The sequence below is a fragment of the Marinobacter metalliresistant genome (assembly GCF_038098645.1).
GTDB classification, from domain to species: domain Bacteria; phylum Pseudomonadota; class Gammaproteobacteria; order Pseudomonadales; family Oleiphilaceae; genus Marinobacter; species Marinobacter metalliresistant.
This window is the reverse complement of sequence record NZ_CP101118.1, coordinates 1,890,804-2,006,146: the sequence shown is the minus strand read 5'-3', so window position 1 is coordinate 2,006,146 and position 115,343 is coordinate 1,890,804. Positions and strand designations below refer to the sequence as shown.

Below are 115,343 nucleotides of genomic sequence, written 5' to 3'. Positions count from 1 at the left end.
CGGGCGCAATGCGGTTGTACTGGCGGACCGCCCGGCGGACGCGTTCGAAGACGACGAGTGGGCCGCCCGGCTGTACCGTAACCTTGGCGCCTACGAGGTCGCGCTCTACGGCTACGACGGCTTCTGGAAGAGCCCGGCCGGGGCTGATCCGGCCAGCGGTCGGGCCAGGTTTCCTCCGCTGTCGGTGCTCGGCGCCAGCCTGCGCGGGCCGGTGGGGCCCGGCATCGGCAACGTCGAGCTGGGCTATTACGATTCCCGCGCCGACCGCGATGGCGACGATCCCACGGTGCGCAACAGCGAGCTGCGCCTGCTGCTCGGCTATGAGCAGGAAATTGCCCGTAACCTGACCCTGGGCCTGCAATACTACCTTGAGCGCATGGGCGAGTTTGAGGCCTACCGGCGGGCCTTGCCCCCTGGTGCCCCGGTGCGGGACGAGAATCGCCACGTCCTCACCCAGCGGCTTACCTGGCTGACACACAGCCAGAATCTGGCGTGGTCGTTGTTCCTGTTCTACTCGCCCTCGGACCGGGACGCGTACCTGCGCCCCCGGGTGGGCTATCAGGTTGATGATCATCTCTCTGTTGAAGCCGGCGGGAACCTGTTTTTCGGCGCCCGGGAGGAAACCTTCTTCGGTCAGTTTCAGGACAACAATAACCTGTATCTGGGGGTGCGCTATGGGTTCTGAAAAGGTTAGGTGTTGATGGCCCGAGGTTCCGGTTGTTTTTCTTGCTATTCTGACGCCCGTTTGAGAACTTTGAGGCAGACCGATAGCGGGAGTTGGTATGAAAAACGATAACGACAGGGAAGTGCCGGGCAATGCCGTGCATGCCGTCATGGAGGAAATCCACCGGGATTTTCTGCATTTCCTGACTCGCCGGCTGGGGGATGAGGACGAGGCCGCCGACGTCCTGCACGATTTCTACGTCAAGGTGCTCACACGCATTGGTGACGTGCGCGAGACTGAAAAGCTTCGTGCCTGGATGCGCCGGGTTCTTGAGACCAGCCTGATTGATTATTACCGGGCGCAGAGCAAAAAACGCCAGTCTGAGCAGGCGTACCACGATCTCGAAGCAGCGCTGCTCGATGACGACTTTAAAAACGAACTGGATTTTATTGTCTGCACGTGCCTTTACAAACTCCTGCCGACCCTGAAGCCAGAATACGCTGAAATTCTGTGGCACGCGGAGCTGATCGGCGAATCCCGTGAAACCATCGCAGCGGTGCTCAATATTTCGGCGAGCAATTTGAGGGTGCGTTTGCATCGGGCACGGGAGGCTCTGCGAAAGCGGCTGGAAGAGACATGCGGGAGTTGCCCCATCCATGGCTATCTGGATTGTGGCTGCGATTCCGGCGCTGCTCAGTCCAGTTACGGTGGTGCTGCTGGCTGAGCTCGTGCGGGGATGGGGCCAGTTCCTCAGTGGCTGTCACAGCTGATGATGGCGGTTACGGTGCGATCCGGCCGTTGTCGAGATGCTTCGGGTTAAAGGTAAAGACGATGTCGGGATCCGGGGTGGCGGCGTGTTCGTCTTTTTCCGGGCAGTCCACCAGTGACATCAAATGACGAATAACATTGAGCCGGGCCTGTTTTTTATTGTCGGCCCTGACGACATACCACGGCGTGATCTGGTTGTGCGTGCGCGCGAACATCTGGTTGCGCGCCGCGCTGTAGTCGTTCCAGTGTTTGATCGCGACCTTGTCGACAGGGCTGATTTTCCACTGTTTGAGAGGATCAACGCGACGATCCTTCAGCCGGCGTTTCTGCTCCTCCTTTGAAATATCCAGATAATATTTGAACAGCTGAATCCCCGAATCCACGAGCATGTGCTCGAATGGCAGTACCGAGCGCATAAATTCCTCATATTCCGTGTCTGTACAATAGCCCATGACGCGCTCGACCCCGGCGCGGTTGTACCAGCTCCGGTTCATCAGGACCATTTCCTCGGTCGGGGGCAAGTGTGGGATGTAACGCTGGAAATACCAGGAACGACGGTCCCGGTCAGACGGCTTGCCCAGCGCCACGACTCGCGTTTCCCGCGGGCTCAGGTGCTCCGTGATCCGCTTGATGACGCCGTCCTTGCCGGCGGCATCGCGGCCTTCGAACAGGATGAGAATCTGCAGGTTGTTCTTGATCAGGTGCCTCTGCAATTTGACCAGTTCGATTTGAAGCGTCCGAAGGTTCTTCTTGTAACCCTTGGTCCCGGAAGGTTTATTCTTTGTTTTCTGGCTCATTTTCAGATTCCCTGAATGCTTGGTTGTCGCAGCCTGGCGGTGCCAGGACGGTGGCTATCATATGTCGTAGTTTTTGTGCCTCTTCACAGTGCCCACGCCCGCGGTTCTCGAGCTTTGCGAGCTTCTCCTTGAATATCGGTATGTACATTGTGATCATGCGACCCTGTTTTCGTTCAGTATGTTCTTCGGGCATGCCGTGGCCCCCTCCGGCAACATGAAAACCATCAGTTGGCGTTCCATGCCGGGTGATCAGTGATCTTCTCTCCGTCCCTGGTGGCCGGTTCGCCCAGTCTGTCCCGGCTGGCCAGGTAATCCCGCGTGAGCGGTACCGCGTCCTGTTTTTTGGCAAGCTGGATCTGAAAGACGACAAGACCGTCGTGCCGGAATGCCACTTCGCTGGCAACCAGGTAGAACCGCCACATGCGGCAGAACCGCTCGTCATAGATCGACCGTACCCGGTCCAGGCTGGCCTCGAACCGATTGCGCCATTCCTTCAGAGTCTCGGCGTAATGAAGCCGCCACACCTCGACATCGGTGACATAGAGACCGGATTGCTCGACGACGGCAAGGATTTCCGACAGGGCCGGGCTGTAGCCACCGGGAAATATGTATTTGGTGATCCAGGGGTTGGTTGATCCCGGTCCGTCGGCCCGGCCAATTGTGTGCAGCAGTGCCACACCATCGTCTTTGAGCCGGTCTCGCAGGGTGGCGAAGAACTCCTTGTAGTGTGGCACTCCGACATGCTCAAACATGCCCACCGACACGATCCGGTCAAAAGTGCCGCTGATGTCGCGGTAGTCTTGCAGCCGGAACCGGGCCTGGTCGCCAAGACCCTCGGCCCGGGCACGTTCTTCGGCGATCCTGTGTTGCTCCTGCGACAGGGTTATCCCGGTGACCCGGGCGCCATGGTCACGGGCAAGGTGAAGCCCAAGCCCGCCCCATCCGCAGCCGATGTCGAGAACCCGTTGTTCCGGCGCCAGGAGGAGTTTTCGGGCGATCAGGGATTTCTTGTTTCTTTGGGCGGTCTCCAGGGTGTCGCCCGGTTCGCGGAAATAGGCGCAGGAGTATTGGCGGTCGGGGTCCAGAAACAGGTCATACAGCGTGCCGGACAGGTCGTAATGATGCGCCACGTTGCGCTGAGCCCGCCCGGCCGGGTTGAACTGCGCCAGTCTGCGATGAAGCTGACGGAGGTTTGCCTGCCAGCGAAGGTGCCATGCATCGGACTGGCGCTTCAGGTTGATGACCAGCAACTCAACCAGGCCATAGAGATCGTCCTGGTCGACCGTGAGTGTCCCGTCCATATAGGCCTCGCCCAGTGTGAGCTCGGGATTGATCAGGAGTTTGCGTGGCAGGGAGCGGGCGTGAAAACGCATGGTGGCGGAGGGTGTCGACCCGTCACCGTATTGTATTGATCGTCCGTCAGGATAGACGACAACCAGGCTCCCCTGCCTGATCAGACGCTTCAGAAAAATCGAAAGCAGTTTTATCCACATCGTGTTTTCTCGTTGCTGCGACCTTTGTGTCGTTGAAATGATCACTTCTCCGGATCATTTGATTCCGGGTTGTGCTAGCGAAGCCGGCGTACCGGCACTTCGCTGTTCGAGTAATCACATCAGTAAACTATATACTATGACGGCAAGTCGGCCTGTTCGTTACACGTCCGCGGCTTGCCCCGGATCACCCGGCCCCAAAACAGCTGTAACGGATATCTTTTTTTTTTGCGTCTGGTTTTCTGGTTTATGGTCTATGTTGTCTCATATCAAAATCAAAAGGATTGATTTATGACAGTCAAGGTTATCGAGGTAGGCGGTCTGACCTCCACACTGAGCGCGAGGGGCGTTGAAAAACAGCTCTCCCGGCTGCCGGGTGTGAGCAAGGTTGAAGTGAATTACGTCGCGGGCAGTGCCACCGTGGTCTATGACGAAACGCGTACCGACCTTGAGGCGATCAAGGCGAAAGTCGTCGAGTGCGGCTATCACTGCGGCGGCGAGCTGGTGCCGAAGCACGTCTGTGCGCCGGAGGCTTCGCAAGGTAAGTCTGGTGCCGCCGCAAAACCGGCCGGTCATCATCACCCGGGCGCGGACAATACCCGCGCCGAAGCCGAGGCAGCGCCGCCCGTGGATCACGCGGCCCATGAGATGGGCCATGGCGGCGGCATGAGCATGGAAGCCATGGCGCGCGATATGCGTAATCGCTTCTGGATTGCGTTCGTCTTCAGCATCCCCATCTTTGCCTATTCGCCCATGGGCGAGGTGTTCATACCCCCGGCGCCGCCATTTGGCCTCCGCCTGGATCTGTGGCTGTTTTTCCTGGCGAGCGCCGCCGTACTCTACCCGAGCTGGCCGTTTTTCGTCGCCGCCTGGCGAGCGCTTCGCAACGGAGTGCTCAACATGGCCGTGCTCGTGGTCCTGTCCGTGGGCACGGGGTATCTGTTCAGCGTCGGCGCGACCTTTTTCTTTCCCAGTGTTCAGTTTTACGAAGCGGTGGCGGTGCTTCTGGTCTTTATCCTGCTCGGCCACTGGCTGGAGATGCGTGCCCGTGCCGGGGCCTCAAATGCCATTCGCTCGCTGATGGATCTTGCTCCGCCCATGGCGAATGTACTGCGCGACGGGCGCGAAACCGAGGTTCCCACCTCCGACGTTCTCAAGGACGACGTCGTCGTTATCCGGCCCGGTAATAAGATCCCCGTTGACGGTGAAGTCCTGGAAGGCGAGTCGCAGGTTGATGAATCCATGCTGACCGGGGAATCCATGCCGGTGGCCAAGAAGCCCGGCGATGCGGTGATCGGTGCGACCATCAACAAAAGCGGAAGTTTCAAATACCGCGCAACCAAGGTTGGTGCCGACACAGCGCTTGCGCAGATCGTCAAGCTTGTGCAGGAGGCACAGAACTCCAAGGCCCCGGCGCAGCTGCTTGCCGACAAGGCGTCCCAATGGCTGGTGCTGATCGCGGTCGTCATTGGTCTTGCGACCTTCGCGGCCTGGTTCTGGTGGATAGGTCAGCCGCTGCTTTTCGCCCTGACGCTGACCATCACGGTCTTCGTTATTGCCTGTCCCGACGCGCTCGGGCTTGCCACGCCGATGGCAGTCATGGTGGGTACCGGCCTGGGCGCCATGAACGGGATTCTGTTCAAGAACGCCGGCGCGCTGGAGGAGGCGACGAAGCTCGACATGGTGGTCTTTGACAAGACCGGGACACTGACGATGGGCGAGCCCGAGGTGGTCGAGGTGGTTGCCGCTTCCGATGTGACGGTTGATGAGGTTCTCGCGCTGGCGGCCACTGTGGAACAGGGCTCCGATCATCCGCTGGCGCAGGCGATTTCGAAGCGTGCGGCAGATCTGGAGGTGCAGACATTGTCCGGCTTCCAGAACATCGAAGGCAAAGGTGCGCAGGCCGAAATCGGGGGCCGGGAGGTTCTTCTGGGCAACCGTCGTCTGATGGACGAACGCCAGGTTGCGATGAATGGTCTGGATTCCGAGGCTCAGCGGCTCCAGGGGGCCGGGCAGACGGTCGTGCACATCGCGCACGGGGGCCAGTTGGTTGGCCTGATCGCCATTGCGGATGCCCCGCGACCGACGGCTGCGGCAATGGTAGCCAAGTTGCGTGAACGAGGCGTCGAGGTTGCCATGCTGACCGGGGACAATAAGGCGACCGCCGACCGGATCGCGGCGAGCCTTGGCATCACCACCGTTCTCGCCGATGTCCTGCCGGGGCAAAAAGCAGACAAGGTAAAAGAGCTGCAAGGCCAGGGCAAGCGAGTGGGCATGGTCGGCGACGGCGTCAATGACGCCCCGGCGCTGACACAGGCCGACGTAGGCTTCGCGATTGGCGCCGGCACGGACGTTGCCATCGAAAGTGCCGACGTGGTGCTGATGAAAAGCGACCCTTACGACGTTGTGGGGGCGATTGAGCTGTCACGGGCGACGCTGCGGAAGATGTACCAGAATCTGTTTTGGGCAGTTGCCTACAATGTGATTGCCTTTCCGGTGGCCGCTGGCCTGTTCTACCCCTTTGTCATCAGCCCGGAAGTGGCGGCGCTGGCCATGTCGGGGAGTTCGGTCCTGGTCGCGGTGAATGCCATGCTGCTCAAACGGACGCGGCTGGAGGGTATCCATGCAGCGGTAAGCTAAGCCCCGGTCTACGTGGACTCGTTTAAAGCCACTTGCGTAGCAGCAGGCCAAGCGTGTCATACACACCTTTTATGAATCCGCGGTGTTTCCAGGTGATGCCAGTGATTTCACTGGCATCCTGCAAGTCAGTTATGAACTCGTTTCTTAACTGGTCATTCAAGGCTTCGTTTGTGGAGATCAGCGTCAGTTCATAGTTAATAAACAAACTTCTGTAGTCGAAGTTCGCGGTCCCTATGCTGCCCCAGGCATCGTCAACGAGCAGTACTTTGGAATGCAATAGCCGGGGTGTGTACTCGAATATGCGAACGCCGTGCTCCAACAGTTCTCCGTAAATGGCGCGGGCGGCCCATTGTGCGGGGGTCGAGTCGGTCTTTTCGGTGGTCAGAATCCGCACATCGACCCCCCGGCGGGCCGCGAGAACAAGTAGTTTGCGTAATCCACGATCCGGAACGAAATAGGGCGTCGCCAGCCAGATTTTGTCCGATGCTCCGGCCAGTTGCTCTTTGATGGCACACCGCAACTGGACACGACAGGTGCGTGTTGTATTGGGAATGATCCGGCTGTCGCTGACTGTGTGACTGCCCGGGTTCCATTGCGTGTCACCGCACCAGAAGGCGTTGAACAGAGCGTCAGCCTCTGTGGCCAGAGGCCCGTTGATGCAGACATGCATGTCGCGCCATCGCTGGGGGCCGTAAAAGCGCCTTGAACCCTTGCGGTGAATGTTGAACCCGCCGATATACGCCGTTTCACCATCAATGACCAGCAGTTTACGATGATCGCGACGGTTATAGCGCATCGGTTGCCGCCAGCTCCAGCGGTGAAAGCGCTGCAGGCGGACGCCGGCGGCCCTGAGCTGGCGCCGGTGCTGCCGCGTAAGGACGCCGCTTGAGCCCAGCGCGTCAACGTGAATGCGAACGTCGAGGCCGTGGCGGGACTGCTTCATCAGTTCATCGAGCAGCTCAGCCCCCACCTCGTCCGCCGCCAGGATATACGAAGCGAGAAAGATACGCTGGCTGGCGGTACGGATCGAGCGGGCCATCTCCGCATAGAGTTGGTCTCCCTCACCGAACAGCCTGAACACATCCTTCACGGCCCCGCTCTCGGGTTCACAGGCAGCATCGCCGGGGTTGCCGTTCATATCTATAAGCCAAAAGAGCCGATACCCAGGCTGTCATTGGTGTTTCTGATCGACGTTTCCCCATCGTGTTCGGCCCCGGTAAGTGCGCGTATGGCATCGATGGTTTCCGGAACAACAATCGCCTGGTTGTCGACCATATAGGCATAGAACAGCTCATTGCCCTGCACCTTGAGCATGTCTTCCCAAAGTGCGACTTCATACAGGCTGTCGTGAGGCCGGCCAAGGTCGGCCATCAATTCCTTGACGCTGTTGATCGCGCTGAGCCCGTCACTGATCCGGATAAGGGCGATGCGGGAGGAAGTGCGAAACGCGTCGAGCACTTCGTCCCTGCTCGCATCACGTGTCAGTTGTACCGACCAGTAGTGCAGGTGGGCCAGTGTCTCCGGAACCTTGACCGCCATGGTTACCACATCCAGGTCCGGGTCGACACTTTGGGCATCCGGGCCCTGGTGACTGGGAATCTCCGGCTCTGGCACGACCGTATTCATGATCCCGCCCTGATGGCTCTCCCAGGGATCGGTGGCCCGGCGCAGAAGGGTTCCCCGTGCCCGGTCCAGCAGCCCGTGGCGTTTGAGCGCTGACAGGGTACGAATGATCGACGTCGTGTTGCACGATACAACGCGCGTGCAGTCACGGCCGACAGCGCTGGCGTAGTTGGCCTCGGCAACGAATGAATGGCCCGTGCTTTCATGTTTCTCGCCGCCATGAACGATGTACTTGATGCCGAGCTGCCGGTAGGTTTCGATGTTCTTGCTGGCCAGGTGTTTCGGTGTACAGTCCACCACGATGTCAGCGGCCTCAAGCAGGTCGTCAAGCGTGCCGGAGACATCAAGCCCTGCGGCCCTCATGCCGGTGGCATGCTCCGGAGTGGCGCCGTAAAGCGAGTATCCCTTGTGCAGGGCGGCCCGTGGCCGCCAGTCCGTGGCAATGTCAGCCACGCCGGCCAGGGCCATGTCTTTCTGTACGGCAACGGCGTCAGCTACCCGTTTGCCAATAACGCCATAGCCATTGATGGCGACCCGAATAATTCCCTGAACGGCCATATTTGCCCCCCGGTTTCCTGAAAAAGAGTGAACGATCCTGCCAAATCCCCAGTGTAACCACAGTATAGGCGAAGGCTGAATTTCAACTGAACATCCCTGTGAATATGTATCTTGGTGCACTGGCAGTTGCGAAAAGTTGATGCCAGTCAAAAAAGAAATGGCGCTAAAGTCCTTTTCAGGTTCAGTTCAGTCTGGTGTAGTGGGATGATAAACCAGCATGCGGCAATTCCATTACCGGGAGCCAGGTCGAACACTGTGTGGCTGGCCTGGAACAAACGAAAGGATGAACGGACGATGTCTGCAAAACATAATAGCGCTCGTGACGAGAATGACGAGAATACTGTAGCCGGAGAAGCAGGGGGGAAGTATACCTGCCCGATGCATCCGGAGGTGGTATCCGACGAGCCGGGAGACTGCCCCAAATGCGGAATGCACCTTGTGCCTATGGAGCAGGCCGGAACGAGCTCCCATTCCGGTCATTCGCACCATCATTCCGGTCATTCGCACCAGTGTTCCGGAGAGCATGAAAAACCGTCAGGTGATGACCGGAAATATGATCGCGTGCCGCCTGGATATTCGGGTGTGGTCTACACCTGTCCCATGCACCCTCAGGTGCGCCAGACCAAGCCCGGCGCCTGTCCTATCTGTGGCATGGGGCTGGAAACGGAGTCTGCCGCCGTTGACGATGAGGGTCCTAACCCCGAGCTGGTGGACTTTTCCCACCGTTTCTGGGTTGCCCTGGTCTTTACGGTCCCCCTGCTGATTCTGACCATGACCCCCTATGTTGGCATCATGGCCGTTCGCGAATTCTTTGGTGAGCGGGCCTCGCTCTGGATTGAGCTCGTGATCGCCACGCCCGTGATTCTCTGGTCCGGCTGGCCCTTCTTTGTCCGGGGCTACAATTCGTTTCGCACAATGAACCTGAACATGTTCAGCCTTATTGGCATGGGGGTCGGGGCGGCCTACATCTTCAGCATCGTGGCGGTGCTCCTGCCAGGGATCTTCCCGGAAGGCTTCCGGGACTCCGAGGGTAACGTTGGCGTTTATTTTGAGGCGGCAGCCGTTATTGTCACGCTGGTCCTGCTGGGCCAGGTGATGGAGCTGAAGGCTCGTGAGGGCACCGGCAAAGCCATTCGGGCGCTGCTGGATATGGCCGCGAAAACGGCGCGCGTGATCCGGCCCGATGGCACCGAGGAAGAGGTCGCTCTGGAGGATGTGAAGGTCGGTGATCATCTGCGGGTACGCCCCGGTGACAAGGTGCCGGTGGATGGTGTGGTTGTTGAAGGCCGGTCTTCCATCGATGAATCAATGATTTCCGGGGAGCCGGTTCCGGTGGAGAAGGTCGACGGTGACAAGGTAACCGGGGCCACCATCAACGGCACCGGAAGTCTGGTGATGGAGGCGACCCGGGTGGGGGCGGATACCACGCTTAGCCAGATCGTCGAAATGGTCGCTAATGCCCAGCGCAGCCGTGCGCCTATCCAGAAGTTTGCCGATATGGTGGCTGGCAAGTTCGTACCGGCCGTGATTGCCGTGGCGGCCCTGGCCTTTGTGGCGTGGGCCATCTGGGGGCCGGCGCCGGCTCTGTCTTACGCGCTCGTGTCCGCCGTGGCGGTTCTCATCATTGCCTGTCCCTGCGCACTGGGGCTGGCCACACCCATGTCGATCATGACAGCAACGGGGCGAGGCGCCCAGGTGGGTGTGCTGATCAAGAACGCCGAAGCCCTGGAGCGTTTTGCCAAGGTGGACACCCTGATTGTCGATAAAACCGGCACCCTGACAGAAGGCAAGCCAAAGCTGGTGGCCGTGCTGCCGGAATCGGATCATGACGAGACCGAGGTCCTGAGGCTGGCGGCCACGCTGGAGAAGGGGTCGGAGCACCCGCTTGCCGAAGCCATTGTCTCTGGTGCCGAGGCGCGCAATGTGACACTCGGCAAGGCTGACGACTTTGAGGCGGTCACGGGCAAAGGGGTTAAAGGGGTTGTTGATGGCAAGCCGGTGGCACTGGGCAATGCCAGGCTGCTGGAGGAACTGGGGCTGGACGGCGGCCATCTGATGGAGGTTGCCAATGCCAGGCGCGACGAGGGTGAAACGGTTATGTTTGTGGTGCTTGACGGCGCCGTTGCGGGCCTTGTAAGCGTTGCCGATCCCGTCAAGGAAACAACGCCGGCCGCGCTGAGGGCGCTACATGCCGCGGGATTCCGCGTCATTATGGCAACGGGTGACAATGAGCGCACCGCGAAGGCAGTGGCGGGCAAACTCGGTATTGATGAGATTCGCGCCGATGTGCTGCCAGAAGATAAGGCCAGCATCATTCGCGAGCTTCAGAGCCAGGGACGCAAGGTGGCGATGGCAGGGGATGGGGTCAATGACGCGCCTGCCCTGGCCCAGGCCGATGTTGGTATTGCAATGGGAACCGGTGCGGATGTCGCCATTGAGAGCGCGGGCTTTACCCTGGTCAAGGGCAACCTCGACGGCATTGTCCGGGCCAGGCGGCTGTCCCGGGCGACGATGCGCAATATCAAACAGAACCTGTTTTTCGCGCTGATCTATAATGGTGCGGGCGTACCGATAGCGGCGGGCGTGCTCTATCCATTCTTTGGCATCCTGGTAGGGCCTATCTTTGCCGCCTTCGCAATGAGTGCGTCCTCTTTGTCAGTGGTGATGAACTCCCTGCGTTTGCGTCGCGAGAAAATCTAGGGGGGCTGAAAAGCCCCCCAACCTTATTCTCACTGGGTGAAGACTGACTGAGAGGTAATCTTCACACCTGAAAGACCGGTGCGAACCCACCTCCGGGCGTGCGGAAGTTGGTTGTCTGACCCTGATATATACGTGCAGCGGCAAGCAGACTTTTGCCAGCGTATGTGTACAGGCGAATGTCGACTTTTCTGGTGGCCACGGCATCGTCAATTCTCAGGGTTCGTTCTCCTGCGGGAACCAGGTCCTGTGCGATATAACCGCCATTCAGAATGTTTTCGAAAACGCGCCGGGTCACTTTGTCGCCCCGGTAGACGCCCTTGCTGCCATGGCCCGCAACCGGCTTGAAGAACAGTTGGCGCCTGGCACTCCACAACTCAGCCGCGTCATTCCTCGAAACCTGCCTGGTTCTCGGCACGGCCCTCTCCAGATAGTCTGCATCCGCCTCATTTAGCCCCCAGTCCCGTAGCGACTGGGGAGCGGATAGCAGGGTCAGGTTTCGCTTGTCAGCCAGCACGGCGTGCACATGGGGGTTGGGTGTTACCACCGCCGCGCCGTCCAGATACGCATGCCTGAGCGTCGCATGGGACGGGGCGTCCAGTGCGAAATCCACCAGCCGGTTGTACACCATGTCAATGGGCTTGCCACAGGCTGTCAACGTGCCGCTGGCATACTCAAGCTCCGAGGGATCGAGTATCAACGTCTCAATTCCTTTCGCCTGGAGAAGCTGTTGGGCCAACCGGAACTCGGGGAACATAAACTGGGTCTTCGGGGCATCATCCACAATGGCCAGGCGGCTGGGTACGGAATTGGCATGCTGTCTTTGCCACTCCCGGCTGAACATTGTGAACACCGCGTCCTCGAACCCATCGAGCGCCCGATGGGTTGCGGCGGTCGGTTGAGATGGGTCACAGCATCGGTGCTGGGCCCTCGCCAGCACAACGTTCAGAAACGCACCGCCGGCATTGGTGTTGATCTCGATCAGCCGGGGGCCGTCGGGGCCCAGATGAAAGTCATAGCCCATGAACGCCCCTATGGGGCCGGGATCGAAGCGTGCGATTTCCGGTGCCCAGGACAGTACACGCTCAAGGTACGACGGAAGTTCGGTGGCTGATTCGATCGCCTGAACGATCCGTTCCATCGTCGCTATGTCGGCCCGGGGGACGAAAACCGGTGTGTTTGAAAAAAGATGGTGGAGTTCGGAGACCGTGGATGGTTCGTTTCCAGCGTCCGCCAACTGAGTCAGCAGGCTTTTGTCGAGGGCTTTGCGGTCGAGAGTGACGCAGTAGCACTGTTGGTTAAGTCGATCCGCGTGGGTATTGGCCGTCCGTTGGTAACCGTGGGTCGAGTCTTGCATCTGGAGCCCGTAGCTGAGGTGGGTTGTTCGGCGTGTGGAAGCGGGTGTCAGTTATCATAAACGGTCTGGACTATAGTGTCGGCATTAATCCTCGTCAAACAGATGCCAGACAACGGTTTTTAGGTCTGTTTCAGTTTACAGTTTGAGCTTTCTTTGCTATACCTCTGACAGGCTGGAGAATTCGGCCGTTACCAGATAACAAAATCTCATATAAAAAATCTCGTATAAAGAGACGTCGGAGGAACAATGAAAATAACAGGAAAACGCATCGGTCAGGGGTGTTTGGGCGCGTTGCTCGCCGTAAATGGGGTTCCCGCTGCCATGGCTTTGGAAGTGCCCACGTCATCGGGCGTGAAACTGGACATAATTACCCAGGGCAAGTTTCAGCCAACTTACTTTTCCAACTTTGATATGGACAGCAGTAAGGAGGATGGTGCCACGGGGACGTCTGCCGGTGCTGTTCAGGTGGGCGATGAGCACGTCAGGGCGGAAGTGAGGCTTGGTGTTGTCGCCACCGGTAAGAACTGGACCGGGAAGCTACTCCTTGAAAACGACTTTGCCCTGGACGCCAATTCCGTTGACCGTGCATACCGTGGTGAGCGGTTTGGCCTGGAGCAGGCTTACTTTACCTATACCTTTGATCCGGCCTTCACCGTTCAGGGTGGCTGGACCTTCAAGAATCTCGACATGGCCTCCGGGGGGCTGCTGTACGGCGACGACCACCCGCTGTTCGGCGCCACCGGAAAGACCTCCTGGGGCGGTTACGACATTTACTGGATGCCAATCAACGATGGGTTGATCTCGCGGACAAATCCGACTCCTACCATAGCTCAGGTTAACGGGCAGGAGGACTGGGATGTCTATGCCTCGAAGTTTGATATCGACCTGGGGGGTGGCAGTCGAATCTCGCCAATCCTGACGTTTAGTGATAATCAGCAGCAGAACGCCGTGGCGACCTATTTCGGTGTGGAGTACATTGGCAATATCGGAGCCCTGAAAATCCGCGCCGAAGTGCTAGGGGTAACGGGAAGCTTCAATGGCGGGTCATCCACGCTTGAGAATGGTACAGTGGTTGATAATTCCAACTCTGACATCAGCGCCTTTGCGGGTTACGCGAGCGTCGAGTACCCGGTTAGTGAAGCCTTCAATCCCTTTATCGCACTCCGGGTGGCGAGCGGGGATGACGATCCGACCGACAACGACGTAGAAGGCTGGTTGGGGATTACCGATATTGGCCGGTATTCGCCGCTGATCGGTATCGATGGTCAGTTCATGGGCTGGCAGCCTAACTCCAACCGGGCTATTGCCTCGGGTCTCTTTGGTGTGGCCCTTGATCAGGCCGGTCCTGGAGGAGCGGGTTACGGTGGTATATCCAACGCGGGTACCGGTAACAACCCGGGGCAGATCATGCTGTCGTTCGGAAGCTCCGGCAACCTTGCGGCAATCTCGCCGAAGCTGTCCTACCAGGCGCAGATCTTCCCGATGTGGTACCAGCAGACCGGGGGGCTTGAATCGCTCAGCACCGCCAGTGGCTCGGTGGACAGTTTCGCCGGTACCGAGCTGGACGTAGCCGTGAAATACCAGGCCAATGAGTACTTTGCGCCAAGGCTGGTGCTTTCCAGCTTCCTGCCGGGTAAGGGCGTTGAGGATGCGACCGGTGGAGATGATGCGGCCTATGTCGCAATGCTTGAGCTTAACTGGAATTACTAAAAGCTAGAGAGATTTTGTCAATTTATCGCAAAACGATTGAGGCCCGCCGTAACCGGCGGCCTCAATTTCTTTTTTTAAGGGGCATATTGTGAAACGAGTTCTGGCCTTTCTTGTCTTTTTATTCGTGTTGCCGAATGCCCTGGCCGAGGGCTACGACCTTCCTCTGGATTCACTGTCGGAATGGACTGGAAAAAAAGCCATTAGTGTTGTTTCGAATGTGCCGGATCTGGATAAAGATACAGAATTCCTGGCGCTGTTGGGGCGCCTTAGTGTTAGGGGGTTTGATGTTAATTTCGGTCGTTCCGGATTTTCCGATGAAGGGCTTGTTCTGGAAGTTCTTGAAGTAAATGATAAAATTGCGATCTCCATTAAATCCGCTGACTCACAGAAATACTTGCTTTCAACGTTTGTTGATCAGGCGCAACAGGCAACTTCAGTCACTGATTTCAGTACTTCTCCACAGAGAATTCTACCGTTGCCGGCAGGTTTTAATCCAGAGAGGGTTGAAGCGCTGCCTGGGTCAGCCCGTGCGGATAGCCGACTGATTTTTCTTTCCAATGCAACGCTGGCGTTGGGGTCACTCAAGGACGGTAATATACAGGTAATTGATAAACTCCAATCAGACATCAAAAACTCGAAAGCGATTTACCTTTCCATTGGCCAGTCAGACTCAGATCCGAATCCTGAGATTGCAGTGGTATGGGGGCAGGATCGGGACATCTCAGGCAAGGGGCAATACACGAAGATCTACTCTCAACTTTTCGAGGTCTCTGGGGAGGAGCTGCGGGAAGAAACTGAAAAAACAGAGAATGTTGCCATAAGGTTTATTAATAACCAGTTGCATGTCCAGCGATATGAATTGCTTGCCGGAGACATCGGGAAACTGATGGTTGCCTCTGTGAAGGGTTCAGGGATCGGAGCTGGCGAAGAGAGTTCGTCGCTTTCTGACAGAGAAATCTTTTCAGTTTTCCCCATCGACGACGCTACGAGGATCAGTGTCGCTGAAAGCTATCTTGAACTGCAGTCTCCCGGTGGGAAGCCTTTCCCCAGGCTTGAGTTGGGTAGAGTTTCTTTGCCGAGGGTCGCTATGCCATTAAAGGAGAGGAAAATCGTTACTACTCCCGATTACGCTTATTCCGTCAACGAACAATACCTTTCTATTCCCCGGAAGGTTATGGCTGAGGAGGGGGAGGTTATAACCTTTCTGAGAAAGCGCAGGGGGGCTTTTGCAGGGTTAACGTCCGCTTCAGGATCGGATGTAATGGTTAGCGCAAGTTGGGATAGAAGTTCGCCGGGCGCTGGGTTCTCGATTACTCCAATTCGTGAGATTAATTCCTTTGTGATCGATTTTTCATACGTGATAACTGGAGACGAATCGATATTGGTCGTTCTGGCTAATGAGGAGAGTGACAGTCAGGGAGCTAGCCACATATACATATACAGTGTCCCGTCTGGCTAATTCGTCGACCCTTTAAAAGCGTCAGATAGAGGGTCAATTAGGAATCTCGACAGTCACTTGCAAGCCACCACCAGAAGCTGTTGAGAAGGTAACGTGCCCACCGTAACGCTCAACGATTTCTCTCGCTATGGCGAGCCCAAGGCCGTGCCCCGGTGTTTGTTCGTCCAGACGTAGCCCGCGCTGACCCAGGCTGGTCATTTCGTTTTCGTTGACTCCTGGGCCATCATCGGTCACGACCATGCGAGTTAACCCGTTGTCTTGTGATAAGGAAAGTTCAACGTAACCGTTCGACCATTTTCCCGCGTTATCCAGCAAATTTCCCAGGATCTCGTTCAAATCATGCTCTTCAACCGGCCAGCGGCTTTCCTCGGGAAGGGCGCTGGACAGCTCAAAGGATTTTTCCGGGTACAAACGGCCTAGCATCCAAAGAAGATCCCGGGCCTGCTTCAAGGGGTACGCACTTTTTCCAACCTGCGGGCCGGCGAAACGACTGCGCCGCATTTCCGCTTCAAGCTGTTTGTCGATGTCATTCAGCCGGGCTGCCATCTGGTGTCTCAGATCGTTGTTTAGAGGGTGGCTTTTGTCGTCCAGAATCTGCCGGACAGCTGCGATGGGTGTTTTAACGCTGTGGGACAAGTTTGCCAGGGCGTCTCGTGAGCGCTCCAGTCGCTGATCCAAAGAGTCGAGCAACTGGTTGAGCTGCTCCACAAGGGGCTGAAACTCCTCGGGAGACTGGACGTCAATACGCGAAATTTTGCCATCCTGGAGCCTTTTTAGTGCAGCCTTGAGTGTTACAACAGGGCGCATGGATAGGGTAATGCCGAACCAGATCACGGCGACCAGAAGCAGTATCAGCAAAACGGAGACGATGGCAGTCCAGGCATGCAGTTCTGCCTGACTGCGTTTCAATGCGCCGAGATCCTCGGAGACAATCACAGTGATAGGCGTTTCGCCTACCTGGAAGGATTTTCGATAGGCAAGGATATCCGAGGGTGCGTCAGCTATTTCTGTGTCGTGCACCCGAAGGGTTCCGTCATTGCCGGACTCAATCAAGGGCGTTAAAAGAGGCGCCCAGGCCTCGGGCGAAATGATTGTCCCGGAGGGCGACCGTATGGCAAAGGCGTGATGGAAGACATCCTGGAAGTAATCACCGGTCTGGAGCGTATCCACGCGACCATTCGACGTGCGAATCTGGTGTACAAGGAACGCGACTTCGTCCTTGAGCCTGCTTTCAACGAATTCCCTGGACATCCGTTCCAGCAACAAGCCGTGCACCAGCCACGCAAGAACCATCAGGCCAATGCTGGCCGGCAATAGCAGGGCAAGCAGAGTTCCCTTGACTGACGCTGGTTTCCTATGAAACATCGTTGAACAGATACCCCTGGCCGCGCCGTGTTGAGATGGTTTTGGGGCCTACCAGCTTCCTTAGCCTCCGGATATAGGCCTCGATGACGTTTTCACTCGGGTTGTCATTAAGGTTGTAAAGCTGTTCCATCAGCTGCTCTTTCGAGAAAACCTGGCCAGGCCGGCTCATCAGGCAGCGCAACAGGCGGAACTCGGTGCCTGTCAGGGGGTGTTCCGTGCCTCCCTCCAGTTTCAGGCTCTGGCGATTCTCGTCCAATTCAAAGCGGCCGGCCTTTACCAGGGAATGGACTCTTCCTTCGCTTCGACGCACTATGGCGTTAAGGCGGGCGATCAGCTCTTCGGTCTGGAAGGGCTTGGCCAGGTAGTCGTCTGCCCCGGCCTTTAGACCATTGACCTTATCATGCCAATCGTCCCTTGCAGTCAAAATCAATACAGGAAAGCTGACGCGGTTCGCTCGCCATTTTTTCAGCACATCCAGACCGTTACCATCGGGCAAGCCCAGATCCAGTATGCTTATCCGGTAATCCTCCTGCTCGCCAAGAACGATAGCCTCTTTCGCCGTGTAGGCGGCATCCACACTGAACCCTGATTTCTCTAATTGGCGTGTGAGGCCTTGTGAAAGCAAACGATCATCTTCGACCAATAGTAATCGCATAGTTGTTCCTTTTCAGTGGCAATATGACCGGCGCAGTCTCGCTGAAACGCCTGAACTCAGCCTGAATAATAATTATTTTGGTATTTTCAGCAAGAATTCAGGTTGGTGAGTGATGGTATCAACCGATTCTGGACATTGCTCAATTTTCGGGGCAAGACGCCACATGGCGTTTACTATAAATCACTACAGGAGAAGATGGGATGAAAGCATCAAAGTTCTTGGTTGCGGTAGCCGCGATCTCGATGTCCGCAACGGCGTTTGCAGCGGGTGCTCACGGTGACGGGCATGGCGACAGTCATGGTGGCGGGCACGGCGGTGGACACGGTGCCGGCAACGGCGAACCGGGAAAGGCCTCGGAAGCCTCCCGGACAATCACCGTGGAAATGCATGACAACTACTACGAGCCGGACTCGATTGAAGTGAAGCCCGGGGAAACCGTGCGCTTCGTGGTACAGAACAAGGGTAACCTGGTTCACGAATTCAATATCGGCACGCCCGCCATGCACGAAGCCCATCAGAAGGAAATGATGATGATGGTTGAGCACGGGATTATCCAGGGCGGCACGCTCAATCGCGACATGATGGAAATGGATATGGGGAATGGCAAGGCCATGAAACACGACGATCCGAACAGCGTATTGCTGGAGCCGGGACAGAGCAGGGAAGTGGTCTGGAAGTTTTCCGATAAAGGCGATATCGAGTTTGCCTGCAACGTGCCCGGGCACTATCAGGCCGGCATGTATGGCGAAGTGGATTTCGACTGATCCCTTTCTGATCAATCGTACCCGCCGCGCCGGCGAAATCCTCGGCCTGGCGGGCATTCCTCATAGACTGTTACGTAGTCGGGAAAATCAAAACCATGAACACAACCCTTTTGGCAGGCCTTGCGGCTCTGCTGTTGCCGGTGATCGGCCTGGCAGGGGAATACAGCCTGACAGTAGATCGGGTAAAAATCGATACCGGCGACTTTGTCAAAACGGGTATCGGATACAATGGCAAATCCCCCGGGCCGGTTCTGCGCTTCAGGGAAGGCGAAGAGGTTTCCATCAATGTGACCAATAACCTCGATGAGATGACCTCCATTCACTGGCACGGGCTGATCCTTCCCTTCGATCAGGACGGCGTGCCCGGTATCAGTTTCCCCGGAATCAAGCCGGGAGAAACCTTTACCTACCAGTTTCCCATCCAGCAGACGGGTACCTACTGGTTTCACAGCCACTCCGGCTTCCAGGAGCCTGACGGTGCTTACGGTGCCATTGTCATCGAACCCGAGGGGCGTGAGCCGTTCCGTTACGACCGTGAGTACGTGGTTCAGCTGACCGACAAACACCCGCACTCCGGTGACCGCATCATGCGGAACCTGAAAATGATACCCGATTACTACAACCGCAAGCAGCAAACGGTGGGTGAGTTTTTTTCGGACGTTTCTGAAAATGGCCTGATGAATACGGTCCGGGACCGGATGGCCTGGGGTAACATGCGCATGATGAAAGCGGATGTCGAGGACTTGCAGGGCTTTACCGGTCTGATCAACGGCAAGGGGCCGGAGCAGAACTGGACCGGCCTCTTCGAACCGGGGGAGCGCATCCGGCTGCGTTTCATCAACTCCTCGGCGATGACGTATTTTGACGTTCGGATTCCCGGCCTGGATATGACGGTTGTGCAGGCAGACGGCAATAACGTACAGCCGGTCAATGTCGCCGAATTCCGGATCGGCGTGGCAGAAACCTACGATGTGATTGTCCGCCCCAGGGAGGCGCAGGCCTACACCATCTTCGCTGAGTCCATGGGCCGTTCGGGCTATGCAAGAGCAACGCTGGCTCCGGAAGAAGGAATGGAAGCCGCCGTTCCCCAACTGCGTGAGCCTGCGCGCCTGACCATGGCCGATATGGGCGGCATGCCCGGTATGGACCACGGTAGCATGGCGGGCATGGACCACGGCAGTATGGATATGAGCGGTACCGACGGCATGTCCGGTATGGGCGACCCGTCCATGAAGGGGATGGATCACTCCGGTATGGCCGGTATGGATCATTCGAACATGCAGGAGATGGATCATTCGGGCATGGCGGGCATGGCGGGCATGGACCACGATTCCATGGAGATGCCCAAAGGTGGCGCGAGCGATCCGTTCTACGCGAAGGGCAGTGGCCTTGTGCCCGTGGCGGCGAATGGCGGCAAATTCCTGTCCTATGCAGACCTGAAAGCTCAAAACCCGCTGTATGAAGACCGGGAACCGACCCGGGAAATCGAGCTTCGACTGACCGGCAACATGGAGCGCTATATCTGGAGCATCAACGGCGTTAAGTACGAGGATGCGGATCCGATTCGTCTCCAGTACGGTGAGCGAGTCCGCTTCAAGTTTGTGAACGAAACCATGATGACCCACCCTATGCACCTTCACGGTATGTGGTCCATTCTCGAGGTCGGTGCAGGCCAGTGGAATCCCATCAAGCACACTGTCAGCGTACAGCCCGGAACCACAGTTTATATGGAAACCGAGGTTGATGAACCCGGGCAGTGGGCCTTCCATTGTCACCTGTCCTATCACGCGGCAGCCGGTATGTTCCGCAAGGTGATTGTTGAGGGTGGCCCGGAGTCGGCTCAGGCAAAGGCAGACGCCACGACCGAAGAAGGAGGTGATGCATGAGCCGTATCCGATTCCTGGGTGCCGTGAGCCTGCTTGTTTCGATCGGCTTCCCAACCGCGTTAGCGGCTCAGGAGATGATTTCCGACACCACCGCGCGTAAGCAGCCGCTCACGACCTGGGGTGTGCAGTTGGAGGAGTTTGAATACCGCTACAGTGACGATGATGAGGAGCTGGGAGTCTGGGATGCGGATTCCTTCTACGGCACCGACGATCTGAAACTCCGGTGGATTTCAAAAGGTGAGTACAGCCTGGAGGAGCGGGCCTACGAATCACTGGAAAATCAGCTGGTGGGGCAGGTGCCGATTTCCAGGTTCTTTGATGCCAAAGCCGGCGTCCGGTTCGACACGCCCGAGGGTCCGGACCGGACGTACGCGGTGCTCGGTGTTGTCGGGCTGGCGCCCCAGTGGTTTGAGATCGATGCGAACCTGTACATGAGTGACGAGGGCGACACATCCGCCGACCTGGATGCCGAATACGAGTGGCTGTTGACCAACTACTGGATCCTGTATGCGACTCTGGATGCGACGGTAGCGTTCAGCGAGGACCGGGAAATTGGCGTCGGCAAGGGGTTGGTGTCCACCGAAACCGGCCTCAGGTTGAGTTATGACCTGATTGACCGCACGTTCTCGCCCTATGTGGGTGTGGTGCACGAGCGCAAGTACGGCGATACCGCGGATTTCGCCAAAGCCGGGGGCGGTGGTACGGAAGACTGGTTTGCCGTGATCGGCGCCCGCATCGCGTTCTGATCGTGGGGCTGACGGGCCCGGGATACTCCCCGGGCCCGTTTCTGTCTACACTTTGATCTGGGTCAAGTCCACCTGGAATTTCCACCTGTATTCAGTCGCAGTTCAGGTTGGCATGGTGTGATAGAGGGTAGGTAGCGAGGCAACGAGGTGCACTCCCATGACCAAAGCACACAAAGCAAGTAATCAGGCGCAGTTTCTGTTGCGCCGAAAACTGACCGTCGAAGACCTTGGCGAGAGTGAGTGGGACGATTTTATCCACGAACTCAACCACCATCCCTGCGTCGATTTTGCCGAGCGCAAACCGGGCAACCAGCTGCATGTCACCTTCGATGGGACCCATTGGTCCACCGATGAGCTGCTGGAGCTGATCGAGCTCCATGGAGGCCGGTTGAAAGCGGGCTGGTGGACCCGGCGGAAACTGGCGTGGTATCGCTATACGGACGACAACGTCCGGGCCAATGCCAAGCATGAGCCGTTTTGCTGTTCTAAAATTCCACCCATGAAAAAATAACAGGAGGTTGTATGTCATACACTATCAATCGACTTGTCAGCAATGTGGGTTTCGAGGAGGTGGACAAACGAACGCGTCAGGCGCTTACCGATCACGGCTTCGGGGTGCTGACGGAAATTGACGTCAAGGCCACGATGAAGAAAAAGCTGGACAAGGATATGTCTGCGTACCGGATTCTCGGGGCCTGTAATCCAGGTATGGCCTGGGAAGCCATTGGCGTGGAGCCTCGTGTCGGCGCGATGCTGCCGTGTAACGTCATTCTTCGCGAAGTTGTGGAGGGTATCGAGGTCAGCGCGATAGACCCCGTGGCTTCCATGACCGCTATTGATAACGACGAGCTCAAGCAGGTTGCTGGAAAAGTCAGGGAAATGCTTTTAAAGGTTGTTGAATCGATTTGAGTGACCGAGAGAGATCTGATTCCCGTTGTATCCTGACCTGAGGAGGTGGTTTTATGAAACTCCAGGCGCGTAACCGGTGGCGCTCCTCGCTGGTAGCCACTGTCCTGATGAGCCTATCCCTGACGGCGATGGGAGACAGTGCCCGGGCATTCGTACCCATGGGGACGGCGGATTCCGTGGGCGTTATTGATCTGGAAAGTTACCAGATAACGTCGACGATCAGCGGGACCATCAATACCCATGGCTCGGCACTGACACCCGATGGCCGCTATCTGGTTGCCGGCAGCCTGACCGCTCACGACAGCCAGGAACCGGTCAGTCGCCCGGAGGGCGTGACGGAAGACGAACATGCCGCCCATCATGGGGGCGATGCGCCCGCTGCAACTCCGGAAGACGCCAATACCGGTCGGATCTATGTTGTCGATACCTCCACGAACGCGATTGCCCGCACGCTGGAGGTGCCTGGGCCGGTGCACCATGTCCTGGTGACCCCTGACGGTCGCTACGCTGTTTCCACGCATCCCATGGGCGGCGGTATCAGTGTGGTTGACCTGGAGTCCGGACAGCTGGTTGAAACCGTGGCGACGGGCCCGGCGCCCAACTACTTGGCAGCGACCGACAACGGTCAGTCCCTGCTGGTCAGCAATACCGGCAACGGCACGGTCAGCGAAGTGGATACCCGGCATTGGTTCGTCAAACGCAATCTTCGGGTTGGCGGTAGTCCGGAGCATATGGTGCTCGCCCCCGGCAACGAACGGCTTTATGTCAATGATGTCGACGCGGGCCAGGTTGTTGCCCTGGAGCTTTCCAAAGGCGCCGTGGCGGCAAGGTATGATGTCGGGGCGGAATCTCATGGCGTTGGCCTGAGCGCCGACGGCGGGATACTGTACGCAACCAGTAAGGGCGGCGACCGGGTCGTCCGGATCGATCTTGCCAGCGGGACCCGCCACAGCGTGTCACTGGCGCCGGCCCCCTACCATCTGGCGGTATCTCCCGGCAATGGCCGCCTGCTGGTTACCAGTCGTGCCGAAGGCAGGCTTTGGGTGCTCGATCCGGCATCCCTTGAAATTATTGACGAGATTGCGCTGAATGGCACCGGCCATCAGATTTCGATCCAGTCTCATTGACCGGGCCGGCGCAGGGCCTGAACCGGCGACCCATAACCCGACCATGGCGGGCGGATACCCGGGTATACCCCGCGTGGATTGATGGCAAACAGGCCTGCCGCCACCGGAACGGCAGCAGCAGGCTCAAAGGTTTATTCCCTGTCCTTTAACCTGCCTTTTGAAAACCAGGCAAACAACACCGGCAAGACAAACAGTGTCAAAAACGTGGCTGTCACCAACCCGCCCACGATGACACTGGCCAAAGGCTTTTGTATTTCCGCACCAACGCCATTGGAGAGCAGCATGGGGATTAGCCCCAGCGCCGAGGTGATGGCGGTCATCAACACCGGCCGAAGTCTTGAAACGGCCCCGTCAAACACGGCATCGGCAATGGTCAGACCGTCCGCAATCCGTTGGTTGATGCTTTCCACCATGACGACCCCGTTCAGCACGGCGACACCGAACAGGGTAATGAAGCCCACGGAACTGGGCACTGACAGGTACTGGCCGGAAACCCAGAGTGAAAATACGCCGCCAATCACGGCCAGCGGAACATTCACCAGGATCAGCATGGCCTGGCCAACCGAGCCAAAGGCAAAATAGAGCAGCAAGGCGATCAGTCCCAGCGAAACCGGCACCACCAGTGATAAGCGTTTTTGGGCCCGCTGCTGGTTCTCGAACTGGCCTCCGATATCCACGGAATAGCCGGTTGGCAGATCCACCTGCCCGGCAATCGCCTGACGAATATCTGCGACCACACTGCCCATGTCGCGCCCCTGGACATTGGCCTGTATCACCACCCGGCGCTGTACGTCATCACGACGCACCTGTGGCGGTCCCGATGCGATACCGACCGCGGCCACATCTCCGAGGCGCACCCAGGCACCCGACGGGGCCTGTAAGCGCAGGTCGGCAATGGCTTCGCGGTTCTCGCGAAAACGTTCGGCGAGGCGGACATAGATATCGTAGCGTTCGTTACCATTGATGATCTGGCCGGCACTGGCGCCACCCAGCCCTTCGCGCACCAGCTCCATCACGTCGCCCACAGCCAGGCCGTAACGGGACAAGGCACGGCGATCCGGTTTCACCACCAGTTGCGACTCACCGGCGATTTGTTCCATGGCCACATCGCGGGCACCTGCTATTTCCTTAACCACCGCTTCAATGGCCTGGCCCTTCTCGGCCAGCACGGTGAGATCAGGCCCAAACAGTTTGATGGCAAGCTGTGCTTTGACACCCGACAGCAACTCATCCACGCGGGTTGCGATAGGTTGCGAGAAGTTGAACAGCAAGCCCGGGTGTTGCTCCAGTTTCTGCTCCATCAACGACTGGAGTTCATAGCGGTTGTCGGCGCTGGTCCATTCCGGCACCGGTTTGAGGCCGATATATATCTCAATATTGTTGACGGGTTCAGGATCGCCACCGATTTCAGCCCGGCCAATACGCGACAGGGCATAGGTGACCTCCGGGAACTCCATCAGCATGGCCTCCAGCCTGGGGGCCACTTCCAGCGCGGTGTCCAGGCTGGAGGAGGGGGCGAGTGTCACGCGCAGGTTGATGGTGCCTTCCTCCAGTTCCGGCACGAACTCGGTGCCCAGGCGGGGCAGGACCAGCGCGGCGGACACCACCATGACAACGGCAATACCCACCACCAGTTTGCCGTGCCCCATCGCCCAGGTTAAACCCTTGCGATAGAGCAAATCGAGCGGCCTCAATACGAAGCTCTCGCGTTGCCGGACCCCGCTGCGAAAGAGGTAGGTCGCTAATGCCGGCACGATGATCAGGGCCACCAAAACCGCGGAGAGCATGGCCAGCATGATACTGATGGCCATGGGTTGAAACAGCTTGGCTTCGACACCCTCGAAACTGAACAGCGGCATGAAAACCACCAGAATGATGGCGGTCGCGAAAAAGATGGGGCGGGCCACCTCCTTGCCGGCCTCCTGCAGGCGCAAGGCAATGCCGTGGCGGTCATGGGCTGCATCAGCCGGGTCTTCGTCATCGGAACTCACCAGCGCTTTTCTATGGGTTTCATGCTCTGCATCCGGGTGGGTCAGATGTTTAAACATGTTCTCCACCATCACCACAGAGCCGTCCACCAACATCCCGATGGCCACCGCGATCCCTCCCAGGGACATCAGATTCGCTGACAGGCCAAACCACGACATAACCATCAAGGCGATACCAATTGAGATCGGGATTGAGATCAACACCAGAAAAGTGGCGCGCAGGTTCATCAGGAACAGCGCGAGGATCACCACGATGAAAACGAAAGCCAGCAACAGGGCATTGACGACGGTCCGCACCGCCTGGGTGATTAAATCGGCCTGGTCGTAAAATGCCTCGAAGCGGACACCTTCGGGCAATGCCTGGTTGATACGCCCGATGCGGTCATTGATTCCGTCGATGGTCGCCTTGGTATTGGCCCCCATGCGCTTGAGCACGATTCCGGACACCACCTCGCCGAGATTCTCCACCTCGCCGACGGCATTTTTGCGAGTCATGGTCACCGCGCCCTGGCGGATCTCGCTGCCCAGCGCCACCTGAGCCACGTCGGCTACGGTGATGGTGGTGCCGTCCACGGTTTTCAGCGGCACCTGGCGAATCTGCTCCAGCCCCTGCCCGCCATGATCCAGCCAGCCGGTACCCCGGATCACCAGTTGCTCCTGGCCCCGGTTCATATACCAGCCGCCGACATTGGTGTTGTTGCGCTCCAGCGCCGCCATAATGTCGTCCTGGCTGAGGCCGTAAGCCAATAGCCGGGATGGGTTCAGGTTGACCTGGTACTGGCGCACCTCACCGCCGAAAGAGAGTACATCGGTCACGCCCTCGGCCGGGATCAGCAGCAGCTTTACCACCCAGTCATTGAGGCTGCGCAGGGCCATGGCATCAAAACCTGCGCCCGGTTCGGCCACCAGCAGATACTGATAGACCTGACCGAGGCCGGAGGTATTCGGTCCCATTTCCGGCGTGCCAACCCCATCGGGAATCAGCTCCCTGGCGGCCTGAAGCCGCTCAAACACCAGTTGCCGGGCAAAATAGATGTCCGTGCCGCCCCTGAATACCACGGTGACGCCAGACAAGCCGGTCTTGGAAATGGAGCGCACTTCCTCGACGTCAGGCAGGGCATACATCACTGCTTCGATGGGGTAAGTTATGAGCTGCTCCACCTCTTCGGCGGCGAGCCCTGGCGCCTCGGTATTCACCGACACCTGCACGTTGGTCACATCCGGAAAGGCATCCAGGTTCAGTTTGGGAATAATAAAAACGGCACTGACCGTCAGTGTGATAAGCGCTATTACCACGAGCAACCGGTTGGTGACCGCCCAATCAATGATTCGGTTAAACATGGGGTCTCCTGCTGCTCAGTGGTTATGGGGGTCAAAGCCGCCCTTGGCGATCTGCGAGGCAACAAAGAACGCGCCCCTGGTTACGATACGGGTCCCCGGCCGGACGCCGGTGATTTCACGTAACTGCCCGAGTGCACGGCCCAACTCGACCTCCACCGGCTGGAACTCGCCGGGATGGTCTTCCACGAATACCGTCCAGTCCCCGTCCGCTGAGCGCATCAGCGCGGTTTCCGGTACCGCCAGCACGGGTTTTTGCGTGCGGAACCGGAAATACACCTCGGCAAACTGGCCCGGGTGCAGGCGGTGTTCCGGATTGTCCACCAGCAGGCGCACGGTGCGGGTGCGGGTGATGGGATCGATGGTGTGGGCCTCCTGCGTGACCGCGGCCGTTGCGCGTACATCGCCGGTTACGACGTCGGCCTGTGTTCCGGCACCCAGGGTCAGGGAGAGGTTAGCGGGCAGGTGGGCTTCCACCCAGAGCTGCTCTTCATCCGCCAGCGCAATCAACGGTGCGCCCGCCTCGATACGTTGGCCCTGCTCGAAATCGTCGGAAAGCACTGCGCCATCGATTTCGGCGCGCAGGGTATATTCTCCCAATGCCACGGATTGCGGTGACGCCAGCGATTGCAGATCCGAGTTGGACAGGCCGTAGGCCAGCAGCGTTGCCCGGGCCGCCTCAAGGCTGGCCTTGGCGCTGACATAACGCTGTTCCCCCACGGTTGTACGCCCCAGTTCCCGCACCCTTTGCCACTCGGACCAGGCCGTGCGGTAGCCGGCTTGTGCCTGTGCCACGCTCTCGCTGAACAGGGTGACCAGAGACTGACCTTGCTTGACGTGATCACCGAGTGCGACGTGTCGGCGCAGCACGACTGATGCTACCCGGGGTGATACCCGGTAGCTGGTGTAGCCGTTGGAGAGGACTTCCCCCGGCGCGTAAAGCCGATAATCGACCGGGCTGGCGGCAAGGGCCTCCACTTGGATATCCGCCCGCGTCATCTGCGCGGGATTCAAGGACGTGGAAGCGGCTTCCCCGTGACTTTCCTCGCGGTGATCGTCACCTTCACCCTGATCGCCATGGGCTGCGGCAGGCGTGGTTTTCTCGTACTCGTGGGCATGCCCCGACTCAGATTCCCTGGCAAGGCTTGCGGTTGCTGTCGCAAGACCAGCGACCAGAAGAGCTGTCAGTGTTTTGTTCATATTTGTCATCCTGTTATTCATTCGTTGGCGCTGTTGCGGGCATAGTCGCGCGCATCAGGCGGCCCGATTGCTGGAGCACCTCGGTGAGCGCAAGCCGTGTCTGTGTTGCCAATTCGATGCCTGAACGCAGGCTCTCGGCGCGCTGATTCAAGGCCAGCAGATAATCGGTGGTGGACAGGTCACCGCTGCGCCACTGGCGTTCCAGCAGTTCGGCGCTGTTCTCCACCCGCCCCCGGACGACGTCTTGCCAACGGCGGTATTGCTGTTCATAGCGCTGCCAGGCGGCGTAGGCGGCTTGCCAGTCAAAACGCTGCTTGCGGTAAACGGCCTGGAAGCGGGCTTCCGCCTCCAGCGCGGCGCGTTCGGCGGTGCGGGTCTCAAAGCGAAAGTTGTTGCGCACATTCAGCGGGATGGAGAAGGTCAGCCCGACAACGCTCTCGCCTTCATCACGACCGGCATTGAGCCCAACGGTCGGTTCCGCCCGGGCGCTACGCCGTGTCACCTCGGCTTCCTCCTTCAGCGACTGCCAGCGGGCGTGCGCGCTGGCCACCGCCGGATGCCCCAGCAGCTCCCGATCCGGGACAGGGCCTGGCGTGGACGGCCAGAAATCATCGGGAATGCCGCCCCGCTCCGGGGTCCACCGCGGCAGCAGCTCGCGTACCCTGGTTTCAGCCCTCTGCAAGGTGGCTTCCACCTCGGCGACCTGGGCCAACTGTTGCGACAGGGAAAGGAAGGTGAGTTCGGCATCGATGCTGCCCAGATCACCCGCCTGCTGGCGCTTCTCCACCAGTTCGAGCAGGGTGTTGAGTTGCTCCTGTTGCGCCTGGCTAATGGCCGCGGCGCGACTGGCCGACTGCCACTCAACCAGCGCGGCCACCGCCTCAGCGGTCTTGTCCAGTACTCGTTGCCGGTACAGCGCTTCGGCAGCGCTTCGCAGATAGCCCGCTTGCTGCCGTCTTGCGCCCCGTCTGTCCCACCAGTCGATGGTCTGCTGAACGCCGACGCGGTAGTTGTCGTCGTCGCCATTACGCTCCAGATCGGTGGACAGCTCCGGGTTGTAGATAGGCTGCTCCACCGCATCGGCACTGGCGTTGGAACCCAGCCATTGCTCGCGAGCGGCGAGCACGTCAGGGTGTTGTTGTACCTGGGATGCCAGCCAGGCGTCCCAGCCGGAAGTTTGTGCGTGGGCAAGCAGGGGCAGGACAAGCACGCACGCGCTCAGCAAGGCCTGCCAGGGCCAGTCAAATCGTCTCATAATGATAGTCCTGCGGTTCCATGATGTATCACCCTGGAATAAATGCCATTGTGGTGCTGTAGCCCTGGGCTACAGCGGCTGGTGACGCGCTTTTGCGATGTAATCAGGCGATGGGAGGGCGGAACAGGGAAGGGAAAATGCCGGAGGTGAGGTTGGCCTGATAGTCGGCTTGGCCGTTTCCTGAGAGCAAGACAGCCAGGTGTGAAGCCGCTCCGGTCAGGACCACTGCGCCCTGGACCTGGCCATGGCAATGGCAGCAATGGCGACAATCGTATAAAGACAGGTCGGGTTGGTTGGCGGTCTGCTTGGCGAGCTGGCTGTTGTTCGGGGTATCAGTGGGCGGGTGCGTATGGTCGAATTCCAGGTGTTCCGTCCCCGATTGATGAAACCTATGGGTGTCCGCCATGGCAACCGCCGATTGCAGGGCAATCAGTAAAGCCAGTAAACAGGTCAAATAATGGCGGATCATGAGAACGGAGAAATCCTTAAGCGGGCAGGCTCACTACACGAGTGTCGAAAGACCATCGGATTATAGACGAGATCCCGCTGCCGCTCCAAACAAGATTAAAACATCAACAATGCCAACGGGTTGGCCTGATTTTGGCTATAATTTCCAGCATCGGGTCCGGCCGTTTCGCCTAAAACTGTTAAATTTGTCGGTTCTTCCGCAGCAACCGGACTATTTGCTTGACCTTTGAGCACTCATACCTGCTAGCAGCCTGTCGGACTTAACCAAGCAGTATCGAAGTGAGATAATCAATACAACACGGGCCACAACCGGACTTCAATGATGGGACACTTTGTACTTGCCGATCGGGACACTGACTTTCTGCTTCCCCCTTCCATTCAGGATTGGTTGCCGGAGGATCACCTGGCCCGGTTTGTCGTTGAAGTGGTTGATCAACTCGATCTGTCTGCGCTCACCCGACAATACACGGGGCGCGGTTCGCGGGCCCATCATCCTGCCGTATTGCTCAGCTTGTTGATTTACGGATACGCGACCGGCGTTTTCTCCAGCCGCAAAATTGAACGAGCCACCCACGACTCGATTGCATTCCGTTATCTGGCGGCCAACACGCATCCTGACCATGACACGATTGCCACCTTCCGCCGGCGCTTCCTTCCTCAGATTGAGGCTCTGTTTGTCCAGGTTCTGCTGCTGGCTCGGGAAATGAATCTGGTGAAGCTGGGCCGGATCGCTCTGGATGGCACCAAGGTGAAAGCAAACGCCAGTAAGCACAAAGCATTGTCCTATGCACATGCCAAAAAGATCGAGGCACAACTCAAAGCGGAAGTGAGCGCACTTGCCGCCCAAGCTGAGGCGGCAGATCAGGTGCCGGTGGTTGAGGGTATGGATATCCCCGCTGAGATCGCTCGGCGTGAATCCCGGCTGGAAGCACTGGCTGAAGCGAAGCGGGCGATTGAGGCACGAGCGCAAGAGCGCTTTGAACAGGAGCAGGCTGACTACCAGCAAAAACAGGCCAAACGGCAGGCCCAGAGGGACGCCGGAAAAAAGCCTCGGGGCCGGGCGCCTAAACCACCGCAGCCCGGCCCTCGGGATACCGATCAGGTGAATCTGACTGATGAAGAATCGCGCATCATGCCCGTCTCCGGCGGCGGCTTTGAGCAGTGTTACAACGCTCAGGCCGGGGTGGATACCGAGACGATGCTGGTTATCAGTACGCACATGACCCAGGCGACAAACGACAAACAACAGATCGTTCCAGCCATCACCCGGATAGGAGCGTTGCCGAAGGCTCTCGGCACCGTTACGGATCTGCTGGCCGATACAGGGTACTTCAGCAAAGCCAATGTCCAGGCGTGCAGGGAGAAAAACATCCGGCCGTCACTGGCGGTGGCGCGTGATCAACACCACTTATCCGTGTTTGATCGGTTCGCACCCGATGATCCGGCGCCTGTCACGGACGACCCAGTGACACAGATGAAACACCAGTTAACAACCCAGTCCGGACGAGCACTGTATGCACTGCGAAAACAAACGGTGGAGCCCGTGTTCGGAATTATCAAACAGGTGATGGGCTTGAGACAGTTCTCGATGAGGGGACTGGAGAAGGTTGCGGGCGAGTGGACGTTAGCCACGCTGGCGTGGAATGTGAAGCGGATGAGCGTGTTGAAAATGGCGCAGTGAGGGCCTTTTCACCCGCCCAAAGGCCGATCTGGTGCACCTCAAGGTACCATAGAGGCCAACCTGGACTCTCTGATGACCACTAACGGCCAAACTCGGGAAGCCAAGCGAACAAGACAACTTTAAATAACGCCTGTCAGGTGCAAGTCCGACAGGCTGCTAGAAAGCAACAATAAGCAGAAAATAACGATAACCAGACAATCCGAGAACGCGTATGAGCCACAAATCGTTTACCCTTACTGCACTCATTTTGACCCTGGCGGTCTATTCCTTCCGGGCATTGGCCCAGGCTCCGGATGCTGAACAACTGGTGGCCGGCATGGAGGACACCCTCTGGTCCGACAGCAATCACGGCCGTTTCGCCATGCGGATCGAATCGGAGTACTGGACCCGCACTCTGGAACTGGAAGCCTGGATGGACCGCCCGGAGTACACGCTGATCCGCATTCACGCGCCCAAAAAAGAGGCTGGCATTGGCTCGCTGCGAATCGGCGATGCCATGTGGAATTACCTGCCCAAGGTTGATCGCACCATCAAGATCCCGCCATCGATGATGCTGCAGCCCTGGATGGGTTCAAACTTCAGCAACGACGATCTGGTCAAGGAAAGCTCGTTCGTTGAAGACTACACCCATGAGCTGGTCGAGACCGACGATTCGGGCGAGGTGCCTGTGTACCGGATCGTCTCGACGCCCCGGCCCGACGCGCCGGTGGTGTGGAGCCGTTTGGAATTCAGGATCCGCGCCGATGCTATCCCGGTGTCGGCTGCTTACTATGGCGAGCGCGACCAGGTCGTCAAGCGCATGACCTATGACCAGATCGAAACCATGGGCGGGCGCCGCATTCCCACCCGCTGGACGATGGTGGACGCCGATAACCCCGAGTCCCGCACGGTGATCACGATTGAGTCCATCGAATTCGACCTGCCGCTCGATGAGGCGCTGTTTTCATTGCGCCGCCTGCGCAACCCACAGTGAGGGCCCGGTATGAGCATCGTCAATGTGGAGAAAGCGTCGCGGATCTACCGTCAGGATTCGATTGCCGTCAAGGCGTTGGATGAAGTGTCGGTCGCCATCGACGCCGGTGAGTTCACAACGCTGGTGGGCCCGTCAGGGTCGGGCAAGACCACCCTGCTGAACCAGATTGGAGCCCTGGACGAGCCGGATAGCGGGCGTATCCAGGTGGCGGGTGAGGAAATCACCGGGCTCAGCCGCAAGAAGCGGACCCTTCTGCGGTTGTGGAAGATCGGCTTTGTGTTTCAGGAGTACAACCTGATCGGTGTGCTGTCGGCGCAGGAGAATGTCGAATATGTGCTGATGCTTCGCGGAGTGCCGTTTCGGGAGCGCCGCGCCGAGGCCGGGCGCATTCTGGTGGAGGTCGGTCTGCAGGGACTGGAGCGGCGCCTGCCCCATGAATTGTCCGGCGGCCAGCAACAGCGTGTCGCGGTGGCCCGGGCGATTGTCAGCAAGCCGGCCATTGTCCTGGCAGACGAGCCTACGGCCAATCTCGACTCCACCACCGGCGCGGCCCTTCTGGACCTGATGCGAGGGCTCAATGCCGAGCACGGCATTACCTTTGTGTTCTCCACCCACGACCCGATGGTGATGGAACGCGCACGGCGGATAATCCATCTCCGGGATGGCCGTGTCGAGCGTGAGGAGCGACGGCCATGATGGCGTGGTTACGGCTGGCTTTTGGCAATCTCCGGGTCAATCGCCGGCGCACGGCCATCACACTGTTGTCGGTGGCCGTGGGTGTCGGCGGGCTGGTGTTTATCTGGGCATTCATCGATGGCATCAACGCCCAGATGATCAATAACATGACCGGTTATGTAACCGGCGACCTGAAGGTGCATCAGCGCGGCTTTCATGACGATCGGGAAATGAACATCGCCCTGGCCGAGCGTCGGAATCTTGCCGGGGAGGTGTCGGCTGTAACCGGTGTGGCGGCAACCACGCCCAGGGTGATGGGGCATGCCCTGGCCAGCGGAGCGGACCAGTCACGGGCATTGCAGGTGATGGGCGTCGACAGCGCGACGGAGCCAAGGGTCACCCGGCTCGACCGGTCGATTGTCCGCGGCCGCTATCTGGCCGCCGGCAATGAGATCCTTGTGGGCGTGGACGCCGCCAGTGCCCTCGATGTCTCCCCCGGCGACGAGCTGGTGCTGGTGGTGCAGGCGGCGGACGGCTCCATCGGCGCCGACCGGTTCGAGGTGGTGGGCGTGTTCGAGACCGGCATCAAGCGCATTGATGGCTTCCTGGCCCAGATGCCCCTGGCCTCGGCCCAGGCGCTGTATGCCTTTCAGGGGCGGTTTACCGAGATCGCGGCCCGGGTACAGGATGCCGACCAGCTCGACCAGGTGGTCGGCGCCGTGCGGGATCGGCTGCAGGGCCACGACGTGGAGGTCCTGGGCTGGCCGGCCCTGATGCCATCGCTGGTGCAGATGGTGGCCTTTCACGACGCCGTCGCCTATATCGTGATCTTCGTGGTGTTCGTGGTAGTGGCCGCCGGTATCGTCAACACCATCCTGATGTCGGTACTGGAGCGTAGCCGGGAGTTTGGCGTGATGCTGGCGCTGGGTACACCCGGCAGCCGTGTGGTCTGGCTGGTGCTTCTGGAAACCACGATTCTGGCCGGCCTTGGCTACCTGCTGGGGCTGGTGCTGGGATTGTCGCTGACCGGCTATTTCGGCAGGTATGGGCTGGATTTCAGCGCCTATATCAAGGCCATGGATACCATGCCGGGGCTCAGCGGCATCGTTTATCCCACCATTGAATTCCAGCGTCTGGTGGTGATTGGCGTTGTGGTGGTCTCGGTAGCCTTGCTGGCGGCCGCCCTCCCGGCCTGGAAGGCGAGTCGCAACAGTCCGCTGGAGGCGATGGGAGCCAGGCGCAAGGTGATCAACCGCATCCGCCGGATTCACTGGCAGGTGACGTCCGATCACCGGCTGCTGATTTTCGCGCAAATGGCACTCCGTTCGGTGTTCCGCAACCCGAGACGGTCAGTGATTACCGGCTCCGCCACCGCGTTTGGGCTGGCGGCCTATCTGTTCCTGTACGCCTTCGCCGATGGTTTCTTCGAGCAGATGATCCAGAACTCGACCCAGCAGCTCAGCGGGCACGTGCAGGTGATGGAAGCGGGACACGCCGTCGATCTGTCGCCAGCTCTGCGCATCGCCGACAGCCCGACGCTGCTGAGGCAGTTGCGGGCGCGCCCTGAAGTGGAGGCCGCCGCGCCGCGGGTGGTGCTTCGTGCCATGGTGGCGAATCCGGGGAAAAGTCTGCCAGTGGAACTGGTGGGTATTGCGCCGGAACAGGAGAGGGCCGTCACCGAACTTGCCGGTTATATTGAGCAGGGAGCCTACGTTCAGCCAGGCGACCAGGGGGTCGTGATTGGCCGAAAGCTGGCTGAGGAGCTGGATGCCCGGCTGGGCGACAAACTGGTCATCACGGTACAACAGGCCGGCGGCGACCTGGCCTCCGGCGCTCAGGCGATTCGCGGTATCTACCGTACCGGAAGTGACCTGTTCGACAGTGAGTATGCGTTTGTCGATATCGAGGCCGCCCGTCGCCTGGGCAGCCTGCAGGGGGACGAAGCCTCGCGGATCGCGCTGCGGCTGTCGGACCGCGCCGGGAGCGCCGCGCTGGCGCGCACCCTGAACAAGTCGCTGAGCGGGGACGGACTGGTGGCCCAGGACTGGGAAACCCTGCTGCCGGTGGTGGTCCAGATGGTGGAAATGAGCCAGGTGGATTTCTATCTCATCCTGTCGGTGGTCTTTGTCGTGGTGGCCATCGGGGTCATGAATACCATGGTGATGTCGGTGATGGAGCGGACCCGGGAACTGGGCGTCATGCTGGCACTGGGAACCCGAGGTGCCCAGTTGCTGCTGACGATTGTGTTCGAGGCGTTCTTTCTGGCGGTGCTGGGCATGGTGGCCGGAACCCTGGCGGGCGGTGCGCTGGTCTACTGGCTGAACCAGGCCGGCATTGACCTGTCCTCGATCAGCGGGGCGCTGGAAACCATTCCGGGCATTACCGACCGGGTCTATCCGGTGCTGATGTTTGATCATGTCTGGCTGCCCAGCCTGCTGCTGTTTCTCTGTTCGGTGACGGTGGCGCTGTATCCGGCATGGCGAGCGGCGCGGCTGGATCCGGTCGAGGCCATTCATCATGGCTAGGCGCTGGCAAGTGGCGCCGGGGCTGGTCTGCCTGATGCTGGCTTCAGGTGTTGAGGCCGGGTTCAGCCAGTCCGGATCGCTGAAGAATCTCAGCGTCGGCTCGCGCTCGTTGATCGACGGTGATCGCTACGTTTCGAACCTTACCCGCCTGCGTCTGAACCCCCGATATCGATATCAGGACTGGATTGTGGACGCGGCCTACGACCTGGAACTGGTTTCGGGTAGTTTTCTGGACAGCCCGGAGTTCGCCTTGCTCAGGGATGCTCCGGAACCTCGCTACTGGGATCTGCAGGGGGATATTCACGAGTCGGGGACATTGCTGGCGCGTCACCAGCTCTATCGTGGCACGGTGCAGTGGCGGTCGCCGGCCGGTGATTTCCGCTTCGGGCGCCAGCAGGTGAACTGGTCCACGGCCCTGATCTGGAACCCGATGGACATCCTCAATCCTGTCAGCCCCTTGCAACTGGAGCCGGATGAACGGGTGGGTGTGGACGCAATTCTCTGGGACAAACCCTGGGGAGCCCTGGGACGCATTAGCGCTGTCCATGCCCCGCAACACAATGACGGCGAGGCCAGTACGGCAGCCCGGGTCAAGCGCTATATTGGTGGTGTAGATGCCGGGCTGATGGCAGGTGAGTTTGCCGATGTCACCAGGATAGGCTTTGACGGCAGTGGCTCGGTGATCGGCACCGGTTGGCGCACGGAATTCGTCTGGAGCGACCCGGACGCCAGCGACAGCTACTGGCAGGGAGTGGCGGATCTGAATTGGTCGTTTCGCAATGGGTTCAATCTGGCACTGGAATATTTCTACAATGGCCGGCCCGTACCGTCGGGAAACTCTGGCCTTGGAAACCTGCTGTCCACAGATCCGCTCTATGCCGGGCGCCATTATACCGGGTTGCTCGCATGGCAGGATATCAATCCGTTTTGGCAGTACCGGGTAGTGGCCATCCGCAATGTCGATGATGCAAGCTGGGTACTCTATCCCCGGTCCACCTGGACGCTTCCATTCAACCAGGAAATCTATCTCACAGCCGGAGCCCAATGGTTTGGTGGTAACGACACCAGCGAGTATGGAACGCTTGAGCCTCTGGGATTGGTGGAGATGCAATGGTACTTCTGAATATTCTGTCTGGTCGTATTTTGGCGCCCACAATCAAAGAAGTATCACTCTGCCCAGGCTTTCCTTTATATGTACATTTCAGCAAATGAATCGTGTGGCGGTTTAATGAGCAGTTATTTAGTGTATAGGCCACTCGACGGTCATCTTTTTTTAAGAGGTGTCAGAAATTCAGGTTTGTTTCAGGGTATTGTGTTTTACTTTGCAGTACATCGGGCAGTCATCGTACCTGACACGGTTGTCCTTTGTGTTATCTCAGGTTTGTCCTTGCCGCAGAAGCCTCTGCGGCTTTTTTAGTGCGCCCGGCATGGGCGCACTCCTGGAGGTGCAAGTCCTCCCGTAAGCTGGCCACAGCGAACGAAGTGAAGCGCAACTGCGGAAGGGCGACCAACTGTGGAGAGGAAGCGTGGAGCGTAAACCGTGAGCCGATGAACAAGAATCGGATATAAGGCGCTGCCGAGCAGGGCGAGCGGGCTAGAAGCCGCGAAGCTCTTGTGGCCAAGGCGATGCGGCGTAAATCCGGCGGTTGTGCGGTGAAGGAGTGTGTTCTTACCCGGGGATATCTCGCCTTATGCCTGAAAGGGCAACGTGGCAACACGGAGCGAGAAGTCAGCAGAGGCCATAGTAGTTTCCGGAATGGAACGAAGGGCCGAACGAGAAGGAGCGTCAAACGCCTTGTCGATGAGCATTGTACGGCATCAGATGCCCGCGCCAGCGGGGCGGGTTACGGAGCGGGAAGGTGAAGCCTTGCCAGATGTGACCAGCGATGAAACAGGACTCCCGCGACGAGAACCGGAGGGCGCAGGGCGAGGCCTGCTTGAGCAGGTATTCGCACGAGAGAATATGCAACGGGCATGGAAGCGCGTGAAGGCCAACAAGGGAGCGGCGGGTATCGACGGTCTGGACATTGCCCAGACAGCCGAACACCTGCAATGGGCCTGGCCGGATCTCCGGCAACAATTGCTGGAAGGTCGCTATCGGCCTCAGCCTGTCCGTCGGGTAGGCATCCCGAAACCGGACGGAAGTGAACGGGAACTGGGTATCCCCACCGTGACCGACCGTCTGATTCAACAGGCACTGTTGCAAGTGCTGCAACCTCTGATCGATCCAACCTTCAGCGAGCACAGCCACGGCTTCCGCCCGGGCCGTCGGGCTCAGGATGCGGTTTTGGCTGCACACCGCTATGCCCAGCAGGGCCACCACATCGTGGTGGACGTCGACCTGTCGAAGTTCTTCGACCGGGTCAACCACGACATCCTGATCGACCGTCTGAAGCCGCGTGTGAACGACACCGGAGTCATCCGGCTGGTTCGGGCGTATCTGAATGCGGGCATTATGGATGGCGGAGTCGTCATTGAGCGACACGAAGGCACGCCGCAAGGCGGGCCTCTGTCGCCTTTATTGGCGAACGTCCTGCTGGACGAGGTGGATCGGGAACTGGAGCGCCGGGGCCACTGCTTCGCCCGCTATGCCGATGACTGCAACGTCTACGTACGCAGTCAGAAAGCCGGTGAGCGAGTGATGCGACTGTTGCGTCGCTGTTACGGCAAATTGCGCTTGACGATCAACGAATCCAAAAGCGCAGTCGCCAGTGCGTTCGGTCGAAAGTTCCTCGGCTATGCCTTATGGCAGACGAGGGACGGAGACGTCCGGCGCGCGGTATCAGCCAAGGCGTTACAGGCGTTCAAGTGGAGGATCAGGCAACTGACCCGACGCAACGGAGGGCGCAGTATTGAGCAGGTGGTAGAGCAACTCCGTAGCTACCTGTTGGGATGGAAAGGGTACTTCCGGCTGGCGCAAACGCCACGCATCTGGCGGTCGCTGGATGAGTGGTTACGCCGTCGCCTAAGAGCCTTGCATCTCAAACAGTGGAAGCGGGGCAGGACCATTTACCGGGAACTGCTGCGCCTTGGCGCGAGTCCCTGGGTTGCGGAATCAGTGGCGGCCCTGAGCCGTCGCTGGTGGCATAACAGTCGGTCTGCCATTCACAACGTGCTGACGATTGCCTACTTTGATCGGTTGGGCGTGCCGCGTCTCTCGTGATACCTCAACGCCTCGAACCGCCCGGTGCGGACCCGCTTGCCGGGTGGTGTGGGAGGGGCGGAGTCTAGTGGCTCCCCCCTATCCCGATTGCGCTGCAATGTGCTTGCTCGCCTTTATGTGCCATACCACTGAGACCCTCAGGTATTTCACATTGTTGGGCTGGTGGTAAAGGCTTTATATTCAGAAAATAATTGCCGCTCCTGTCTGATGAGTTTTTTAAAGCATCAGTTTTCGGAGTGATTCTGAATAGTTAATGAAAAACCAAAGATTCTCTCGATTTTTATCACATGAAACACAAATTGAGCCAGATCAAAATATCCTGAAAACCCAGGTAAGTTCAGTTAGAGTTCAGGTTTGAGATTTAGCATCGCGTACCTGAACAGATTAACAGACTTCTGTGGAGACCTACCCTTGGCTATTCCTGCTCGCTATTTCAGATCCGCCATCTTCGGGGCGTTGGTTTTGACCAGCCTGCCCGGTTGGGCGGAGCCCAGACTTCAACTGGCGAATGTGATTGATGCCGCCATTGAATACGATCCATGGCTTCGCCAGAGTGCCCAGATACAGGAGGCATTACTGGAGGAGTCCATTGCCGAGGGGGCCCTGCCGGACCCGCGACTGACACTTGGCGCCGCGAATCTTCCCGTGGATACGTTCGACACCGGGCAGGAAGCGATGACCCAGGCCACGGTCGGACTCATACAGCGGATTCCGCGCGGCGACAGCCTGCAGCTGTCGCGAGACAGGAAGGAAGAGCTGGCGGGGGAGCAACCTTTTCAGAGGGAGAACCGGCGCGCCAGGGTGGTGGAAACGGTGACCCGCCTCTGGCTTGATGTGTGGGAGGCACAACAGAGCATCGGTCTGATTGAGGATAACAGGGATCTATTCGAGCAGCTGTCCGACGTAGCCGAGGCAGGTTACATAACCGCCACCATGATCTCACGGCAGCAGGACGTTGTCCGGGGCACCCTGGAGCTTACGCGCCTGGATGACCGGCTGACCGACCTGAGGCTGAAGCTGCAATCAAGTCAGGAAGCTCTGGGTGAGTGGATCGGGTCGAAAAATGCCTCGCTGGAGGTAACCGAAACGGTGCCCCCCGAACTGCTGACAGCGCTTCGGGACGGCTGGTCGGAAACCAGTGCGGACGCCCTTATCCGTCACCCCCTGATCCGTTCCACGGATCAGCAGATCAAGGCCCGGGCCATTGATGTGGATCTTGCCCGCGAGGCTTACAAGCCCGAATGGACGGTTTCTGCGCAATATGGGTACCGGGATCGCGCGCCCGGCGGGCAGGACCGGGCGGATCTCTTCTCCGTGGGGATTGGTTTTGATCTCCCGCTCTTTACCGGCAATCTCCAGGACCGGAAGCTGAACGCCTCAGCGGCCCGGCTCGAAGCAGAAAAGACAGAGCGAGTTTTGCAGCTTCGCGTGATTCAGGCAAGGGCCCGTTCAGCCCTTGCCCGGGTTAAACGACTTGATGACCGCATCGGGATATACCAGCAGTTCTTGCTGCCGCAAATGGAAGAGCAGGCCGAGGCCGCACTGACCGCCTACAACAACGACGACGGCGATTTCGCCGAAGCCGTACGTGCGCGGATCGACGATCTCAACGCCAAGATTGAGCTGATCGGGATGACGGCGGAGCGGGCCCGGAACTTCGCCAGTTTCCGTTACCTGACCTCAGGCTCTTCCGAAGTACCTTCACTTTCACAGACTCGCTATCAGGACTGACCATCATGGCTAATTTTGTTCGCCCGCTGGGCTTTATACTGCTTGGTGGCATTGCCGGGGCCGGGGCGGCCTATTGGCTGGCCTCCGAAACCGCAACGGCACCAGCTTCCGGGGAAAAGGAGCCCTTGTACTGGGTGTCACCCATGGACGCCAGCTTCAGAAGTGACAAACCGGGCAAGTCGCCCATGGGCATGGATCTGGTTCCGGTTTACGAGGACAGCGGGAGCGCTGACGACTCGCCAGGCACCGTCCGGGTTGCGCCGAACATTGTCAATAACCTGGGCGTTCGCACGGACGAGGCCATCAGGGGGCAGTTGCCCAGCAATATTATTACCGTGGGCTACGTGCAGTATAACGAAGACGAGTTGTACCACATGCACCCCCGTGTTGAAGGGTGGATCGAGAAACTTTATGTAAAGTCCGAGGGCGACCCGGTTGAGAAGGGCAAGCCTGTTTACACCCTCTACTCACCCACCCTGGTGAATGCCCAGGAGGAATTGCTCCTGGCACTGGACCGGAAAAACCCGCGCCTGCTCAGGGCGGCCGAGGAGCGCTTGTCGTCGCTGAATGTCTCGGACCGTTTGATCCGGACACTCCGGAAGACCCGTAACGTACAGCGGACCATAACCTTCTATGCCCCCGCCGCCGGGGTGATTGATACCCTGAATATCCGTGAGGGTGCGTTTGTCAAGCCCGGAGATCCGGTCATGTCCATCGGCTCACTCGACGAGGTCTGGGTGATCGGAGAGGTGTTCGAGAGCCAGCTCTGGGCCATCAGGACTGGCGATCCGGTAGAGATGACCCTGGACTACATGCCCGGGCGCAGCTGGATGGGGCAGGTGGACTATGTGTACCCGGAAATCAATCTCGAGACCCGGACCGCACAGGTCAGGATGCGCTTTGACAATTCCGATGGCATGTTGCAGCCGGGCATGTTCGCCAGTGTCGACATACAGGGCGATCCAAGCGAAAGGCGCACCCTGGTGCCCCGGGAATCCGTTATCCGCACCGGACAGAGTGACCGCGTTGTTCTGGCGCTGGAAGAAGGTGCCTTCAAATCGGTTAACGTTACCACCGGACGTGTAGGGGATAAGTATGCCGAGATTCTCGAAGGCGTCGTTCCTGGCGACAGGGTTGTTACTTCGGCGCAATTCCTGATTGATTCGGAATCCAGCAAGACATCGGATTTCCGGCGGATGTCCGTGCCGTCCGCGGACGCGATGGACCCGGAGATGGACCATTCGGGACACACCATGGAGGCGGGCAAGGCTGATGCCAAGGGCAGTCCTGAAGCCATGAATCATGAGGGGATGGACCCGAGCGCAATGGACCAAAGCAAAATGGATCAGAGCGAAATGGACCATGGCAAGATGGATCATGACGGAGGCGCCTCATGATTGCGTCGGTCATTAACTGGTCTGTCCAAAACCGTTTTCTGGTAATGCTTGCCGCCGTATTGCTGACCGGGTTCGGGCTCTACTCGGTGTCGAAGACGCCGGTGGATGCCCTGCCGGATCTCTCGGATGTCCAGGTTATCGTTAAAACCAGCTACCCCGGCCAGGCTCCGCAGGTGGTAGAGGATCAGGTAACCTATCCGCTGACCACGGCCATGCTCTCGGTGCCCGGTGCGGTGACGGTCCGGGGCTACTCGTTCTTCGGCGACTCCTATGTCTATATCATCTTTGATGAGGATACGGACATGTACTGGGCCCGCTCCCGGGTGCTGGAATACCTTTCCCAGGTAATACCCAGCCTGCCTGAATCGGCCCGGCCTCAACTGGGGCCGGACGCGACCGGGGTTGGCTGGGTTTACCTGTATGCCCTGGTTGACCGGACAGGGAACAACGACCTTAGCCAACTGACCACCCTGCAGAACTGGTTTCTGAAGTACGAGCTGCAGACAGTGCCCGGTGTCTCGGAAGTGTCCACGGTCGGCGGCATGGTCAAGCAGTACCAGGTCAAGGTAAATCCCGAAAAACTCCGGGCATTCGGTATTCCCCTGTCCCACATCCAGAACAGCATCAAGCGGGGCAACAAGGAAATCGGCGCCTCCGTGATCGAGATGGCCGAGGCGGAATACATTGTCCGCTCGACCGGCTATATCCAGTCCCGTGAAGACCTCTTGTCGATTCCACTGGGTCTTGACGTAAACGGTACGCCGGTCCTGCTTAGAGATGTTGCAAGCGTTGAGCTCGGGCCGCAGGCAAGACGGGGCGTTGTGGAACTCAACGGCAACGGGGAGACCATTGGCGGCATTGTGGTGATGCGGTTCGGTGAAAATGCCCAGCAAACCATTAATGGCGTGAAGGCCAAGCTGGAAGAGCTGCAGTCAAGCCTGCCTGAAGGCGTTGAAGTGGTGACGGTTTACGATCGCTCCGGCCTGATCGAGCGCGCGGTCAATAACCTCGGGTTCAAGCTGCTCGAGGAATTTGTGGTGGTGGCGCTGGTGTGTATGATTTTCCTGTTCCACGTCCGCTCGTCTCTGGTGGCGATTGTCAGCCTGCCCGTGGGCATCCTGACCGCCTTTATCGTTATGTACTTTCAGGGTATCAATGCCAATATCATGTCGCTCGGGGGGATCGCCATTGCCATCGGCGCCATGATCGACGGTGCTATCGTGCTCATTGAGAATATGCACAAGCATATGGAGAGAACACCACTGACGCCTGAGAACCGATGGGAGATAGTTGCCAGGTCGGCCTCGGAGGTCGGGCCGGCACTGTTTTTCTCGCTGTTGATCATCACCGTCAGTTTTGTGCCGGTGTTTGCCCTGGAAGCCCAGGAAGGGCGGATGTTCGCGCCCCTGGCGTTCACCAAGACCTACGCCATGGCGGCCAGTGCCGCCCTTGCAGTGACTCTGGTCCCGGTGCTCATGGGTTACTTCATTCGTGGCAAGGTGCTGCCGGAGCACAAGAATCCGCTGAACCGGCTGCTGGTCGCCGCCTATATGCCGGCCCTGAAGCTGGTGCTCCGGTTTCCGGTGTCTACGGTGCTGGCAGCGGTACTGGTTCTGGCTGTCGGCCTGTGGCCGGCAACCAGGATCGGGAGTGAATTCATTCCCAACCTGGATGAGGGGGACCTGATGTACATGCCTACCACCTACCCGGCTATCTCGATTGCCGAGGCCAGGAGGCTGGTGCAGCAGACGGACAAGCTGATCGCCACGGTGCCCGAAGTGAAAACCGTGTTCGGCAAGGTGGGGCGGGCGGATACCGCTACCGACCCGGCGCCGCTGACCATGATTGAGACCTTTATCCAGCTCAAGCCCAAGGATCAGTGGCGGGACGGGATGACCACCGATAAGCTCAAGCAGGAGCTCAATTCGCTGATTCGCTTCCCGGGGGTGACCAATGCCTGGGTCATGCCGATCAAAACCCGCATCGACATGCTGGCAACGGGCATAAAGACCCCCGTGGGCATCAAGGTGGCCGGCCCGGATCTCTCGGTTATCCAGGGCATCGGCAAACGCCTTGAGGAGATCCTGGAGAAGGTTCCCGGCACGAGCTCTGTCTATTCCGAGCGGGTCGCCGGCGGACGTTACATCAAGGTGGATATTGACCGGGAGCGTGCTGCCCGCTATGGCCTGAATATCGATGATGTTCAGCAGGTTGTAGCCTCGGCCATTGGCGGAATCAACGTGGCGCAGACCATCGAGGGGCTTGAGCGCTTCCCGATCAATCTGCGCTATCCGGAGGATTACCGGGACTCACCCGAAAAACTGAAGCAGCTTCCCGTGGTGACCGAATCCGGTCAGCGGATTTCCCTGGCCGACGTGGCCGATATCCGGGTGGAGGACGGGCCGCCCTCCATCAAGAGTGAAAACGCCCGCCTGAATGGCTGGAGCTATGTGGATATCGAAGGTGTGGATATCGGCACCTATGTCCAGCAGGCGCAGGCCGCCGTGAAGGAGGAGCTGGATCTGCCCGCCGGTTACTCCGTCAACTGGTCTGGCCAGTATGAGTACATGCTCCGTGCCAAGCAGAAACTGAGCCTGGTGGTTCCAGTGACACTGGTCGTTATTGTCCTCCTGCTGTTCCTGAACTTCGGGCGCTTTGCGGAGGTGGGTATCATCGTGGCTACCTTGCCCTTTGCCCTGGTTGGCGCCTTCTGGTTGATGTATCTGCTGGGTTACAACTTCTCGGTTGCCGTCGGCGTCGGCTTCATCGCCCTGGCCGGTGTTGCCGTGGAGATTGGTGTGATCATGCTGGTCTATCTCAATCAGTCCTACGAGTCGATGCTGGAAACCTGTGAAAAGAACGGGCTGAAGCCAAGGCGGGAAACCCTTCGCCATGCAGTGCTTCACGGTGCCGGAATGAGGGTGCGGCCGATAATGATGACCGCCGCCGCCATCATCGGCGGTCTCGTACCGGTCATGATGGGCGGCGGAACCGGATCGGAAGTCATGGGGCGGATTGCCGCGCCCATGGTCGGAGGCATGATCAGCGCCGTGATTCTGGCACTGCTGGTGATACCGGTCGGTTACTACCTCTGGAAGCGCGCGGGCGTTGCAGAGTGAGCCGTCGCCGGTTTACTTTTCAGGCTCTTGCCTGGTCCTGGTCCGGAGTCATTCCGGACAGGTTCCCCGGGGGAGGCTGAAGCGGAATTGATCTCTGTCCCGCAATCGGTTCGCGGGTGTGGTAGCGTAAGGCCTTTGGCGGATCCTTTCCCGAAGAAACGGAGGCTTTATGCTGGAACGGCTGCAACGCCGGTTGGGACTGCAGACCATACCAGGGGTGTTTTTCACCTCCGCCGGGGTAGCGGCCTTCTTTGTTGCCCTGGCTGTCCCGTTTGATGAAGCCGTTGCCGAAAGTTTCGGGCTGCTCACCGGCTGGGTGGCCCGTAACCTGGGTTGGTTCTATATTCTCTCTGTCAGCGCCCTGCTGATCTTCCTGCTGGGCCTGGCGGTCAGCCGTTACGGCAATATCCGTCTGGGAGCAGACGACAGCCGCCCGGATTATTCCAACCTGACCTGGTTTACCATGCTGTTTGCCGCTGGCATCGGCACCATACTTATGTTCTGGGGCGTCGCGGAGCCGGTGTCCCACTTTGCCAGTCCCCCGTTTGACGGCGTGCAACCGGGCTCGGAGCGGGCCGCCAGCGATGCCATGACCATCGCGCTGTATCACTTTGGCCTGCATACCTGGACCATTTTTGCGATGCCGGGACTGGCGATCGGCTACTTCGCCTACCGCCACAATCTGCCCATGCGCATCAGCAGCCTGTTCTATCCCATCCTCGGGGAGCGGGCGTTCGGTCCATGGGGCTGGGCGGTGGATGTGATTGCTGTGCTCGGTACCCTGTTTGGTGTGGCAACCTCTCTGGGGCTGGGGACCCTGCAGCTGAACAGTGGTCTGAACTATCTGTTTGGTACACCCTCCACCGGCTTGGTCCAGGTTATTCTGATCGCCACCATTACCAGCATTGCGGCGACTTCTGTGGCCCTGGGACTGGACAAGGGCGTGCGTCGGCTGTCCCAGCTTAACATCGTGCTGGCCATGGTCTTGCTTGCGTTCGTGCTTGCTGTTGGGCCCACCGTGTTTATTGCCGAAGGTATGGTCCAGAGCGTGGGTAATTATTTCGACGCCTTGCCCTGGCTGGCTTTCTGGACCGAGACGTTCAGGGAAACCGACTGGCAGAGGCAGTGGACCCTGTTCTACTGGGCCTGGACCATTTCCTGGGCGCCCTACGTCGGTATCTTCATTGCCCGGATCTCCCGGGGCCGGACCATCCGTGAGTTCGTCGCCGGTGTTTTGTTTGCCCCCACGGCCTTCACGCTGGTGTGGTTCGGGATCTTCGGGTTATCCGCCATTCAGGTAGAGATGAACGGCCAGATAGCGCTGGCGGAGCAGGTACAGCAGGACCCATCCGTGGCGATTTTTGCCTTTCTTGAGGCTTTTCCTCTCGCAGACGTGGCATCGGCCCTGAGTGTGGTCATTATCGTCATTTTCTTCACCACGTCATCCGATTCCGCCTCCCTGGTGATCGACATGCTGACCCGTCGGGATGACCAGCCCTCCCTGGTGCGCCAGCGTATCTTCTGGGCGGCGGCCCAGGGCGTTATTGCCGCCACCCTGTTGCTGGCGGGTGGGCTGGATGCCCTGCAAAACGTGATCACCTCCCTGGGTTTGCCCTTCTGTGTTTTGCTGATCTTCATGGCGGTGGCCCTGCTCAGGGCGCTGCGTGCGGATTACCGGGGCTACAGCATGAACGAACTGGTAAAGGGGCGGGCCTACCCGGAAGTGGAAGCCACCCCCGAAACCAAACAGGAGAACGACTATGTACCGGAAACTGTTGATCGCCATTGACCCGGAAGACGACGGTGAGGGCAAGCGTGCCCTGGAAGCCGCCATGGACCTGCTGGCGGAGGATGGTGAGCTGCACCTGGCCAGCGTCTATAATCCCGGTGGTGGCGGGTTCTTTCCTCACGTCACCGGAGAAGCGCCCGAGCAGAAAGAGGCGCAGGTCCGGGAGGTGCTGGATCTGCTTGCACGCAAATACCTGCCTCTGGACCGTGACGCGCATCTGCATGTGGTGGCGGGAAATGCCGGCGAAAAACTGGTGGGCCTGGCGGGCCAGCTCTGTGCCGACCTGATGTTACTGGTATCCCGTGGCGGCTGTGGTCACTGGTCCCTGCGTCGGGCGACCGTGGAGTATGTCTCGGTGAATGCCCCCTGTCCGGTACTGGTTCTGCCGTCGCTGGAGAAGGCCGAGCCCGGGAAGAGTGAAGAAGGCTGCAACTGACTGGTCGAACAGCGACAACGGATCGGAGCGGCTCACGGATTGCACTTTGGGCCGCTTCTGAAGTTTCAAAGGATTGTTTATGGCCCGGTTCAGTGATCATCTGTCTGCTCCGTCAGTGCTGATCTTCGACTGGCATGGCACGCTTGTCGACACCCACGATGCCATGTTCAGTGCCATGGAAGACATGTTGCCGCAGCTGGAGGATCTGGGGCTGGTGGAGCGGCTGCTGCCGGAGGGTCAGTGCCGCACTGCCGATGATGCCAGGCTGGTTCGTTATATCCGGATTTTTCGCCGCTTGCATCCACGCATACTGGCGGAGCGCAGGGTATCAAGGACTGACATATTCAACGCTATTTTTGGCGAGGATAAAACCGCGAAGCTGATTGCCCACAAGGCCTATAACGAGGCGTACCGTCGGTATTTCGGGCAGGTCAGACCTTTCCAGCCTGGTGCCTATGAGTACCTGTCGGCCCTGAAGGCGATGGGCATCCGGCTGGCGGTATCGACCAACCGGAACCGGGAGTTCCTCGACAAAGAGCTGCGCACGGTGGACGAGGGGCGCTGGCGGGATCTGTTCGATGCCACGGTGTGCGCGGATGATGTGACCGAGTACAAGCCGGATCCCGAAGTCATCCTCAAGGCCCTTGAGAAACTGGGGCTGCCGGCCGATGAGAGGGCGTGGTATATCGGTGACAGTTACGTCGACATGCTGACCGCCAACAAGGCCGGTGTGTCCGGCATTTTCTATAACGGTGCCTGCTGGGAACCGGGCCGGATAGATAGCTGGTTCTCACACCGGGACGCCCCTGCAGCCATTCTTGACAGCTTCGAGGACCTGATGGATCTGCTGGCGCTGCTCGAAAGGAATGAGCCTGAGGCGTTCCGTCAGGCGCCCGCGGAGGTAAGACCGAGACCCTACCCACCCCCTCAGCGCCCCGAACCCCGGATAGAACCGGACTGGCACCCGGCGGCCGTCAAACTGGTCCGGCCGGCGGTCATCCTGTTCGACTGGCACGCGACTCTGGTGGATACCCTGGACGCCATGTACCACGCGGTGGATGACATGTTGCCGGACTTTCACCGGCTCAGGCTGATGGACCGGATGCTGGCCCCTGAGGACAGCAAGACACCGGAGGACGTCAGGCTGGTTGCCTACGTGCGCGAGTTCGCCAGGCTACACCCCAAGGTGAAGGCCGACCGGAAAATCTCCCGGACCGACATTTTTGAAGTGCTGTTCGGGGAGGATCAGGAAGCCAAACAGATTGCCCACAAAGCCTTCAATCACCACTACCGGAAGCACTATGGCACGGTGAAAGCTTTTGAACCCAAGGTGTGTGAAGTGCTGGAGGGATTGCGGCGTCTGGGGATTCAGATCGGGGTGATCACAAACCGGGACCGGGAGTTTTTTGAGCATGAGCTGGCTGCGGTGGAAGACACCGGCTGGACCCATCTTTTCGATGTGGATGTGTGCGGCGACGATACACCAATGCGCAAGCCGCATCCGGATCAGTTGGTATTGGCAGTTCAGAAACTGGATTATCCGCCGGACCCGAGCGTCTGGTATGTGGGTGACAGCACCACCGATGTGATTGCCGCCAAGAGGGCGGGCATGACCTCGGTGTTCTTTAACGGCGCGCAATGGGACCTGCCGTGGCTGAACAAGATTTTTCCGGGCACCCACAAACATCCCGACAAGCCGGATGTCGTAGTCAACGATTTCTCGGAATTCTGGGCGCTGGTGCTGGCCTGCGAAATCGGGCCGCCGTGAGCACCATCGTTATATGTGTTCCAATCGTGCCAGCAAGTTATCGGCGTGCATCACCATGCCCAGCACATTGGGCAGCTCTATCCAGTCATAGGCATCGGCATGGACCGCCAGCCATTCGCCTCCGAACACCAAAACTCCCCAAAAGAGGTAGTAGAAGTACGCCAACAGCCCAAGGGTGGTTCATACAACAAACTGGTAAACTGAAACTCAGCTGACCCGCATCAAAATGCGAGCCGAAGGATTACCGTAAAATCCCTCCAGCTCCCCTGAACATGGGGTCAGATGAACTTTCATCTGACCCCAATTTCATCTGACCCCGAGTTTACTATGACCTCCGACCCTGCACTCAAAACCCAAGACTCCGCATTGCCGGAATTCATCTGGGACGACGCCCTGATCCGCCGCTACGACCTCAGTGGCCCGAGGTACACCTCCTACCCAACGGCCGTTGAGTTCAACCAGAACTACCCGATTGAGGACATGGTCAAGGCCGCCGCCCGCAGCAAGGCCAGCGACCGGCCATTATCACTCTACACCCACCTGCCGTTCTGCGCGCACCTGTGCTACTACTGCGCCTGCAATAAGGTGATCACCAAGAAACGTGACAAGGCCATGCCCTACGTGGAGCGGCTGCTGAAAGAAGCCGCCATCCAGTCAAGGCTGTTCGGTGCGAACCGACCGGTTACCCAGCTGCACTGGGGCGGTGGCACCCCCACGTTTTTGCCGAAGGAGGTGATGGAACATCTGATGGCGGGGTATGGGGAGCTGTTCAATCTGCAAACCGGTGATGACCGGGACTACAGCGTTGAGATCGACCCTCGGGAAGTGGACCAGGACACCCTGCCCACACTCTGGGATCTTGGGTTCAACCGGATCAGCCTGGGTGTCCAGGACGTGAACCCCGAGGTGCAGAAGGCGGTGAACCGCATCCAGCCCCGGGACATGACCGAGGCCGTGCTGAGTGAGGCACGGCGGATTGGCTTCCGCTCCATTAACCTGGATCTGATCTACGGCCTGCCCTACCAGACCCCGGAAAGCTTCGCGGAAACCCTGGAGGCGGTCATCGAAATGTCGCCGGACCGGCTCTCCGTATTCAGCTATGCGCACCTGCCGGACCGCTTTTATCCGCAGACCCGGATCCAGTCCGATACGCTGCCGAGCCCGCAGCAGAAACTGACCATTCTCCACAACACCATCAACCGCCTGCTGGAAGCCGGCTACGAATACATCGGCATGGACCACTTCGCCAAGCCGGATGACAGCCTGGCTGTGGCCCAGCGGGAAGGCCGGCTGCACCGGAACTTCCAGGGTTACACCACCCATTCGGAGTGCGATCTGGTGTCCCTGGGTGTGTCGGCCATTGGTCAGACCGACGATGCCTATTTCCAGAACAACCACGACCTGCCGTCCTGGGAAGCGTCCATTGATGCCGGCCAACTGGCGATCACCAAAGGCGTGAACCTGACCCGTGACGACCGCATTCGCCGTTGGGTGATCGGCCAGCTCATCTGCCAGTTCCGGCTGGATCGCCAGCAGTTCGCGGCGGTGTGGCAGGAAGACCTGGACCGCTACTTCGCGGATGAATTCAGCCGCCTGAAGCCCATGGTGCAGGATGAACTGATTGCCGATGACGGCAGCGTTCTTCAGGTCCAGCCCGCAGGCCGGTTGCTGATCCGGGCCATCTGCCAGATCTTTGATCTCTACCGCAAGGAAGGCGCCAGCCAGCGGTTCTCCCGGATTATCTGACAGGCCTGTCGAAGACGGGGGGCCGAACTCGGGGTCAGAAGAAAGCGTTCTTCTGACCCCATATTCAAAGTCGAGTGAAGTCGGGGTCAGATGAAGGCTTTCATCTGACCCCTTTTTACTTCTGTTGGTTTCAGCTGTACGCCGGCACCTTGAACTCATTGGCAAGGTCCTGAAGTACCCTCGCCAGCCGTGCCTGCTCGCCGGTCACCTGGGTGATTTCCTGGGACCCGGTCAGCGTCAGGATCGCGGCCTCACTGACCGATTCCATGCTGCCTGCCAGTTCCCGGGTTACTGCAACCTGTTCCTCGGAAGTGGCCGACATCTCCTCAGTAGCTGCCGCCACCTGTTCGATCTGTTGCTGCTGGTTTTTCACCTGGCTTGAATTCTGGCCAGCCGTGGAGCTGGTTTCCTCGGTAGCCGTCGCCAGTTGAACGCTGGATTTGTCGATCTGCAACAGGGCGTTGCCGAAGCGCCCGAACAACTCGTTGATCGCTTTGCCAATAGTGCCCACTTCATCCGTGCTGGCGATTTCAATGTCACGGGTCAGGTCCTTGTTGTCCATGGCGAACTGCACGCCTTCAAGCAGGCGCCCGACCTGCAGGTTGATGGCACGGATGATGACGAGCATAAGCACCAGCATCGCCAGAACCGCGCCTGCCGCAATGGCGGATGCAGTGATTAGGTCATTGCGGGCGTCGGCGACCCCGGCGGTGGCCAGAGCCATTACATCAGCCAGCATGTCCTTACGAAACCCGTTGAGCTCGCCAATCCGTTCGGTGGTGTTGTTGAACCAGTCTGCCGCATCCAGGGCATACATGCCGGAAGGACTGCTGAACAGGGTTTCGCGCTTCTCCTCCAGGGACTGACTTGCAGCAGTGCCCGACTGTTTTTCAAGAGTTGCGCGAAGTGCGGTGTCCGAGGCCTGCATCGCCAGTGCTTCGTTGAAGTAGGCTTGCTGCTGCCCGCCGAGTCCGGCGATACGGCGCAGGGTAGGAAGATCAAAGTTTCCGCTGCGAATCAGGAATGCACCAACCGCGCGTTCCCGGCCTGCTCGCTCTGCCAACTCCGCCAGGGCGTAGTAAGCATTAACGTCACGGGTCAGCTCCGGATCGGTGGTCTGTCGGATAATCAGAGCAATCCGGTCAATCAGTTCCATGATCATTGCGGTGTAGCGCGACGCGGAATCGCCCGCGGCAATGCTTCGGTTATCGATTGAACTGCGCAGGGAATTCAGGTTGGCCAGGCCCTGGCTCACTGCCTGTAGGCTGGTTTCAACGCTGCGATCAAAGGAGGCGCCTGCCAGCAGGGCGTCAATTCCGCGGCGATAGTCCGAAATGCGGGTATCGGTTTGCCGCCGTTGCTCCGCCAGCTCACGCTCGGCCTGGCGGGCGGCGTCGGTACGGGGTTGGCTGGCGAAGAGGACTGCGGACCTGCCGCGTTCCTTCTGCAGACTCTCGGTCAGAGGGTCGCCGATTTCAGCGAGTTCCACCATGGAACGCAACTGGCGCATATTGCTCAGCTCGTTGTAGCTCAGAGCAATGCTCTCAGCGGCGAAATAGAGAATAACAAGCAGGGCAGGCACCACCAGAGTGGTCAGCTTGCCCCGCATGGAGAGATTATTGATGAAGTTCATAGCCTTGCCTTGTTTGATCAGGGAATGCGCTCATTATCCCGGTGCCGGTAGGCCGGCTGCTATCGGCGAGACGGGGTAGCTGTGGAGGTAGTTTCAGGCCTGTAAGCTACTGTAAGTGATTGTTAAATAACTGGCATATATAAAGAAAAATATGCATAGGTATAAGTGCGTAGAGCACCACTTTGGAGGTATTCCTCTGTGTGTGCCAGCGAACAGACCCGGGTATGGCGACGAGCTAGCTTGAAACCGAAGTTATAACCAGAGGAGGGTGTGATCATGAGCATGTTTAGTGCAGACGAAATGAAAGGAAAGTGGAAACAACAGGTTGGAAAAGCAAAGCTGGTCTGGGGCAATCTGACAGAGGACGAACTTCTTGCGGCGGAAGGGCGAAAGGACAAGCTTGCAGGCCTGATTCAGGAGCGGTATGCCATAACCCGCGAAGAGGCTGAAAAGCAGGTTAAGGAATTCTTCGGTAAGAATTAAGATCGGTCCGTCCGAACCATGAGTCAAAATGCTCATGGTTTGGTGCTGGGCTCAACAGGGGTGCATAGCCATGCTGGAAACAATTGCCATTGTTCTACTGATTCTTTGGGCTTTGGGTTTGGTGACCTCCTATTCCATGGGCGGCTTTATCCATATTCTGCTGGTGGTCGCGATTGTGGTAATACTGCTTCGGGTAATCCGGGGCCGTAGTCTCTGAACCTTCGAACCTTGCGCTGACAAAGGTCAAGGCAGTTCCTGCGCGAGTAGCGGTAAGGTACCGGCATTCTTGAAGTGGAGAATGCCATGGAACTCGTCTGCCCGGCCGGTAGCCTGCCAGCCCTGAAAACCGCGGTGGATAACGGTGCCAATGCCGTGTATTTGGGTTTTCGGGACAGCACCAACGCCCGCCAGTTTGCCGGCCTGAACTTCAACGACAAACGTGCCGCCGAGGGTATTGACTATGCCCACCTGCGAGGCGCACGGGTGTTCTGTGCCATCAATACCTACCCGCAACCGGATGGCTGGGAGCAGTGGAAGGGCGCGGTAGACCGCGCCGCAAGCCTGGGTGTGGATGCCATTATCCTGGCCGATATGGGCCTTCTGGATTATGCCGCCAACAAGTACCCGGATATTCCCCGGCATCTGTCGGTGCAGGGCTCTGCCACCAGCCACGAGGCGCTCTCGTTCTACAAGGATAACTTCGATATCCGCCGGGCGGTGCTGCCCCGGGTTCTCTCGCTGGACCAGGTTCGTGGTGTGGCTAAACACAGCCCGGTCGAGCTGGAAGTGTTTGCCTTCGGGAGTCTGTGCATCATGGCCGAGGGTCGATGTTATCTCTCTTCCTACCTGACCGATGAGTCCCCCAATACCCGTGGCGCCTGCTCTCCGGCCAAGGCTGTGCGCTGGCAGGAGACACCGCGGGGGCTTGAATCCCGGCTGAACGATGTGCTGATTGACCGATATGGCCAGGGTGAATCCGCCGGCTATCCGACCTTGTGCAAAGGCCGTTTCGAAGTGGAGGGCAGTGTCTACCACGCCATTGAGGAACCGGTCAGCCTGAATACGCTGGACCTTCTCCCGGATCTCCGGGAGCTGGGCATAAGTGCCGTAAAAATCGAGGGTCGTCAGCGCAGCCCCGCCTATATCGCCGATGTTGCCCGCACCTGGCGCCACGCGCTTGATCATCTCGAGTCCGGCTCCGGCATGTTTACGGTTGACCCGCAGTGGCGCAGCACCCTGGCGGGACTTTCCGAAGGCGGCCTGACAACGCTGGGCGCATACCATCGCAAGTGGAAATAAGGTTCTACCGATTATGATGAAGTTATCGCTGGGCCCGATTCTGTGGTTCTGGTCCAGGCAAACCGTTTTCGATTTCTATGCCAACGCCGCCGAGTGGCCGGTGGATACCATCTATCTGGGCGAAGCCGTGTGCAGTCGTCGCCGTGAGCTGAAACCGGATGACTGGTTTGATCTGGCCCGTGATCTGAAAGCCTGCGGGAAGGACGTAGTGCTTTCCACCCAGACGCTGATCGAATCCGACGCGGATCTGCGCCGTCTGCGCCGGATCTGTGACCAAAACGAGTTTGTGGTGGAAGCGAATGACCAGAGCGCTTTGCAGGTGGCTATTCGTAATGACATTCCCTTCATAACCGGCCCGTCCATGAACGTCTACAACGTGGCCACGCTCAAGGTGCTGGCAAAACAGGGCCTCAGGGGCTGGAACCTGCCGGTGGAACTGGGCAAGGGAACCCTGGATCAGCTGATCAAGGGTTTGAAAGAGGAAGGCCTGGACTTACCGGCAGAGGTATTCGCCTGGGGCTTCCTGCCCCTGGCCTGGTCATCCCGTTGCTTCACCGCACGGCATTACAATCTTCCGAAAGATAACTGCGAGTTCCGCTGCATCGAGCATCCCGATGGTATGGAATTGCGCTCCCGGGAATCTCAGGAGCTGTTCCGGATCAACGGTATTTCCACCTTGTCTGGCTCGCGCTATGACCTGATGCGGGAGCTGCCGGAGATGGAGCGGATGGGGGTGTCAACGATCCGACTGAGCCCGGAACATCAGGGTATGGATGAAGTGGTGCACCGCTTTGATCAGGTGCGCCGGGGTGTAACACCGGCAACCGATCCGCTGCAACTGGTGGAAGCGCCACCCTGCAACGGATACTGGTACGGCAAACCGGGAATGGAACTGGTCGGCTAAGGCCGGTCAGTCATTTAAGGATTGAACGCCAGGGAAACGGTCAGACACATACTTGCTGTGGCATTGGATGCAGTTGCCGGTCATTTCGCTGAATAGCTTGTGCTGCTCTTTCGTGCCTTTACCCCTGCCTGCCTCTGCCAGCGATGCAGCAAGCTGGTGGAATTCCTTGTCCAGCTTGATAAAACCGTTGGGTACTGCCGACATCAGGTCTTTGCGATCCTGTTCGGTCAGTGACTGTTGCAGGATGAAGCTGTCGTGAATCTTCTGGGCATTCTCTGCAACACTGTCATGCTGGCCCATGACGATGGCCGAATGAATCTGCCCCATGGTCGACTGAATGGATCGCATCTCTTCGCGCAGCAGACGGTCCAGCTTGTCGGTCAGCTTGGGGGTGACTGGTTCATCCGCCGTGACAGTGAACGGCAGAGCGATGCTCAGTGCCAGGGTGGCCAGAAGTGCGCAGGTTGTTTTTGTCATGGTATAGCCCTCTATTAATGAATGGCGAGCGCCGTTCAGGTTATCACTATCAGATAGTATGCCTGTTGAGATATGCTAATTTCTGACAGCTGTCCCCACTTTCCGGGCTATCCGGAGTTAGCGGAGGCGGCCCATCCCAGATCCTCCAGAATTACGTAAAGCGCCGGCGATGGTCGCCACTTCGCGCAACGGAACCATCTGGCCCTTTGCCGTGGTGATCACGGTATCTTCCAGGAATTGGCGGGTGTTGCGTTCGGCGCTGGCCTGGCGCACCAGGATTTCGATGTGTTGGTCACCGATCTGCACCGTATCCACAATATCGCCCAGAAGGCCGGTGCGGATCTGGCTGGCTACTTCAGCAGTGTTCAGGCCGAGGGGTAGGGCGCTGTCGTTCAGTGTCAGTATCCGCTGGGGCTTGCCGGGGCGAAGATCATCCAGCACGTTGAAGGTACCGTTATAGCTGGCGACTTCTTCGCTCAGATAGCGGGCCGCGGCTTTCAGTTCGTCCAGATCGGTGCCTTGCAGGCGGACTTCGATGGGAACGCCCGCGGGGCCGAAGCCGGGCTCCTGGATGTTCAGGGCAATCAGGCCGGGGATTTCGCCGATCTCCTGGTACCAGCGGTCGGTTAGGGTGACCAGATCCACGGTACGGATTTCGGCGGTCAGCAGGTCTGCCATAACCGTTGCCACGTGGGCGCCTTTCTCGCCAGCCCCCGCGTGCTGGTTGAAGCGGGTCTGGATGTTTCTCACCAGAGCTTGCCGGCCGGGCTGCTCCGGAGCGTATTCCTCGTTGAGTCTTTGCATGGCTTCGGTTATGCGGTTGGTAATGGCCTGTGTCTGATGCAGGGGTGTGCCCTGGGGCATCAGCACCCGGGCTTCCAGTACGTCACCATCAATCTCCGGCATGGCTTCCATCCGTACATGACCGCCGGCCATCAGCCCCACCGAGCCAAGGATAGTCAGCAGCATGGCCGCCAATACGCCGTAACGGAAACGGATGGCGCTGTCGGCCAGTTGTCCCACTTTTTCGCGAACCTTTTCAAAGCCACTGTCGAAAGCAGAGCGGAAGCGGGAAGGCGCTTTCTCGCGCTTCTTGCCCAGGCCGTTTCTGAGGTGGTGGGGCAGTATCCAGAATGCTTCGATCAGTGAGGCGGCCAGGGCGGCAATAAGAACGACCGGCAAGACCTCCAGCACTGACCCCAACTCTCCTGCCAGAAATGCCAGAGGAATGAACACGGCAACCGTGGTCAGGAATGACGACAGCACCCCGGGCAGGATTTCCTGTGTGCCTGTGACCGCCGCTTCCAGCGGGCTGCAACCCTCGGCTGCACGCTGGGCGATGTTGTCGGTGATCACCACCGAGTCATCCATAACAATACCGATAGCCATAAGCAGGGCCACCAGGGTGATCATGTTCAGGGACAGCCCTGTCAGGACCATCATCACAAAGGCTCCGGCAAAGGCGGCAGGGAGGCCGAACAGTGCCCAGAAGGCGAGCCGGGGGCGGAAGAACAGTGCCATTACCAGACCCACCAGCAGTAAGCCGGTGATACCGTTGGCCACCAACATTTGCAGGCGGTCCTTGACGATCGACGTCATATCCTGGGTGATTTCCAGTTCTACAGTGCCAGCCCGGCGGGCTTTTTCCTCATCAACGAACGTTTGCAGCGAGTCCATGACCCTCAGGGCATCGTCATGGCGGTTCTTGTGAACCTCCAGAACGATGGCGCGCTGGCCGTTGAATTCCACCCGTTCCTCTTCCCGTTCATGGGCTTCGGTAATGGTGGCAAGGTCGCCGAGGGTCAGCACGGCACCGGCTTCGCCACCGACGACCGGAAGTTTGGCCAGGGCCTGTAGTGAGCGCCGTTCATCGACAAACCGCAGCTGTATATCCTGGCTGTCGGTTTCAATGTTGCCCAGGGGCATGTCCAGGTTCTGGCTGCTGATGGCGCGGGCAATGTCTCGCACACCGAGGCTATACTGGCGCAGCAGGTCGCGGGAGACTTCGATGTGCCACTGGCGCTGGGACAGACCAACGGGAATGACATCGGCCACGCCTTCCATGGCGAAAAGCCGGTCTTGCAGCTGGTTGGTGTAAGTCTCCAGATGGGCGAAGCTCATGGGTCCGTAAACCGCGATGGCGGCCACCAGGTTGGTGCGGTAGAGCTCGCGGATAATCGGGTCTTCGGCTTCTTCGGGCAGGTCGGTCAGGGCCTCGGTTTCGGTGCGAATATCATCCAGAAACCGGCCCATATCGCCCTCTGGTGACATGCTGGCAATGGTCTGGGCCTGGTTGTCCCGGGCAGTGCAGGAGATTTCCTTCATGTAGTCCACCCGCTGCAGCGCCTCACCCAGGCGCTGGCAGATGGCTTCTTCCACATCCGCCGCAGTGGCCCCCCGGTATTCTATGGTGATGCTGACTTCCGGCGGCAGGTAGTCCGGAAAGGTTTCCCGGGTTAGGTTCGGTGCGGCAAACAAGCCCATCGCCAGCATCAGAATCAGCAGCAGATTGCCGGCGGTGGGGTGGCCGGCGAACCAGCGGATCACCGTTGCTCTCCCATAACTTGGTGCTGCAGAGCTTTAAGGGCCTGATCATCGGTTTGCGGGGCTAACGGTGTGCCTTCAATGGCCGGCACCAGATCATCGAGAATCAGGCGGTCACCCGGCTTCAGACCGTTTGTAACGATAGCAAGGTCACCCTGCTGCCAGGCAACGGTGACTGGCTGGCGTTTCAGGCGGTCATCTCTGTCCGCCAGGTATACCTCGCCCTGGTGAATGGTGCTGGCCGGCACCACCAGCACTGGATTGGGTGTAGGCGCTGTGATAGACGACTGCACAAACATGTTTCGTACCAGCGGTGGCCGGGCTGGCGGGTTGGCATTGCGATAAGGCTCCTCCACCGCTATCACCGCCTGAATGGTGCGGGTGGCCGGATCAAGACTGCTGGTGACCCGGGTCAGCTTGCCGGGCCAGCGACTGTCGGGAGCGCCGGTGGGGTACACCCACACCGTCAGTGAGCCCAGCGGCAGTTGTTGGTGGAAATCGGGAAAACCCTCGGGTGCTTCCCCAGGGGCTGTCGGGGCGGGAGCACCCGGGATCTGGGACAGCACGTTCCGAAGCTCGGACATTTCCAGCTGCACCGTGACTTCTGCGGCAGAAATGTCGTCTGCCACAAACAGGGTCTGGCCGGGGCTCATCTGTTGCCCGGTTTCGATTTCGGACTGGTGAACCCGCATATCCCAGGGGGCTTCAAACCGGGTATCTTTAAGGTCTTCCCGGGCACTGGCCAGGGCCGAATCACTCCGGGCCAGGCGGGCGTTCAGGGTCTCCCGTTTTACCGGAATCAGGTTGAGCTGGTTTTTCAGTGACTGCACAGCCTGTTGTTGCTGCAGGGTGGCCCGCTGTTGTTCATCCAGCCGGGTTTCAGACAGGGCACCACGATCCGTCAGGGTTTTTGCCCGCTCCAGCTCCCGCTGGGCCAGGGCCAGCCGGCGGTTTTCCAGTTTCAGCAGTTCCCGGGCGTTCTGCTCTTCCTGATCCAGTTGCCGAAGCTCTGCCTCAAGGCCGGCGATATCGGCCTTGGCGGAGGCTTCCGCGAGTTCGTAGCGGGTCGGGTCTATCTGTAGCAAGCGGGTGCCTTCGGGGATCAGGTTGCCGCTTTCCAGCTCCGGGCTCCTCCAGATAATGCGACCGCCCACATTGGCCACGGCCTTCCAGCTCCGGGCCGGTAACACCTGACCATAACCACGGGCTTCGGTGCGAACGGTGAGGGGAGTAACTTCAAGGAGCCTGGCTGGTGTCGCTGCCAGCTGTTTAGCTGTGCGCTCCGGTGGTTGCTTCAGTTTCACCATGATCACCACGAAGGCGATGCCGGCAATCAGCGTCAGGGCGAGGATGAGCTTATTTTTTCGGGTCATCGGGAATCTCCTGGAAGCTTGCGCTGAACAACCGGAATATGCGAGGGGCTACCTGTTCCAGGTCGCGGACATCGCCACCCACCATGCCCTGAACTACCAGCCCCTGAATGGCACCCAGATAGAGCACGGCAGCAGCTTCCGTGTCGATGGTCGGGGTTATGCATTGCTGTTCAATACCAAGATTCAGCAGAGAGACTACTTTCTGCCGGTAGGTGGCCAGGGTCTGACGGATAATGCGTTTCGCCCGGTGGTTGCCCGGTTTCTGGAGCTGTCCCAGCATCAACTGAGGAATGCCGGGGTGGCTGGCAACATGCAAGCCCAAAATTGGCCCCGATGCTGAGCTGCCGCTGAAGTAACCTCGCTGGTTGGTTGAAAACGAGGTGCCCGTCAATTTTCCACCCGGCTCATGGAGATGAGACCAAAGACTGGGGTTTGATAAGAATCATTATCATTAGGTTTTTTCTGTTGTAAAGTTGGTGTGGTTCATCAGGGGTAACGCTATGAATGCCATTCCCATAAAAGACATCAGTGAAACCTCAGCGCCAACGCGTTTTGTTGGGGGTTCTGATCGTGCTTCAAAGCATCCCGGTGTAGAACGCATTCTCTCCCGTCTGGGTCCTTGGTTGCCCTGGGTGCATGTGGTCATGTTCCTGGTATTCCTGGCTGTGCTGGTCGTCCCTGTGTATCTGCCGGAGTCAGCAGAACAGGCAACCTTTCTGGATGATGGCCGGGTGCTGGCAAACTATCTGCTGTGGGGTGTGTGGTTCCCTCTGGTGTTTTTCTCGGTGGTGATTACCGGAAGAAGCTGGTGCGGTTTTCTGTGCCCGATGGGGGCCGCGTCGGAACTGGCCAACCGCCATGGACTGAAAATGCAGACACCGGCATGGGTTCGCTGGCCGGGCACGCCCATCCTCAGCTTTATCATTATCACCCTGTTGGGCCAGACCACCGGTGTACGTGACCACCCGGAGGCGACTCTGGAAATCTTCGGCGGCACCTTCGTAATGGCCGTCATCGTCGGTTGGCTCTGGGGGCGCAACAAGCGGGTATGGTGCCGGCACCTGTGCCCCATAGGGTTATTACTGGGGGTATTTGCCCGCCTGGGTGCGGTGCAGCTTTGCCCGCGAAAGTGGAAGTCCGGACCGGACGAACTCACTGACAAAACCATTTGCCCTACCTATATCGACTTGCCCCGTAAACGGGCTACTCGCCATTGCATCGAATGCCTGCGCTGTATTCTGCCCGGCCATACAGCGGGCCTGGCGGTGTCTTTCCGCAGGCCGGGTCAGGAACTGGAATCCATTCGTCATCATGCCCCGGATGGTTGGGAAATCCTGTTTATCTTTCTGGGTGCCGGTGTGGCTCTGGGTGGCTTCTTATGGCTGGTGCTGCCATTTTACAGCGACTGGCGGCAAGTGGCAGGTACCTGGTTTATCGAACAGGGCCAGTACTGGATTGGTAAGCCTGGGCCGGCCTGGCTGATGAGTGTGCATCCGGAGCGCCGGGAAGTCTTTCGCTGGCTCGATTTCTTCATGATCGCCGGCACCATGGTCGCGGTCATGGCATTGTCTGCTCTGGTGCTGAGTGTGGCATGTCTGGCGAGTGCCGGGCTGGCCAGGTTGCAGGGCGGTACCGCAAGCCTGTTTCAGGCCTTCGTCCAGATTGGTTACAGCCAGGCCCCCGTGGCGCTGATGGCTCTGATGATCGGCCTCGCCACCGAGCTGTTCACCCCCTTTCTGCGCCTGGGTATGACCGCCGTGCAGGTCAGTAATGCGAAAGCCGCAATGATTTTTCTCGGCTGGGTCTGGAGTGTTTGGCTGGCCTGGCGAATTCTGCAGGGCCTGGGTGTTGGCCGTGGCCGCTGGCTGGCGCTGTTACCGAGTGCGGCGGGCAGCAGTGCCATGGCTGCCGCCTGGTGGATGGCGGTGCTCTGAGATCTACCGCATTCCGGCAAGTTCCCGATCAAAAAAGAAGATGTGAAACCACCCTAAAAGAGGAGTAAGGCTATGAAAACAAGCACTCGCGCATTCACTGCTGCTGCCATGTTGACCGGCAGCCTGGTGCTTGCCGGCCACGCTATTGCTGGCGAAGTGGTGGTCGGTGAGCCCGTAGAGAAGCATGGCATGGAAATCGGCGCGGTGTACCTGCAGCCGGTGATGATGACACCGGAACTGCCGGGCATGGGTGAAAAGGATATCCATCTGGAAGCGGATATCGCCGCACTGCCTGGTAACAATAACGGTGCCGGTGCCTGGGTTCCTTATCTGGGAATTACCTTCACGCTGACCAAAGATGGTTCGGATTGGTCCAGAACCGGCGCTTTCATGCCGATGGTGGCCTCTGATGGACCGCACTACGGTGCCAACATCAAGCTGGACGGCCCGGGCAAATACCATGTGGTTTATCACATTGATCCGCCCCCCTATCAGGGATTTTATCGCCATAAGGACAAAGAAACCGGTGTCGGCAAATGGTGGGTTCCGTTCGATGTGGAGTGGGATTTTGCCTACGTGGGTACCGGCAAGAAAGGTGGTTACTGATTAATTGAAGGCCTCCAGCCAGCTTGTCCGTTACCGGGCTGGCTGGTGTTGCCGCCGCCTTTCCTCTGTTTCCCAATCCCTCGCTCATTCTCTCCCTTTGTTCGATTTTTAAGAAGTAAACGAGATAAATTTTCTTGGTTGAATTTTTCTGCATTAATATATATAGTAATTGTGTCCTGGTAAGCCACAATATGTTGTGTTTGTGGCAAGGAATCCGGTGAGACTCCGGAACTGACGCGCAGCGGTATTGGGGAACAACCGTGGCATGATGACACTGGCGCAAGCCGGGAAGTCGCCACGCAAGGCCGAACCGGAAGGTTCACGCCCCTGAGTCCGAAGACCTGCCAGGGCAACATGCACTGCACCTTCGCGACTCAGGGTGAACAGTTGGTCAAGCCCCGGGTCTGGTTGCCCGTGTGTGATCTCCTGTATACGCGAAGGTTCTACAGACCTGATGCGATTCCAGGAGGAGCACATGCCCGCCACGACCACCTCAGAAGCTGCCGATCCATCCTTGCTGGATATCTCGGCCACCGTTAGTGAATACCTTCATCGCAGCGACTGGCGGGTAAACGCCAACGCCAATCAGGGCTACTCCCTCGGCGGTCTGATTCTGAATACCGCCGGCAAGGTGATTGCCAACTACTGGCTGAACGAGGTTTACACCCCGGAAATCGGCCAGGCCCACCGTGATGCCGATCTGCACATTCATGACCTCGATATGCTCAGTGGTTACTGTGCCGGCTGGTCCTTGCGAACTCTGCTGCATGAGGGGCTCAACGGTGTGCCGGGCAAAGTGGAAGCCGGGCCTCCCAGGCACTTGTCCAGCGCCATCGGCCAGATGGTGAACTTTCTCGGCACCCTGCAAAACGAATGGGCAGGGGCCCAAGCCTTCAGCTCCTTCGACACCTACCTTGCGCCGTATATCCGTAAGGACAACCTGAGCTATGAAGCGGTTCGCCAGTGTGTCCAGGAGTTTGTCTACAACCTGAACGTACCCTCCCGCTGGGGCACCCAGACTCCCTTCACCAACATCACCCTGGACTGGGTGTGCCCGGAAGACCTGCGTGGACAGATCCCGGTGATTGCCGGTGTGGAAATGCCCTTCAGTTATGGCGACCTGCAGGCCGAAATGGACATTATCAACCAGGCCTATATTGAAGTGATGACCGCTGGTGACAGCATGGGCCGGGTATTCACCTTTCCCATTCCCACTTACAACATCACCCGGGATTTTGACTGGGAGTCGGACAATGCCCTGCGACTGTTTGAAATGACCGCCCGCTACGGCCTGCCGTATTTTCAGAACTTCCTGAATTCAGACCTGGAGCCCAACATGGTCCGTTCCATGTGCTGTCGCCTGCAGCTGGACCTGCGCGAGCTGCTCAAACGCGGTAATGGCCTGTTCGGTTCCGCCGAGCAAACCGGCTCTCTGGGTGTCGTTACCGTAAACTGCGCTCGCCTTGGATATCTCTACAAGGGGCAAAAGAGCGCGCTGCTTGCCCGGTTGGATAAGCTGATGGGCCTGGCCCGGGATAGCCTGGAAACCAAGCGCAGGGTGATTGACCAGTTGATGGCAGAGGGTCTGTTCCCTTACACCAAACGCTACCTGGGGACCCTGAGAAACCACTTCTCCACCATTGGGGTGAATGGATTGAACGAGATGGTCCGCAATTACACGGATGACCGGGAAGACATCACCAGCGAGTCAGGCCGGGCGCTTGCTCTGGACGTTCTTGACCACGTTCGCGAACGCATGAAGGCCTACCAGAAAGAAACCGGCAACCTCTACAACCTGGAGGCCACGCCAGCCGAAGGCACCACCTACCGGTTTGCCAGGGAGGACCAGAAACGTTTTACCGGTATCCTGCAGGCAGGCATACCCGATGCTTCCTACTACACCAATTCCAGTCAGCTCCCAGTGGGTTATACGGATGACCCCTTCGAGGCTCTGGACCTTCAGGATGAGCTGCAAACCCGCTACACCGGTGGCACCGTACTACATCTGTATATGCGCGAGCGCGTCATCGATGCTGCCACCTGCGGTCGGTTTGTACAACGGGTGCTGGAGAATTACCGATTGCCGTATATCACAGTAACGCCCACCTTCTCGGTTTGCCCAGTGCACGGTTACCTCAATGGCGAGCACAAATTCTGTCCGAAATGCGATGAACTGCTGATGGCAGAGCAAGCGTTACCCCAGAAGCCAGAGGCTGTGGCCTGATTTCCGGGGCAGGGCTCCGGTAAAACCGGGGGTGGCTGCTGCAACAGCCACCCCCGGAACTTTCCCAAGACGAGTAAAAGGAGATTAGCATGGAAAACCAGAAGCTTGCCGATGACAGCCAACGCCAGCGTTGTGAAGTATGGACACGGGTAATGGGTTATCACCGCCCGGTGTCTGCCTTCAACAAGGGCAAGCAGTCCGAACACCGTGAACGCACTCACTTCCGGGAGCGTTGAAATGACCGCGGATAACCTGGTGATCGGGGGCATGGCTGCCTTCTCCACCGTCGATTATCCACAACACCTGGCGGCAACCCTGTTTCTTCAGGGTTGCCCCTGGCGTTGCCATTATTGCCATAACCCTCACCTCATACCACTGAAGACCGATGATGAGAAAGTTACCTGGCAGCAGGTAAAGCATCATCTTGAGGGCCGGCAAGGCTTGCTGGATGCGGTGGTGTTCAGCGGTGGCGAACCGACCATCCAGAAAGCCCTGCTGCCCGCCCTTAAGCAGACCCGCGAGATGAGTTTTCGCAACGGCCTGCATACCGGAGCCCCCCACCTTGACCTGCTAAAACCACTCCTGCCCTGGCTGGACTGGGTAGGGCTGGATATCAAAGCCATGCCTTCTGACTACGAAGCAGTAACCACGAGTCGCTACTCCGGCCCGGAAAGCTGGGCCGCTATTGAGGCGTTGCAAAAAGCCAATGTGGATTTTGAGTGCCGGATGACCTGGCATGGCGGGTTGCATGGTCCGGAGCAGATTATGGGGGTGGGTCAGTGCCTGGCTGACCGCGGTGTTGATAGATTTGCCGTACAGGTCGCTCGCAGCGATCAGATGCTGAATGAGCAGATCGGCACTGGGTGCATATCCCGAAATGATAGAGACACGGTCAGGCTGGCCCTCACCCCGATTTTTGCAAGCATGGAACTCCGGGAGTAGGCTCGGGGATATTACGTTCACATAACGAGGGAACAATGGACATCCGGCTGAAACGTGCCTACGAGGCCCCCGCACGCTCAGACGGTCCGCGAGTGCTTGTGGATCGTATTTGGCCTCGAGGGGTTGCCAAAGAAGATGCCGACATTGCCCACTGGTTGAAAGGGCTGGCACCGTCCACCGGGCTACGGAAGTGGTTCGGCCACGATTCGGATAAATGGCCAGAATTCCGGGAACGATACCTCAGGGAGTTGGCCACGGATGAGGCCGGGGAGGAGCTTGAGAAACTCAAAAACCTGCTTGAAGAGCACAACCGCATTACTCTGGTGTTTGCGGCGAAAGATACCGGGCATAACAATGCGGTAGCGCTGCGGGACTTCATTCTGAATAATCAACTTTGAAGCAGGCGCCGCGCCACTGGTCTTGCTGGTGGTTGTTACAAATCCGTACAGTTGCCTCCAAAAAGATGGATATAATATGCATTAAATATGTATTAAATTAAGAAGCTGGAGTTTTTATGACTTTTTGGCCGTCCACAAAGCGCGCAGAGTTGCTTGAAGGGGAGTTGTCGGCATTGAAGGAGGCCTACGGACAGATCAGTGAGCAGAAGAGGGTGCTTGAGAGCCGTCTGGAGGCAGAAACCGATGCTCTGGAGCAAACCCAGGCTGAGCTCAAGCTCAGTCACCGACTGATGTCTGGCCTCGGTCAGTTTGGCTCATCCCTTTCCGAGCTCAAGGGGTCTTTCAGTGAGTTATCGGATCTGCTGGGCTCTCGTAGAAGTGAAGCTTTGAAAACCCGGGATGAATCCAGTCGGGTGCGAGATGGTATGGCGCTATTGATACAGCAACTGGGCGGCGCCCGGGAGCGAGTGCTCAATTCCGCTGGCCAGATTGAGGCGCTGGAATCGGAAACCGGCAGTATTAATACACTAGTGGATGTGATTGATGGAGTCTCTGATCAGACCTCTCTGCTGGCTTTAAACGCCAGTATCGAAGCCGCCCGTGCCGGCGAGCATGGCCGGGGGTTCAGTGTAGTGGCTACCGAAGTGCGTAATCTTGCGTTCCGGGCCGGAGAAGCCACCCGGGAAATTGACGATGCCATCAGCCGGATTCGTGCCAAGACCACCTCGGTTTCAGCCGCCAGTAAGGCCAGCAGTGAAGAAATGGAAAAACTGGCGGCAGAGGCGGAATCGGCACGGGATCGCCTGCTGTCTCTGATCGACCTGGCTGACACGTCGTCAACTGCTTTAGGTAATGCTGCTCTGTTGTCAGAAATTGAACTGGCGAATCTTGAAGAGCTGGAAATCAAACTGACAGTCTACCAGGTTCTGGCCGGGCTTTCGGACAGGCGGGCCGACAGCCTGCCATCCGAAAGCGAATGCCGCCTGGGGCAGTGGTACTATCAGGGGGATGGCAATGAGCAATACGCCGGCCGGATGGATTTCCGGGCTATTGAAGAGCCTCACCGGCTGGTGCATGTTTATGCTATTGAAGCCGTGAAAGCACACCATGAAAACCGGCCCGAAGATGCACTGCAGGCGCTGGAGGCCATGGAGACCAACAATCTTGATGTTATGATGCGGCTGCGCCGGTTGGTGTCGGGTGCAGCCCTTATCGCTTTTCAATGAGCATCGGTAGGTAACTGAAGCCTCCGGTCGGGAAAACGGCCCGCTCAGGCTGCTTGCCGGGGGCAGGTTTCAGGGTGTCGACACTGGAAAGAAATTCCTCCACCAGAACCCTGAGCTCCATCCTTGCCAGAGGTGCCCCCGGGCAAACGTGAACGCCGGCGCCGTAAAGCAGATTCTGGTCGCGGTTCTTCTGTGGGCAAAATGCATCCGGGTCGCCGAAGACCTTTTCGTCACGGTTGGCGGACGCCCACAGGATGGTGATTTTCTCGCCTGCGGGAATCCTTCTTCCGCCAATCTCCACGTCCCGGGTTGTGACCCGGCGGTTAGACATCAGTGGCGCATCCGTACGAAGTATTTCATCAATAGCGTCCGACAACGCGCCGGTATCGTTGGCGAGGCTCTGTCTCAGATCCGGATGTTCAGCCAGGTAACTCAGGAGAATCGATACGCTGGAGCTGATTGTGCCCAGTTCACCGACAGTCCAGTTCCGCAGCAGGCTGGTGAGCTCTCCATCGGTCATGGGGCGACCATTGACGGCTTCTTCCATAAGCGAGGTTGTGACGTCTCTTGGGGCATTGGCTCCGGCCTGGCGCCGGGTTTCCAGCAAGTCGTGAATATAGCCGTCAAACTCATGGGCAACTTCAGCCATTGCCTGCCGGTCACGGGCCAGGGTGGCCCGGTGGTTTTTTAGTACCCATTCGCGGAGTGGTTCATGGAGAGAATCAGGCCAGCCCATAAAAGCGCACTGTATCTGCAGGGCAAAGGCTCTGCTGAACTTTTCCACGACATCGAACGGCTGGCCGTCGGGCAAACTATTGATGAGGTTGCGGGCAATGTTGCGACAGGTTGGCTCGAATTCGCTCATTGCCTGTTGCGAGAAGTAGGGCTCGATTACCTGTCGATAGGGCGTGTGTTCAGGCGGGTCCATGCCATTGGGGACCGAAAGATGGTTAGATGCGGCACTGCTGAAGGTTTGGTGATCTTCCAGCACTCGCATTACATCGCCATGCCTGAATAGCGTCCAGTGCTGGTAATCACTCCAGGCGACCGGGCACTGGGCGCGCATGGCATCGTAGGCCCGTATCTGGTCCCTTAGAACCTCATCCGTTCGGGGGTTCCAGTCAGGCTTGCGGGGATCGTCTGCCATTGCTCATCCTCGGGAAGAAACATGTCCCGTCAGACTATCAGAGGGCCGGGTTTTCTTCTTGAAGATAGATCAATTGGTGTCTGGTTAAATTTCCCGAATCAACCCGTTGTCATGGGTGATCAGACCTGTTCGCGAAGCAGCATGGTCTTGATATGACCGATGGCCTTCATGGGATTGAGCCCCTTGGGACAGTAAGCCGTGCAGTTGCCAATGCCTCGGCAGCGAAACACGCTGAACGGATCTTCGAGCTTTTTCAGTCGCTCACTCGTAGCTGTATCCCGTGAATCCACCAAAAACCGGTACGCCTGCAGTAATCCGGATGGCCCGATGTACTTTTCCGGGTTCCACCACCAGGAGGGGCAGGCGGAGGTGCAGCAGGCACAGAGAATGCACTCGTATAGCCCATCCAGCTTTGCGCGGTCCTCCGGGCTCTGCAGCCTTTCGATTGCAGGATCAGGAGTATCGTTGATCAGCCAGGGCTGAACACGTTCGTACTGTTTGAAGAACAGTGACTGGTCTACCACCAGATCCCGGATAACCGGCATACCCGGTAACGGCCGGACCTCCAGAATATCCTTCTTCCCGAGGGCATCCTCTACCCGGGTTATGCAGCCCAGGCCATTGCGACCATTGATGTTGAGCCCGTCCGAACCGCAAACACCTTCCCGGCAGGAACGACGAAAAGACAGTGTTGGATCACGGGTTTTGAGGTGTTCCAGGACATCGAGAACCATGCGGTTGCGAAATTCACCGTCAACGTCGATGTCCTGATTGTAGGGGGCGTTGTCCTGTTCCGGGTTGTAACGATACAGGCGAACGGTAAAGACCGACATTCTGCTACCCTCCTGGAATTTCATACATTCTCTGTATGGGTTTAAGATTAGGTTAGCAATGGCCAACCCGCCAACACCTTACTTCAGGGGGTTATGGGCAATATCCCGTTCTTTGCCTGGGGGCAGATTTCTCCGGACAGCGGATGAACCGGCTGTACCGTGAGAACATTGATGTCGACACGGTTCTGGCCGAGCTGCGGCCCCTGTTCCGGGCGTACCGGGAGCAGCGTGAAGCCGGGGAACACTTCGGTGATTTTCTGGTGCGCAGCGGGATGGTTGAAGCGGAGCGTACACCGACTATGCTACATGAAGCCCTGAAATAACAATGGGAGGCGGGCCATGGATACGCCGGAAAGCCGGGAGTGGGAGCGACTGGCGTTTGTCGAGGGCCGGGACGGTGTGGCAACCGCCGCGGCTTTTGCAAAGCAGGGTATCGGTCAGTACGAGTCTGCCGTCCGGGAGGCGGACTCCGGTGGCAACCAGTACGGTGCGGCCTACCGGGAAAGTCTGCTGGCATCGATCCGGGTGTATCGGGAGTACCTGCTGCAACATGGGCCCTGATCTGACCGGGGTTCATGTTGCGGGTAGATGTTGATGATGCACGACTAATACATCTCCAGCCGGCCAATATCCCTGGACTGCAGCCGGGCTTCGGCCTGCTGGTTGGCCGCCAACTCCCGGAACAGCTCTGCCTCCCGGGCGTTCTGCGCCAGCTTGGACCGTAACTCGTAGATGTCTGTCAGGGTCTTGTGAGCCTGCAGGGTATTCTTCAGCACCTCGTGAATAGCTGGCCGGGAGATTGTTTACTCATGCGCATTTGCTCCTAACGTATAAATCTACCCTCAGAACTGAAACCTCGGGAATAACACTTCTCTTTCCAGATACATCTGCTCGGACAACCGGAAATCCAGCGCTTTCAACTCCCGGTAAAACCGCTGCCAGGACCGGCAGGCGGACTCCGGAGCCCGGTAGTTCCGGGTCATCTGACGCAGCTTGTCCAGTTGCCGTTTGATGAGGGAGTGCTCTTCGTTCATTTGAGCGATTGGCGTGTCCGGGTTCGGTGGCTGGTCATGCTCCATCCGCTTCAGAACGTAGGCATTCTCCCGCTCAATGTGGTCGGTGAGCGTGTGCTCCAGCTTTTTGATGGCCAGTGTGATGCCCTTTGGGACGTCAGGGTTCGCCCTGTGCACTGCCTCGATCTTGCGGGCGAGCCGGTGAATTTCTGGCAGTTTCGCCATATGCCCGGCATCGTAGCCCCGTAATATGAGCTCCAGCAGCACATCTGTGTCCAGCTCCTCAATCGGTGACTTTTCCATCACCGTATCAAACAGTTCCTGACACAACCGCTTCGGCTCGACATCGGCAATGGATGCGACGATGTCGACGGTTGTCAGGCGGTGGGCCTCAATTTCCGGCACGTACTTTCGGAATACGTCCAGGGTCTGGGGGCACCGGCTGACCAACTGGCCGACGGTGGTTTCACTGCAGCTGCCTAGAATATCCTGATAGTTCATTGCTGATCCTCCTCTCTTACTTTAAGATATATATAGAATACATTTTAATTAGTGTCAAGAATTGTTCTCATTTTCTCGGCGCATCAACAGGGGCATAAGTTTGGAGGGTGAAAATGATTGATGCATTACTGGATATCGCTGTCGATCTGACAAAAGACCTGTCAGCGCAGGATCGTTACCAGCGGCTGCTGGGTACGGTGCGCCGAGTTCTGCCATGTGATGCATCCGTGCTACTCAAGTATGAAAATGACCTCTTGGTGCCGGTAGCGATAGACGGTCTGTCGACCGACACTCTGGGGCGGCGGTTTGATCCTCGCCAGCACCCGCGCTTCCAGCAAATAATCGCATCGGAGCAACCGGTGCGCTTTCCCGCCGATTCCGATTTACCTGACCCCTATGACGGGCTGGTGTTGGGGCACGAAGGCAACCTGGAAGTTCACGCTTGCATGGGTTGTGCCCTTTATGTTGATCAACAGCTGCTTGGCATTCTGACACTGGATGGCCTGACGCCGGGCATGTTCGATGGCGTCGATGACCAGACCATGTCTGCATTTTCTGCCCTGGCGGCGGCTGCCATGCGCTCGGCTCTGCTCATCGAATGGCTGGAGCAGCAGGCCAGACATAAAAACCTGTTGGCGCAGGAACTGGTTAGTGAGGCGCTGAAACGGGATGGCGGGGAGCTCATTGGTAAAAGCGCCGAAATGCAGTACCTCAACAAAGAGCTCGAACTGGTAGCGGCCTCGGATTTGTCTGTCCTGATTGGTGGTGAGACTGGCGTTGGCAAAGAGCTGGTAGCCCGGACGATTCACTTGTTGTCGTCACGGGCGGATCAGCCGCTGGTTCATATCAACTGCGCGGCACTGCCGGAGTCTCTTGCCGAAAGCGAGCTTTTTGGCCACACCAAGGGCTCCTTCACTGGCGCCACCTCGGATCGGGACGGTAAGTTTGAGCTGGCAGACGGCGGCACCCTGTTCCTTGATGAGATCGGTGAGCTGTCTCCGCTCCTGCAGGCCAAAATGTTAAGGGTCCTGCAAAACGGTGAGGTTCAGAGGGTGGGGGCGGATAAAACCCGGCGTGTGGATGTCCGCATTCTGGCGGCTACCAACCGGGACCTGAAAGAGGATGTCGAAAACGGTCATTTCCGCCGCGACCTCTACCATCGACTCAGTGTTTTTCCGGTGGAAGTGCCGCCGCTGCGAGACCGTCATGGAGATATTCCGCTACTGGCCGGTTACTTTGCCGAAAAAATGAGGCTCAAGCTCGGTTTGAAGAGCCTCCGTATCGCTCCGGAGGCACTGAGTCAGATGGCCGCCTATTCCTGGCCGGGTAACGTCCGCGAACTGGAGCATGTCATCAGCCGGGCATCACTCAGGGCGAGGTCAGAGCAGCAGCGGGGCATAGCTACTGTGGAAGCCCGGCATTGTGACCTTATCGATGGTGGCCAGGTTCAACCGATAACTTTCCGGCCTACCCCGGATATCGAGCCAGATGCCTCGCGGGAACCGGAAAAAACTGAGGATACCGCCATGAACGATGCACTGGCGGACTTCCAGAGAAATCTCATTTCCGAGCGGTTGGCGGCAAACAACCAGAACTGGTCGCAGGCTGCAAAATCCCTGGGCATGGATCGGGGCAACCTGCACCGAATGGCCAAGCGGCTTGGTCTCAAAAGCTTGACCAGCAGCCCCTGAAGCAACCCTTTTTGGATCAGATAACCTTGGAAAACTGATGCCTGCTTTCGGTTGGGTGGAGGTATGCATCGAATACCATGGCAATGTTCCGTAGCAGTAATTGCCCGGTCGGTGTGACGGCGACCCGGTGAGCGTTGATAATAACGAGGTTATCCATGGCCATCCCGGCAAGCTGTCGCATCTCCCGGAAAAAATAATCGAAGAAATCGATGCCATAACGTGCGCTGACTGTCTCGTAAACCACCTCGTTCTGACACATCAACGACTGAATCACATCACGCCGGATCCGGTCGTCAAAAGACAGCTGATAACCTCGGGCGATAGCCAGAGAGCCACTGTCGATGGCCGCAAAATAATCGTCCTCCTGTCGCATGTTCTGGCTGAAACTGTGATTCGTTTTACCGATGGAGGTCATGCCAATTCCGATCAGATCCGTGTCTGCGTAGGTGGAATAGCCCTGGAAATTCCTTTGCAGCTGGCCGTTGTGTTTGGCCAGGGTCAGCTCGTCGTCAGGCAGTGCAAAGTGGTCCATGCCAAGATAGACGTAACCGGCCCCCTGGAGCCGCTCCACGGTCATCTCCAGAATGGCCAGCTTGGTTTCGGGCGATGGAAGGTCATCATCATTGATCAGTTTCTGGGCTTTGACCTTGTCAGGCATGTGCGCGTAATTGTAGATAGCCAGGCGCTCTGGCCGTTTCGACAGGATGGTATCCAGGGTCGTACTGAAGCTCTCAACCGTCTGGTATGGCAAGCCGTAGATCAAATCCACATTGGTTGACCGGTAGCCCGCTGCGCGCGCTGCATCGATTACAGCGAACGTCTGTTCGACCGACTGAATTCGGTTCACCGCACTCTGAACCTTGGGGTCAAAATCCTGCACACCCAGACTGATGCGATTGAAGCCCAGCTCATACAGCAATGGGATCGTGGTCTTGCGCACCGCCCGTGGGTCGATCTCTATGGAGAACTCCCGTGATTCGGGGGGCGCCAGGGTGAAGTTCCGGCTGATCTCCCATAGCAGCGCTGAGAGTTGGTCATCGTGCAGAAACGTGGGTGTGCCGCCTCCGAAATGAAGCTGACTGACTTCCCGATTCGGATCGACAAGCTCCGCCTGCCGGGCAATCTCGGTATGAATGCGCTCAAGATAGGGAATACTGCGTTCTTGCTTGTGGGTAATTATCTTTGCGCAGGCGCAGTAGAAACAGAGGGATTTGCAGAAGGGAATGTGAAAGTAGAGGGACAGGGGTGTCTGCAACTGGTTACTTTGCTCAAGCTCACGCCGGTACTCCGCATCTCCAAAACTGTCAGAAAACTCCACGGCAGTCGGGTAGGAGGTATAGCGCGGGCCATAGGTGTCATATTTCACCAGAAGATCCGCATTGAATTCGACCGTCATTGGGCACTCCTCATTTCCCGGGTGTCTGGACTGCTGCCTGTGTTGCCTGATGCAATACAACAGCAATTCCGGGGCCAGCTCTTCAACCAACTGTTTTCTAATGAAAAGATTTCTGCTTGCGGGAATTGCCCGAATACCCGGTGTCACTCTGACACAACCCAATCTGCAGTTTGACAACACCCCTGTGTCATGACGATGCATTGTCAAAGTGACACTCGCTATCGAAACGACCTGAATTCAGCGTTGTCGTTCGTACCACACACTCCCCGTATGCATCGGAAAAAACCAGTTAAAGCAACAAGATAAAACTTTGGCGTGCCAATTGCCTAATCGGTTTGCAGTTTGAACCACCAATGCATAACAGGAGTCAGCTATGGCTGAGAAATTTACCAAAAGTATGGCCAGGAACATTTACTACGGCGGTAGCTTTTTCTTTCTGTTGCTCCTCCTGGGTTTGACCGTTGATACCGTACGGCAACTCCCGGAGCGAAGCCGCAGTGAGAACATTACCCCGGAAGTAGCCCATGGCAAGGAGTTGTGGGAAACCAACAATTGTATCGGGTGCCACAGCCTGATGGGAGAGGGCGCTTACTATGCGCCGGAGTTGGCTAACGTCTTTGATCGCAGAGGTATGGCGAATGAAGAGGCCTTCAAGGGGTACATGCAGTCGTGGCTTGCGGCTCAACCAATGGATAACCCCCGGCGGCGCAAAATGCCCCAGTTCAATCTCACTCAGGAAGAAGTCGATGCACTGGCGGAGTTCCTGATCTGGACGTCCAGAGTCGATGACAACGACTGGCCACCCAATGTTGAAGGTTGAGGCAGGAAGACAATGATGAAGTACACATCTCAACAGGTTGCAAAACCCTATTTTATTTTTGCGCTGGTACTGTTTGCCGCGCAAATTGCCTTTGGCCTTTTGATGGGCATCCAGTATATCAATGGCGATATCGGATTCCCTGCCATCCCCTTTAATGTCGCGCGGATGGTCCACGTAAACCTCTTGATCATCTGGATACTCTTCGGGTTCATGGGGGCCAGTTACTACCTGGTTCCAGAGGAGTCTGAAACCGAGTTGTTCAGCCCTAGGCTGGCCAGAATTACCTTCTGGATTTTTGCTGTGGCCAGTGTTGTAACAGTGCTCGGATACCTCCTCGTCCCCTATGCGGAACTGGCAAGAATCACCAAGAATCATCTGTGGCCAACCATGGGCCGGGAATTCCTGGAACAGCCCACTATCACCAAGATTGGTATTGTGATTGTCTGCCTGTCTTTTGTCTTCAATATCGGAATGACCATTCTTAAAGGACGGAAGACCGTTATAAACATGGTTCTGATCACCGGTCTGGTCGGGCTGGCGGTTTTCTACCTGTTCTCGTTTTACAACCCGGCCAACCTGACGCTCGACAAGTATTTCTGGTGGTTCGTGGTGCACCTTTGGGTGGAAGGTGTGTGGGAATTGATCCTTGGTGCGATTCTGGCCTTTGTACTGATCAAGGTCACCGGCGTCGATCGTGAATACATTGAAAAGTGGCTGTACCTGATCATCGCCATGGCCCTGATCTCCGGATTAATCGGGATGGGCCATCACTACTTCTGGATTGGCGCGCCCGAGTACTGGCTGTGGATGGGTTCGGTATTCTCCGCACTGGAGCCGGTACCTTTCTTCATGATGGTGCTGTTTGCTTTCAAGGTGGTCAAAGAGCGTCGCCGCACGCACCAAAACCAGGTTGCCGTAACCTGGGCTCTGGGCTGCTCGGTGATGGCCTTCCTTGGCGCTGGAGTCTGGGGCTTCCTTCATACTCTGGCTCCGGTCAACTACTACACCCACGGTACGCAGTTAACCGCAGCCCATGGCCACCTGGCGTTCTTTGGTGCCTATGCGATGATCGTGATGTGTATTATTTCCTATGCCATGCCAATCCTCCGGGGCCGCCCTCAGGGAAATCCGCTGGCTGCCCAGAAAGTGGAGAAGTTCGGCTTCTGGGCCATGTCTATCAGCATGGTTGGTATTACCCTGGCGCTGACAGTCGCCGGCGCCTGGCAGGTCGCTCTGCAACGGATACCAGAGTCAGGCGATGCACTCAGCTTCATGGCCACACAAGGCGAACTGATGGGATTTTATTGGGTTCGTCTTGGCTTCGGTGTCATGTTCGCCTTGGGATTGGCCGCCTACTTCGCCAGCTTTTTCGTTGGCCGCGAAGTCGCTCGCGCTGAGGCCGGGGCGGCCCTGCCGCAAACTTCATAGTGACATAATCAGGTAAACGGTTGGCTGCCTCTGCCTGCGACCCGGTTTTTTGGGCGGGTTCGGGCGAGGGGTGGCCCACATACCCGGGGAGCAACTATGGAAGAATTTATCGGCAAGGTCTGGGATCGCTGGGTTACCCGGCAGGTGACCTCTGATTTTACCAGCGCATCGGTCAATCTCGCGGATCTGCAGGCAGAGCTTACGCTCTACTATCGGGCGCTGGGCGGCGCACCGGGCAAAACCCTGGAGCCTGCCGATACCCGAAAGGTCCGGCTCAGGCGAACAGGCATGCAGCGTGTCGCCGGCAGCCATCAGCGTTTTGCACTGCCTTGGCAGGATGACCGCAGTGTGCGTTTGCCGTCGTCACTGGCGGTATTTTCGTCCGCCCGGCTCAATACATCGCTCTATTACTGGCTGGTGGCGGTGGCCGCCCACTTGCCACAGGTACGCGACTGGTTTCGGGACAATCAGCAGGCCGTCCTGGCATTGACATCGTCTTATCCCGGCCTCAACAGGCAGTATAAGGAGCTTGTGGCCGAACTGATGGCATTGAGACCGTCAATTGAGAATCTTCCCGAGGATCTCCGGCGCCAGGAACTGGCGGTTGCCCAAGCATTGCGAAATCCGGGGCTTCGGGCTGATCTGCCATCATCGGCATTTGACTGCTTTCCAGTCTGGCTATGGTTGTACCCCACACCGCCGACCCTGTTCAGCGTACCGGTCAGCACGGCCGGATCCGGGCCGGAATCTGAAGCGGGAGAACGCTCGTCCGAACAACAAACCCTGCAGCAACGCAAACAGGCGCAGCGAATCGATGATGAGCATGAAACGGATGGCTTGCTGGTGTTTCTGCCCGACAGCCTCATGAGCTGGACCGAACAGATCAATCTTGATCGCTGTCAGGATGATGACAGCGATGATGATTTCGAGCAGATCGCCAATGACATCGACCTGATTACGGTTTCACGCCAGCGCAAAGCCAATGCGGCAAAGGTGAAGTTTGATCTGGATCTGCCAGCAGCGGAAAACGACGAACTGTGCCTGGGACCGGGAATCCGCTTACCGGAGTGGCACTACAAACAAGGGCGTTTACGGCTCGATGCCTGCCTCTTGCAACCGCTTCTGGCGGATGAAGCAGAGCCGGTCATGTTACCGGCACATCTCCGGCAGACCAGTGAGGAGGTCAAGCAGAAGTTTTCCCTGCTGGGACTACGGCGCACCCGGCTTCGGGGCCAGCCGGACGGCCAGGACCTCGACCTTGATGCCTGGCTTGATGACTTCAGCAGACCGCTCAGGGATACCGCCAGACAGAATTTTTTTCTCGATCAGCGCCAGACCCATCGTGATTTCTGCTGCCTGATCCTGGCGGACCTGTCCCTGTCGACCGAAGGTTACGTCAATGACGACTGCCAGGTGATTGATGTAATCCGCGACAGTCTGATGGTGCTGGCCGAAGGCCTGAACCAGACACGGGATGAGTTCGCTATCTATGGCTTCTCCTCCGTGCGCAACAGTCATGTCCGCTATCAGCTAATGAAGAACTTTGGTGAGCCGTACAGTGATCGGGTCCGTGGCCGTATTGCCCGAATCAAACCAGGTTTCTATACCCGTATGGGGGCCGCAATCCGGCAGTCCACCCGGATCCTGGAGATGCAGCCCCAGGCTCACCGTGTCCTGTTGTTGGTCAGTGACGGCAAGCCCAACGACCTGGATCAATACGAAGGGCGTTACGGGATTGAAGACACCCGACAGGCGATTATTGAAGCCCAACAACTGGGGATAACACCCTACTGCGTTACGGTGGATGAGCAGGGCAATGATTACCTGCCCTACCTATTTGGCCGCGATGGTTTTGCCGTAGTCAATGATCCCACCCAGCTCCCGAAAGTATTGCCCCGGATTTACCTGAACGTATCAACGCACTGATTTTGAGGTGGTCATGAATAGCCATAGTTATTACCAGGTTCAGAATGATGAATGTGAAATATTTCAATATGCGGTTCAGCATCGTTTGCCAGTGCTGATCAAAGGCCCGACAGGTTGCGGCAAGACACGCTTTGTTGAACATATGGCAGAACAGCTGGAACGCCCTCTTTATACCGTCTCCTGTCACGATGATCTGACCGCTGCGGATCTGTTGGGGCGACACCTCATTGGCCCCGAGGGAACCTATTGGCAGGACGGCCCGCTAACCCGGGCTGCTCGTGAGGGCGGGATCTGTTATCTCGATGAAATTATCGAGGCTCGCAAGGATACAACGGTTGCTTTGCATTCGCTGTCGGACCACCGGCGAACCGTTCACCTTGAACGCACCGGCGAAACCCTGACCGCTCATGACGACTTTATGCTAGTGGTCTCCTACAACCCTTCTTACCAGAATATGGTCAAGGGCCTGAAACCCAGCACCCGGCAACGGTTTGTTGCCATGAGTTTTGATTATCCGGAGCCCTCGGTTGAAGCTTCGATCATTGCCCATGAAGCAGGTATTGATGAGGCCACTGCCGGGCAACTCGTAAAACTGGCGACGGATATTCGCCGGCTGACTGATATCGATCTCACGGCAGCTGTCTCAACCCGCTTACTGATCTACGCCGGAAAGATGCTCAAAAGTGGCTGTCCCGCCCGAAAGGCCTGCCTGTATTGCTTGATCGAGCCACTGACGGATGAACCGACAACTCAGCAACCGCTGCTGAGGTTGGTCGACGCACACTTTTGACGGTTGGCAGAATGACGACATTTGAGCTTTTCAGATCAACCGGCCCTGATGTTGCCCGGACAAAGAGCCACACGCCGGGAAGTATCGCCGTATGGATTTTCATTTATGCGGAGCTGACGGAATTCGCTTTTTTCTTTCTCGCATTTCTGGTTGCCAAGTTTTACTTTCCAGAGGAATTCCGTGAAGGCCCCATACAGCTGAACACCCTGGCTGGCTTTCTTAATACCCTTGTGTTGCTCACGAGCAGCTTTTGTGTTGCCCGGGCGGTTCAGGCAATCAAACGGGGCGCACAACGCCAGACCGTGATTTGGTTACTTTGCACGGTCGGTGCCGGCGTGACCTATTGTCTGGTCAAGGCATGGGAATACCAGTGGAATGAAGCAAGAGGCATCACAGCCCGTACCAACTATTTTTTCGCTACTTATTACTATCTGATGTTCAATCACTTCCTTCATGTTGTCATCGGCACCTGTACCATCCTCGGCACCGCTGTATTGGCCGCCCTGGGTCATTATACCGTCGACTCTCACGACGGCCTGGAAGGGGCCGCCAGCTACTGGCACATGATTGATCTGGTCTGGATTCTCATTTTTCCCTTAATCTACGTCCTGAGATAAGTTCATGCTGCAAACACCACAGAACTACGACGCAGGAAGGAAGAAGTTGGACAGGACAAATCTGGTATGGCTGGGACTGGTCGGACTGACGCTACTTAGTGTTTTGGTTGGCGAGTCCGGCCCCCCTTCTGTCATGGCAACCTTTTTCATCTGCCTGATTGTTCTTCTTAAGGGACGTTGGATCATACGGGACTTTATGGGCCTGCGGCACGCTGCGCCGCTCACTCGCTGGATTATAACGGGTTATTTCTTTGTCATGACATCACTGGTCGGAATTTTCGTGGGCTACCTGCAATTCACAGCCACACAATAACTGCACCGATGATTGCGGGAACCACTATGACATAGCTGAGCAGGAGCCGGCGCCAGACAACTGGTGCGGTATTCAGACCCATAAAAATGTCGACAATACTCCGACCCTTGATGATCACGGCCAAAACGACGAACAGGATCATCATGGCCGGGTTCTCTACCCATTCGGAGACGGCCAGCGATAGAAGTGTCAGGGAGATGAGGATCAGCCAGGAATTGGTTGCCTTGATAGTCAGTGCACTCATTCAGCCACTCCGATGAATTCAACTCTAGTGGATTACGTAAATGATGGGGAAAAGTATGATCCAGACCAGGTCAACCATGTGCCAATATGAGGCTCCGGATTCGAAACCTGAATGTTCCCCCGTTGCATAAGCGCCCTGACGGGTGCGGTGGAGCATGTAACCCAGAATTACCATACCCAGGACAACGTGCATCAGGTGGAAAAACGTTATGAAAAAATAGAGTGTGTAGAACGTATTGGTCGACAGATCGTATCCGGCCTGGATCAGTTGCGAGTACTCCGAGAATTTTGTGATCAGATAGAACGTTGCTGCCATTAGCGCCGCCGCCAGAAACAGGCTACAGCGGGATTCATTTCCCTGCCGCAACCGGATTCCCGCCAGAGCGACAAAATAGCTGCTGGTAATCAGTGCCAGTGTACATATCAGGCCAGCCACTGGATGAAGCGAGGATTTCCCAGTCCCGAACATGGCGGGATAAAGGTTTTGCATGGTCGCGAAACTGATGAAGAAGATAGCAAATACGGTTAATTCCATGAGGATAAATAACCACATCGCAAAATCGCCCGGCAGTTCTTCGCTGACCGGCTCTCTGGTGACATTCGTCAGTAAGTGCTCGTGTACCATTTTGACAACCCGGCTAAGGACCTCAAATATTTCAGTGTTACAAACCAAAAGGGCTTTTCTCGCAGATGTATAAGCATTTTGTGTGCCACTGATTAAGTTGTTGTTAATTAGCCAAAAAAACAAGAGTTTTCGTTTCTCATGCCGGTGCCGTTGTTCTTTGGACACGGTTTTCCTGGTAACTGATGTCATCGCGACACTGTTCGCCAGGACGGAGCGGTTTTTGTGTCCTTATTGCCTCGGTTTTAAAAGCCGAAGGTTGTAATCCCAGTAGTTTTCCGATCTGGCTTAATATTTGCCTTAATGTTTGCTGGAGATCTCACAACGAACATTTCCAGGCAAAGCAACGGTCCATTCGGGTGAGGAAATAACGATGGTTTGCAAAAAACCGGAGCATATTAAAGACGGGGTCTGGGATCAGCACTTGAGGTGGCTGGATCTTATAAGTAATGAGTGTAAATCCAACCAACTAAAGCGGGGACGTGAAAAACGCAGAGAAGGGTCGAGAAGTCGGAACCCAGGTGACAAGAGTTGTTCTCATTTTCCCAGTGCATGAAAGAGTTGGTTCTTTACGTCGAAGACAGCAAGATAGACATTGTTTTTGATCCACCCTGGAGCTACGACAGCCTCGATGAGGAAGCTCGTCTGGAATTGGGGCTGATCTGAGCCGTTAATGGTGGCCAGCGTCGGCCCGGTAATAGTTGCCCTTCTGATATACAGCAAAGCCCGGGGCATTGTTTTGAACTAAACTGTCAGCTGTTGCCCTACTTTTGCAATCGGGAGCGCGTTAAAGGTGACAATGCCCTGGCAGAGCGAGACGGATGTCTTCGAGATCTTTCCCTGGAACCGTAACTTCGAGACGGGCCTGGAGGACATTGATGAGCAGCACCGGGTGCTGGTGAGTATTCTGAATCGTCTGGCGTGGCATTTTGCCTCAGGCAGTTCGGTTCTGGATGGTTTACACCTGCTTGATGAGCTTCTTGCCTATGCCTCCTACCATTTCAGATATGAGGAGGGCGTCTGGGAGAAAACTCTTGGCGGGACGGAGATGGCCCGGAATCACCACGACTCACACCAGATGTTTTTTGCCCGGATCCAGATGCTCCGGCAAAGCAAAGCGCCACAAGAAGATGTCCTGGCCGAGCTGTTTGATTATCTGACTCGCTGGCTTGCCTTTCACATCCTTGAATCAGACCGGCGCATGGCCCTGACTATAAAAGCCATGAAGGCAGGCAAGCCTTTGGAGGAGGCCCGAGAGCGGGTTGATTCTGAACTTAATGGTTCCGTATCCGTTCTTGTAACCGCATTGCTGGAGATTTACGGGAAACTCTCTGCCAGCACCATTCAACTGATGCGGGAAAAAATGGCCAGACACAAAGCTGAGGATGAGTTGCAGCGACTGCAGAGTGAGCGGTTGAACCGGGCTCTGGAGGACCAGGCAAGTGATCATCAGAAACAGGTGGAATTCCTGGCTTACGCAGACCCCCTTACCGGTTTGTGGAACCGTAATGGTATTACCCGGTTTATTCGGGAGCTGCTTGACCGTGGCGATCTGAAAAATGATTCCGCGGCGCTGGTTTCCATGGACCTGGACAACTTTCAAGAGATTAACGCGCGTTTCGGGGAAGAAACGGCCGACCGTATGCTGGGATTACTTGCCCGGCGCTGGCTGGATGCACTACCTCCCGATGCCGCTCTCGCCCGGATCGGTGGGGATGAGTTTGCCCTGCTTCTTCCGGATGCCAGTCAGGTGGAAATCAGGCTCCGTGCTCTGCAACTGACTGCTCGCCAGCCCTTCGATCTGGGAGGCGGCTCGGCGTTGGTGTCGTTTACTGCAGGAATTGTAGTGTTTCCTGATAATGAGCTTGGACATGTCGATGAAGATGCCGACATACTTCTGCGCCAGGCAGACCAGACGCTTTTCCGCGCCAAGCAGGAGCTCAAAGGAAACTGGCTGTTCCTGGATGTCGGGGAAAAGAAAGCGGACCGGTCCCGCCAGCGGCTTCTGTCGGACATCAGGAAGGGGCTTGAATACGGGCAGTTCAGGCTTTTATATCAGCCAAAAGTAAGCCTGAGGACCGGCGAGGTGAAAGGGGTTGAGGCGCTTATTCGCTGGCAGCATCCAGATATCGGTTTTCTATCCCCTGACGGTTTTTTGCCCGCGATTGAACACCATCCTTTGATGGTCGAGATAGGCGAGTGGGTTTTATTTGAAGCATTGACGCAGATGAGTATGTGGGACAGTCGGGGAATTCACATGAACATCAGTGTGAATGTGGCAGCAATCCAGTTGCAGGCACCGGGGTTCGCTGAGAGGCTCCGGGATATTCTGGGAAGGTTTCCCGATCTGGATCCCGCTCGCCTTGACCTGGAAATACTGGAATCGGCGACTCTGGGTGAGCTTGATAAAGTTGTGAGTATTATTGACGATTGCAGGCGACTGGGTGTCACTTTTTCACTGGATGACTTTGGTACCGGATATTCATCGCTTTCTTATCTCAAGCAGTTGCCCGTCCATGCCCTCAAGATAGACCGCGAATTCGTCAGTGGTGTGAACGATACTGAGGAGAATTATTCGATTTTGAGAGGGATCATCGGATTATCCCGGGTTTTTGGTAGAGAATTGATTGCAGAGGGCGTGGAAACCATAGAACAGGGTGAAATACTGCTAAGCCTGGGCTGTGAATTTGCCCAGGGCTACGCAATATCACCACCACTGGCCCGGGAAAAACTGGCGGACTGGCTTGCCGGCTGGAAGCCTTTTCCGCAATGGGCCGAAAGCCTGACGCTATCTCAATAGAAAACAGCCACAAAAGGACCCTGTTTTGTCAACGCGACTTACCGAATTCAGTCACGGAGCCGGCTGCGGCTGTAAAATTGCTCCGGATGTCCTGGACCGCATTCTTCACGCTACGACCCCCGATTATCACGACCCGCGACTTCTGGTCGGCAATGCCAGCCGGGATGATGCTGCCGTCTTGGATGTCGGTAATGGCCTGGGGATTATCAGTACCACGGATTTCTTTATGCCCGTGGTAGACGATGCCTATGATTTTGGCCGGATTGCGGCTGCAAACGCCATCAGTGATGTCTATGCCATGGGCGGAAAGCCATTGATGGCAATCGCGATACTGGGCTGGCCGGTAAACCAGTTGGCGCCGGAGATCGCCGCCCGGGTAATCGAAGGTGGGCAGGCGGTATGTGCGGACGCTGGAATCGCACTGGCCGGGGGGCACAGCATTGATTCGCCGGAACCGATCTTCGGGCTGGCCGTTACCGGTCAGGTGCCGGTGCATCGTGTTGTGCGTAACGATAGCGCCCGGCCCGGCGACCTGCTGTACCTTACCAAGCCACTTGGCGTGGGAATTTTGACCAGCGCGCTGAAAAAGCATCGGATTGACGAAGCCGATCTGGCGGTCGCCGTCGAAACCATGTGTACCCTTAATAAAGTGGGTGAGGTCTTCGCTTCCGTGGACGAGGTACATGCCATGACGGATGTTACCGGTTTTGGTCTTGCTGGCCACTTGCTGGAGGTCTGCCGTGGCAGTGGTGTTGGCGCTACCATTAACCGAAATTCAGTGCCGCAGATACCGAACCTCGCACGCTATATTGATTCGGACTGTATTCCCGGTGGCACCCATCGGAATGCTGCATCGTTGGGCGATGCCTTTGGGGGCCTGACAGAACTGGACAAGACGTTGTTGTTCGATCCCCAGACCAGTGGCGGCCTGCTGGTCTGTGTCGCCGAACGGGGCCGGGTCGGTTTTGAGAAAACGGCGAGGGAACACGGGCTGGCGCTCCATCCGTTCGGCCAGGTGCATGAGCGTGGCTCGGGGGAGTCGCTGGTTCGGGTTATTGACTGAATTTCCAGCCAATGTCAGGCCCTTCGAACACAAGCGCGTTGTGCAGTTGCACCAGATCGGCACCGGCACTGAGCCGGTCCAGATAGTTTTGGCGCGAACACACGCCGCCATTGGTCAGCAGAGCGGAACTTCCGTTGAGATGATGCTGGCAGGCTTCAATGGTCCGGCAGGTGCTCGCCTGAAGTTCAGGGTCCCGCCATTGGCGGTAATGGGCATCGGTGACTGGTTTTCCGAAGTCGAAGCTGATCAGGATGCCATCGACTTCCTGGCAAGCGAGGTAGGGAATGAGGTTGCAGGCCTCTTCATTCCCCGGCTTTACCCGGAGCTTGTAAACAACGGGGCAGAATTTTCGGGTTTGACTTTCCAGTGTCTGCAGAGCCTCCCGCAATCGGAGCAGATTGCGGTGAAGCTGCCGGAAGGGAACTGCCTGCTGAAGCCAGTCAGGAGCTATGGTCAGGTAGTCCGCCGTAAACCAGGCGCTCTCTATCAGATGAAGGAGTTGCGCGGTTTCCTGCTCCGGTGATACAGGGGCGGTTGCCGCCAGCCGAATCCCCAGCCGGGTATTGAGTATTGCTTCAGAGTGCTGGGCGGGTAGGCTTCGGGGCCAGTTTTCCTGGGTCCAGCTGCCCAGCTCAATAGCGCCAAATCCCAGGTTGCCGGCACTTCGACCCAGTTTTCCACATCGATCAAAACCCGCGGCAATCCCCAGGCGATTGGGAAATGACAACCCCATGCAGTTAATGGCAGTGGCGCCCTCCCTCAGGCGCTCCGATGCAAGCGGGAGATTGCTGGCCTGGTTGCAGGCCCTCAGGAAGGCCTGCTCCCGGGTAATGGTCGGTCTGGCAAGCAGGTTAGCCATGGCGCTGGCGGAAATGGGTCATGAAAGAGGCCAGAGCTGCGACTGCGGCATCCGGCTGGGCATTGTAGAGGCTGGCTCGAAGTCCTCCGGCGTGACTGTGCCCCGCCAGGTTCGCCAGCCCCATTGCGTCAGCCTCGCCAAGAAACCGCTGCTGCTGGTTTTCATCACGTGTGCCAAAACACACGTTCATGATGGAACGGTGCTCTGGTATTACCGGGCAGTAAAAGAAGTCGTCTTCGTCAATGATGCGATAAATTGTCTGGCTCTGGGCAATATTGTGGGAATGAAGAGTCTCGACCCCGCCTTGCTCCTCAATCCAGTCGAGCATCAGGTGAACCAGGTAAATGGCGAACATCAGGGGCGTATTGATGCGATTCTGGCGATCAATCAGTAACTGATAATTGAACACAGTCGGGGTTTCCGGTCGTGCCTGTCCCAGCAGATCCTCCCGTATAATGGCAATAACCAGGCCGGTGGGGCCCAGGTTTTTCTGGGTTCCCGCGTAAATCATGCCGTAACGTTCGATATCGACAGGGCGCGACAGGAACTCGGAGGTCATATCCGCGATCAGAGGGATATCGCCACAATCCGGGTCTCCGGGGAACTGGACACCATTTGCGGTCTCGTTGGGGGTTATGTGGCAATAGTGGATACTTTCATTCAGCGCCCATTCAGAAACGGCAGGCACACGGTCAAAACCACTGCCTCGGGTGCTGGCAACTACGTGGCTTCGGCCATACCGGCGTCCCTCCTCAAGTGCCCTTGCCGACCAATGGCCAGTTTCCACATAGCCGGCCATGGCCGTTGGCGGCAACAGGTTCAACGGAACCAGTGAGAATTGCGCCGATGCGCCGCCTTGCAGAAAAACCACCTGATAGCGGTCTGGCACTGCCAGGGCCGCCCTTACCTGGAGCCGGGTGGTGTCCAACAGGGCTTTGAATTCATCGCTGGTGAATGGCGCTTCCAGTAATGAGTAGCCCAGCCCCTGCCAATCGGCCAGGCTTGCCTGGGCCCGCGCCAGCACCTCTGGCGGCAAGGCGGCCGGCCCTGCGGCAAAGTTATAGACGCCTTCCTTGCGGCTCATCAGAACAGCGCCAGCCCGTGACTTCCGGCAGCCATAAAGAAAATCAGCGGGAAAGAGAGGATGGTGTTGGTTCGGGATGATAGAAATGTGATTCGTGAACAGTGGATCCGCTCTGTGGCCGGTGCCGGTACAAAACCCAGTACTTTCTTCTGATGGGGCCAGAGTACGAACCAGAGGTTCAGCACCATGATGATACCGATCCAGGCGCCGACTCCAATAACCGCATGGTGGCCCTGAAGCATCAGTACCTCAGCAAGAATGTCGCGATTCCAGAGCATGAGGGCGCCTGAGGCCAGAACTACCAGGGACGCGTACCGGAAAGTGCCGTGTTCCTGGTGCATGCGTCGGGTCAGATCGGATGATCGTGCGCCCCCCTCATCAGGATCAATGCGTAAGGGAATGAACCTTGGGGTCTTGACCACATTGGCGTAGTTATGGCCAACCCAGATCAACGCAAACACGATGTGGAGCCAGCGCAGGGCGATATCCATCAATGTCCAGGTCATGATAATCCCGCCTGAATATAGGCACCCGTTACCAGATAAAGCACAACGGTCAGGGCAATTCCCGTGGCGACTGTTCCCGCGAATGAATCGTGAGGTAACTTCATATCACACCTTCGTTGGTACCCAGCCCACATCGCGGGCAATAAGCTTTTTGTGGTCCTGCTTTGTTGCAAGTGCTCTGGTTACGGCTTCCTGGACGATGTGATGATGGGGTGATTTGCTGCAGGCTGGGTCTGCGTTGGCGGCATCGCCGGTCAGCAGCATGGCCTGGCAGCGACAACCACCGAAATCCAGCTCTCTTTCCGAGCAACTGTGACAGGGCTCTTTCATCCAATTGTCCCCCCGGTACAGGTTGAAACTCTCGGACTCGTGCCAGATCCAGTTGAGGTCATGATCGCGAACACCGGGAAAGTCGAGGCCGGGCAAGGAGCGCGCTTGTGAACAGGGCAGTACCACACCGTCCGGTGCGATGGTCAGGTGAATACTGCCCCAGCCATTCATGCATGCTTTGGGGCGGCCTTCGTAGTAGTCCGGTATAACAAAGAAAATGGTCATTTTGTCGCCGAGCTGCTTGCGGGCTTCGGCAACCTGGGCCTCTGCTGTCTCCAGCGCTTCTCGGGTGGGCATCAGTTGGTCCCGGTTCACCAGGGCCCAGTTGTAATACTGCACGTTAGCCAGTTCCAGATATTCAACGCCGATGTCGGCGGCCAGATCGATGATGTCCGGTACCTGGTGGATGTTAAGGCTGGATATCGGCATGTTAAGAACCATCGGAAAACCAAGGGCTTTGATCTCCCGGGCCATGTTGACTTTCTTTTCGTAGCAGTCGACACCCGCAAGCCAATGGGCCGTTTGTGGATCGCTCGACTGGAAACCGAGCTGGATATGGCGCAGACCGGCTTTTTTCAGGTTTTCCAGCCGCTTGCGGGTAAGGCCGATGCCGGATGTAATCAGATTGGTGTAATACCCCAGTTCGTTGGCTTCCGCCACCAGCTCTTCCAGATCCTTGCGGAGAGTGGGTTCGCCACCGGAGAAACCAATCTGCATGGCTCCCATCTTGCGGGCATCCTGAATCACGGTTTTCCATTCGGCGGTGGTCAGCTCATCCTGATGGTCATCGAGATCGGTCGGGTTGCTGCAAAATGCGCATTTGAGAGGGCACTTGTAGGTCAGTTCCAGAAGCAGCCACACGGGGTTGCCCTGGCCATCAAGATTGAGGTTGGATCCAGCCTTTGCCATGGCACACCTCCAGAAACTGGTGAACGCGGGGTTCGATGAATTCAGGTTGTTCGGAGAACAGTTTGGACAGTTGATGAACAATGTCGTCGACTGTGTTCGTTCCGTTACAGCGGGTCAGGATTTCGCCGGCCGTGGTGTTCAGCTTGACGATGCCTTCGGGGTACATCAGAACGTAGGCTTGCTGGGACTCTTCCCACCGGAACATGAATACCGGGGCGATGCGGAATCTGGACCGGCTGTTGTGATTGTTTGAATCAGCCACGGGTGCCTCACTGATGAAATGGTGCACATTCGGAAGCTGTTCCCGCAGCAGAGATTACTTACGGGAACAGAGTGGGACAGTTAGCGAACGTAAACGTAGGCTGTTACTTCAAAGCCCAATCTCAGGTCTTTGAAATCCGGGTCGGTCCACTTCATGGCAATCTCCAGTATATGTAATGAATGTTTATGGCCAGTGGTTTTTCTGGCTGCATTCACTTTAGGCTCCACGAAACAGATGGATAAATGGTACCTTTGGCCTAATTACCTGGCGCTTTGGTATTAATTATCCGGCTTCCTGGCGAAACAGCCAGGCGAGCCCGGAAAGCGTTAGTTCGGCCAGTTGTTATAGGTGTATTATTATTGATTGTTATCAAGAGAGGGCGGTGGCATTGCAGGGCTATTGTTGACTGAACAGAAACCGACGGATGGTGAAATTCCACTCCAGACTATCCAGCAGGTTTTTTAGCGCCAGCCCAAGCTCGGTGTCTCCTTCGATTATCAGGCGTCGCTGGAAAAACAGCTGGTCAGGATCTTGCCGACGCTCCGCCAGGGTTTTGAAGGCGGCTAATGAGCCCCGGATCGTCGCCTCGCCCGGACCATCGATCACTCGCAGACGGCCGGCCCAGAAGCCAATGGTGATGCCCGGTTGCCCGCCGCTCACTTCCAGCCGGATACGATGGCCTTCGAAGTCTTCAAATTCTCCGTCATTGATCGCTTGAGCAAACAGCCGATTGAGGGGCGCCTCGGCCGCCAACTGTTTGAGGGGCACCGGGATTCCGCGATCAATAGCGCCAAGCACCGGCGCGGGGGAGGGCAGGTATTCCCGGAGTACTGTCAGGGTCTGGTCAAGCAGTGGCAAGTGTGAGGGGAATGATGGCAACCTGGGCAGCAGCATGATCAGCTCCATGTTTGGTGACTGGAGCAGGGTAGATGAAAACCGGAGCCGGGACTTTGATATAACTCAGAAGTGCCTGGGATCAGATGAAAATGGGGTCAGATGAACTTTCATCTGACCCCATTTTCATCTGACCCCGGTGGAATGCCCCTCAGCGGTGCAGGCCTTCCTCTACCGCCCACACGGCAACTTCCACCCGTGAGCGCAGGTTCAGTTTTTTCAGCAGGTGCTTCACATGGACCTTGACGGTACCATCACTGATGTCCAGCTTGCGACCGATCATCTTGTTGGACAGGCCTTCGGCGATCAGGCGGAGAATGTCCTTTTCCCGGGGGGTCAGGCTGTCGAAATCCGGGCGCGATGCCTGTTGGGGTTTGTTGGAGCGCAGGGCCTCGGCTAACAGCGTAGTCAGGCGGTCACTGATAACCATCTTGCCGACGGCCGCCTGGTGAAGCTGGGCGATCATGTCTTCAGGCTCCATGTCCTTGAGAAGGTAGCCGTCCGCGCCGGCCCGCAGTGCCGCCACCACGTCGTCTTCCTGGTCCGAGACGGTAAACATCACAATACGGGAACTGATGTTCTGCTCACGCAGTTTTTTCAGGGCTTCAATGCCGTCCATTTCCGGCATGTTCAGGTCCATCAGAATCAGGTCCGGCTCCAGTTCAGTGGCCAGTCGAATGCCGTCGGCGGCATTGCTGGCCTCTCCGGCAACGACCATGTCGTCTTCCATTTCGATGAGCTGTTTGATGCCCTGGCGAAGAAGGGGGTGGTCGTCGATCAGCAGAATACTAGCGGGTGATTCAGACATCGGGTTCTCTCTTGTAATCAGGCGTTTGAAGCTTCTGTGGGAATCAGGTTCCGGCTTTTGGGCACAAATAATAGCGTGACTTCCACGCCGCCTTCATCCCGGTTTTGTACCTTGACCTGGCCACCCAGGGTTCTGGCGCGGTCCTGCATGATGATCAGTCCATAGTGATTGACCGGCTGGTCGCCGCCGGGCAAGCCCTTGCCATTGTCCCGGATTTGTACCCGGACCTGGGGGGATTCGAACAGCACATCGACGCTGATGTCGGTGGCATCTGCGTGTTTGACCGCATTGGCCAGGCTTTCCCGGACAATCTGCAGGGTGTGGATTTCCTCGTTCGGTGACAGGGTCTGGGGTGGCAGGTTGTATTGCAACTCCACCGGCTTGCCCAGCCGCACCGAAAATTCCTCGACGGTCTTTCGCAGTGCCGTGGCCAGGTCCGGCGTGTCCAGCTTCAGTCGGAAGGTGGCCAGCAACTCCCGCAGCTGGCGGTAGGCGCTGTTCAGGCCGGTGCTGAGTTCATCCAGAATGGCTTCGTGAACCGATTGCTGCTCGCCGTCGATGTTGAGGCGCCTCAGCCGGGCAACCTGCATTTTCAGGTAGGAGAGTGACTGGGCCAGGGAATCGTGCAGTTCCCGGGCGATCACGGTGCGCTCCTCAGCCAGGGTCTGTTGCTGTTCCTCGGTAATCTGCCGCTCCAGGAAAATGGCGGTGGCCAGTTGGTCGCTGAGGGTTTCCAGAAGCCGGCGGGCGGTTTTCGAGAGGCCTTCGTCGGCGGGGTACCAGACTTCCAGGGTGCCAAGCAGCTGGCCGGGGGTGCGTATCGGCAGCAGCAGCCGGCGCCCGTCGTTGTTTTCCAGGGGAAGTTCGTCATACACCTCAGGCGTGACCAGGCAGGCGTTGCAATGGTGGTCGTTGCAATAGAAGGGCCGCTCCTGGCTGGCCGTGGTGACAGCCTCCACCGGCTCCGAGGATTCCCTGTCATGGAGGTACAGGCGGATGGGCCCGATGCCGAGAAGCTGTTCCAGCTCCTGTAGCATGGGGATGGAGCCATGGCATAAATCGTGGTTGGCAAACAGGTCCCGGCTTGCTGAGTGGAGCAACTGCAGTGCCGCGTGGCTTTTTTCCAGTTCCTCGGTTTTCAGGCGGGCTCTTTCTTCCAGTTCGTAGTAGGTCAGCGCCAGCTCGCTGGTCATCTGGTCAAATGCCTGCCCGAGCTGGGCGAGTTCATCGGAGCCCCTCATATTGGTCTTCCTGGAGAAATCCTGGTCGCCCACGGCGATGGCTACACTGACCAGTTTGCGAAGTGGCCGGAGAATGCGGTTCTTGAGATCGATAAACAGCGCGACAATAATCAGGACGGAAAAGGCCAGGCTGATGATCTGGATCAGATGCAACAGATCGATCCGGGCTTCGGTGCGCTGTTCCAGCATGCTCACCAGCCGATCCACATCGTCAACGTACTTTTCGGTTGCAGTCAGCATGACACCCGTTACCGGGGTGCCCTGGGGGTGATCGTTCAGCGCGGGCCGCAGCACCTCTTCCCACGAATCCAGAATAGCCTGGTACTGGCTGGCCAGAGGGTGGTCCCGGGCCCCCGGAATGGTCCTGGTGATACCTGTGTCGGCCAGTTTTTCCCGGTAACGGTCAAGCATCTGCCCCATTGAGCCCGGTCCGGATTCCGCCGTTACCGGGCCGGCGCTTCGGGCGAGCAACTGGAAAGCCCCCATGCGAAGGGCGCCGGCCAGGTTAATGGCAGTGGCATTGCCCTCAATGCTCTTGGACACGGCAAGTGTGGTGGCCATGCTCACCAGCGCGGTCAGCACCACGGCGCCGACGACAAGGGCAATTCGGTTAACAAGTGGGCTTCTGGATTTCATGAGATCTCGCGCATCGGTGCGTCTGGCACGCCGGGGCGGATTATGCCCGGGCTTTGTGGTCCCTCATACCTCCTTGAGGATAGTCAATTACCCCAATAGTTGGTAACCCATCATAATCTTTGACCCTCCAGGGATCAAAGGATGAAACTGAAAGTCAGGTTTGTTTCACAGAGTGACATTAATGGAGTCAGAGGCGGATCGAGCAGATGACCGGCTGGCGTCACTGGCCGTCGTGCTGCCCTTGGCGGTGGCAGGCTTTGTCATTGCTGCCGGAAGCTGGACCCTGTTTGCGGTAGCTGGCGTGCACCTGCGCTCAGAGCTGAACCTCGGCAATCTCCAGTTCGGCTTCTTGCTGGCAATGCCTATGGCGGTCAGTGCCGCGTTGGCCATTCCTGCCGGGCTGGCAGCGCAGAAATTCGGCGCCCGCCGGATCATGTTGATCTGCCTGTCCGGGCTGGCCGCCTGCATGGCGATACTTCTGATCACCGATACCTTCCCGGGTTACCTCATCGCCGCTGGTGGGCTTGGGCTGGCCGGGGGCTATTACAGTGCCGGGTTGCAGTTCGTGACGCGCCATTGCGAGTCCTCGCGCCTCGGCCTGGTGCTGGGTGTGTTCGGCGCAGGCGTTATCGGTGCCGGCTTCAATTACTATCTGGTGCCGCTGGTCCATGAGGCTTTTTCCTGGCACGCGGTTCCACTGGCTTATCTTGTCGTGCTTGTCCTGGTTCTTGCGCTGCTGATCATGCTGACCGATCCGGAAGATGCGGCGGCGGACTCCGCCGCTGAAACATCTGTCAGGGTATTGTTGCAAAGAATGAGGCGAAAGCGGGCCGGACAACTGTGTGGCTACTTTGGCATTGTGGCTGGCAGCTTCTTTGCGCTGGCTCTCTGGTTGCCGGACTACCTGTCTGGCCAGTTTGAGCTGCCGGTGGACTCTGGCGCACGGCTGGCACAGTGGTTCGTTATTCCGGGTGCCCTGGCCCAGATTGCCGGGGGCGGGTTATCAGACCGGTTCGGCAGCGCCAGGGTTGTCAGCCGGGCGCTGGTGGTCTGTCTCATCGCATTGTTTGTGCTGTCGTACCCACCCATGACGCTGTTTATCCAGGGCGTCGACGCCACAATCCTGGTGAAATTCGCTCTGCCCATGCGGGTCGAGGGCGTGTTTGTGGTAACCCTGGGGCTGGCCATGGGTTGCACCATGGGCAGCCTGCAGAGGCTGGTTATTGTTGAAAATCGCACGGTGGCGGCATTTGTTGCCGGTTTGTTGCTGGTGAGCGCCTACTCCGTGGCCTTTGGCCTGCTGGTGATATTCAGTGGTGTTAACCACTGGCTGGGCATTCGCAGCGCCGTTTTCATGATTCTCTTCCTCCTGCTTGCCGGCTGCCTGTTCCTGTTTGCCCGTGAGAGCCGCCGGCACGAGCGTGAGAGCTTTCTCCACCGGGGGATATAAACCACCTACCACCAGGGTGGTAGAGGCGGGTTATGTGGTAGTAACCACGCAGATTTTGCGGTTTTTCTCACACACAATGGTCTCAAATCGGAGCTGAATCAGAGCAGCGATCCGGCAGACGGGCAGATGGAGAGAGAGACCATGAGTCATTTGATCGACAAACTGAACTACTTCAGGAAGAAGCGCGAGCCGTTCGCGAACGGCCACGGCGAAACCCACGACGTCAGCCGCGAGTGGGAAGACAGCTACCGCCAGCGCTGGCAGCATGACAAGATCGTGCGTTCCACCCACGGCGTTAACTGTACCGGCTCCTGCAGCTGGAAAATCTACGTCAAGAATGGCCTGGTCACCTGGGAGACCCAGCAGACCGACTACCCCCGCACCCGCCCGGATCTGCCCAATCACGAGCCCCGCGGCTGCCCCCGGGGCGCCAGCTACTCCTGGTACATGTACAGCGCCAACCGCCTGAAGTACCCGTTAATGCGCAAGCACCTGATGAAGCTCTGGCGTGCGGCGAAAATGCAACATAACGACCCTGTCGAAGCCTGGGCTTCCATTGTCGAAGACTCGAAAAAAACCGCTGAGTACAAGCCCCGCCGAGGCATGGGCGGCTTTGTGCGTTCGAGCTGGGATGAGGTCAACGAGCTGATTGGCGCCTCCAACGTCTACACCGCCAAAAAGCATGGCCCGGACCGCATCATCGGTTTCTCTCCGATTCCGGCCATGTCCATGGTGTCCTACGCCGCTGGCAGCCGCTACCTGTCCATGATTGGCGGCGTCTGCATGAGCTTCTATGACTGGTACTGCGACCTGCCGCCGGCCTCGCCGCAAACCTGGGGTGAGCAGACCGACGTGCCGGAATCCGCCGACTGGTACAACTCCGGCTACATCATCGCCTGGGGCTCCAACGTGCCCCAGACCCGGACGCCGGATGCCCACTTCTTCACCGAGGTGCGTTACAAGGGCACCAAGACCGTGGCCATCACCCCGGACTACGCCGAGGTCTCCAAGCTGTCCGACGAGTGGATGAACCCCAAGCAGGGCACCGACGCCGCGCTCGGTATGGCCATGGGCCACGTGATCCTGAAGGAATTTCACGTCGACAAGCCAAGCGAATACTTCACCGACTACGTGCGCCGCTACACCGACATGCCTTACCTGGTCATGCTGGACGAGAAGGACGATGGCAGCTTCGTGCCGGGCCGGTTTCTGCGCGCCAGCGATCTGGTGGATGGCCTGGGTGAAGCGAACAACCCCGAGTGGAAAACCATCGCCATTGATGAGGCGTCCGGTGAGCTGACCGCGCCGAATGGCTCGATCGGCTACCGCTGGGGTGAGAAGGGCAAATGGAACCTCAAGCAGACCGCCAACAGCGCCGACGTAAACCTGCAGCTGTCCATGGTGGAGAAACACGACGACGTCGTCGATGTGGCCTTCCCCTACTTCGGCGGCATCGAGCATGACCATTTCCAGCATGTTGAAATCAAGGACATCCTCAAGCACAAGCTGGGTACCCGCAAGGTGCAGCTGGCTGATGGAACCGAGGGTCGCGTGGTCACCGTCTACGACCTGATGGTGGCCAACTACGGCATCAGCCGTGGCCTGGGCGAGGATGACGGCGCCACCTCCTATGACGAAGTGAAGCCCTACACCCCGGCCTGGCAGGAAAAGATCACCGGCGTGCCTGCCGAAAAAGTGATTCGCATTGCCCGTGAGTTCGCCGACAACGCCGACAAGACCAAGGGCCGTTCCATGGTCATCGTCGGTGCCGGTATGAACCACTGGTACCACATGGACATGAACTACCGTGGCCTGATCAACATGCTGATCATGTGTGGCTGTATCGGCCAGAGCGGTGGCGGCTGGGCGCACTATGTTGGCCAGGAGAAACTGCGGCCGCAGACCGGCTGGCAGCCGCTGGCCTTTGGTCTGGACTGGCAGCGCCCGCCCCGGCACATGAACTCCACTTCCTTCTTCTACGCCCACTCCGGTCAGTGGCGTTACGAGAAGCTGGGTGTTGACGAAATCCTGTCGCCGCTGGCCGACAAGTCCAGATTCGGTGGCAGCCTGATCGACTACAACGTGCGCGCCGAGCGCATGGGCTGGCTGCCGTCTGCACCGCAGCTGAACCGCAACCCGCTGGGCATTGCCGCCGAAGCGGAAAAAGCCGGCATGGAAGTGTCGGATTACGTGGCCCAGTCCATGAAGGATGGCTCCCTGGCCTTTGCCAGTGAGGATCCGGAAGCACCCCAGAACCACCCGCGCAACATGTTCATCTGGCGCTCCAACCTGCTGGGCTCCTCCGGCAAGGGCCACGAGTACATGCTGAAGTACCTGCTGGGCACCAAGAGTGGCCTGCAGGGCAAGGATCTCGGCCACGAAGGCGGCGCCAAGCCGAAAGAGGTCAAATGGCATGACGAGGCGCCCGAGGGCAAGCTCGACCTGCTGGTGACCCTGGATTTCAGGATGTCCACCACCTGTCTGTATTCCGACATCGTGCTGCCGACGGCCACCTGGTACGAGAAGAACGACCTGAATACCTCAGACATGCACCCGTTCATTCACCCGCTCACCGCAGCCACTGATCCGGCCTGGGAAGCTCGCAGTGACTGGGAAATCTACAAGGGCATTGCCAAGGCCTTCTCCAAAGCGACCGAAGGTCATCTGGGCGTCGAGAAAGACGTGGTTACCCTGCCGCTGCTGCACGACGCGCCTGCGGAACTGGGCCAGCCCTTTGACGTGAAGGACTGGAAGCGGGGTGAGTGCGATCTGATCCCGGGCAAGACTGCACCCAACTTCATCACCGTTGAGCGGGATTACCCGAACACCTACGCACGCTTTACCTCCCTTGGGCCGTTGATGGACAAGCTGGGTAACGGTGGCAAGGGCATCAACTGGAACACCGAGAAAGAAGTGAAGTTCCTGGGTGACCTGAACTACAAGCATGTGGAAGGTGCCAACGCTGGCCGTCCGAAGATCGAAAGCGCCATTGATGCCGCGGAAGTGATCCTGACCCTGGCGCCGGAAACCAACGGCCAGGTGGCGGTGAAAGCCTGGGCTGCGCTGTCTGAGATGACCGGCCTGGACCACACCCATCTGGCGAAGAACAAGGAAGAGGAAAAAATCCGCTTCCGGGACATCGTGGCGCAGCCGCGCAAGATCATCTCCAGCCCCACCTGGTCTGGCCTGGAAGATGAACACGTGTCCTACAACGCCGGCTACACCAACGTCCACGAGCTGATCCCCTGGCGCACCCTGACCGGTCGCCAGCAGTTCTACCAGGACCACGAGTGGATGCGGGCCTTCGGCGAGAGCCTGTTGGTCTACCGTCCGCCCATTAACACCAAGACGGTCAGCAGTATGTTGAACCAGCGCAGTAACGGCAACGCCGAGAAAGCGCTGAACTGGATCACGCCGCACCAGAAGTGGGGTATCCACAGCACCTACAGCGACAACCTGCTGATGCTGACCCTCTCCCGCGGTGGCCCGATCGTGTGGCTGAGCGAGGACGATGCGAAGGAACTGAACATCGAGGATAACGACTGGATCGAGCTGTTCAACGCCAACGGCGCCATTGCGGCCCGGGCTGTGGTCAGCCAGCGGGTGATGCCGGGCATGGTGATGATGTATCACGCCCAGGAGCGGATTGTGAACATTCCGGGCTCGGAGATCACCGGTACCCGGGGCGGCATCCACAACTCGGTCACCCGGGTGTGTCCGAAGCCGACCCATATGATCGGCGGTTACGCCCAGTACTCCTACGGCTTCAACTACTACGGCACCGTAGGCTCGAACCGCGACGAATTCGTGGTGGTGCGCAAGATGCACAACGTCGACTGGCTCGACGGTGAAGGCAATGACACTGTTCAGGAGGCTGTAAAATGAAAATCCGTTCCCAAGTCGGCATGGTGCTGAACCTGGACAAGTGCATTGGTTGCCACACCTGTTCAGTCACCTGCAAAAACGTATGGACCAGCCGGGAAGGCATGGAGTACGCCTGGTTTAACAACGTCGAAACCAAGCCCGGTATCGGCTACCCGAAAGAGTGGGAGAACCAGGACAAGTGGAAAGGCGGCTGGATGCGCGACAGCTCCGGCAAGATCCGCCCGAAGATCGGTGGCCGCTTCCGGGTGCTGGCAAACATCTTCGCCAATCCGGACCTGCCGGAAATTGACGACTACTACGAGCCGTTCGATTTCGATTACCAGCACCTGCACACCGCGGGCGACAGCAAACACCAGCCGATAGCCCGGCCCCGATCGCTGATCTCCGGTCAGCGCATGCAGAAAATCGAGTGGGGCCCGAACTGGGAAGAAATCCTGGGTACCGAGTTCGCCAAGCGCCGCAAGGACAAGAACTTTGACCAGGTCCAGGCAGACATCTACGGCCAGTTCGAAAACACCTTCATGATGTACCTGCCGCGCCTGTGCGAGCACTGCCTGAACCCGGCCTGTGTTGCCAGCTGCCCAAGTGGTGCCATCTACAAGCGGGAAGAGGACGGCATCGTCCTGATCGACCAGGACAAGTGCCGCGGCTGGCGGATGTGTGTCTCCGGTTGCCCGTACAAGAAGATCTACTTCAACTGGAAAACCGGCAAGTCCGAGAAGTGCATCTTCTGCTACCCGCGTATCGAAGCCGGTATGCCGACCGTGTGTTCCGAGACCTGCGTAGGCCGTATCCGTTACCTGGGCGTGCTGCTGTACGATGCCGACCGCATTGAGGAAGTGGCCAGCGCCCCGGGCGAGCACGAGCTGTACGAAAAGCAGCTGGAAATCTTCCTGGACCCGTTCGATCCGGAAGTGATCAAGCAGGCGAAGAAAGACGGCATTCCCATGAACGTGATCGAAGCGGCCCAGCAGAGCCCGGTCTACAAGATGGCGGTGGACTGGAAGCTGGCCCTGCCGCTGCACCCGGAATACCGCACCCTGCCCATGGTCTGGTACGTGCCGCCCCTGAGCCCGATCCAGTCAGCCGCGGAAGCCGGCAAGGTCGAGTTTGACGGCGTATTACCGAAGATCGAAAGCCTGCGGATTCCGGTTAAGTACCTGGCTAACCTGCTCACCGCCGGTGACGAGAAGCCGATCGTCCGGGCCCTCAAGCGGATCATGGCCATGCGCCTGTACAAGCGGGCAGAAACCGTGGACGGCAAGGAAGACCTGCGCGCCCTGGAGGAAGCGGGACTGACCAAGGCCCAGGCCGATGAAATGTACCGCTACCTGGCGATTGCCAACTACGAGGACCGCTTCGTGATCCCCACCAGCCACCGCGAGCTGGCCAAAGAGGCCTTCCCGGATGCCACCGCCTACGGCGAGCGCAATGGCTGCGGCTTCAGCTTCGGCGACGGCTGCAACGGTGACAGCGAATTCAACATGTTCGGTGGCCGCAAGCAGACCACCAGCATGGTCCAGAAGCTGACAACCGTGAAACAGATCGATCCGAAGCAGCTGCAGGAATAAGGAGGCCGAGATGCAACTTTTAAAAGTAATGGCACGGGTTCTTGAGTACCCCACCGAAGAGCTCCAGGCCTCCAGAGACGCCCTGGTGGCCGCTGTCCTTGAGGACAGCCGGCTGCCCCGGCAGAACAAGGAGCAACTGCTCCGTTGCGTGGAAATGCTGTGCGACGGCGACCTGCTGGATCTGCAGGAGGCCTACGTGGGCACCTTCGACAAGGGGCGGGCAACGTCCCTGCTGCTGTTCGAACACGTGCACGGCGAATCCCGCGACCGTGGCCAGGCCATGGTGGACCTGATGGAGCAATACCGCACCAATGGTCTGGAGATCGACGCCAGGGAACTGCCGGACTACCTGCCGTTGTTCCTGGAGTACCTCTCCACCCGCCCTTGGGATGAAATCCGCAACTGGCTGGAGGACATCCACCACATCCTGGGCTTGCTGGGTGAGCGCCTGTATCAACGTGAGAGCTTCTATCACGTGGTGATGGATTCCCTGCTGATGCTGTCTGGCCGCAAGGCCAACCGCCAGGAGCTGGCCCGGATCGTGGCCTCGGAAGAGCGTGACGACACCCCGGAAGCCCTGGATAAAGTCTGGGAAGAGGAAATGGTGAAGTTCGTCGATGACCAGGGCGGTTCCTGCAGCACTGGCGGCGTTGTAGGCCAGCGCCGCCGCGAACTGGAACAGACCCAGACCATTCACCTGAGTGATCAGCTGATGACGGATGCCATACCCCGTCAGGCAGGGCGCGCCTGAGGGCGCAGGAGGAAACGAAAATGATGTCCTATCTGAATACACTGATTTTCGGGATTTACCCGTACATCGCCCTGGCTGTGCTTGTTATCGGTACCTGGGCGCGTTATGACCAGGGCCAGTTTACTTGGAGAGCCCAGTCCAGCCAGATGCTGCGCAAGAAAAATATGGTAATCGCCAGCGTGCTGTTCCATGTTGGCGTACTGGTGATCTTCTTCGGCCACCTTGTGGGCCTGCTCACCCCGCACTGGGCCTACGAGTGGATCATCACCCCGGGCCAGAAGCAGGTTATGGCCATTGTGGTCGGCGGCATCGCTGGCGTCATGGCCATCATCGGTGGTGGCATGCTGGCCTGGCGCCGGCTGACCGACCCCCGTGTGAAGGCCAGCAGCTCATTCGCGGACAACATGATCATCGTAATCCTGGTCATCCAGCTGGCGCTCGGCCTGCTGACCATCCTGCCCACCCTGGGCCACCTGGATGGCAGCACCATGCTCAAGTTCTCCGCCTGGGCCCAGGGCATCTTCACGCTGCAGGGCGGCGTGGCGGACTACATTGCCGACGTGCACTGGATCTACAAGACCCACATCTTCCTGGGCCTGACCATCTTCGTGCTGTTCCCGTTCACCCGCCTGGTGCACATGCTGAGCGTGCCGGTGGAGTATTTCGGACGCAAGTACCAGGTGGTGCGCAAGCGGGCCTGAAGTACTGAAAACGGGGTCAGATGAAGGCGTTCCAAACCTGGGGTCAGATGAACGCCTTCATCTGACCCCAACTTCACTAGCGGAACGCCTTCATCTGACCCCAACTTCACTGAGGTTAACACCATGCAACTGATCCCCGTCGGCGAAGCCGAAAAACCCAGAAACCAGTTCCCGCCGGTGACCGTGGGTGAAACCCTCATCGGCGAAGACGACATTGCCCGGGAAATGCAGCACCATCCGGCCGAAGACGTCGCCGAAGCCTGGCATGCAGCCGCCAGGAGCCTCGTCATCCGCGAACTCCTGCTGCAACAGGCCGGCCGGCTCAAGCTCGGCGACATCGCCGACGAGGAAGACCGCATCGCCCGCGTGCTGGAACTGGAACTCAACGTCCCGGACCCCACTGAACAGGACTGCGAACGCTTTTACGCCGCCAACCCGGCCCGCTTCTGCAGCCCGACCCTGATGGCCGTCAGCCACATCCTCCTCGCCGCCGCCCCGGACGATGTTCAGGAACGCATCCGCCAGGAAGAAGCCGGCCACCAACTGCTGTCATCACTCATCGACGGCCGTTCCCAGTTCGCCGATCTGGCCAAACAATACTCCGCCTGCGAATCCCGCCACCAGGGCGGCAGCCTCGGCCAGATCAGCAAAGGCCAGACGGTGGAAGAATTCGAACGCCCCGTCCTGTCCCTCCAGGAAGGCCTCAACCCCGAACTGATCGAAACCCGCTACGGCTGGCACATCGTCCGCGTCGACCAACGCATCGACGGCGAGCAACTGCCCTATGAGCACGTGAAGCCCCAGATCCGGCAGTACCTGAGCGAAAGCGTGACCAGAAGAGCGTTCCGCCAGTACCTGCAGGTTCTGGCTGCTGAAACTGGTGTAGAAGGTGTCGATCTGGAACTTCCAGACTCTCCCCTGATGCAGTAGAAGGCGCGCGCCCAAACGCCAAGCTGGCTAAAAATGAAAATCTTTGAGTTAGATCAATTACTCCCGAATAATCCCCCTATTACCCCCATGGGGGGAGCGATTTTTAACCAGTATCCCTCTACTATTAAAAATATAATTTTGGATGCATTAACATGCAGAGGGGATACATCAATGGCACTTTCACAAACTGCCGAAACCCGCCACACTAAACCCGTCCTGGTCGCCGTGAACAAACCCTTTGACGACGAGGGTGGCCTGAAGGTCTTACGCAGTCATCCAATGTTCTCGGAACTCAGTGGCAAGGATCTGCAGCAGCTGATCCAGCAGTCCCGAAGACTACGCCTGGGGCATCATCAGTTACTGTATCGCCAGGACATGCCGGCCCATCACTTTTTCTTCGTCATCTCCGGCCGCCTGCGCCTGTACCGCCTGGACTCCTCGGGGATCGACCGCACCCTCGACAGCATCGCCCCTGGCGACAGCATCGCCGAAGTCATGATCTACGCCGACCCGCCCCGGTACGCCTGTTACGCCGAAGCCCTTAAATCCAGCGAAGTGCTGATGATTCCCATACATGCCTACCAGGACCTGCTTGAGAGCAACCTCCAGTATGCCCGGGCAGCCCTCCGCCATTATGCCAAGCGGGCTGTCTCCCGGTTCCACGACCTGGAAATCATGACGGTCCAGAGCGCCCGTGACCGGCTGATCCGTTACCTGATTGATCTGTTGCCAAACGGCCCGGAAGAGGGCGGTGAGGTAGAGTTGCCATTGCCCAAATGCCTGGTTGCTTCCAGGCTGGCCATGCAGCCGGAGACCTTCTCCCGGATTCTGGCCGATCTGAAATCCAACGGACTGGTGCGGGTTAACCGCAGCCGACTGTTCATTTCAGATCCTCAGCGACTGATCGAAATCAGCCAGTAACCGACCCTGTTCAAGCCTCCCGGCTCTTTGAAAAGGAGGACAAGTGACTGCAAGAAAGCAACGCCCGCTGATTTACTCCTGCTCTGGCTGCTCCGATGTGGCGCAGCTGGCCAACAATGCGGCAGTGCGGCTCGACCACGCCGGCGAATTTGAAATGTCGTGTATTTCCGGAGTGGGCGGCAAGGTGCCCTCGCTGGTGAAAACCGCCAGATCCGGTCGCCCGATCACCGTGATCGACGGTTGCCCGCTGCACTGTGCCCGCGCCTGTCTCGAAAACATCGGCGTTGAACCTGATGAGCATATGCGGCTCTACGAGTTTGGCTTCAAAAAGCACTACGGCCAGAGTTACGGCGACGACGCCGTGGAAGAAGTGTGTGAAGAAGTTCGCAGGCTCGCCTCGTCCGACCAGCTAATTGCCCGCCAGGCGTAAATCGCCGTGGCTCGATACCAGCAAGGATTTTCCAAATGATCAGCAGTTACAGTGATCTGATTCAGGCGTCCCGCAACCAACAGGAGGCCCAGCGCCTGTTATTCGTGTTTTGCCGGGCCGAACTGCCCGACGATGCCTGTGCTGAAGAAAAGTCCGCGTTTGAACGCGGTGAGGGCGGTGCCCTGACACCGGTCATCTGTGTTGACAAGACGCCGGAGGAAGCGCCCGATTTTGGGGCCCTTGCCGAAGAGTCCAGGGCCACTGGCCAGGCCTGGGATGTGGTGTTCATCGCTGCCATGTCTGGCCGTGGCGGCATGGCGCCGTCTACCGACGAAGCACAGCAGCCGCTGACCATGATGGTGGAGTCGATTCGCCTGGGCCATATTGGGAATTACCTTCCCCTCGATCCACGGGGAAACGCTGTCAGCCTGGGCTGACAGCGTGTAACCGCCTATTCCATTGTTTGGCGTATCCAAAAAGAGGTATGTGATTTTCCTCTAATTTGTCTAGGCTTATGTAGTACAGACGTTCTGTGTCATGGAGCCTTCAGTGACCGTTTTTTCCCGCTTTGTTTTTCCTGTGTTCATGTCGATCATGGCTATGGCCCTGAATGCAGCGCCTGTGACTGAGTACGACCCCGTTGCCGGTCGCCAGGTCATCCAGAAGGCGTTTCCGACGGTCACTACCGTGGTCCCGCGGGAGGACAACCGTGCCATCCAGGAACTCTATGCCGGAGACGAGCTGAAAGGCTACGCTTACCAGAGTCTCGACTTCATCCAGACACCGGCCTATTCCGGCAAGCCGCTGAATATTGTGGTGGTCCTGGATACGGACGGGAAAATCGTGAGCTCACGTGTTATCGAGCATCATGAACCGATTCTGCTTGTCGGTATTCCCGAGAGCAAACTCCATGACTTTACCGACCAGTACGTGGGGCTGGCGGCGGACCAGAGGGTGACGGTCGGCGGTACAACTTCAGAGCATAAGGTGGCCGTGGACGGTTTGTCCGGTGCCACGGTAACCGTCATGGTGGTGAATGAGGTCATCATGAAATCGGCCCACCGTGTTGGCGCCGAACTGGGGCTTGTCCAGAGCCTGAGCGATGACCGCCCGCCAGCCGCGAGTGTTCAGACCGACAGCTTTCAGGAAAAAGGCTGGCAGGCACTCACCGACGAAGGTTCCGTGCGCCAGCTGAAGCTGACCCGTGGCCAGGCGGATGACGCCTTCAAGGGCACGGATGCGGAGGGGATCGACACAACACCGCCGAAACAGCGCGGCAAGCCCCTGATTGATCTGTACATCGCCTATCTGGATGTGCCAACCATCGGCCGTAACCTGTTGGGCGAGAGCCAGTTCCAGTGGCTGACTTCGGAGCTTAAGGAGGGCGAACATGCCATCGCCGTGATGGCCAATGGAGAATACTCGTTCAAGGGTTCCGGTTATGTTCGTGGCGGTATCTTCGACCGCATCCAGATCCGCCAGTTCGGTGATACTTTCAACTTCCGTGACCTGGATTTTTACCGGTTGAGCGACGTTTACGCTGAGGGCATGCCGGACTTCAAAGAGATGGCGATCTTCATTATCCGGCAGCAATATAAATTTGATCCGGGCTCTGAATGGACCCTGGAGCTTACCGTCAAACGCCAGACCGGTCCGCTGGACAGCGAGTTCCAGGTATTTCCGCTTACTTACCAGCTGCCGGATCAGTACTACACCCGCCCGGAACCGGTAATGACCGAAGAGGACATGCTGGCGGACCAGCCCATGTGGGTGCAGATGTGGCACCAGCGGGAGTTCCAGATTGTGGTGCTCGGTATTGGCATCGGTGTGCTGCTGTTCATTCTGTTTTTCCAGGACTGGCTGGTGCAGAAGCCGAGGATGCTGCGCTGGATCCGCCATGCCTTCCTGACCTACACCCTGTTCTTCATCGGCTGGTACGCCCTGGGGCAGCTCTCCATCGTGAATGTGCTGACCTTTGTGAACAGCCTGATCAGCGGCTTCAGTTGGGAAACCTTCCTGATCGATCCGATGCTGTTTGTACTCTGGGCGGTGGTGGCCGGCATCATCCTGCTCTGGGGTCGGGCGGTTTACTGTGGCTGGCTGTGCCCGTTCGGGGCCCTGCAGGAGTTACTGAACGAGATTGCCCGCAAGCTCAGGGTGCCCCAGTACAGCGTGCCCTTTGCCTGGCATGAACGGCTGTGGGCCATCAAATACATCATTCTGCTGGTGCTGTTCGGGGTGTCGCTGGACTCCATGGCCACCGCCGAGCGCCTGGCCGAGGTGGAACCCTTCAAAACTGCGATCACCCTCAAGTTCGACCGCAGTTGGCCCTTTGTCACCTACGCCGTCCTGTTGCTGGTGGTCAATCTGTTCACCCGCAAGGCCTTTTGCCGGTATCTGTGCCCCCTGGGCGCGGCGCTGGCATTGCCCACCAAGCTGCGGGTGTTTGACTGGCTAAAGCGGCGCAAGGAATGCGGCAACCCCTGCCGGCTGTGTGATCACGAGTGTGAAGTTCAGGCCATTCACCCGGACGGGCACATTAACTACATGGAATGTCACTACTGCCTGGATTGCCAGATGACCTATTTCGATGACCACAAGTGCCCGCCGCTGATCGTCAAGCGTCGCGGCAAACGCCGGGGTCATAACGCGCCCGGCCATCCGGAGGAAATCCCGGTGGTTCAGGTGACCTGAGCAGTCGAAAAAAAAGAAAGCATGAGAAGTAAAAACCGCCATTATCAATAACGGAGTTGGATGTTATGAAAAAGAAAGATGATCTGACCAAGGCTACACCGGAGCTACCGGAAAGCGGCCAGAGCCGTCGCCGGTTTATGGGCGCAGCGGCACTGGCCGGCGTGGCCGGGGCAACCGGTCTTGGTACTGCAGTGATGAGCCGGGAATCGTTCGCGGCCGCCGCCGAAGAAGCGCGCAATAATTTCATTGTGCACCCGGGCGAACTGGATGAATACTACGGCTTCTGGAGTGGTGGCCACTCCGGTGAGGTGCGCGTACTGGGCGTTCCCTCCATGCGGGAACTCATGCGCATCCCTGTCTTCAACGTGGATTCTGCGACAGGCTGGGGCATCAGCAACGAGAGCAAGGACGTACTGGGCCATGACAATACCCACCTGAACGGTGACGCCCACCACCCGCATATTTCCATGACCGATGGCCGTTACGATGGCAAGTATCTGTTCATCAATGACAAGGCCAATACCCGGGTGGCCCGGATCCGCCTGGACATCATGAAGTGTGACAAGATCACCACCATTCCCAACGTCCAGGCCATTCATGGTCTGCGGTTGCAGAAGGTGCCCAAAACCAGGTACGTGTTCTGCAACGCGGAGTACGTGATCCCGCACCCGAACGACGGCAGCGATACCAGCCTTGAAAACAGCTTTACCATGTTCAATGCGGTGGACGCGGAGACCATGGAAGTGGCCTTCCAGGTGATTGTGGACGGCAACCTGGACAACACCGATGCGGACTACACCGGCAAATACGCCTGCGCTACCTGTTACAACTCCGAGAAAGCCCTGGATCTTGCCGGCACCATGCGTAATGACCGCGACTGGGCAGTAGTATTCAATATTGAGCGTATTGAAAAAGCCGTCAAAAATGGCGACTTCAAGACGCTGGGTGATTCTAAAGTGCCGGTGGTGGATGGTCGCCATGGCTCCGAGCTGACCCGTTACATCCCGGTTCCCAAGAACCCGCATGGCCTGAATACCTCCCCGGACGGCAAGTACTTTATTGCCAATGGCAAGCTGTCGCCAACGGTCACCATTATTTCGATCGAAAAGCTGGATGATCTGTTCGACGGAGCGATTGAGCCCCGTGATACCGTGGTGGGTGAGCCAGAGCTGGGTCTTGGGCCTCTGCACACCACCTACGACGGCCGGGGTAACGCCTACACCACGCTGTTTATCGACAGCCAGGTGTGCAAGTGGAATATTGCCGATGCGATCAAGCATTACAACGGCGAGGATGTGAACTACATCCGTCAGAAGCTGGATGTTCAATATCAGCCGGGCCATAACCACGCCTCACTGACCGAGTCCCGGGATGCGGATGGCAAGTGGCTGGTGGTGTTGTCGAAGTTCTCGAAGGACCGCTTCCTGCCGGTAGGGCCGCTGCACCCTGAAAATGACCAGCTGATTGATATTTCCGGTGAGGAAATGAAGCTGGTGCACGATGGCCCGACTTTTGCTGAGCCCCATGACTGCATCCTGGTGCGCCGTGACCAGATCAAGACGAAGAAGATCTATACCCGTGATGATCCGTTCTTCGCCTCGGCCCGTGAACAGGCAAAGAAGGATGGCATTACCCTGGAAGCCGACAACAAGGTTGTCCGTGACGGCAATAAAGTGCGTGTTTACATGACCTCTATTGCGCCGCAGTACGGGATGACGGAGTTCAAGGTGAAGCAGGGCGATGAGGTGACGGTGTACGTGACCAACCTGGACACCATTGAGGATGTGACGCACGGTTTCTGTATGGTGAACCATGGTGTGAGCATGGAGATCAGTCCGCAGCAGACGTCTTCGGTGACCTTTGTGGCGGATCGGCCGGGGGTTCACTGGTACTATTGCAACTGGTTCTGTCATGCGCTGCATATGGAGATGCGGGGTCGCATGCTTGTTGAGAAGGCCTGATCTTCTCTCCGCCGGGACTCCTTTATGGGGTTCCGGCTTTCCCTTCCACTTGGGAGAAGCAATCCAAGAGGAGGCTGCTTTCCAAAACACGCTCCTTCGGCACGTCCCTGTGACGCTTGGGCTCCGCCATCCATGGCTCCGCACAGTTTTGGAAAGCAGCCTCCTCTCGGATTGCCAGAGTTCTGGCAAGGCCCAAAGAAATTTCATCTCTCAGAGAGACATTGATGTACCAAATTTTGCGTTATGGAGTGGCCCTGACAGTCGCTCTTTTATCGCTGACCGCGAGCGCGGGCCTGCAAGAACAGCTTGATGCCCTGGAACCGGGCGCAACCTTTGAGCTTCCTCCTGAGCATGTTTCCTCTCTGGCTATTCGGGTGCCCGGGGTGACGGTGTCTTGCCATTCCGACACGGTGATTGACGGGGGCGGGCAGGGCAATGCTGTGGATATTGTCGCCGGGGAGGTGACGTTGTCCGGTTGTTCGGTGCGCAACTGGGGCCGGGATCTGAACGAGCTGGATGCGGGGATTTTTGTGGCTCGGGAGGCCCGGGGGGCGGTGGTTGAGAATAACCGTCTGCAGGGGCCGGCGTTTGGGGTGTGGCTGGATGCCACGCCGGATGTGACGGTTCGCAACAATACAATTCGTGGCGATGCCAGCATGCGTCCGAATGACCGGGGCAACGGGGTTCACTTGTTCAATACCACCGGGGCGCTGATTGAGGGGAACGACATCCGTCAGACCCGGGATGCGATCTATATTGAGACGGCGAATAACAATACGATCCGGGGCAATGAGATGTCGGATCTGCGTTATGGCATTCACTACATGTATTCGATGAATAACCTGCTGGAGAACAATGTCACCCGTGGCACGCGGACCGGTTACGCGCTGATGCAGAGCAAACGGCTGAGGGTGATCAATAACCGGTCGGTGAATGATGAGAACTACGGGATTCTGATGAACTTCATTACCCAGTCGGAGCTGCGGGGCAATGTGGTGACCGGGGTTTCCGAGGGCCGGACCGGTGGTGTGGTGATTGATGGCGCCGAGGGCAAGGCGGTGTTTATCTATAACTCCTTGTACAACACCTTTGCGGGCAATCTGTTTGCGAACAGCAACATCGGGATTCATCTGACCGCCGGTTCCGAGGATAACGAGGTGTTCGGGAATGCTTTTGTGAATAACCAGCGGCAGGTGAAGTATGTGGCCACTCGCACTCAGGAGTGGTCGAGGGACGGTAAGGGCAATTACTGGAGTGACTACCTGGGCTGGGATCGCAATCAGGATGGGATCGGGGATGTGGCCTATGAGCCCAATGACAATGTCGACCGGCTGCTGTGGAAGTATCCGGAGGCAAAGATCCTGATGTTCAGCCCGGCGGTGGATACCCTGCGCTGGGTGCAGGATGCCTTCCCGGTGGTGAAAGATGCCGGGGTTGCCGACTCTTTTCCGCTGATGCGACCTCCTGCCGATCTGAAACCGGAGATCCGATGAGCTGTTTTCGTCTTGAGAATGTGAGTTACCGGTACGACAAGAGTCCGGTGCTGAAGGGCATAGACCTGACACTGGAGCCGGGTGAAATCCTGGGGCTGTTTGGCCATAACGGGGCCGGTAAGACCACGTCCATCAAGCTCATTCTTGGGCTGATGCAGCCAACTCAGGGCAGGTTGTCGGTGCTCGGCGGTCACGCCGGTGATCCTCAGGTCACCCAGCACATCGGTTACCTGCCAGAGAATGTGATGTTCTACCCGCAGTTGACCGGTCGGGAGATTCTGAGCCATTTCGCGCGGCTGAAGGGAGCCTCACAGCGGCAGGTGCCTGAGCTGCTCAAACAGGTGGGTCTCGGCGATGCCATGGATGCCCGGACCAAGACCTACTCCAAGGGCATGCGCCAGCGTTTAGGGTTGGCCCAGGCGTTGTTGGGCAAGCCGAAGCTGCTGATGCTGGACGAGCCTACCGTGGGTCTGGATCCGGTGGCCACGGCAGACCTGTACCGGCTGCTCCGGGTGCTGCGGGATGAGGGTACGGGTATTGTGCTGTGTTCCCATGTTCTGCCCGGGGTCGAGCCTTACATCGACCGCGCTGCCATTCTCACGGAAGGTTCCTTGCAAGCGGCCGGAAATCTGGCGGCGCTGAGGCGGCAGGCAAATATGCCTGTGACCCTGTCGCTGGATCCCGCCAACAGTATTTCTGCGCTGGAGCAGGTCATCGACAGCGCTTCCAGCAACAGTGGCCTGATGATCAAGACCGATAACGGACGCCTGCAGGTGGATGTTCAACCGAGGGAGAAGATGGCCTTGCTGAAAGCGGTCATGGCCTCGGGAGAGGTGGCGGATATCAGCATCCATCAACCCAGCCTGGAAGATATTTACGTGCATTTCATCGGCTCTGGTGGCCTGGCCCACCGTGGAGGCAACCAATGAACAGCGTCTGGACCATTGCCCGTAAGGAACTCAGCGACAGCCTGCGAAACCGCTGGCTGATGGCCATTTCCCTGGTCTTTGCCACCCTGGCCCTGGGCATCGCCTGGTTCGGCGCCGCCGCTTCCGGCCACGTGGGCTATGCCTCCACGCCAGCCACCATTGCCAGTCTTGCCAGCCTCGGGATCTTCCTGATTCCCCTGATTGCTCTGCTACTGGCTTACGACGCCATCGTTGGGGAAGAAGAGGGCGGCACCCTGCTGTTACTGATGACCTACCCCCTCAGCCGCAGCCAGCTGTTGCTGGGCAAGTTCCTGGGCCACGGCCTGACCCTGGCCCTGGCCACCCTGATCGGCTTTGGCGTTGCCGGTGTGGCTATCGCCCTGCTGGTGGAGGACGTGGCCATTGCCAGTCTGGCCATCGCAATGGCCCGTTTTATCGCCTCCACCGTCCTGCTGGGCTGGGGCTTCATTGCACTTGCCTACGTGATCAGCGTCCGGGTCAGTGAAAAGTCCATCGCCGCTGGCCTGGCCCTGGCCATCTGGTTCTTCTTCGTGCTGATTTTCGATCTGATGTTGCTCGGCACCCTGGTGGCGAGCGAGGGCAAGTTCAGCGCCGAGCTGCTGCCCTGGCTGCTGATGCTGAACCCCACGGACATCTACCGTCTTCTCAACATTGTGGCCTTCGATGGCGCAGCGCAGCTCAGTGGTGTCCTCAGCCTGGGCGCCGACCTGCCCATCGGTGCTTCCGGCCTCTGGATCGGCCTGGTGCTGTGGTTTGCCATCCCGCTGGCGGGCGCCCTGTTGCTGTTCCGGAATCGTCGTATCTGAACGGAGGTGCCCCTGATGAACCGAATCAAACTGAACTGGCTTCTCGCCGCCCTGGCGGTTTTTACACTGGCTGCCTGCTCAGGCAGCGAAGAACAGACCACTGCCAAGCCTGCCCCGGTGCAGTTTGAAAGCGGCGACGAATGCCATGTCTGTGGCATGATCATCGAGGGCTTCCCCGGCCCCAAAGGCCAGGCTATCACCGAAAAAGACCAGCACGTCCGCAAGTTCTGCTCCACCAGGGACATGTTCGCCTGGATGCTACAGCCGGAAAACATCAACCGCGACCACACCCTCTACGTCCACGATATGGCCCAGACTGGCTGGCAAAGCCCGGACGACACCGCCCTGATCGACGCCAGGGCCGCATTCTACGTAGCCGGCTCCGATCGAACCGGTGCCATGGGCCCAACACTGGCCTCATTCGCTACCGAAAGCTCTGCCCATGAGTTCATGAGGGAATATGGCGGCCAGGTTCTGAAATACAGCGAAATCACCCTGGATCACCTTATAGATGGCGCTTCGACAGGGAAGATGAGTGACATGAAGGATATGTGAACCCGGGGTCAGATGAAAGCCTTCATCTGACCCCTTCTTTATGCTGGCTGCTCAACCCCCGGTCATATTCATGAACCGAAGAATCTGAACATCCCCATTGGTGGAGAAGTGATGCCGCTCCGGCTTCAGGTCCATGGCGTTAATAATGGTCTGGCGGAGCTTGTCGTCGGTCACCGGGTTGCCACGCAGAACGCGGCGAAGGTCCACGGAGTGCTCATTGCCGAGGCAGAGCAGGAGCCGGCCCTCGACGGTGACCCGTACCCGGTTGCAGGTCGAGCAGAAATTATGAGAGTGAGGCGAGATAAAACCCACCTTCGTGGGGCTGCCCGGCATTCGGTAGTAACGGGCGGGGCCGCCGGAATCCTCAGTGGCGGGCACCAGTTCGTAGTGCTGACGGATGATGTCCCGCACTTCCTTGCTGGTACACAGGGCCAAGCCCCGGTCATGCTCGGAAATCTCGCCCAGGGGCATTTCCTCAATGAAACTGATATCCACCTGCTTCTTTCGGGCGAATTCAATCAGCTCGGGGACTTCCTCATCATTGCGCCCCTTCATGACCACGGTATTGAGTTTGATGCCCCGGAAGCCGGCCTCGCGGGCGGCATCGATGCCATCCAGCACCTGGCCGAGATTGCCGGTGCGGGTGATGTTGCGGAATTTTTCGGCGTCCAGGGAATCGAGGCTGATGTTCAGCCGGTGCATTCCGGCTTTGCGCAGGGGCAGGGCCATGGTGGGCAGCTGGCTGCCGTTGGTGGTCATGGCAAAGTCACGCAGCCCATAGGTGCCGATTTCCCTGACCAGCTCCAGGATGTCCTTGCGTACCAGAGGCTCGCCACCGGTCAGGCGGATTTTCTCGGTGCCCAGATCGACGAAATTGCGGGCAACCCGGGCAATCTCCTCCAGAGTCAGAACCTGCTGGCGGGGAAGGAAAGTCATATCCTCGGCCATGCAGTAGACACAGCGGAAGTCACAGCGATCAGTAACGGAGAGCCGCACGTAGTTGACAGTGCGGCCGAAACGGTCTGTGAGCTTGCTCTGGGGCATCGGGTTGATCCTGTTACCGCCTGTTTTTTGATCTGAGTATAGACCAAGTATTGCAGATTGGATCAACGAATCCGATACCCCACGGGAGGTAATTGAACTGCCCAGGCGGGATGCTAAGCCGTCCGGCCGTCTATCCGGGCAAACAGCACGCTGTTTTCCAGGGCGATATGTGCATTCAGGTCTTCCCGGAAAGTGGCGATCTGTTCATAGAGCTTCCGCCAGGTATTGCAGGCATCCTCTGGCAGATCCAAATGGTTGGTGAGTGCGTCAAGCCGGGCAAGCGCGGTACTGTGGTCCTCATGCTCAGCGCGCATCACCGAGATAGGGCCCCGGGCCATGCCGGATATTCCGCGCGCAATCATCGGAAACAGAATCTGCTCCTCCTTGGCCATATGGGTTTCGAGTTCTGCCCGCATCGTCTCAAGGTGGGCACTGAGGCCAGAAGGGCATTCAGGATGACTACCGTGCACCCGCTCGACTCTCTGGGCCAACCGAATCATTTCGGGCAACTGATCCCGGTGGGTGTCGTGATAGCGGTTGAGGATGTGTTCGATCAGTTCTTCCTCTGAGGCTTTTTCAAGCCAGGTTTGTGGGGACATTGATTTTCTCCTTTAGATGCAAAATAAATAAATGTTTTTTGGTTCGGTCATGCTTTTCCGTCTGAATTTTTGGTTAGTGCCTATAAAATAAGGTTGACCCGGGTTGAAATTTCCATAAAAGGAGTTTATAAAATACATGTTAAAGGTGTGTTCAGGAGATTTCAAATGGAAAATCTGCTATTCAGGGCGAACAGTGCGATGGCCTGGTCATTGCTGGGGCTGGTGCTGACAATAGTGGTGGCCTATCCGATGGCGCACTACTTTCCCATGGCCATCCAGATTCTTGCGCACGTTGGAACCCTGCTTTTTGCGGTGGGTATCAAGGTCGCTTACGTTGCCAGGCTGGTATTTCTCAGCCGTTTGGGCAGACCTGTTCACTGAATACCGGTAGAATAGATGCAGTTATGAGCCTTGGTGAGAACCCTGTGATGGGCGGTCGTTTTGGGAAAACCGGATTTCGTATTCTTGCGTATATATCGGTAACGCTGGCTGCGGCGGGTGTGATTTTGCCGTTGTTACCGACGACGCCGTTTGTCTTGTTGGCGGCCTTTTTTGCCAGCAAGGGGTCGCCGGCTTTTGCGCAATGGCTTGAAGACCATCCCAGGTTTGGTCCTGCTATTGATCAGTGGCGCACACGACGGGCTGTCCCCGGGCGGGCAAAGGTGCTGGCCTGCGGCATGATGGCGCTGAGCTGGGGGATGCTGGCTCTTTTCGGGGCATCGGCAATGACTTTGGCGATTTCAGGCGTGTTTCTTAGTGGCACCGCCTGTTACCTGGTGACCCGGCCGTCTTATTGACCCTATTAACGACTGGAGTATTGAATGCACATCACCCGTTACACGGATTACTCACTTCGCGTACTGATTTATCTCGCAGTGCAGGGTGATCAACTGGCAACCATCCAGGAGATTGCCGACAGCTATGATATCTCCAAGAACCATCTTATGAAGGTGGTTCATCAGCTCAACAAGAAAGGCTACATCGAAACCGTTCGCGGCAAGAAGGGTGGTATGCGTCTGCACATGGCGCCGTCCGACATCAATGTCGGTATCCTGGTACGCGAAACCGAGCAGGATCTGAGTATTGTGGAGTGTTTTTCGTCGAAAAATGCTTGCAGGATCACCCCGGTGTGTGGCTTGAAATCGATGTTCGGAGAAGCGTTGAACGCCTTCCTGGAGGTGCTCGATAAATACACCCTGGCCGATATTATCCAGGAGCAGCACAGGCCTCAGTTACTGAGACTGCTCCAGATCGCCTGACGGGGCGATACAGAAACTTACGAATCAAATCCATTTTAAACCGCTGGTGAGCCCGCGGGTCCGATAACATGGAACCGGATTCATAAATAACAACAATCGTTGTCGGGGCCGGTTTGATTCATATTGCCTTGCTGGTGTTGCTGGCGCTGTGTTCGGCAGGCGCGTCCGCAACCGGAACACCGGACAGTTTTCCCGTTGTGCTGGATGAGGACAGCGGAAGGCTCGATATATCCCGCCATTTAACCTACTATGAAGATCCTTCTTCCAGCCTGAATATCTCCCAGATCGTCCGGCGCTGGCCGCAAATTGCATCCGTTGGCATTCCGGATGAAGCTTATAACTTCGGCTTTACCGATTCGACCTACTGGTTCCACACCCGGGTTATCAACAGTTCCAGCCCAAATGATCGCTGGGTGATTGAAGGCCTGTATCCGATCATTGATGAAATGGAAGTTTTCTTTGTCAGGGCGGATGGGAGCGTTGGTCGTCAGATAGCGGGAGACGCGATCCCCTTTCGGCAGCGCCCCAAGGACCACCACAATATCAATTTTTTCCTGAAGCTGCCGACGGGGCAGAGTGTTGACCTGTTTTTCCGTGTCAGGACCTCCGGGGCTGTGCAGATGCGTACCCTGCTGTGGAACTCGGATGACTTCAGTTCGGCGGATCACCAGGAGCGGTTCCTGCTGGGACTCTATTACGGGCTTCTCGTTTCCATGGCAATCTTCAATTTTCTGATCTTCGTGTCGTTCAGGGATACCAACTACCTGTGGTACGTGTCCTATATCCTGTCCTATGGCTTGCTCCAGTTCACCCTGAATGGGCTCGCCTTTGAGCATCTCTGGCCGGAATCGCCCTGGTGGAACAATCGTGCGGTGGCGTTCCTGATTGCTACCGGCATGTTCTGTGTTCTCGGATTCTCCCGTTCGTTCCTGGCTCTCAGGGAGAACGCACCCCGGCTTGAAAAAGTGTTCCTTTCGCTGATGGTGTTCTTTGTTCTCGCCGGGGCGGGGGCACTGTTCTGGCCGGACTATGGCCCGGTAATCCGGGTAAACACCTTTATGGCAGCCGTGTCGGTTGGATTCGTTATCCTGGCAGGTGGGCTTTGCCTGTATCGCAGGTTCCGGCCGGCCCGCTATTTCATGGTGGCCTGGACCGCCTTGTTGTCCGGGATGCTTCTGTACACTCTGAAGACGTTTGCCCTGGTGCCAGCCAACTTTCTCACCGAGTTCGGCATCCAGATCGGCTCGGCTTTCGAAGTCATTCTGCTGTCCATTGCCCTGGCTGACCGCCTGAGGCATATGTCGCTCAAGACCCAGCAAATCCAGCAGGAAATGAACGAAAAGCTGGAATCCCGGGTTGCCGAGCGAACCTCGGAGTTGGAGTCCGCCAACAGGCAACTGGAAGCCCTGAGCTCAACGGATGGATTAACAGGCGTATTCAATCGTCGCTATTTTGATGCCCGCTTGGCGGAAGAAGCTGCCCGTTGCCGGCGTCAGGGTCCTATGGCCCTGATCATGATCGATGTGGATCATTTCAAATCCTTTAACGATAGTCTGGGGCATCAGGCCGGGGATGCGTGCCTGCAGCGGCTCGCTGACACCTTGACGATGGTTGTCCGGCGTGGGACGGATATAGTCGCGCGCTATGGCGGAGAAGAGTTTGCCATTATCCTGCCTTACACTGATGCCACCGGAGCCAGGGCGCTCGCGGAGAAGGTTCGCGCAACGGTTGAGCGTAATCTTCAATTTGAATGGGAAGGGCGCCCGGTTGCGGTGACTGTCAGTCTTGGCGTGGCGATGGCGCCCGGTGGCACTTCCGTGGACCCGTGCGAGCTGATTGCGGCGGCGGACGAGGCTCTCTATGCCTCCAAGCAGGCTGGCCGGAACCGGGTGACGGTCCATTCGCCCGGCAACCTGCATTCCGGAACCTGCGAGCCCGTTATGCCGTAGTGGCAGCCCCTCCTCCAAGACGTTCGGGCAGGGAGTGCCGGAGGATCCGCTTCAATACGGTACCGTACTGCCGGGCGAAACTCCCGGTGTTGTAGTGAATGCCATGCTTCTGGCAGACCGCCTGTACTTTCCCGGAAATCTCCGGGTAACGG

Annotated in this window: 101 protein-coding genes, 1 pseudogene and 1 riboswitch (2 of these 103 cut by a window edge); of the genes and pseudogenes, 67 read left to right on the top strand and 35 right to left on the bottom strand. The window is 57.9% G+C overall.

The window, feature by feature from the left end; all coding sequences use genetic code 11:
* A protein-coding gene (locus tag NLK58_RS09410; protein ID WP_341582627.1) for a hypothetical protein crosses the window boundary here: on the top strand, positions 1-685 show its final stretch. Its footprint begins 725 nt before the window's first position; the window shows 685 of its 1,410 coding nt (coding positions 726-1,410); its start codon lies beyond the left edge, outside the window; the stop codon is at positions 683-685.
* 97 nt (positions 686-782) lie between these two features.
* Positions 783-1,388 (top strand): sigma-70 family RNA polymerase sigma factor, encoded by a 606-nt coding sequence (locus tag NLK58_RS09405; protein ID WP_341582625.1) that lies wholly within the window; start codon positions 783-785, stop codon positions 1,386-1,388.
* A 55-nt stretch (positions 1,389-1,443) separates the two neighbouring features.
* Here NLK58_RS09405 and ppk2 read toward each other — a convergent pair whose 3' ends face one another.
* Both ppk2 and NLK58_RS09395 read right to left on the bottom strand, forming a co-directional pair.
* Positions 1,444-2,229 carry a polyphosphate kinase 2 gene (gene ppk2, locus NLK58_RS09400; RefSeq protein ID WP_341582624.1) on the bottom strand — a complete coding sequence of 262 codons (786 nt, stop codon included), beginning with the start codon at positions 2,227-2,229 and terminating at the stop codon, positions 1,444-1,446.
* Between the two features lie 224 nt (positions 2,230-2,453).
* The gene (locus NLK58_RS09395) at positions 2,454-3,722 is read right to left on the bottom strand and encodes a cyclopropane-fatty-acyl-phospholipid synthase family protein (protein WP_341582623.1); all 1,269 of its coding nucleotides are present in this window, start codon (positions 3,720-3,722) and stop codon (positions 2,454-2,456) included.
* Positions 3,723-4,010: 288 nt separating this feature from the next.
* Between NLK58_RS09395 and NLK58_RS09390 the strand changes: the two genes are divergently transcribed.
* The gene (locus tag NLK58_RS09390; RefSeq protein ID WP_341582621.1) at positions 4,011-6,359 is read left to right on the top strand and encodes a heavy metal translocating P-type ATPase; all 2,349 of its coding nucleotides are present in this window, start codon (positions 4,011-4,013) and stop codon (positions 6,357-6,359) included.
* A 22-nt stretch (positions 6,360-6,381) separates the two neighbouring features.
* Here NLK58_RS09390 and NLK58_RS09385 read toward each other — a convergent pair whose 3' ends face one another.
* Positions 6,382-7,497 carry a phospholipase D-like domain-containing protein gene (locus tag NLK58_RS09385; protein WP_341582619.1) on the bottom strand — a complete coding sequence of 372 codons (1,116 nt, stop codon included), beginning with the start codon at positions 7,495-7,497 and terminating at the stop codon, positions 6,382-6,384.
* Between the two features lie 2 nt (positions 7,498-7,499).
* Positions 7,500-8,540 carry a type II glyceraldehyde-3-phosphate dehydrogenase gene (locus tag NLK58_RS09380; protein ID WP_341582618.1) on the bottom strand — a complete coding sequence of 347 codons (1,041 nt, stop codon included), beginning with the start codon at positions 8,538-8,540 and terminating at the stop codon, positions 7,500-7,502.
* A 378-nt stretch (positions 8,541-8,918) separates the two neighbouring features.
* On the opposite strand from NLK58_RS09380, the gene NLK58_RS09375 reads away from it, so the two are divergent.
* On the top strand, positions 8,919-11,240 hold the full coding sequence (locus NLK58_RS09375) for a copper-translocating P-type ATPase (protein WP_376788087.1): 2,322 nt from the start codon (positions 8,919-8,921) through the stop codon (positions 11,238-11,240).
* 61 nt (positions 11,241-11,301) lie between these two features.
* On the opposite strand, the gene NLK58_RS09370 is transcribed toward NLK58_RS09375, so the two are convergent.
* A complete protein-coding gene (locus NLK58_RS09370; RefSeq protein ID WP_341582617.1) occupies positions 11,302-12,594 on the bottom strand; it encodes a hypothetical protein in 1,293 nt (430 codons plus the stop codon).
* A gap of 246 nt (positions 12,595-12,840) precedes the next feature.
* Here NLK58_RS09370 and NLK58_RS09365 point away from each other — a divergent pair, with 246 nt between their 5' ends.
* Together NLK58_RS09365 and NLK58_RS09360 are read left to right on the top strand one after the other, a co-directional pair.
* Positions 12,841-14,304 carry a hypothetical protein gene (locus NLK58_RS09365; protein ID WP_341582616.1) on the top strand — a complete coding sequence of 488 codons (1,464 nt, stop codon included), beginning with the start codon at positions 12,841-12,843 and terminating at the stop codon, positions 14,302-14,304.
* Between the two features lie 88 nt (positions 14,305-14,392).
* Entirely contained in the window at positions 14,393-15,763 is a 1,371-nt protein-coding gene (locus tag NLK58_RS09360; protein ID WP_341582614.1) for a hypothetical protein, read from the top strand.
* Positions 15,764-15,796: 33 nt separating this feature from the next.
* Here the strand turns inward: NLK58_RS09360 and NLK58_RS09355 are convergent, their stop codons facing one another.
* Both NLK58_RS09355 and NLK58_RS09350 read right to left on the bottom strand, forming a co-directional pair.
* Positions 15,797-17,128: a sensor histidine kinase gene (locus NLK58_RS09355; RefSeq protein ID WP_117618250.1), complete on the bottom strand. Its 1,332-nt coding sequence runs from the start codon at positions 17,126-17,128 to the stop codon at positions 15,797-15,799.
* Positions 17,118-17,783 (bottom strand): response regulator transcription factor, encoded by a 666-nt coding sequence (locus tag NLK58_RS09350; RefSeq protein WP_039881786.1) that lies wholly within the window; start codon positions 17,781-17,783, stop codon positions 17,118-17,120. Before NLK58_RS09350 ends, NLK58_RS09355 begins: the two co-directional genes overlap by 11 nt.
* 200 nt (positions 17,784-17,983) lie before the next feature.
* On the opposite strand from NLK58_RS09350, the gene NLK58_RS09345 reads away from it, so the two are divergent.
* The 6 genes from NLK58_RS09345 to NLK58_RS09320 all read left to right on the top strand — a co-directional run bounded on the left by NLK58_RS09345 (position 17,984) and on the right by NLK58_RS09320 (position 23,215).
* A complete protein-coding gene (locus tag NLK58_RS09345) occupies positions 17,984-18,547 on the top strand; it encodes a cupredoxin domain-containing protein (RefSeq protein WP_341582612.1) in 564 nt (187 codons plus the stop codon).
* A 95-nt stretch (positions 18,548-18,642) separates the two neighbouring features.
* Entirely contained in the window at positions 18,643-20,433 is a 1,791-nt protein-coding gene (locus tag NLK58_RS09340) for a copper resistance system multicopper oxidase (protein ID WP_341582611.1), read from the top strand.
* Positions 20,430-21,179 (top strand): copper resistance protein B, encoded by a 750-nt coding sequence (locus tag NLK58_RS09335; RefSeq protein ID WP_117618246.1) that lies wholly within the window; start codon positions 20,430-20,432, stop codon positions 21,177-21,179. Before NLK58_RS09340 ends, NLK58_RS09335 begins: the two co-directional genes overlap by 4 nt.
* Positions 21,180-21,336: 157 nt before the next feature.
* Positions 21,337-21,690: a hypothetical protein gene (locus NLK58_RS09330; protein WP_117618245.1), complete on the top strand. Its 354-nt coding sequence runs from the start codon at positions 21,337-21,339 to the stop codon at positions 21,688-21,690.
* 11 nt (positions 21,691-21,701) lie between these two features.
* Positions 21,702-22,088, top strand: coding sequence for a DUF302 domain-containing protein (locus NLK58_RS09325; protein ID WP_117618244.1), 387 nt, complete (start codon positions 21,702-21,704; stop codon positions 22,086-22,088).
* A gap of 53 nt (positions 22,089-22,141) precedes the next feature.
* Positions 22,142-23,215 (top strand): beta-propeller fold lactonase family protein, encoded by a 1,074-nt coding sequence (locus NLK58_RS09320; protein WP_341582609.1) that lies wholly within the window; start codon positions 22,142-22,144, stop codon positions 23,213-23,215.
* 131 nt (positions 23,216-23,346) lie between these two features.
* On the opposite strand, the gene NLK58_RS09315 is transcribed toward NLK58_RS09320, so the two are convergent.
* The 4 genes from NLK58_RS09315 to NLK58_RS09300 form a co-directional block, all read right to left on the bottom strand.
* Positions 23,347-26,544 carry an efflux RND transporter permease subunit gene (locus NLK58_RS09315; protein ID WP_117618242.1) on the bottom strand — a complete coding sequence of 1,066 codons (3,198 nt, stop codon included), beginning with the start codon at positions 26,542-26,544 and terminating at the stop codon, positions 23,347-23,349.
* Positions 26,545-26,559: 15 nt separating this feature from the next.
* Positions 26,560-27,741 (bottom strand): efflux RND transporter periplasmic adaptor subunit, encoded by a 1,182-nt coding sequence (locus tag NLK58_RS09310; protein WP_341582607.1) that lies wholly within the window; start codon positions 27,739-27,741, stop codon positions 26,560-26,562.
* A 13-nt stretch (positions 27,742-27,754) separates the two neighbouring features.
* Entirely contained in the window at positions 27,755-28,996 is a 1,242-nt protein-coding gene (locus tag NLK58_RS09305; RefSeq protein ID WP_117618240.1) for a TolC family protein, read from the bottom strand.
* A 103-nt stretch (positions 28,997-29,099) separates the two neighbouring features.
* The gene (locus NLK58_RS09300; RefSeq protein WP_117618239.1) at positions 29,100-29,465 is read right to left on the bottom strand and encodes a hypothetical protein; all 366 of its coding nucleotides are present in this window, start codon (positions 29,463-29,465) and stop codon (positions 29,100-29,102) included.
* Between the two features lie 321 nt (positions 29,466-29,786).
* Between NLK58_RS09300 and NLK58_RS09295 the strand changes: the two genes are divergently transcribed.
* From NLK58_RS09295 to hemN (NLK58_RS09235), 13 genes are all read left to right on the top strand, one after another.
* Positions 29,787-31,145: an IS1182 family transposase gene (locus NLK58_RS09295; RefSeq protein ID WP_341582790.1), complete on the top strand. Its 1,359-nt coding sequence runs from the start codon at positions 29,787-29,789 to the stop codon at positions 31,143-31,145.
* A gap of 211 nt (positions 31,146-31,356) precedes the next feature.
* On the top strand, positions 31,357-32,118 hold the full coding sequence (locus tag NLK58_RS09290) for an outer membrane lipoprotein-sorting protein (RefSeq protein ID WP_227539489.1): 762 nt from the start codon (positions 31,357-31,359) through the stop codon (positions 32,116-32,118).
* Positions 32,119-32,127: 9 nt separating this feature from the next.
* Entirely contained in the window at positions 32,128-32,814 is a 687-nt protein-coding gene (locus NLK58_RS09285; protein WP_117618238.1) for an ABC transporter ATP-binding protein, read from the top strand.
* The gene (locus NLK58_RS09280; RefSeq protein WP_341582605.1) at positions 32,811-35,318 is read left to right on the top strand and encodes an FtsX-like permease family protein; all 2,508 of its coding nucleotides are present in this window, start codon (positions 32,811-32,813) and stop codon (positions 35,316-35,318) included. Before NLK58_RS09285 ends, NLK58_RS09280 begins: the two co-directional genes overlap by 4 nt.
* Positions 35,311-36,441 carry a hypothetical protein gene (locus NLK58_RS09275; protein ID WP_341582603.1) on the top strand — a complete coding sequence of 377 codons (1,131 nt, stop codon included), beginning with the start codon at positions 35,311-35,313 and terminating at the stop codon, positions 36,439-36,441. The genes NLK58_RS09280 and NLK58_RS09275 overlap by 8 nt, the downstream gene beginning before the upstream one ends.
* A 672-nt stretch (positions 36,442-37,113) precedes the next feature.
* Positions 37,114-38,481, top strand: a complete 1,368-nt coding sequence (gene ltrA, locus NLK58_RS09270) for a group II intron reverse transcriptase/maturase (protein WP_162893738.1) — start codon at positions 37,114-37,116, stop codon at positions 38,479-38,481.
* Between the two features lie 411 nt (positions 38,482-38,892).
* Positions 38,893-40,212: a TolC family protein gene (locus tag NLK58_RS09265; RefSeq protein WP_341582601.1), complete on the top strand. Its 1,320-nt coding sequence runs from the start codon at positions 38,893-38,895 to the stop codon at positions 40,210-40,212.
* A gap of 5 nt (positions 40,213-40,217) precedes the next feature.
* Positions 40,218-41,609, top strand: a complete 1,392-nt coding sequence (locus NLK58_RS09260) for an efflux RND transporter periplasmic adaptor subunit (RefSeq protein ID WP_341582600.1) — start codon at positions 40,218-40,220, stop codon at positions 41,607-41,609.
* The gene (locus tag NLK58_RS09255) at positions 41,606-44,728 is read left to right on the top strand and encodes a CusA/CzcA family heavy metal efflux RND transporter (RefSeq protein WP_341582598.1); all 3,123 of its coding nucleotides are present in this window, start codon (positions 41,606-41,608) and stop codon (positions 44,726-44,728) included. Before NLK58_RS09260 ends, NLK58_RS09255 begins: the two co-directional genes overlap by 4 nt.
* Before the next feature lie 169 nt (positions 44,729-44,897).
* Positions 44,898-46,517, top strand: coding sequence for a BCCT family transporter (locus NLK58_RS09250; protein ID WP_341582597.1), 1,620 nt, complete (start codon positions 44,898-44,900; stop codon positions 46,515-46,517).
* The gene (locus NLK58_RS09245) at positions 46,489-46,953 is read left to right on the top strand and encodes a universal stress protein (protein ID WP_117618231.1); all 465 of its coding nucleotides are present in this window, start codon (positions 46,489-46,491) and stop codon (positions 46,951-46,953) included. Before NLK58_RS09250 ends, NLK58_RS09245 begins: the two co-directional genes overlap by 29 nt.
* A 79-nt stretch (positions 46,954-47,032) precedes the next feature.
* Complete coding sequence (locus NLK58_RS09240; protein ID WP_341582596.1) at positions 47,033-48,721, top strand: HAD-IA family hydrolase; 1,689 nt, start codon at positions 47,033-47,035, stop codon at positions 48,719-48,721.
* A gap of 327 nt (positions 48,722-49,048) precedes the next feature.
* Positions 49,049-50,467: an oxygen-independent coproporphyrinogen III oxidase gene (gene hemN, locus NLK58_RS09235; RefSeq protein WP_341582595.1), complete on the top strand. Its 1,419-nt coding sequence runs from the start codon at positions 49,049-49,051 to the stop codon at positions 50,465-50,467.
* Positions 50,468-50,597: 130 nt separating this feature from the next.
* On the opposite strand, the gene NLK58_RS09230 is transcribed toward hemN (NLK58_RS09235), so the two are convergent.
* A complete protein-coding gene (locus tag NLK58_RS09230; RefSeq protein ID WP_341582593.1) occupies positions 50,598-52,100 on the bottom strand; it encodes a methyl-accepting chemotaxis protein in 1,503 nt (500 codons plus the stop codon).
* 276 nt (positions 52,101-52,376) lie between these two features.
* Here NLK58_RS09230 and NLK58_RS09225 point away from each other — a divergent pair, with 276 nt between their 5' ends.
* From NLK58_RS09225 to NLK58_RS09210, 4 genes are all read left to right on the top strand, one after another.
* On the top strand, positions 52,377-52,583 hold the full coding sequence (locus NLK58_RS09225) for a CsbD family protein (RefSeq protein ID WP_117618227.1): 207 nt from the start codon (positions 52,377-52,379) through the stop codon (positions 52,581-52,583).
* A gap of 70 nt (positions 52,584-52,653) precedes the next feature.
* On the top strand, positions 52,654-52,800 hold the full coding sequence (locus NLK58_RS09220; RefSeq protein ID WP_117618226.1) for a lmo0937 family membrane protein: 147 nt from the start codon (positions 52,654-52,656) through the stop codon (positions 52,798-52,800).
* Positions 52,801-52,886: 86 nt separating this feature from the next.
* Positions 52,887-53,882: a peptidase U32 family protein gene (locus tag NLK58_RS09215; RefSeq protein ID WP_117620332.1), complete on the top strand. Its 996-nt coding sequence runs from the start codon at positions 52,887-52,889 to the stop codon at positions 53,880-53,882.
* A gap of 13 nt (positions 53,883-53,895) precedes the next feature.
* Positions 53,896-54,786, top strand: a complete 891-nt coding sequence (locus tag NLK58_RS09210; RefSeq protein WP_117618225.1) for a U32 family peptidase — start codon at positions 53,896-53,898, stop codon at positions 54,784-54,786.
* 6 nt (positions 54,787-54,792) lie between these two features.
* Here NLK58_RS09210 and NLK58_RS09205 read toward each other — a convergent pair whose 3' ends face one another.
* The 4 genes from NLK58_RS09205 to NLK58_RS09190 all read right to left on the bottom strand — a co-directional run bounded on the left by NLK58_RS09205 (position 54,793) and on the right by NLK58_RS09190 (position 59,502).
* Positions 54,793-55,263: a cytochrome c gene (locus tag NLK58_RS09205; RefSeq protein WP_117618224.1), complete on the bottom strand. Its 471-nt coding sequence runs from the start codon at positions 55,261-55,263 to the stop codon at positions 54,793-54,795.
* 117 nt (positions 55,264-55,380) lie between these two features.
* Positions 55,381-57,810 carry an efflux RND transporter permease subunit gene (locus NLK58_RS09200; RefSeq protein ID WP_341582589.1) on the bottom strand — a complete coding sequence of 810 codons (2,430 nt, stop codon included), beginning with the start codon at positions 57,808-57,810 and terminating at the stop codon, positions 55,381-55,383.
* Positions 57,807-59,180 (bottom strand): hypothetical protein, encoded by a 1,374-nt coding sequence (locus tag NLK58_RS09195; RefSeq protein WP_341582588.1) that lies wholly within the window; start codon positions 59,178-59,180, stop codon positions 57,807-57,809. The genes NLK58_RS09200 and NLK58_RS09195 overlap by 4 nt, the downstream gene beginning before the upstream one ends.
* Positions 59,164-59,502 carry a hypothetical protein gene (locus tag NLK58_RS09190; protein WP_341582587.1) on the bottom strand — a complete coding sequence of 113 codons (339 nt, stop codon included), beginning with the start codon at positions 59,500-59,502 and terminating at the stop codon, positions 59,164-59,166. Before NLK58_RS09190 ends, NLK58_RS09195 begins: the two co-directional genes overlap by 17 nt.
* Positions 59,503-59,680: 178 nt before the next feature.
* Between NLK58_RS09190 and NLK58_RS09185 the strand changes: the two genes are divergently transcribed.
* The 7 genes and pseudogenes from NLK58_RS09185 (at position 59,681) to NLK58_RS09155 (ending at position 66,510) form a co-directional block, all read left to right on the top strand.
* Positions 59,681-61,114, top strand: coding sequence for a 4Fe-4S binding protein (locus NLK58_RS09185; protein WP_117618220.1), 1,434 nt, complete (start codon positions 59,681-59,683; stop codon positions 61,112-61,114).
* A gap of 72 nt (positions 61,115-61,186) precedes the next feature.
* On the top strand, positions 61,187-61,720 hold the full coding sequence (locus NLK58_RS09180) for an iron transporter (protein WP_117618219.1): 534 nt from the start codon (positions 61,187-61,189) through the stop codon (positions 61,718-61,720).
* A gap of 160 nt (positions 61,721-61,880) precedes the next feature.
* Positions 61,881-62,084, top strand: a riboswitch (cobalamin riboswitch).
* Positions 62,085-62,258: 174 nt separating this feature from the next.
* Positions 62,259-63,944 (top strand): annotated as a pseudogene (locus NLK58_RS09175) (ribonucleoside triphosphate reductase); the annotation flags it as partial.
* 89 nt (positions 63,945-64,033) lie between these two features.
* A complete protein-coding gene (gene nrdD / locus NLK58_RS09170) occupies positions 64,034-64,180 on the top strand; it encodes an anaerobic ribonucleoside-triphosphate reductase (protein WP_117618217.1) in 147 nt (48 codons plus the stop codon).
* Position 64,181: 1 nt separating this feature from the next.
* Positions 64,182-64,886: an anaerobic ribonucleoside-triphosphate reductase activating protein gene (locus NLK58_RS09165; protein ID WP_205422294.1), complete on the top strand. Its 705-nt coding sequence runs from the start codon at positions 64,182-64,184 to the stop codon at positions 64,884-64,886.
* Between the two features lie 35 nt (positions 64,887-64,921).
* The gene (locus NLK58_RS09160; RefSeq protein ID WP_117618216.1) at positions 64,922-65,284 is read left to right on the top strand and encodes a DUF488 domain-containing protein; all 363 of its coding nucleotides are present in this window, start codon (positions 64,922-64,924) and stop codon (positions 65,282-65,284) included.
* Positions 65,285-65,400: 116 nt separating this feature from the next.
* A complete protein-coding gene (locus NLK58_RS09155; RefSeq protein WP_341582585.1) occupies positions 65,401-66,510 on the top strand; it encodes a methyl-accepting chemotaxis protein in 1,110 nt (369 codons plus the stop codon).
* Here the strand turns inward: NLK58_RS09155 and NLK58_RS09150 are convergent.
* Positions 66,494-67,657: a cytochrome P450 gene (locus NLK58_RS09150; protein ID WP_117618214.1), complete on the bottom strand. Its 1,164-nt coding sequence runs from the start codon at positions 67,655-67,657 to the stop codon at positions 66,494-66,496. The genes NLK58_RS09155 and NLK58_RS09150 overlap by 17 nt on opposite strands.
* Positions 67,658-67,776: 119 nt before the next feature.
* Complete coding sequence (locus NLK58_RS09145; RefSeq protein WP_117618213.1) at positions 67,777-68,490, bottom strand: succinate dehydrogenase iron-sulfur subunit; 714 nt, start codon at positions 68,488-68,490, stop codon at positions 67,777-67,779.
* A gap of 143 nt (positions 68,491-68,633) precedes the next feature.
* Between NLK58_RS09145 and NLK58_RS09140 the strand changes: the two genes are divergently transcribed.
* The gene (locus tag NLK58_RS09140; protein WP_117618212.1) at positions 68,634-68,813 is read left to right on the top strand and encodes a hypothetical protein; all 180 of its coding nucleotides are present in this window, start codon (positions 68,634-68,636) and stop codon (positions 68,811-68,813) included.
* Positions 68,814-68,829: 16 nt separating this feature from the next.
* Positions 68,830-69,051, top strand: coding sequence for a hypothetical protein (locus NLK58_RS09135; RefSeq protein WP_117618211.1), 222 nt, complete (start codon positions 68,830-68,832; stop codon positions 69,049-69,051).
* Positions 69,052-69,095: 44 nt separating this feature from the next.
* Here NLK58_RS09135 and NLK58_RS09130 read toward each other — a convergent pair whose 3' ends face one another.
* Positions 69,096-69,266: a hypothetical protein gene (locus tag NLK58_RS09130; protein WP_341582583.1), complete on the bottom strand. Its 171-nt coding sequence runs from the start codon at positions 69,264-69,266 to the stop codon at positions 69,096-69,098.
* Positions 69,267-69,332: 66 nt separating this feature from the next.
* A complete protein-coding gene (locus tag NLK58_RS09125; protein WP_117618210.1) occupies positions 69,333-70,004 on the bottom strand; it encodes a hemerythrin domain-containing protein in 672 nt (223 codons plus the stop codon).
* A 113-nt stretch (positions 70,005-70,117) separates the two neighbouring features.
* Between NLK58_RS09125 and norR the strand changes: the two genes are divergently transcribed.
* Positions 70,118-71,695: a nitric oxide reductase transcriptional regulator NorR gene (norR, locus tag NLK58_RS09120; RefSeq protein ID WP_341582582.1), complete on the top strand. Its 1,578-nt coding sequence runs from the start codon at positions 70,118-70,120 to the stop codon at positions 71,693-71,695.
* 16 nt (positions 71,696-71,711) lie between these two features.
* Here the strand turns inward: norR and hemN (NLK58_RS09115) are convergent, their stop codons facing one another.
* On the bottom strand, positions 71,712-73,091 hold the full coding sequence (gene hemN, locus NLK58_RS09115) for an oxygen-independent coproporphyrinogen III oxidase (RefSeq protein WP_341582580.1): 1,380 nt from the start codon (positions 73,089-73,091) through the stop codon (positions 71,712-71,714).
* 373 nt (positions 73,092-73,464) lie between these two features.
* Between hemN (NLK58_RS09115) and NLK58_RS09110 the strand changes: the two genes are divergently transcribed.
* The 6 genes from NLK58_RS09110 to NLK58_RS09085 all read left to right on the top strand — a co-directional run bounded on the left by NLK58_RS09110 (position 73,465) and on the right by NLK58_RS09085 (position 78,985).
* The gene (locus NLK58_RS09110) at positions 73,465-73,911 is read left to right on the top strand and encodes a cytochrome c (protein ID WP_341582578.1); all 447 of its coding nucleotides are present in this window, start codon (positions 73,465-73,467) and stop codon (positions 73,909-73,911) included.
* 15 nt (positions 73,912-73,926) lie between these two features.
* Positions 73,927-75,339, top strand: coding sequence for a cbb3-type cytochrome c oxidase subunit I (locus tag NLK58_RS09105; RefSeq protein ID WP_341582789.1), 1,413 nt, complete (start codon positions 73,927-73,929; stop codon positions 75,337-75,339).
* Between the two features lie 96 nt (positions 75,340-75,435).
* Positions 75,436-77,265 (top strand): nitric oxide reductase activation protein NorD, encoded by a 1,830-nt coding sequence (locus NLK58_RS09100; protein WP_341582576.1) that lies wholly within the window; start codon positions 75,436-75,438, stop codon positions 77,263-77,265.
* Positions 77,266-77,278: 13 nt separating this feature from the next.
* Positions 77,279-78,055, top strand: a complete 777-nt coding sequence (locus NLK58_RS09095) for a CbbQ/NirQ/NorQ/GpvN family protein (RefSeq protein WP_117618204.1) — start codon at positions 77,279-77,281, stop codon at positions 78,053-78,055.
* Positions 78,056-78,066: 11 nt separating this feature from the next.
* Positions 78,067-78,672, top strand: coding sequence for a cytochrome c oxidase subunit 3 family protein (locus NLK58_RS09090; protein WP_117618203.1), 606 nt, complete (start codon positions 78,067-78,069; stop codon positions 78,670-78,672).
* A 4-nt stretch (positions 78,673-78,676) separates the two neighbouring features.
* Positions 78,677-78,985, top strand: a complete 309-nt coding sequence (locus NLK58_RS09085; protein ID WP_117618202.1) for a cytochrome C oxidase subunit IV family protein — start codon at positions 78,677-78,679, stop codon at positions 78,983-78,985.
* Here the strand turns inward: NLK58_RS09085 and NLK58_RS09080 are convergent.
* Both NLK58_RS09080 and NLK58_RS09075 read right to left on the bottom strand, forming a co-directional pair.
* Positions 78,969-79,229 carry a cytochrome C oxidase subunit IV family protein gene (locus tag NLK58_RS09080; protein ID WP_117618201.1) on the bottom strand — a complete coding sequence of 87 codons (261 nt, stop codon included), beginning with the start codon at positions 79,227-79,229 and terminating at the stop codon, positions 78,969-78,971. The genes NLK58_RS09085 and NLK58_RS09080 overlap by 17 nt on opposite strands.
* A gap of 24 nt (positions 79,230-79,253) precedes the next feature.
* Positions 79,254-80,018: a cytochrome c oxidase subunit 3 family protein gene (locus NLK58_RS09075; RefSeq protein ID WP_227539488.1), complete on the bottom strand. Its 765-nt coding sequence runs from the start codon at positions 80,016-80,018 to the stop codon at positions 79,254-79,256.
* A gap of 363 nt (positions 80,019-80,381) precedes the next feature.
* Here NLK58_RS09075 and NLK58_RS09070 point away from each other — a divergent pair, with 363 nt between their 5' ends.
* The 3 genes from NLK58_RS09070 to selD all read left to right on the top strand — a co-directional run bounded on the left by NLK58_RS09070 (position 80,382) and on the right by selD (position 83,713).
* Positions 80,382-80,516, top strand: a complete 135-nt coding sequence (locus NLK58_RS09070) for a hypothetical protein (protein WP_341582572.1) — start codon at positions 80,382-80,384, stop codon at positions 80,514-80,516.
* A 133-nt stretch (positions 80,517-80,649) separates the two neighbouring features.
* Positions 80,650-82,650: an EAL domain-containing protein gene (locus NLK58_RS09065; protein ID WP_341582788.1), complete on the top strand. Its 2,001-nt coding sequence runs from the start codon at positions 80,650-80,652 to the stop codon at positions 82,648-82,650.
* Between the two features lie 25 nt (positions 82,651-82,675).
* A complete protein-coding gene (gene selD / locus NLK58_RS09060; protein WP_341582570.1) occupies positions 82,676-83,713 on the top strand; it encodes a selenide, water dikinase SelD in 1,038 nt (345 codons plus the stop codon).
* Here the strand turns inward: selD and NLK58_RS09055 are convergent.
* From NLK58_RS09055 to NLK58_RS09020, 9 genes are all read right to left on the bottom strand, one after another.
* On the bottom strand, positions 83,703-84,572 hold the full coding sequence (locus tag NLK58_RS09055; protein ID WP_341582569.1) for a hypothetical protein: 870 nt from the start codon (positions 84,570-84,572) through the stop codon (positions 83,703-83,705). The genes selD and NLK58_RS09055 overlap by 11 nt on opposite strands.
* Positions 84,565-85,656: a 3-phosphoserine/phosphohydroxythreonine transaminase gene (gene serC, locus NLK58_RS09050; RefSeq protein ID WP_341582567.1), complete on the bottom strand. Its 1,092-nt coding sequence runs from the start codon at positions 85,654-85,656 to the stop codon at positions 84,565-84,567. The genes NLK58_RS09055 and serC overlap by 8 nt, the downstream gene beginning before the upstream one ends.
* Positions 85,656-86,162, bottom strand: a complete 507-nt coding sequence (locus tag NLK58_RS09045; protein WP_341582566.1) for a urate hydroxylase PuuD — start codon at positions 86,160-86,162, stop codon at positions 85,656-85,658. Before NLK58_RS09045 ends, serC begins: the two co-directional genes overlap by 1 nt.
* A 105-nt stretch (positions 86,163-86,267) precedes the next feature.
* Positions 86,268-87,401, bottom strand: coding sequence for a pyrroloquinoline quinone biosynthesis protein PqqE (gene pqqE / locus NLK58_RS09040; protein ID WP_341582564.1), 1,134 nt, complete (start codon positions 87,399-87,401; stop codon positions 86,268-86,270).
* Positions 87,370-87,606 carry a pyrroloquinoline quinone biosynthesis peptide chaperone PqqD gene (gene pqqD / locus NLK58_RS09035; protein ID WP_117620329.1) on the bottom strand — a complete coding sequence of 79 codons (237 nt, stop codon included), beginning with the start codon at positions 87,604-87,606 and terminating at the stop codon, positions 87,370-87,372. The genes pqqE and pqqD overlap by 32 nt, the downstream gene beginning before the upstream one ends.
* Before the next feature lie 137 nt (positions 87,607-87,743).
* Positions 87,744-87,818, bottom strand: a complete 75-nt coding sequence (gene pqqA / locus NLK58_RS20610) for a pyrroloquinoline quinone precursor peptide PqqA (protein ID WP_099617646.1) — start codon at positions 87,816-87,818, stop codon at positions 87,744-87,746.
* A 241-nt stretch (positions 87,819-88,059) separates the two neighbouring features.
* Positions 88,060-88,557, bottom strand: coding sequence for an SCP2 domain-containing protein (locus NLK58_RS09030; RefSeq protein WP_117620328.1), 498 nt, complete (start codon positions 88,555-88,557; stop codon positions 88,060-88,062).
* Between the two features lie 151 nt (positions 88,558-88,708).
* Positions 88,709-89,365 (bottom strand): two-component system response regulator NarL, encoded by a 657-nt coding sequence (gene narL, locus NLK58_RS09025; protein WP_117618194.1) that lies wholly within the window; start codon positions 89,363-89,365, stop codon positions 88,709-88,711.
* 17 nt (positions 89,366-89,382) lie between these two features.
* Positions 89,383-91,242, bottom strand: coding sequence for a histidine kinase (locus NLK58_RS09020; protein ID WP_341582563.1), 1,860 nt, complete (start codon positions 91,240-91,242; stop codon positions 89,383-89,385).
* Between the two features lie 181 nt (positions 91,243-91,423).
* Between NLK58_RS09020 and NLK58_RS09015 the strand changes: the two genes are divergently transcribed.
* The 15 genes from NLK58_RS09015 to NLK58_RS08945 all read left to right on the top strand — a co-directional run bounded on the left by NLK58_RS09015 (position 91,424) and on the right by NLK58_RS08945 (position 110,340).
* Positions 91,424-92,692, top strand: coding sequence for a nitrate/nitrite transporter (locus NLK58_RS09015; protein ID WP_117618192.1), 1,269 nt, complete (start codon positions 91,424-91,426; stop codon positions 92,690-92,692).
* A 141-nt stretch (positions 92,693-92,833) separates the two neighbouring features.
* Positions 92,834-96,577 carry a nitrate reductase subunit alpha gene (locus NLK58_RS09010; RefSeq protein WP_117618191.1) on the top strand — a complete coding sequence of 1,248 codons (3,744 nt, stop codon included), beginning with the start codon at positions 92,834-92,836 and terminating at the stop codon, positions 96,575-96,577.
* Positions 96,574-98,148 carry a nitrate reductase subunit beta gene (gene narH / locus NLK58_RS09005; protein ID WP_117618190.1) on the top strand — a complete coding sequence of 525 codons (1,575 nt, stop codon included), beginning with the start codon at positions 96,574-96,576 and terminating at the stop codon, positions 98,146-98,148. The genes NLK58_RS09010 and narH overlap by 4 nt, the downstream gene beginning before the upstream one ends.
* A gap of 10 nt (positions 98,149-98,158) precedes the next feature.
* Positions 98,159-98,899 (top strand): nitrate reductase molybdenum cofactor assembly chaperone, encoded by a 741-nt coding sequence (gene narJ / locus NLK58_RS09000; RefSeq protein WP_117618189.1) that lies wholly within the window; start codon positions 98,159-98,161, stop codon positions 98,897-98,899.
* A gap of 23 nt (positions 98,900-98,922) precedes the next feature.
* Positions 98,923-99,600 (top strand): respiratory nitrate reductase subunit gamma, encoded by a 678-nt coding sequence (narI, locus tag NLK58_RS08995; RefSeq protein WP_341582787.1) that lies wholly within the window; start codon positions 98,923-98,925, stop codon positions 99,598-99,600.
* A 123-nt stretch (positions 99,601-99,723) separates the two neighbouring features.
* Positions 99,724-100,530 carry a peptidylprolyl isomerase gene (locus NLK58_RS08990; RefSeq protein WP_117618188.1) on the top strand — a complete coding sequence of 269 codons (807 nt, stop codon included), beginning with the start codon at positions 99,724-99,726 and terminating at the stop codon, positions 100,528-100,530.
* A gap of 171 nt (positions 100,531-100,701) precedes the next feature.
* Positions 100,702-101,451, top strand: a complete 750-nt coding sequence (locus tag NLK58_RS08985; RefSeq protein WP_117618187.1) for a Crp/Fnr family transcriptional regulator — start codon at positions 100,702-100,704, stop codon at positions 101,449-101,451.
* Positions 101,452-101,494: 43 nt separating this feature from the next.
* On the top strand, positions 101,495-101,881 hold the full coding sequence (locus NLK58_RS08980; protein WP_117618186.1) for a putative zinc-binding protein: 387 nt from the start codon (positions 101,495-101,497) through the stop codon (positions 101,879-101,881).
* A gap of 35 nt (positions 101,882-101,916) precedes the next feature.
* Positions 101,917-102,318: a ribonucleotide reductase subunit alpha gene (locus NLK58_RS08975; RefSeq protein ID WP_341582561.1), complete on the top strand. Its 402-nt coding sequence runs from the start codon at positions 101,917-101,919 to the stop codon at positions 102,316-102,318.
* Positions 102,319-102,466: 148 nt separating this feature from the next.
* Positions 102,467-104,575, top strand: coding sequence for a transcriptional regulator NosR (gene nosR / locus NLK58_RS08970; RefSeq protein WP_376788086.1), 2,109 nt, complete (start codon positions 102,467-102,469; stop codon positions 104,573-104,575).
* A 65-nt stretch (positions 104,576-104,640) separates the two neighbouring features.
* On the top strand, positions 104,641-106,536 hold the full coding sequence (gene nosZ / locus NLK58_RS08965; RefSeq protein WP_341582560.1) for a TAT-dependent nitrous-oxide reductase: 1,896 nt from the start codon (positions 104,641-104,643) through the stop codon (positions 106,534-106,536).
* Positions 106,537-106,760: 224 nt separating this feature from the next.
* Positions 106,761-108,029: a nitrous oxide reductase family maturation protein NosD gene (locus tag NLK58_RS08960; RefSeq protein WP_341582559.1), complete on the top strand. Its 1,269-nt coding sequence runs from the start codon at positions 106,761-106,763 to the stop codon at positions 108,027-108,029.
* Positions 108,026-108,958, top strand: a complete 933-nt coding sequence (locus NLK58_RS08955; protein ID WP_117618181.1) for an ABC transporter ATP-binding protein — start codon at positions 108,026-108,028, stop codon at positions 108,956-108,958. Before NLK58_RS08960 ends, NLK58_RS08955 begins: the two co-directional genes overlap by 4 nt.
* Positions 108,955-109,785 carry an ABC transporter permease gene (locus tag NLK58_RS08950; RefSeq protein ID WP_117618180.1) on the top strand — a complete coding sequence of 277 codons (831 nt, stop codon included), beginning with the start codon at positions 108,955-108,957 and terminating at the stop codon, positions 109,783-109,785. Before NLK58_RS08955 ends, NLK58_RS08950 begins: the two co-directional genes overlap by 4 nt.
* Positions 109,786-109,800: 15 nt before the next feature.
* Positions 109,801-110,340: a nitrous oxide reductase accessory protein NosL gene (locus tag NLK58_RS08945; RefSeq protein ID WP_117618179.1), complete on the top strand. Its 540-nt coding sequence runs from the start codon at positions 109,801-109,803 to the stop codon at positions 110,338-110,340.
* 51 nt (positions 110,341-110,391) lie between these two features.
* On the opposite strand, the gene moaA is transcribed toward NLK58_RS08945, so the two are convergent.
* Positions 110,392-111,384, bottom strand: a complete 993-nt coding sequence (gene moaA / locus NLK58_RS08940; RefSeq protein ID WP_117618178.1) for a GTP 3',8-cyclase MoaA — start codon at positions 111,382-111,384, stop codon at positions 110,392-110,394.
* 113 nt (positions 111,385-111,497) lie between these two features.
* Positions 111,498-111,983 carry a hemerythrin domain-containing protein gene (locus tag NLK58_RS08935; protein WP_117618177.1) on the bottom strand — a complete coding sequence of 162 codons (486 nt, stop codon included), beginning with the start codon at positions 111,981-111,983 and terminating at the stop codon, positions 111,498-111,500.
* A 165-nt stretch (positions 111,984-112,148) separates the two neighbouring features.
* Here NLK58_RS08935 and NLK58_RS08930 point away from each other — a divergent pair, with 165 nt between their 5' ends.
* The 4 genes from NLK58_RS08930 (at position 112,149) to NLK58_RS08915 (ending at position 115,191) form a co-directional block, all read left to right on the top strand.
* A complete protein-coding gene (locus NLK58_RS08930; RefSeq protein ID WP_117618176.1) occupies positions 112,149-112,364 on the top strand; it encodes a hypothetical protein in 216 nt (71 codons plus the stop codon).
* A 23-nt stretch (positions 112,365-112,387) separates the two neighbouring features.
* Complete coding sequence (locus NLK58_RS08925; protein ID WP_117618175.1) at positions 112,388-112,780, top strand: YbaN family protein; 393 nt, start codon at positions 112,388-112,390, stop codon at positions 112,778-112,780.
* Between the two features lie 24 nt (positions 112,781-112,804).
* Positions 112,805-113,242 carry an Rrf2 family transcriptional regulator gene (locus NLK58_RS08920; protein ID WP_117618174.1) on the top strand — a complete coding sequence of 146 codons (438 nt, stop codon included), beginning with the start codon at positions 112,805-112,807 and terminating at the stop codon, positions 113,240-113,242.
* A gap of 113 nt (positions 113,243-113,355) precedes the next feature.
* On the top strand, positions 113,356-115,191 hold the full coding sequence (locus NLK58_RS08915) for a 7TM diverse intracellular signaling domain-containing protein (protein ID WP_341582556.1): 1,836 nt from the start codon (positions 113,356-113,358) through the stop codon (positions 115,189-115,191).
* On the opposite strand, the gene NLK58_RS08910 is transcribed toward NLK58_RS08915, so the two are convergent.
* On the bottom strand, positions 115,181-115,343 hold the end of the coding sequence (locus tag NLK58_RS08910; protein ID WP_341582555.1) for an acyl-CoA desaturase. It continues 914 nt past the right edge of the window; the window shows 163 of its 1,077 coding nt (coding positions 915-1,077); its start codon lies off the right edge, out of view — the gene reads right to left on this strand; the stop codon is at positions 115,181-115,183. The genes NLK58_RS08915 and NLK58_RS08910 overlap by 11 nt on opposite strands.

What these genes read in the sequence shown, in the direction of transcription:
- NLK58_RS09405 (WP_341582625.1), top strand. Translation starts at nt 783, where the DNA reads ATGAAAAACGATAACGACAGGGAAGTGCCGGGCAATGCCGTGCATGCC.
- ppk2 (WP_341582624.1), bottom strand. Translation starts at nt 2,229, where the DNA reads ATGAGCCAGAAAACAAAGAATAAACCTTCCGGGACCAAGGGTTACAAG.
- NLK58_RS09395 (WP_341582623.1), bottom strand. Translation starts at nt 3,722, where the DNA reads ATGTGGATAAAACTGCTTTCGATTTTTCTGAAGCGTCTGATCAGGCAG.
- NLK58_RS09390 (WP_341582621.1), top strand. Translation starts at nt 4,011, where the DNA reads ATGACAGTCAAGGTTATCGAGGTAGGCGGTCTGACCTCCACACTGAGC.
- NLK58_RS09385 (WP_341582619.1), bottom strand. Translation starts at nt 7,497, where the DNA reads ATGAACGGCAACCCCGGCGATGCTGCCTGTGAACCCGAGAGCGGGGCC.
- NLK58_RS09380 (WP_341582618.1), bottom strand. Translation starts at nt 8,540, where the DNA reads ATGGCCGTTCAGGGAATTATTCGGGTCGCCATCAATGGCTATGGCGTT.
- NLK58_RS09375 (WP_376788087.1), top strand. Translation starts at nt 8,919, where the DNA reads ATGCATCCGGAGGTGGTATCCGACGAGCCGGGAGACTGCCCCAAATGC.
- NLK58_RS09370 (WP_341582617.1), bottom strand. Translation starts at nt 12,594, where the DNA reads ATGCAAGACTCGACCCACGGTTACCAACGGACGGCCAATACCCACGCG.
- NLK58_RS09365 (WP_341582616.1), top strand. Translation starts at nt 12,841, where the DNA reads ATGAAAATAACAGGAAAACGCATCGGTCAGGGGTGTTTGGGCGCGTTG.
- NLK58_RS09355 (WP_117618250.1), bottom strand. Translation starts at nt 17,128, where the DNA reads ATGTTTCATAGGAAACCAGCGTCAGTCAAGGGAACTCTGCTTGCCCTG.
- NLK58_RS09350 (WP_039881786.1), bottom strand. Translation starts at nt 17,783, where the DNA reads ATGCGATTACTATTGGTCGAAGATGATCGTTTGCTTTCACAAGGCCTC.
- NLK58_RS09345 (WP_341582612.1), top strand. Translation starts at nt 17,984, where the DNA reads ATGAAAGCATCAAAGTTCTTGGTTGCGGTAGCCGCGATCTCGATGTCC.
- NLK58_RS09340 (WP_341582611.1), top strand. Translation starts at nt 18,643, where the DNA reads ATGAACACAACCCTTTTGGCAGGCCTTGCGGCTCTGCTGTTGCCGGTG.
- NLK58_RS09335 (WP_117618246.1), top strand. Translation starts at nt 20,430, where the DNA reads ATGAGCCGTATCCGATTCCTGGGTGCCGTGAGCCTGCTTGTTTCGATC.
- NLK58_RS09330 (WP_117618245.1), top strand. Translation starts at nt 21,337, where the DNA reads ATGACCAAAGCACACAAAGCAAGTAATCAGGCGCAGTTTCTGTTGCGC.
- NLK58_RS09325 (WP_117618244.1), top strand. Translation starts at nt 21,702, where the DNA reads ATGTCATACACTATCAATCGACTTGTCAGCAATGTGGGTTTCGAGGAG.
- NLK58_RS09320 (WP_341582609.1), top strand. Translation starts at nt 22,142, where the DNA reads ATGAAACTCCAGGCGCGTAACCGGTGGCGCTCCTCGCTGGTAGCCACT.
- NLK58_RS09315 (WP_117618242.1), bottom strand. Translation starts at nt 26,544, where the DNA reads ATGTTTAACCGAATCATTGATTGGGCGGTCACCAACCGGTTGCTCGTG.
- NLK58_RS09310 (WP_341582607.1), bottom strand. Translation starts at nt 27,741, where the DNA reads ATGAACAAAACACTGACAGCTCTTCTGGTCGCTGGTCTTGCGACAGCA.
- NLK58_RS09305 (WP_117618240.1), bottom strand. Translation starts at nt 28,996, where the DNA reads ATGAGACGATTTGACTGGCCCTGGCAGGCCTTGCTGAGCGCGTGCGTG.
- NLK58_RS09300 (WP_117618239.1), bottom strand. Translation starts at nt 29,465, where the DNA reads ATGATCCGCCATTATTTGACCTGTTTACTGGCTTTACTGATTGCCCTG.
- NLK58_RS09295 (WP_341582790.1), top strand. Translation starts at nt 29,787, where the DNA reads ATGGGACACTTTGTACTTGCCGATCGGGACACTGACTTTCTGCTTCCC.
- NLK58_RS09290 (WP_227539489.1), top strand. Translation starts at nt 31,357, where the DNA reads ATGAGCCACAAATCGTTTACCCTTACTGCACTCATTTTGACCCTGGCG.
- NLK58_RS09285 (WP_117618238.1), top strand. Translation starts at nt 32,128, where the DNA reads ATGAGCATCGTCAATGTGGAGAAAGCGTCGCGGATCTACCGTCAGGAT.
- NLK58_RS09280 (WP_341582605.1), top strand. Translation starts at nt 32,811, where the DNA reads ATGATGGCGTGGTTACGGCTGGCTTTTGGCAATCTCCGGGTCAATCGC.
- NLK58_RS09275 (WP_341582603.1), top strand. Translation starts at nt 35,311, where the DNA reads ATGGCTAGGCGCTGGCAAGTGGCGCCGGGGCTGGTCTGCCTGATGCTG.
- NLK58_RS09260 (WP_341582600.1), top strand. Translation starts at nt 40,218, where the DNA reads ATGGCTAATTTTGTTCGCCCGCTGGGCTTTATACTGCTTGGTGGCATT.
- NLK58_RS09255 (WP_341582598.1), top strand. Translation starts at nt 41,606, where the DNA reads ATGATTGCGTCGGTCATTAACTGGTCTGTCCAAAACCGTTTTCTGGTA.
- NLK58_RS09250 (WP_341582597.1), top strand. Translation starts at nt 44,898, where the DNA reads ATGCTGGAACGGCTGCAACGCCGGTTGGGACTGCAGACCATACCAGGG.
- NLK58_RS09245 (WP_117618231.1), top strand. Translation starts at nt 46,489, where the DNA reads ATGTACCGGAAACTGTTGATCGCCATTGACCCGGAAGACGACGGTGAG.
- NLK58_RS09240 (WP_341582596.1), top strand. Translation starts at nt 47,033, where the DNA reads ATGGCCCGGTTCAGTGATCATCTGTCTGCTCCGTCAGTGCTGATCTTC.
- hemN (WP_341582595.1), top strand. Translation starts at nt 49,049, where the DNA reads ATGACCTCCGACCCTGCACTCAAAACCCAAGACTCCGCATTGCCGGAA.
- NLK58_RS09230 (WP_341582593.1), bottom strand. Translation starts at nt 52,100, where the DNA reads ATGAACTTCATCAATAATCTCTCCATGCGGGGCAAGCTGACCACTCTG.
- NLK58_RS09225 (WP_117618227.1), top strand. Translation starts at nt 52,377, where the DNA reads ATGAGCATGTTTAGTGCAGACGAAATGAAAGGAAAGTGGAAACAACAG.
- NLK58_RS09220 (WP_117618226.1), top strand. Translation starts at nt 52,654, where the DNA reads ATGCTGGAAACAATTGCCATTGTTCTACTGATTCTTTGGGCTTTGGGT.
- NLK58_RS09215 (WP_117620332.1), top strand. Translation starts at nt 52,887, where the DNA reads ATGGAACTCGTCTGCCCGGCCGGTAGCCTGCCAGCCCTGAAAACCGCG.
- NLK58_RS09210 (WP_117618225.1), top strand. Translation starts at nt 53,896, where the DNA reads ATGATGAAGTTATCGCTGGGCCCGATTCTGTGGTTCTGGTCCAGGCAA.
- NLK58_RS09205 (WP_117618224.1), bottom strand. Translation starts at nt 55,263, where the DNA reads ATGACAAAAACAACCTGCGCACTTCTGGCCACCCTGGCACTGAGCATC.
- NLK58_RS09195 (WP_341582588.1), bottom strand. Translation starts at nt 59,180, where the DNA reads ATGACCCGAAAAAATAAGCTCATCCTCGCCCTGACGCTGATTGCCGGC.
- NLK58_RS09185 (WP_117618220.1), top strand. Translation starts at nt 59,681, where the DNA reads ATGAATGCCATTCCCATAAAAGACATCAGTGAAACCTCAGCGCCAACG.
- NLK58_RS09180 (WP_117618219.1), top strand. Translation starts at nt 61,187, where the DNA reads ATGAAAACAAGCACTCGCGCATTCACTGCTGCTGCCATGTTGACCGGC.
- nrdD (WP_117618217.1), top strand. Translation starts at nt 64,034, where the DNA reads ATGGAAAACCAGAAGCTTGCCGATGACAGCCAACGCCAGCGTTGTGAA.
- NLK58_RS09165 (WP_205422294.1), top strand. Translation starts at nt 64,182, where the DNA reads ATGACCGCGGATAACCTGGTGATCGGGGGCATGGCTGCCTTCTCCACC.
- NLK58_RS09160 (WP_117618216.1), top strand. Translation starts at nt 64,922, where the DNA reads ATGGACATCCGGCTGAAACGTGCCTACGAGGCCCCCGCACGCTCAGAC.
- NLK58_RS09155 (WP_341582585.1), top strand. Translation starts at nt 65,401, where the DNA reads ATGACTTTTTGGCCGTCCACAAAGCGCGCAGAGTTGCTTGAAGGGGAG.
- NLK58_RS09150 (WP_117618214.1), bottom strand. Translation starts at nt 67,657, where the DNA reads ATGGCAGACGATCCCCGCAAGCCTGACTGGAACCCCCGAACGGATGAG.
- NLK58_RS09145 (WP_117618213.1), bottom strand. Translation starts at nt 68,490, where the DNA reads ATGTCGGTCTTTACCGTTCGCCTGTATCGTTACAACCCGGAACAGGAC.
- NLK58_RS09140 (WP_117618212.1), top strand. Translation starts at nt 68,634, where the DNA reads ATGAACCGGCTGTACCGTGAGAACATTGATGTCGACACGGTTCTGGCC.
- NLK58_RS09135 (WP_117618211.1), top strand. Translation starts at nt 68,830, where the DNA reads ATGGATACGCCGGAAAGCCGGGAGTGGGAGCGACTGGCGTTTGTCGAG.
- NLK58_RS09125 (WP_117618210.1), bottom strand. Translation starts at nt 70,004, where the DNA reads ATGAACTATCAGGATATTCTAGGCAGCTGCAGTGAAACCACCGTCGGC.
- norR (WP_341582582.1), top strand. Translation starts at nt 70,118, where the DNA reads ATGATTGATGCATTACTGGATATCGCTGTCGATCTGACAAAAGACCTG.
- hemN (WP_341582580.1), bottom strand. Translation starts at nt 73,091, where the DNA reads ATGACGGTCGAATTCAATGCGGATCTTCTGGTGAAATATGACACCTAT.
- NLK58_RS09110 (WP_341582578.1), top strand. Translation starts at nt 73,465, where the DNA reads ATGGCTGAGAAATTTACCAAAAGTATGGCCAGGAACATTTACTACGGC.
- NLK58_RS09105 (WP_341582789.1), top strand. Translation starts at nt 73,927, where the DNA reads ATGAAGTACACATCTCAACAGGTTGCAAAACCCTATTTTATTTTTGCG.
- NLK58_RS09100 (WP_341582576.1), top strand. Translation starts at nt 75,436, where the DNA reads ATGGAAGAATTTATCGGCAAGGTCTGGGATCGCTGGGTTACCCGGCAG.
- NLK58_RS09095 (WP_117618204.1), top strand. Translation starts at nt 77,279, where the DNA reads ATGAATAGCCATAGTTATTACCAGGTTCAGAATGATGAATGTGAAATA.
- NLK58_RS09090 (WP_117618203.1), top strand. Translation starts at nt 78,067, where the DNA reads ATGACGACATTTGAGCTTTTCAGATCAACCGGCCCTGATGTTGCCCGG.
- NLK58_RS09085 (WP_117618202.1), top strand. Translation starts at nt 78,677, where the DNA reads ATGCTGCAAACACCACAGAACTACGACGCAGGAAGGAAGAAGTTGGAC.
- NLK58_RS09080 (WP_117618201.1), bottom strand. Translation starts at nt 79,229, where the DNA reads ATGAGTGCACTGACTATCAAGGCAACCAATTCCTGGCTGATCCTCATC.
- NLK58_RS09065 (WP_341582788.1), top strand. Translation starts at nt 80,650, where the DNA reads ATGCCCTGGCAGAGCGAGACGGATGTCTTCGAGATCTTTCCCTGGAAC.
- NLK58_RS09055 (WP_341582569.1), bottom strand. Translation starts at nt 84,572, where the DNA reads ATGGCTAACCTGCTTGCCAGACCGACCATTACCCGGGAGCAGGCCTTC.
- serC (WP_341582567.1), bottom strand. Translation starts at nt 85,656, where the DNA reads ATGAGCCGCAAGGAAGGCGTCTATAACTTTGCCGCAGGGCCGGCCGCC.
- NLK58_RS09045 (WP_341582566.1), bottom strand. Translation starts at nt 86,162, where the DNA reads ATGACCTGGACATTGATGGATATCGCCCTGCGCTGGCTCCACATCGTG.
- pqqE (WP_341582564.1), bottom strand. Translation starts at nt 87,401, where the DNA reads ATGGCAAAGGCTGGATCCAACCTCAATCTTGATGGCCAGGGCAACCCC.
- pqqD (WP_117620329.1), bottom strand. Translation starts at nt 87,606, where the DNA reads ATGTTCCGGTGGGAAGAGTCCCAGCAAGCCTACGTTCTGATGTACCCC.
- NLK58_RS09030 (WP_117620328.1), bottom strand. Translation starts at nt 88,557, where the DNA reads ATGCTGCTGCCCAGGTTGCCATCATTCCCCTCACACTTGCCACTGCTT.
- narL (WP_117618194.1), bottom strand. Translation starts at nt 89,365, where the DNA reads ATGTCTGAATCACCCGCTAGTATTCTGCTGATCGACGACCACCCCCTT.
- NLK58_RS09020 (WP_341582563.1), bottom strand. Translation starts at nt 91,242, where the DNA reads ATGAAATCCAGAAGCCCACTTGTTAACCGAATTGCCCTTGTCGTCGGC.
- NLK58_RS09015 (WP_117618192.1), top strand. Translation starts at nt 91,424, where the DNA reads ATGGAGTCAGAGGCGGATCGAGCAGATGACCGGCTGGCGTCACTGGCC.
- NLK58_RS09010 (WP_117618191.1), top strand. Translation starts at nt 92,834, where the DNA reads ATGAGTCATTTGATCGACAAACTGAACTACTTCAGGAAGAAGCGCGAG.
- narH (WP_117618190.1), top strand. Translation starts at nt 96,574, where the DNA reads ATGAAAATCCGTTCCCAAGTCGGCATGGTGCTGAACCTGGACAAGTGC.
- narJ (WP_117618189.1), top strand. Translation starts at nt 98,159, where the DNA reads ATGCAACTTTTAAAAGTAATGGCACGGGTTCTTGAGTACCCCACCGAA.
- narI (WP_341582787.1), top strand. Translation starts at nt 98,923, where the DNA reads ATGTCCTATCTGAATACACTGATTTTCGGGATTTACCCGTACATCGCC.
- NLK58_RS08990 (WP_117618188.1), top strand. Translation starts at nt 99,724, where the DNA reads ATGCAACTGATCCCCGTCGGCGAAGCCGAAAAACCCAGAAACCAGTTC.
- NLK58_RS08985 (WP_117618187.1), top strand. Translation starts at nt 100,702, where the DNA reads ATGGCACTTTCACAAACTGCCGAAACCCGCCACACTAAACCCGTCCTG.
- NLK58_RS08975 (WP_341582561.1), top strand. Translation starts at nt 101,917, where the DNA reads ATGATCAGCAGTTACAGTGATCTGATTCAGGCGTCCCGCAACCAACAG.
- nosR (WP_376788086.1), top strand. Translation starts at nt 102,467, where the DNA reads ATGTCGATCATGGCTATGGCCCTGAATGCAGCGCCTGTGACTGAGTAC.
- nosZ (WP_341582560.1), top strand. Translation starts at nt 104,641, where the DNA reads ATGAAAAAGAAAGATGATCTGACCAAGGCTACACCGGAGCTACCGGAA.
- NLK58_RS08960 (WP_341582559.1), top strand. Translation starts at nt 106,761, where the DNA reads ATGTACCAAATTTTGCGTTATGGAGTGGCCCTGACAGTCGCTCTTTTA.
- NLK58_RS08955 (WP_117618181.1), top strand. Translation starts at nt 108,026, where the DNA reads ATGAGCTGTTTTCGTCTTGAGAATGTGAGTTACCGGTACGACAAGAGT.
- NLK58_RS08950 (WP_117618180.1), top strand. Translation starts at nt 108,955, where the DNA reads ATGAACAGCGTCTGGACCATTGCCCGTAAGGAACTCAGCGACAGCCTG.
- NLK58_RS08945 (WP_117618179.1), top strand. Translation starts at nt 109,801, where the DNA reads ATGAACCGAATCAAACTGAACTGGCTTCTCGCCGCCCTGGCGGTTTTT.
- moaA (WP_117618178.1), bottom strand. Translation starts at nt 111,384, where the DNA reads ATGCCCCAGAGCAAGCTCACAGACCGTTTCGGCCGCACTGTCAACTAC.
- NLK58_RS08935 (WP_117618177.1), bottom strand. Translation starts at nt 111,983, where the DNA reads ATGTCCCCACAAACCTGGCTTGAAAAAGCCTCAGAGGAAGAACTGATC.
- NLK58_RS08930 (WP_117618176.1), top strand. Translation starts at nt 112,149, where the DNA reads ATGGAAAATCTGCTATTCAGGGCGAACAGTGCGATGGCCTGGTCATTG.
- NLK58_RS08925 (WP_117618175.1), top strand. Translation starts at nt 112,388, where the DNA reads ATGAGCCTTGGTGAGAACCCTGTGATGGGCGGTCGTTTTGGGAAAACC.
- NLK58_RS08920 (WP_117618174.1), top strand. Translation starts at nt 112,805, where the DNA reads ATGCACATCACCCGTTACACGGATTACTCACTTCGCGTACTGATTTAT.